This is a genomic window from Streptomyces kronopolitis, assembly GCF_050953795.1.
Lineage (GTDB): Bacteria > Actinomycetota > Actinomycetes > Streptomycetales > Streptomycetaceae > Streptomyces > Streptomyces kronopolitis_A.
Map to the genome: position 1 here is coordinate 2,626,576 of NZ_CP191850.1, position 114,550 is coordinate 2,741,125.

100 protein-coding genes, 3 tRNA genes and 2 pseudogenes (1 of these 105 cut by a window edge) are annotated in these 114,550 nt (G+C 71.8%); 61 read left to right on the forward strand and 44 right to left on the reverse strand.

Features of this window, described 5'->3' with window-relative positions; translation table 11 throughout:
• The 4 genes from ACQP17_RS11460 to ACQP17_RS11475 form a co-directional block, all read left to right on the forward strand.
• On the forward strand, positions 1-234 hold the final stretch of the coding sequence (locus ACQP17_RS11460) for a hypothetical protein (RefSeq protein WP_433856180.1). 390 nt of this gene lie to the left of the window's left edge; 234 of the gene's 624 nt are visible here — the last part of the coding sequence; the start codon falls outside the window, past its left edge; its stop codon occupies positions 232-234.
• 186 nt (positions 235-420) lie between these two features.
• Entirely contained in the window at positions 421-1,452 is a 1,032-nt protein-coding gene (locus ACQP17_RS11465) for a rod shape-determining protein (protein ID WP_433856181.1), read from the forward strand.
• 158 nt (positions 1,453-1,610) lie between these two features.
• Positions 1,611-2,018: a YciI family protein gene (locus ACQP17_RS11470; protein ID WP_249637589.1), complete on the forward strand. Its 408-nt coding sequence runs from the start codon at positions 1,611-1,613 to the stop codon at positions 2,016-2,018.
• Positions 2,019-2,026: 8 nt separating this feature from the next.
• Positions 2,027-3,211: an RNA polymerase sigma factor gene (locus ACQP17_RS11475; RefSeq protein ID WP_433859888.1), complete on the forward strand. Its 1,185-nt coding sequence runs from the start codon at positions 2,027-2,029 to the stop codon at positions 3,209-3,211.
• Between the two features lie 39 nt (positions 3,212-3,250).
• On the opposite strand, the gene ACQP17_RS11480 is transcribed toward ACQP17_RS11475, so the two are convergent.
• The 3 genes from ACQP17_RS11480 to ACQP17_RS11490 form a co-directional block, all read right to left on the reverse strand.
• Positions 3,251-3,847, reverse strand: a complete 597-nt coding sequence (locus ACQP17_RS11480; RefSeq protein ID WP_433856182.1) for a histidine phosphatase family protein — start codon at positions 3,845-3,847, stop codon at positions 3,251-3,253.
• Positions 3,844-4,251: a thioredoxin gene (gene trxA, locus ACQP17_RS11485; RefSeq protein WP_433856183.1), complete on the reverse strand. Its 408-nt coding sequence runs from the start codon at positions 4,249-4,251 to the stop codon at positions 3,844-3,846. The genes ACQP17_RS11480 and trxA overlap by 4 nt, the downstream gene beginning before the upstream one ends.
• A 332-nt stretch (positions 4,252-4,583) precedes the next feature.
• Entirely contained in the window at positions 4,584-4,946 is a 363-nt protein-coding gene (locus ACQP17_RS11490; protein ID WP_433856184.1) for a cupin domain-containing protein, read from the reverse strand.
• 220 nt (positions 4,947-5,166) lie between these two features.
• On the opposite strand from ACQP17_RS11490, the gene ACQP17_RS11495 reads away from it, so the two are divergent.
• The 4 genes from ACQP17_RS11495 (at position 5,167) to ACQP17_RS11510 (ending at position 9,317) form a co-directional block, all read left to right on the forward strand.
• Positions 5,167-6,042: a glycosyltransferase family 2 protein gene (locus ACQP17_RS11495; protein WP_433856185.1), complete on the forward strand. Its 876-nt coding sequence runs from the start codon at positions 5,167-5,169 to the stop codon at positions 6,040-6,042.
• Positions 6,043-6,175: 133 nt separating this feature from the next.
• On the forward strand, positions 6,176-6,712 hold the full coding sequence (locus tag ACQP17_RS11500) for an RICIN domain-containing protein (RefSeq protein WP_433856186.1): 537 nt from the start codon (positions 6,176-6,178) through the stop codon (positions 6,710-6,712).
• A gap of 128 nt (positions 6,713-6,840) precedes the next feature.
• Complete coding sequence (locus tag ACQP17_RS11505; RefSeq protein WP_433856187.1) at positions 6,841-7,821, forward strand: hypothetical protein; 981 nt, start codon at positions 6,841-6,843, stop codon at positions 7,819-7,821.
• A 167-nt stretch (positions 7,822-7,988) separates the two neighbouring features.
• Positions 7,989-9,317: an FG-GAP repeat domain-containing protein gene (locus ACQP17_RS11510; RefSeq protein ID WP_433856188.1), complete on the forward strand. Its 1,329-nt coding sequence runs from the start codon at positions 7,989-7,991 to the stop codon at positions 9,315-9,317.
• Between the two features lie 467 nt (positions 9,318-9,784).
• On the opposite strand, the gene ACQP17_RS11515 is transcribed toward ACQP17_RS11510, so the two are convergent.
• From ACQP17_RS11515 to ACQP17_RS11525, 3 genes are all read right to left on the reverse strand, one after another.
• Positions 9,785-9,858: transfer RNA gene (locus ACQP17_RS11515), tRNA-Ile, on the reverse strand.
• A gap of 179 nt (positions 9,859-10,037) precedes the next feature.
• Positions 10,038-10,110, reverse strand: a tRNA-Asn gene (locus ACQP17_RS11520).
• A 5-nt stretch (positions 10,111-10,115) separates the two neighbouring features.
• Positions 10,116-10,188 (reverse strand) — tRNA-Asn (locus ACQP17_RS11525).
• Positions 10,189-10,409: 221 nt separating this feature from the next.
• Here ACQP17_RS11525 and ACQP17_RS11530 point away from each other — a divergent pair.
• The gene (locus tag ACQP17_RS11530; protein ID WP_364881007.1) at positions 10,410-10,709 is read left to right on the forward strand and encodes a YtxH domain-containing protein; all 300 of its coding nucleotides are present in this window, start codon (positions 10,410-10,412) and stop codon (positions 10,707-10,709) included.
• 102 nt (positions 10,710-10,811) lie between these two features.
• Complete coding sequence (locus ACQP17_RS11535; protein ID WP_433856189.1) at positions 10,812-12,293, forward strand: FGGY family carbohydrate kinase; 1,482 nt, start codon at positions 10,812-10,814, stop codon at positions 12,291-12,293.
• A 34-nt stretch (positions 12,294-12,327) separates the two neighbouring features.
• Here ACQP17_RS11535 and ACQP17_RS11540 read toward each other — a convergent pair whose 3' ends face one another.
• The 8 genes from ACQP17_RS11540 to ACQP17_RS11575 all read right to left on the reverse strand — a co-directional run bounded on the left by ACQP17_RS11540 (position 12,328) and on the right by ACQP17_RS11575 (position 22,199).
• Positions 12,328-13,551, reverse strand: coding sequence for a sigma-70 family RNA polymerase sigma factor (locus ACQP17_RS11540; RefSeq protein WP_433856190.1), 1,224 nt, complete (start codon positions 13,549-13,551; stop codon positions 12,328-12,330).
• A gap of 128 nt (positions 13,552-13,679) precedes the next feature.
• Positions 13,680-15,596, reverse strand: a complete 1,917-nt coding sequence (gene dnaG / locus ACQP17_RS11545) for a DNA primase (protein WP_433856191.1) — start codon at positions 15,594-15,596, stop codon at positions 13,680-13,682.
• 73 nt (positions 15,597-15,669) lie between these two features.
• On the reverse strand, positions 15,670-16,689 hold the full coding sequence (locus ACQP17_RS11550; protein WP_433856192.1) for a threo-3-hydroxy-L-aspartate ammonia-lyase: 1,020 nt from the start codon (positions 16,687-16,689) through the stop codon (positions 15,670-15,672).
• Positions 16,690-16,698: 9 nt separating this feature from the next.
• Entirely contained in the window at positions 16,699-17,985 is a 1,287-nt protein-coding gene (locus tag ACQP17_RS11555; protein ID WP_433856193.1) for an NAD(P)/FAD-dependent oxidoreductase, read from the reverse strand.
• A 251-nt stretch (positions 17,986-18,236) separates the two neighbouring features.
• Positions 18,237-19,550 carry a deoxyguanosinetriphosphate triphosphohydrolase gene (locus tag ACQP17_RS11560; RefSeq protein ID WP_433856194.1) on the reverse strand — a complete coding sequence of 438 codons (1,314 nt, stop codon included), beginning with the start codon at positions 19,548-19,550 and terminating at the stop codon, positions 18,237-18,239.
• Positions 19,547-20,461 (reverse strand): sirohydrochlorin chelatase, encoded by a 915-nt coding sequence (locus ACQP17_RS11565; protein ID WP_433856195.1) that lies wholly within the window; start codon positions 20,459-20,461, stop codon positions 19,547-19,549. The genes ACQP17_RS11560 and ACQP17_RS11565 overlap by 4 nt, the downstream gene beginning before the upstream one ends.
• Before the next feature lie 130 nt (positions 20,462-20,591).
• The gene (locus ACQP17_RS11570; protein ID WP_433856196.1) at positions 20,592-21,605 is read right to left on the reverse strand and encodes an adenosine deaminase; all 1,014 of its coding nucleotides are present in this window, start codon (positions 21,603-21,605) and stop codon (positions 20,592-20,594) included.
• A gap of 99 nt (positions 21,606-21,704) precedes the next feature.
• On the reverse strand, positions 21,705-22,199 hold the full coding sequence (locus tag ACQP17_RS11575) for a gamma-glutamylcyclotransferase family protein (protein WP_433856197.1): 495 nt from the start codon (positions 22,197-22,199) through the stop codon (positions 21,705-21,707).
• A gap of 150 nt (positions 22,200-22,349) precedes the next feature.
• On the opposite strand from ACQP17_RS11575, the gene ACQP17_RS11580 reads away from it, so the two are divergent.
• On the forward strand, positions 22,350-23,051 hold the full coding sequence (locus ACQP17_RS11580; protein ID WP_433856198.1) for a SanA/YdcF family protein: 702 nt from the start codon (positions 22,350-22,352) through the stop codon (positions 23,049-23,051).
• An 86-nt stretch (positions 23,052-23,137) separates the two neighbouring features.
• Here ACQP17_RS11580 and ACQP17_RS11585 read toward each other — a convergent pair whose 3' ends face one another.
• Together ACQP17_RS11585 and cutA are read right to left on the reverse strand one after the other, a co-directional pair.
• Complete coding sequence (locus tag ACQP17_RS11585; protein ID WP_433856199.1) at positions 23,138-24,136, reverse strand: trypsin-like serine peptidase; 999 nt, start codon at positions 24,134-24,136, stop codon at positions 23,138-23,140.
• 1 nt (position 24,137) lies between these two features.
• Positions 24,138-24,503 (reverse strand): divalent-cation tolerance protein CutA, encoded by a 366-nt coding sequence (cutA, locus tag ACQP17_RS11590; protein ID WP_433856200.1) that lies wholly within the window; start codon positions 24,501-24,503, stop codon positions 24,138-24,140.
• Positions 24,504-24,778: 275 nt separating this feature from the next.
• Between cutA and ACQP17_RS11595 the strand changes: the two genes are divergently transcribed.
• On the forward strand, positions 24,779-25,147 hold the full coding sequence (locus ACQP17_RS11595) for a cupin (RefSeq protein WP_433856201.1): 369 nt from the start codon (positions 24,779-24,781) through the stop codon (positions 25,145-25,147).
• A 150-nt stretch (positions 25,148-25,297) separates the two neighbouring features.
• Here ACQP17_RS11595 and ACQP17_RS11600 read toward each other — a convergent pair whose 3' ends face one another.
• A complete protein-coding gene (locus ACQP17_RS11600) occupies positions 25,298-26,086 on the reverse strand; it encodes a sulfite exporter TauE/SafE family protein (protein WP_433856202.1) in 789 nt (262 codons plus the stop codon).
• A gap of 337 nt (positions 26,087-26,423) precedes the next feature.
• Between ACQP17_RS11600 and ACQP17_RS11605 the strand changes: the two genes are divergently transcribed.
• From ACQP17_RS11605 to ACQP17_RS11615, 3 genes are all read left to right on the forward strand, one after another.
• Positions 26,424-27,866, forward strand: coding sequence for an Ig-like domain repeat protein (locus ACQP17_RS11605; protein WP_433856203.1), 1,443 nt, complete (start codon positions 26,424-26,426; stop codon positions 27,864-27,866).
• A 311-nt stretch (positions 27,867-28,177) separates the two neighbouring features.
• Positions 28,178-28,342: a DUF7196 family protein gene (locus tag ACQP17_RS11610; protein ID WP_433856204.1), complete on the forward strand. Its 165-nt coding sequence runs from the start codon at positions 28,178-28,180 to the stop codon at positions 28,340-28,342.
• Between the two features lie 201 nt (positions 28,343-28,543).
• The gene (locus tag ACQP17_RS11615) at positions 28,544-28,831 is read left to right on the forward strand and encodes a hypothetical protein (RefSeq protein WP_433856205.1); all 288 of its coding nucleotides are present in this window, start codon (positions 28,544-28,546) and stop codon (positions 28,829-28,831) included.
• Here ACQP17_RS11615 and ACQP17_RS11620 read toward each other — a convergent pair.
• On the reverse strand, positions 28,795-29,133 hold the full coding sequence (locus ACQP17_RS11620) for a hypothetical protein (protein ID WP_433856206.1): 339 nt from the start codon (positions 29,131-29,133) through the stop codon (positions 28,795-28,797). The two genes, ACQP17_RS11615 and ACQP17_RS11620, sit on opposite strands and share 37 nt — an antisense overlap.
• A 154-nt stretch (positions 29,134-29,287) precedes the next feature.
• On the opposite strand from ACQP17_RS11620, the pseudogene ACQP17_RS11625 reads away from it, so the two are divergent.
• The 3 genes and pseudogenes from ACQP17_RS11625 to ACQP17_RS11635 all read left to right on the forward strand — a co-directional run bounded on the left by ACQP17_RS11625 (position 29,288) and on the right by ACQP17_RS11635 (position 31,342).
• Positions 29,288-30,119, forward strand: a pseudogene (locus ACQP17_RS11625) (helix-turn-helix domain-containing protein).
• Positions 30,116-30,337 carry a DUF397 domain-containing protein gene (locus ACQP17_RS11630; protein ID WP_433856207.1) on the forward strand — a complete coding sequence of 74 codons (222 nt, stop codon included), beginning with the start codon at positions 30,116-30,118 and terminating at the stop codon, positions 30,335-30,337. Before ACQP17_RS11625 ends, ACQP17_RS11630 begins: the two are co-directional and overlap by 4 nt.
• 27 nt (positions 30,338-30,364) lie before the next feature.
• Complete coding sequence (locus ACQP17_RS11635; RefSeq protein ID WP_433856208.1) at positions 30,365-31,342, forward strand: NAD-dependent epimerase/dehydratase family protein; 978 nt, start codon at positions 30,365-30,367, stop codon at positions 31,340-31,342.
• Positions 31,343-31,506: 164 nt separating this feature from the next.
• Here ACQP17_RS11635 and ACQP17_RS11640 read toward each other — a convergent pair whose 3' ends face one another.
• A complete protein-coding gene (locus ACQP17_RS11640; protein ID WP_433856209.1) occupies positions 31,507-34,026 on the reverse strand; it encodes an Ig-like domain repeat protein in 2,520 nt (839 codons plus the stop codon).
• Positions 34,027-34,972: 946 nt separating this feature from the next.
• Here ACQP17_RS11640 and ACQP17_RS11645 point away from each other — a divergent pair.
• The 17 genes from ACQP17_RS11645 to ACQP17_RS11725 all read left to right on the forward strand — a co-directional run bounded on the left by ACQP17_RS11645 (position 34,973) and on the right by ACQP17_RS11725 (position 61,584).
• Positions 34,973-36,640: an NAD-dependent malic enzyme gene (locus ACQP17_RS11645; protein ID WP_433856210.1), complete on the forward strand. Its 1,668-nt coding sequence runs from the start codon at positions 34,973-34,975 to the stop codon at positions 36,638-36,640.
• Positions 36,637-38,094 (forward strand): class II fumarate hydratase, encoded by a 1,458-nt coding sequence (fumC, locus tag ACQP17_RS11650; protein ID WP_433856211.1) that lies wholly within the window; start codon positions 36,637-36,639, stop codon positions 38,092-38,094. The genes ACQP17_RS11645 and fumC overlap by 4 nt, the downstream gene beginning before the upstream one ends.
• A gap of 111 nt (positions 38,095-38,205) precedes the next feature.
• The gene (locus ACQP17_RS11655; protein ID WP_433856212.1) at positions 38,206-40,215 is read left to right on the forward strand and encodes a glycoside hydrolase; all 2,010 of its coding nucleotides are present in this window, start codon (positions 38,206-38,208) and stop codon (positions 40,213-40,215) included.
• A gap of 132 nt (positions 40,216-40,347) precedes the next feature.
• Positions 40,348-43,008 carry a nitrite reductase large subunit NirB gene (gene nirB / locus ACQP17_RS11660; protein WP_433856213.1) on the forward strand — a complete coding sequence of 887 codons (2,661 nt, stop codon included), beginning with the start codon at positions 40,348-40,350 and terminating at the stop codon, positions 43,006-43,008.
• Entirely contained in the window at positions 43,005-43,439 is a 435-nt protein-coding gene (locus ACQP17_RS11665) for a nitrite reductase (NAD(P)H) small subunit (RefSeq protein ID WP_433856214.1), read from the forward strand. The genes nirB and ACQP17_RS11665 overlap by 4 nt, the downstream gene beginning before the upstream one ends.
• 119 nt (positions 43,440-43,558) lie before the next feature.
• A complete protein-coding gene (locus tag ACQP17_RS11670; RefSeq protein ID WP_433856215.1) occupies positions 43,559-44,056 on the forward strand; it encodes an SRPBCC family protein in 498 nt (165 codons plus the stop codon).
• A gap of 125 nt (positions 44,057-44,181) precedes the next feature.
• Entirely contained in the window at positions 44,182-44,487 is a 306-nt protein-coding gene (locus ACQP17_RS11675) for an ArsR/SmtB family transcription factor (protein WP_364885405.1), read from the forward strand.
• A 118-nt stretch (positions 44,488-44,605) separates the two neighbouring features.
• Complete coding sequence (locus ACQP17_RS11680) at positions 44,606-45,550, forward strand: oxidoreductase (RefSeq protein ID WP_433856216.1); 945 nt, start codon at positions 44,606-44,608, stop codon at positions 45,548-45,550.
• A gap of 136 nt (positions 45,551-45,686) precedes the next feature.
• Positions 45,687-46,487 carry a maleylpyruvate isomerase family mycothiol-dependent enzyme gene (locus ACQP17_RS11685; RefSeq protein WP_433856217.1) on the forward strand — a complete coding sequence of 267 codons (801 nt, stop codon included), beginning with the start codon at positions 45,687-45,689 and terminating at the stop codon, positions 46,485-46,487.
• A 283-nt stretch (positions 46,488-46,770) separates the two neighbouring features.
• On the forward strand, positions 46,771-47,265 hold the full coding sequence (locus ACQP17_RS11690; RefSeq protein WP_364885391.1) for a hypothetical protein: 495 nt from the start codon (positions 46,771-46,773) through the stop codon (positions 47,263-47,265).
• A 125-nt stretch (positions 47,266-47,390) separates the two neighbouring features.
• Positions 47,391-54,068 (forward strand): toxin glutamine deamidase domain-containing protein, encoded by a 6,678-nt coding sequence (locus ACQP17_RS11695; RefSeq protein ID WP_433856218.1) that lies wholly within the window; start codon positions 47,391-47,393, stop codon positions 54,066-54,068.
• Positions 54,069-54,162: 94 nt separating this feature from the next.
• Complete coding sequence (locus ACQP17_RS11700; protein WP_433856219.1) at positions 54,163-56,439, forward strand: SUKH-4 family immunity protein; 2,277 nt, start codon at positions 54,163-54,165, stop codon at positions 56,437-56,439.
• 417 nt (positions 56,440-56,856) lie between these two features.
• A complete protein-coding gene (locus ACQP17_RS11705) occupies positions 56,857-57,021 on the forward strand; it encodes a hypothetical protein (protein ID WP_433856220.1) in 165 nt (54 codons plus the stop codon).
• 144 nt (positions 57,022-57,165) lie between these two features.
• Positions 57,166-58,425, forward strand: a complete 1,260-nt coding sequence (locus tag ACQP17_RS11710; RefSeq protein ID WP_433856221.1) for an ABC transporter substrate-binding protein — start codon at positions 57,166-57,168, stop codon at positions 58,423-58,425.
• Complete coding sequence (locus ACQP17_RS11715; protein WP_433856222.1) at positions 58,422-59,432, forward strand: carbohydrate ABC transporter permease; 1,011 nt, start codon at positions 58,422-58,424, stop codon at positions 59,430-59,432. Before ACQP17_RS11710 ends, ACQP17_RS11715 begins: the two co-directional genes overlap by 4 nt.
• A gap of 27 nt (positions 59,433-59,459) precedes the next feature.
• The gene (locus ACQP17_RS11720; RefSeq protein ID WP_433856223.1) at positions 59,460-60,296 is read left to right on the forward strand and encodes a carbohydrate ABC transporter permease; all 837 of its coding nucleotides are present in this window, start codon (positions 59,460-59,462) and stop codon (positions 60,294-60,296) included.
• Positions 60,297-60,633: 337 nt separating this feature from the next.
• Positions 60,634-61,584 (forward strand): TauD/TfdA dioxygenase family protein, encoded by a 951-nt coding sequence (locus tag ACQP17_RS11725; protein ID WP_433856224.1) that lies wholly within the window; start codon positions 60,634-60,636, stop codon positions 61,582-61,584.
• 56 nt (positions 61,585-61,640) lie between these two features.
• Here ACQP17_RS11725 and ACQP17_RS11730 read toward each other — a convergent pair whose 3' ends face one another.
• From ACQP17_RS11730 to dusB, 5 genes are all read right to left on the reverse strand, one after another.
• Positions 61,641-62,486, reverse strand: coding sequence for an ArsR/SmtB family transcription factor (locus ACQP17_RS11730; RefSeq protein ID WP_364883920.1), 846 nt, complete (start codon positions 62,484-62,486; stop codon positions 61,641-61,643).
• A 565-nt stretch (positions 62,487-63,051) separates the two neighbouring features.
• The gene (locus ACQP17_RS11735) at positions 63,052-64,320 is read right to left on the reverse strand and encodes a hypothetical protein (RefSeq protein ID WP_433856225.1); all 1,269 of its coding nucleotides are present in this window, start codon (positions 64,318-64,320) and stop codon (positions 63,052-63,054) included.
• A 415-nt stretch (positions 64,321-64,735) separates the two neighbouring features.
• Entirely contained in the window at positions 64,736-67,516 is a 2,781-nt protein-coding gene (gene ppdK / locus ACQP17_RS11740) for a pyruvate, phosphate dikinase (protein WP_433859889.1), read from the reverse strand.
• A gap of 801 nt (positions 67,517-68,317) precedes the next feature.
• Positions 68,318-68,890 carry a MarR family winged helix-turn-helix transcriptional regulator gene (locus ACQP17_RS11745; RefSeq protein ID WP_433856226.1) on the reverse strand — a complete coding sequence of 191 codons (573 nt, stop codon included), beginning with the start codon at positions 68,888-68,890 and terminating at the stop codon, positions 68,318-68,320.
• A gap of 502 nt (positions 68,891-69,392) precedes the next feature.
• Complete coding sequence (gene dusB / locus ACQP17_RS11750) at positions 69,393-70,520, reverse strand: tRNA dihydrouridine synthase DusB (RefSeq protein WP_433856227.1); 1,128 nt, start codon at positions 70,518-70,520, stop codon at positions 69,393-69,395.
• A 151-nt stretch (positions 70,521-70,671) separates the two neighbouring features.
• Here dusB and ACQP17_RS11755 point away from each other — a divergent pair, with 151 nt between their 5' ends.
• A complete protein-coding gene (locus tag ACQP17_RS11755) occupies positions 70,672-72,174 on the forward strand; it encodes an MFS transporter (RefSeq protein WP_433856228.1) in 1,503 nt (500 codons plus the stop codon).
• Between the two features lie 11 nt (positions 72,175-72,185).
• Here ACQP17_RS11755 and ACQP17_RS11760 read toward each other — a convergent pair whose 3' ends face one another.
• On the reverse strand, positions 72,186-73,088 hold the full coding sequence (locus ACQP17_RS11760) for a helix-turn-helix transcriptional regulator (protein WP_433856229.1): 903 nt from the start codon (positions 73,086-73,088) through the stop codon (positions 72,186-72,188).
• 101 nt (positions 73,089-73,189) lie between these two features.
• Between ACQP17_RS11760 and ACQP17_RS11765 the strand changes: the two genes are divergently transcribed.
• From ACQP17_RS11765 to ACQP17_RS11775, 3 genes are all read left to right on the forward strand, one after another.
• Positions 73,190-74,722 (forward strand): MFS transporter, encoded by a 1,533-nt coding sequence (locus tag ACQP17_RS11765; RefSeq protein WP_433856230.1) that lies wholly within the window; start codon positions 73,190-73,192, stop codon positions 74,720-74,722.
• 155 nt (positions 74,723-74,877) lie between these two features.
• Positions 74,878-75,882 carry an aldo/keto reductase gene (locus ACQP17_RS11770; RefSeq protein WP_433856231.1) on the forward strand — a complete coding sequence of 335 codons (1,005 nt, stop codon included), beginning with the start codon at positions 74,878-74,880 and terminating at the stop codon, positions 75,880-75,882.
• A gap of 227 nt (positions 75,883-76,109) precedes the next feature.
• Complete coding sequence (locus ACQP17_RS11775) at positions 76,110-76,691, forward strand: TetR family transcriptional regulator (protein ID WP_433856232.1); 582 nt, start codon at positions 76,110-76,112, stop codon at positions 76,689-76,691.
• Positions 76,692-77,057: 366 nt separating this feature from the next.
• On the opposite strand, the gene ACQP17_RS11780 is transcribed toward ACQP17_RS11775, so the two are convergent.
• Positions 77,058-78,440, reverse strand: coding sequence for a glycine--tRNA ligase (locus tag ACQP17_RS11780; protein WP_249637464.1), 1,383 nt, complete (start codon positions 78,438-78,440; stop codon positions 77,058-77,060).
• A gap of 211 nt (positions 78,441-78,651) precedes the next feature.
• On the opposite strand from ACQP17_RS11780, the gene ACQP17_RS11785 reads away from it, so the two are divergent.
• The 7 genes from ACQP17_RS11785 (at position 78,652) to ACQP17_RS11815 (ending at position 84,494) form a co-directional block, all read left to right on the forward strand.
• Positions 78,652-79,614, forward strand: a complete 963-nt coding sequence (locus ACQP17_RS11785) for a metal ABC transporter substrate-binding protein (RefSeq protein ID WP_433856233.1) — start codon at positions 78,652-78,654, stop codon at positions 79,612-79,614.
• A gap of 32 nt (positions 79,615-79,646) precedes the next feature.
• On the forward strand, positions 79,647-80,426 hold the full coding sequence (locus tag ACQP17_RS11790) for a metal ABC transporter ATP-binding protein (protein ID WP_433856234.1): 780 nt from the start codon (positions 79,647-79,649) through the stop codon (positions 80,424-80,426).
• Positions 80,426-81,325, forward strand: a complete 900-nt coding sequence (locus ACQP17_RS11795) for a metal ABC transporter permease (RefSeq protein WP_433856235.1) — start codon at positions 80,426-80,428, stop codon at positions 81,323-81,325. Before ACQP17_RS11790 ends, ACQP17_RS11795 begins: the two co-directional genes overlap by 1 nt.
• A 132-nt stretch (positions 81,326-81,457) precedes the next feature.
• Positions 81,458-81,886 (forward strand): Fur family transcriptional regulator, encoded by a 429-nt coding sequence (locus ACQP17_RS11800; RefSeq protein WP_433856236.1) that lies wholly within the window; start codon positions 81,458-81,460, stop codon positions 81,884-81,886.
• Between the two features lie 362 nt (positions 81,887-82,248).
• Entirely contained in the window at positions 82,249-82,605 is a 357-nt protein-coding gene (locus tag ACQP17_RS11805) for a WXG100 family type VII secretion target (RefSeq protein WP_364883885.1), read from the forward strand.
• A gap of 139 nt (positions 82,606-82,744) precedes the next feature.
• Positions 82,745-83,779, forward strand: coding sequence for a hypothetical protein (locus ACQP17_RS11810; protein ID WP_433856237.1), 1,035 nt, complete (start codon positions 82,745-82,747; stop codon positions 83,777-83,779).
• 115 nt (positions 83,780-83,894) lie between these two features.
• Positions 83,895-84,494 (forward strand): hypothetical protein, encoded by a 600-nt coding sequence (locus ACQP17_RS11815; RefSeq protein ID WP_433856238.1) that lies wholly within the window; start codon positions 83,895-83,897, stop codon positions 84,492-84,494.
• Positions 84,495-84,579: 85 nt separating this feature from the next.
• Here the strand turns inward: ACQP17_RS11815 and ACQP17_RS11820 are convergent, their stop codons facing one another.
• From ACQP17_RS11820 to ACQP17_RS11830, 3 genes are all read right to left on the reverse strand, one after another.
• Positions 84,580-85,398, reverse strand: coding sequence for an isoprenyl transferase (locus ACQP17_RS11820; RefSeq protein WP_433856239.1), 819 nt, complete (start codon positions 85,396-85,398; stop codon positions 84,580-84,582).
• A 106-nt stretch (positions 85,399-85,504) separates the two neighbouring features.
• Positions 85,505-86,251, reverse strand: coding sequence for a DNA repair protein RecO (gene recO, locus ACQP17_RS11825; protein ID WP_364992108.1), 747 nt, complete (start codon positions 86,249-86,251; stop codon positions 85,505-85,507).
• A 36-nt stretch (positions 86,252-86,287) separates the two neighbouring features.
• The gene (locus ACQP17_RS11830) at positions 86,288-86,500 is read right to left on the reverse strand and encodes a hypothetical protein (protein WP_189097586.1); all 213 of its coding nucleotides are present in this window, start codon (positions 86,498-86,500) and stop codon (positions 86,288-86,290) included.
• Between the two features lie 119 nt (positions 86,501-86,619).
• Between ACQP17_RS11830 and ACQP17_RS11835 the strand changes: the two genes are divergently transcribed.
• The 8 genes from ACQP17_RS11835 (at position 86,620) to ACQP17_RS11870 (ending at position 93,250) form a co-directional block, all read left to right on the forward strand.
• Entirely contained in the window at positions 86,620-87,453 is an 834-nt protein-coding gene (locus ACQP17_RS11835; protein WP_433856240.1) for a helix-turn-helix domain-containing protein, read from the forward strand.
• Complete coding sequence (locus tag ACQP17_RS11840) at positions 87,435-87,647, forward strand: DUF397 domain-containing protein (protein WP_433856241.1); 213 nt, start codon at positions 87,435-87,437, stop codon at positions 87,645-87,647. Before ACQP17_RS11835 ends, ACQP17_RS11840 begins: the two co-directional genes overlap by 19 nt.
• Positions 87,648-87,883: 236 nt before the next feature.
• Positions 87,884-89,329: an ATP-binding protein gene (locus ACQP17_RS11845; RefSeq protein WP_433856242.1), complete on the forward strand. Its 1,446-nt coding sequence runs from the start codon at positions 87,884-87,886 to the stop codon at positions 89,327-89,329.
• Positions 89,326-89,754, forward strand: coding sequence for a roadblock/LC7 domain-containing protein (locus tag ACQP17_RS11850; RefSeq protein ID WP_189097432.1), 429 nt, complete (start codon positions 89,326-89,328; stop codon positions 89,752-89,754). The genes ACQP17_RS11845 and ACQP17_RS11850 overlap by 4 nt, the downstream gene beginning before the upstream one ends.
• Positions 89,751-90,113: a DUF742 domain-containing protein gene (locus ACQP17_RS11855; RefSeq protein WP_329151420.1), complete on the forward strand. Its 363-nt coding sequence runs from the start codon at positions 89,751-89,753 to the stop codon at positions 90,111-90,113. Before ACQP17_RS11850 ends, ACQP17_RS11855 begins: the two co-directional genes overlap by 4 nt.
• Positions 90,114-90,141: 28 nt before the next feature.
• Positions 90,142-90,720 carry a GTP-binding protein gene (locus ACQP17_RS11860; protein ID WP_364883950.1) on the forward strand — a complete coding sequence of 193 codons (579 nt, stop codon included), beginning with the start codon at positions 90,142-90,144 and terminating at the stop codon, positions 90,718-90,720.
• On the forward strand, positions 90,717-92,099 hold the full coding sequence (locus ACQP17_RS11865; RefSeq protein WP_433856243.1) for a cytochrome P450: 1,383 nt from the start codon (positions 90,717-90,719) through the stop codon (positions 92,097-92,099). The genes ACQP17_RS11860 and ACQP17_RS11865 overlap by 4 nt, the downstream gene beginning before the upstream one ends.
• Positions 92,015-93,250 (forward strand): cytochrome P450 family protein, encoded by a 1,236-nt coding sequence (locus tag ACQP17_RS11870; protein ID WP_433856244.1) that lies wholly within the window; start codon positions 92,015-92,017, stop codon positions 93,248-93,250. The genes ACQP17_RS11865 and ACQP17_RS11870 overlap by 85 nt, the downstream gene beginning before the upstream one ends.
• A gap of 125 nt (positions 93,251-93,375) precedes the next feature.
• Here the strand turns inward: ACQP17_RS11870 and ACQP17_RS11875 are convergent, their stop codons facing one another.
• The 3 genes from ACQP17_RS11875 to leuA form a co-directional block, all read right to left on the reverse strand.
• Positions 93,376-94,083, reverse strand: coding sequence for a TerB family tellurite resistance protein (locus ACQP17_RS11875; protein ID WP_433859890.1), 708 nt, complete (start codon positions 94,081-94,083; stop codon positions 93,376-93,378).
• Between the two features lie 294 nt (positions 94,084-94,377).
• The gene (locus tag ACQP17_RS11880) at positions 94,378-95,421 is read right to left on the reverse strand and encodes an SGNH/GDSL hydrolase family protein (protein WP_433856245.1); all 1,044 of its coding nucleotides are present in this window, start codon (positions 95,419-95,421) and stop codon (positions 94,378-94,380) included.
• A gap of 215 nt (positions 95,422-95,636) precedes the next feature.
• Entirely contained in the window at positions 95,637-97,415 is a 1,779-nt protein-coding gene (gene leuA / locus ACQP17_RS11885) for a 2-isopropylmalate synthase (protein WP_433856246.1), read from the reverse strand.
• Between the two features lie 324 nt (positions 97,416-97,739).
• Here leuA and ACQP17_RS11890 point away from each other — a divergent pair, with 324 nt between their 5' ends.
• From ACQP17_RS11890 to ACQP17_RS11905, 4 genes are all read left to right on the forward strand, one after another.
• Complete coding sequence (locus ACQP17_RS11890) at positions 97,740-98,828, forward strand: M4 family metallopeptidase (protein WP_433856247.1); 1,089 nt, start codon at positions 97,740-97,742, stop codon at positions 98,826-98,828.
• A 117-nt stretch (positions 98,829-98,945) separates the two neighbouring features.
• A complete protein-coding gene (locus ACQP17_RS11895; RefSeq protein ID WP_433856248.1) occupies positions 98,946-99,212 on the forward strand; it encodes a protealysin inhibitor emfourin in 267 nt (88 codons plus the stop codon).
• Between the two features lie 130 nt (positions 99,213-99,342).
• Entirely contained in the window at positions 99,343-100,719 is a 1,377-nt protein-coding gene (locus ACQP17_RS11900) for a GH1 family beta-glucosidase (RefSeq protein WP_433856249.1), read from the forward strand.
• Between the two features lie 209 nt (positions 100,720-100,928).
• The gene (locus ACQP17_RS11905; RefSeq protein WP_433856250.1) at positions 100,929-101,396 is read left to right on the forward strand and encodes a hypothetical protein; all 468 of its coding nucleotides are present in this window, start codon (positions 100,929-100,931) and stop codon (positions 101,394-101,396) included.
• A gap of 105 nt (positions 101,397-101,501) precedes the next feature.
• On the opposite strand, the gene era is transcribed toward ACQP17_RS11905, so the two are convergent.
• The 8 genes and pseudogenes from era to ACQP17_RS11945 form a co-directional block, all read right to left on the reverse strand.
• Positions 101,502-102,449 (reverse strand): GTPase Era, encoded by a 948-nt coding sequence (gene era, locus ACQP17_RS11910; RefSeq protein WP_372509238.1) that lies wholly within the window; start codon positions 102,447-102,449, stop codon positions 101,502-101,504.
• A 106-nt stretch (positions 102,450-102,555) separates the two neighbouring features.
• Positions 102,556-102,933, reverse strand: coding sequence for a cytidine deaminase (locus ACQP17_RS11915; protein ID WP_433856251.1), 378 nt, complete (start codon positions 102,931-102,933; stop codon positions 102,556-102,558).
• The gene (locus ACQP17_RS11920; RefSeq protein ID WP_433856252.1) at positions 102,918-103,100 is read right to left on the reverse strand and encodes a hypothetical protein; all 183 of its coding nucleotides are present in this window, start codon (positions 103,098-103,100) and stop codon (positions 102,918-102,920) included. The genes ACQP17_RS11915 and ACQP17_RS11920 overlap by 16 nt, the downstream gene beginning before the upstream one ends.
• A gap of 26 nt (positions 103,101-103,126) precedes the next feature.
• Positions 103,127-103,339, reverse strand: a pseudogene (locus tag ACQP17_RS11925) (hypothetical protein); the annotation flags it as partial.
• A gap of 269 nt (positions 103,340-103,608) precedes the next feature.
• Entirely contained in the window at positions 103,609-104,952 is a 1,344-nt protein-coding gene (locus ACQP17_RS11930) for a hemolysin family protein (RefSeq protein WP_433856253.1), read from the reverse strand.
• A gap of 11 nt (positions 104,953-104,963) precedes the next feature.
• Positions 104,964-105,461, reverse strand: coding sequence for an rRNA maturation RNase YbeY (gene ybeY / locus ACQP17_RS11935; protein ID WP_249637482.1), 498 nt, complete (start codon positions 105,459-105,461; stop codon positions 104,964-104,966).
• Between the two features lie 96 nt (positions 105,462-105,557).
• Positions 105,558-106,562, reverse strand: coding sequence for a PhoH family protein (locus ACQP17_RS11940; protein ID WP_364883839.1), 1,005 nt, complete (start codon positions 106,560-106,562; stop codon positions 105,558-105,560).
• Between the two features lie 187 nt (positions 106,563-106,749).
• Complete coding sequence (locus ACQP17_RS11945; protein ID WP_433856254.1) at positions 106,750-107,904, reverse strand: carbohydrate kinase family protein; 1,155 nt, start codon at positions 107,902-107,904, stop codon at positions 106,750-106,752.
• A 66-nt stretch (positions 107,905-107,970) separates the two neighbouring features.
• Here ACQP17_RS11945 and ACQP17_RS11950 point away from each other — a divergent pair, with 66 nt between their 5' ends.
• Positions 107,971-109,311 carry a 6-phospho-beta-glucosidase gene (locus tag ACQP17_RS11950; protein WP_433856255.1) on the forward strand — a complete coding sequence of 447 codons (1,341 nt, stop codon included), beginning with the start codon at positions 107,971-107,973 and terminating at the stop codon, positions 109,309-109,311.
• Positions 109,312-109,403: 92 nt separating this feature from the next.
• Entirely contained in the window at positions 109,404-110,108 is a 705-nt protein-coding gene (locus ACQP17_RS11955; protein WP_433856256.1) for a Clp protease N-terminal domain-containing protein, read from the forward strand.
• 79 nt (positions 110,109-110,187) lie between these two features.
• Here ACQP17_RS11955 and ACQP17_RS11960 read toward each other — a convergent pair whose 3' ends face one another.
• Together ACQP17_RS11960 and ACQP17_RS11965 are read right to left on the reverse strand one after the other, a co-directional pair.
• Positions 110,188-110,817, reverse strand: a complete 630-nt coding sequence (locus ACQP17_RS11960) for an MBL fold metallo-hydrolase (RefSeq protein ID WP_433856257.1) — start codon at positions 110,815-110,817, stop codon at positions 110,188-110,190.
• On the reverse strand, positions 110,817-111,902 hold the full coding sequence (locus ACQP17_RS11965; RefSeq protein WP_433856258.1) for an S-(hydroxymethyl)mycothiol dehydrogenase: 1,086 nt from the start codon (positions 111,900-111,902) through the stop codon (positions 110,817-110,819). Before ACQP17_RS11965 ends, ACQP17_RS11960 begins: the two co-directional genes overlap by 1 nt.
• Before the next feature lie 337 nt (positions 111,903-112,239).
• On the opposite strand from ACQP17_RS11965, the gene ACQP17_RS11970 reads away from it, so the two are divergent.
• Positions 112,240-113,055 (forward strand): HAD family acid phosphatase, encoded by an 816-nt coding sequence (locus ACQP17_RS11970; RefSeq protein ID WP_433856259.1) that lies wholly within the window; start codon positions 112,240-112,242, stop codon positions 113,053-113,055.
• A 103-nt stretch (positions 113,056-113,158) separates the two neighbouring features.
• Here ACQP17_RS11970 and ACQP17_RS11975 read toward each other — a convergent pair whose 3' ends face one another.
• Positions 113,159-114,064, reverse strand: coding sequence for a ribonuclease Z (locus ACQP17_RS11975; RefSeq protein WP_433856260.1), 906 nt, complete (start codon positions 114,062-114,064; stop codon positions 113,159-113,161).
• A gap of 10 nt (positions 114,065-114,074) precedes the next feature.
• On the reverse strand, positions 114,075-114,431 hold the full coding sequence (locus tag ACQP17_RS11980) for a histidine triad nucleotide-binding protein (RefSeq protein WP_364883822.1): 357 nt from the start codon (positions 114,429-114,431) through the stop codon (positions 114,075-114,077).
• Between the last annotated feature and the right edge of the window lie 119 nt (positions 114,432-114,550).

Here is a 114,550-nt window from a genome sequence, read left to right on the forward strand (position 1 = left end):
TGGCTGGTCCGCGCGCCCGGCGCCACCGCCCCTGACCTGCACACGACCGCGGATCTGCGGCCCTGGTCCTGCACGGTCGACGAGGTCGCCCGTGCCTTCGCCCCGGCCCGCCCGAGGGAAGGCAGCGCCCCCACCCGCTGGCGCCTGGCCTGTACCGCGCCCGGACCCGACGGCATCCCGCAGGAGATCGTCCCCGAATTCACCTGGGGTCTGTACCAGCGGCTGACCGGCTGAGGGCCCGCCGGAGCCGCGCGCCGCGCCGCCTCACTCCGCTGCCGCAACCGCCCCGTACCCGTCCCCCGAGCGGACCTCCCGACAGGCGGCCGGCCGCGCACGCCCGGAGGATGGCGCACAGCGGCTCCTGGCGAACGGGCCGCCCGCGCGCTCCGCCCACACCGGCCCATCGGGGAGGAATCACCCATGAACATCAGCCTCGCCCAATTGCGCCGCTGCTCGGCCGCCATCGACATCGGCGCCGCCCGGACCAGGGTGTATGTGAAGCACCAGGGGCTGGTCGTGGACGAACCCACCGTGGCGGCGATCAACACCCGCACCGGGGCGCTGCTGGCCGTGGGGGCGCAGGCCGAGGTGATGGACGGCCGCACCCCCGACTACATCCGGGTGGTGCGCCCGGTCTCGAACGGCACCATCGTCGACATCGACATGGCCCAGCGGCTGCTGCGCACCCTCGTCGGCGACAAGCTGCGCAAGACCTGGCGGCGGCGTCCCTCGACGCGGGCCGCGATCTGCCTGCCGCACGGCAGCGAGCCATTGGCGCAGCGGGCCGCCGTGGAGACGCTGACGGGGCTGGGCGCGCGGCGGGTGGAGATGGTCGACACGCTGGTGGCGGCCGCGGTGGGCACGGGGCTGCCGGTGGAGCAGCCCGAGGCCACCATGATCATGGTCTGCGGCGCGGGAACCACGCAGGTCGCGGTGCTCTCCCTCGGTTCGATCGTGGCCGCCGAGACGGTGCCGGTGGGGGGCAACGCCATCGACCACGCGGTCATCCAGCACCTGCGGCTGCACCACGAGCTGATGCTGGCGGGGCAGGCCGTCCGCCCGCTGCAGATGGTCCTCTCCGGGGGCGACGGGCTCACCCCCGGCTCCACCGAGGTGCACGGCCGGGACCTGATCAGCGGCATGGCGCGCTCCGTGCACGTCGACACCGAGCGGGTACGGGACGCCATCACCACCCCGCTGACCACGATCCTCGACGCCATCGGGGCCGTCCTGCGGCGCTGCCCGCCGGACCTGGTGGCCGACCTCGGGGAACGCGGCGTCGTGCTCGCCGGCGGCAGCGCGCTGATCCCCGGTCTGGAGCCGATGATCCACCAGGCCACGACCATGCCGGTGCACACCGCGGACCGCCCCGACATCTGCGCCGTCATGGGCCTGGGAGCCATGATCGAGGGCAAGGTACAGCCCCTCCACCTCGACCCGATGGCCCCCTAGTAGGGGGTGTCTTCACGTCCCGCTCGGGGCGCGGCGGTGGCCCGCCCTCCACACGGCCCGAAAAAGCTTCGGCCCGCGATGTCGAGAACCCGAGTCCGGCTCCGTCCCCGGGGTGAACGCGACCACAATGGGTCGTACCGGCACCGAGGAGAAGCACGATGGCCAAGTACCTGCTGCTCAAGCACTACCGAGGCGCACCGGCCGCGGTCAACGACGTCCCCATGGACCGCTGGACGCCGGAGGAGATCTCGGCGCACGTGCAGTACATGAACGACTTCGCGGCCCGGCTCGAAAAGACCGGCGAGTTCGTCGACGGCCAGGCGCTCGCCCCCGAGGGGTCGTGGGTGCGGTACGACGGCGAGGGACGCCCGCCGGTCACCGACGGTCCCTTCGCGGAGACCAAGGACCTCATCGCCGGCTGGATGGTGATCGACGTCGACACCCACGAGCGCGCCGTCGAACTGGCCGGTGAGCTGTCGGCCGCCCCCGGGGCGGGTGGGAAGCCGATCCACGAGTGGCTCGAGGTGCGCCCGTTCCTGACCGCGCCGCCCACCATCACGGAGTGACCGCACCGATGGACGAGGCCCTGCTCCGGAGCCTCACGCCCGGCGTGCTCGCCGTCCTCGTCCGCCGCGGAGCCGACTTCGCGGCGGCCGAGGACGCCGTGCAGGACGCGCTGGTCGAGGCGGTCCGCGTCTGGCCGACCGGCCCTTCCCCGGGCTCTCCGCCGCGTTCGGGCCCGGGAGAACCCCTACGGGACCCGAAGGGCTGGCTGGTCACCGTGGCCTGGCGCCGGTTCCTCGACCAGGCCCGCTCGGACGGCGCCCGCCGCCGGCGTGAGGAGCTCGTCGACGAGGAGCCGGCGCCCGGACCCGCGTCCGGGGTGGACGACACCCTCCAGCTCTACTTCCTGTGCGCCCACCCGTCGCTGACACCGTCGTCCGCGGTGGCGCTCACGCTGCGCGCCGTCGGCGGGCTGACCACCCGCCAGATCGCCCGGGCCTACCTGGTGCCCGAGGCGACCATGGCGCAGCGCATCAGCCGCGCCAAACGCACCGTGTCCGGCGTCCGGTTCGACCGGCCCGGCGACGTCGCCACCGTGCTGCGCGTCCTCTACCTGGTCTTCAACGAGGGCTACTCCGGCGACGTCGACCTGGCCGCCGAGGCCATCCGGCTCACCCGGCAGCTCGCGGCCGCGGTCGACCACCCCGAGGTGGCGGGGCTGCTCGCCCTCATGCTGCTCCACCACGCGCGGCGCGACAGCCGCACCGCGCCCGACGGCAGCCTCGTACCGCTCGCCGCGCAGGACCGCGGCCGGTGGGACACCCGGTCGATCGCCGAGGGCGTCGCGATCTTGCGGGCGGCCCTCGCCCGGGACCGGCTGGGCGAGTTCCAGGCCCAGGCCGCCGTCGCGGCCCTGCACGCCGACGCGCCCACCGCCGCGGAGACCGACTGGGTGCAGATCGTCGAGTGGTACGACGAGCTGGTGCGCCTGACCGACAACCCGGTCGTCCGGCTCAACCGCGCCGTGGCGGTCGGCGAGGCCGACGGGCCGCGCGCCGGCCTGGCGGCGCTCGCGTCCCTGCACGACTCGCTGCCCCGCCACACGGCGGTGGCGGCCTACCTCCACGAACGTGACGGCGACCCGGTGACGGCCGCACGGCTCTACACCGAGGCCGCCCGCAAGGCCCCCAACCTCGCCGAACGCGACTATCTGACCCGCCAGGCCGCCCGGCTCAACGCCGGGAAGGGCTGCTGAGGGGTCCGAGCGGACCGGCCCCGCAGCGCGTCCCGGCGCTCACAGACTCCGGGCGTTCCAGGCCACCACCGCGGGGCGGTCGTGCTCGGTGCCCAGGACGCATACCGCCCCGGTCTCGAAGGTGAAGAGTCCGCCGGCGGCGGCGGGCAGGCCGAGGCGGCGGGCGGCCAGCACCCGCAGGAAGTGCGCATGCGCCACCAGCGCCACATCGCCCTCGTCCGCCGCGAGCTGTGGCGCGATCCGCGCCAGCACCCGGTCGGCGCGCGCCCCCACCTGCTCGGGCGACTCCCCCGGGTGCGCCTCGGGGCCCTCGGCGACACCGTCGGAGAACAGATACCAGCCGGGCCGGCCGCGGTGGATCTCGGCGGTGGTGACGCCCTCGTAGCCGCCGTAGTCCCATTCCCGCAGGTCGGCGTCGATCTGCGGACGGGCCAGGCCCGCCAGCTCGGCGGTGCGCAGCGCCCGCCGCATCGGGCTGGCGTACACCGGCCCGATCTTCCGGCCCGACAGCAGCGGCCGCAGTGCGCGGGCCTGCTCCTCGCCGTCCACGGTCAGCGGCAGGTCGGTCCAGCTGGTGTGCCGGCCGTCCCTGCTCCACTCGGTCTCGCCGTGCCGGACCAGAAGAAGGTCGCTCACGAGCTCTGCGCCTGCTGGCCCTGTTCGCCCTGCGCCTGCTCGGCCTGCTGGGCATCGCTGACCGACGCCCGGACCTCGTCCATGTCCAGCGCGCGGGCCTGGCCGATGACGTCCTCCAGGGCCTCCGCGGGCAGCGCGCCCGGCTGGGCGAAGACGGCGATGTTCTCCCGGACGATCATCACGGTCGGGATCGACTGGATCTGGAGGGCCTGTGCCAGCTCGGGCTGCGCCTCCGTGTCGACCTTGGCGAAGACGAGGTCCTCGTGCGTCTCCGACGACTTCTCGAACACCGGGCCGAACTGCTTGCACGGCCCGCACCACTCGGCCCAGAAGTCGATCAGGACGAAATCGTTGCCGGAGACGATCTCGTCGAAGTTGTCCTTGGTGAGCTCGATGGTGCTCATGCGTATGTCCCTGCTTCCGGTCTGTCGACGATTGTCAGTCGGTCTCCGGCTGCGGTAACGGGAACAACCCGTGACGTATTCCGCACGCCGGACCGTCCCGCACCCCTGCCCACCGATCACGTTCCTAGACATCCCGATCGACGTGGGGCTCGCCACGCCCACGCGCCGCCCTCTCGCCCGGGCCGACGGCGCCCACGACGCCCCTTCCGCAGCGGCCGGGGCGCATCGGAGCGGGATACGGCGCGGCCGGAGCCCGGCGCCCACCCCCTCGCCACCACGCCCCGGCCACGCATGTCCCCCTTCAGCTCCCACGCCCCACAGGGCGCGGCCGGCTATCCCTTCGCCTTCGCGTACCCGGTCGCCATGGCGCCCGCGAAGTCGTACACGACGACCTGCTCGTCCCCCACCACCCAGGCGTCATGACCGGGCGAGCAGACGAACACGTCGCCGGGGCCCATTTCGGACTCCGCGCCGTCGTTCATCCGGATCCGCATCCGGCCCTGCACCATGAAGCAGTTGTGGTGGATCTCGCAGCTGTCGGTCCCGGCGATCGGGCCCACCGACTCCGACCAGCGCCAACCGGGCTCGAAGGTGGCCACGGCGAAGTCCAGTCCGGTGAGGTGCAGGGCTTCGAGGTGACCCCGGGGAAAGTCGCGCCGTTCATCCGGCTTGTCGATTGTTTTGACTTCCATCATGAGGGCTTCCTCCTGCCACCCCCCTGGTCCTCCGTATCTGCCCCCTGGCCCTTCCATCCGGTCCTTCCATGGTGCGCCGCGACCGCGCGCCCGGCCACCGGTGCGGCCGCCCCGCCGGAGCCGCCCGGCCGGGATGTCGCCGCAGGGGTGCCGTGGCACGCGAGGGCCTCTTCCGGCGGCTAGCATCCCGAGAGGACCGCCAAGAACGGAGCATTCTTCTGTGCGTCATCTGCGCGTAGGCGTCGCCATCTTGACCATGGGGAACCGCCCCGCCGAGCTGCAGGCCCTGCTGGATTCGGTCGCCAAGCAGGACCTTCCGCCGGCGCATGTCGTGGTCATCGGAAACGGCTCGCCGCTCCCCCCGCTGCCGCACGGCGCGCTGGGCGTCGAGCTGACCGACAACCTCGGCGTCTCCGGCGGCCGCAACGTCGCCCTGGACGAGCTGCGCAAGCTCGGGGACCTCGACCTGGTGGTCGACCTGGACGACGACGGCCTGCTGATCAGCAACGACGTCTTCAGCCGGCTGGCCGAACTGCACGCCCGCGAGCCGAGGTTGGGGATCGTGAGCTTCCGCATCGCCGACGAACGGGGCCGCACCCAGCGCCGGCACGTCCCCCGCCTGCGGGTCGGCGACCCGGCGCGCGGGGGACTGGTCACCACCTTCCTCGGCGGCGGGCACTCCCTGTCGGTCCCCATGCTGGACAGAATCGGCGGCTGGCCCGAGGAGTTCTTCTACGCCCACGAGGAAACCGACCTCGCCTGGCGGGCCCTGGACGACGGCTGGGACATCCGCTACGCCCCCGAACTCGTCCTCCAGCACCCCTTCACCTCCCCCACCCGGCACGCCGTCTACCACCGGATGGTCGCCCGCAACCGCGTCTGGCTGGCCAAACGCCACCTCCCCGCGGTCCTGGTCCCCGTCTACCTCGGCGTATGGGCACTCCTGACGGCCGTCCGCAGCCCCTCGGCCGCGGGCCTGCGCGCCTGGGCAGCCGGTTTCGCCGAGGGGGTACGCACCCCCTGCGGACGCCGCCGCCCCCTGCGCTGGTGCACCGTGTGGCGCATGACGAGACGGGGCCGGCCCCCGGTCATCTGACGGCCGACGGGCGGGCTGTCGCGTTCCACGGGGAATGTCCGATTCCCGTATCACGGAGTGGGCGCAGCCTCCGGTCTGATGGCGGCGCATCAGCGGTCGTTCGCTTTCCGCCTCGCGATCAGGGGGACCACCTATGTCCACGCGCCGCTTCCGCAGCGTCGTCCTGTTGTGCGCCTTCATGTGCGTCGGCCTCATGGGTACGGGTGGTGCGGCCGGCGTCGCACAGGCCGCTCCCGCCGGCACGCAGTCGTTGCTGACCGCCCGCTTCAAGAACCTGGGGACGGAGAAGTGCCTGGATGTGCGCGACGAGTCCTACGACGAGGCCGCGGTCGTGCAGCAGTTCAAGTGCAAGGACGGGCAGAACCAGGTCTTCGGCGTCGGCTCGAACGACGTGGGCGGCACGGCCTTCTACACCCGCCGCTCGTACAAGTGCGTCGAACCGCGTGACGGCACGTACGACGGCGCGGGTGTCCAGCAGTGGACCTGCAACAACAGCATGGCGCAGCAGTGGCGCATGGACACCATCCACGACCACGTGGTGATGCTGCGGCACCTGGTGAGCGGCAAGTGCCTGGAGGACCTCGGCCGTCCCGACGGGAACCGGCGTGAGGTGGGGCTCATGCCGTGCACCGGCGCCTCCAGCCAGGCGTGGCGCTACACCTTCGTGTAGAACCGCAGACATGTTGAGCGTTCGTTTACCGTCGCGCGCCACAGTAGGGGTGCGGGGGTACGGCGGGGAATCGGCCGTGTGGGGCGGTCGGTCGCGCCGTATCCCACGACGGAGTGGGGGAACGCAGCATGACCACCGCCGCATTCATCAACAACGCGACCCTGATGTACGCGATCGCCTTCATCGGACACGCGGACCTCAAAGGACAGATCCGCAGCGCCTCGCACCAGGAGCTGCGCGGAGGCAACTACTACAAGGACCTGGCCGAACCGAAGGACTGGACCGGCGCGCTCAGGGGCATCCAGCACCGGACGGACGCCGAACGGCAGGCGGTGAACCTCCTCGCCGACGCGATCTACAGCCACCTGGGCTGCCGGAGCACCGCCCAGTACACCTCGCGCATCGGCGCGGTCCGCAGGGGCACGGTGGTCCTGTACTCCGACATGGGCCCGTGCCACTCCTGCCGGTCGGTGCTCAAGGACTTCCGCCGGGACTTCCCGACCCTGACCCTGGAAGTCCGCTACCGCAACGCGTTGCGCGGCGGCGGCTCGGCGGCTCTGATCCCGGCCGGTGAGGGCCTGTTCGGGATGTACGGCATCGGTGACGCCACGCAGCGCGCGGACGAGCTGTGGGCCAAGGTCCACCCGGGCAGGCCGGTGGCCGCTGCCACCGGGACGTACGACGTCAAGGTCGCCGGTCCGGGCGGCCAGTCGTTCGCCGGCACCGTCAGCGGGATCGACCAGCAGCCCCACACCTCGTATCTGTACCCGGCGCCGAAGGCCGCCGCGGCCCCGCTGGACGAGGTGGCCGCCGTCATGGACGACATCGCACGGGGCATCAGCACCAAGATGACGCCCGGTCAGGTGATGCGGCCGCAGGCGTTCCGGCAGTGGATCGGGAACATCAAGGGCACCGTCCGGCTCGACTGCGAGCGGGGGCCCGCCGAGGACGGCCGGGCGGCGGTGGCCGCGTTCATCGAGGACTTCCCGAAGGTCGACATCAAGGTGGCCTACCCGGGCACCGCCGCACAGACCGACGACTGCGGCTACGCCGACGCCACCGAACAGGACGACGGCACCTGGCTGATGGCATTCCCCGCCGCCCGCTGACCCCGCCCGAAGAGCGACGACGGCCGCGCCCCCACGGACGCGGCCGTCCCTGCCCGCCCCGGCCGGTGGGCCAAGCGCAACAGGGGCCGGGGCCGTCGTGCATCACCCCCGTAACAGAATGATCCACTTCCTTGTGCGGCCCGCGTCCACGCCTGTGAAGTGGGCTGATGCGCTTTCCGACGGCAGGCGGTCCGTTCTTCCGCCACCTGCGCGTGTGGCACGCCGTGGTGGCCTCTCTCGTCGTGGTGGCGGTGGTGGCGTTCCTCGTCCCTCTCCCGTCCGACGACGGCGTGCGCCCGGTACCCGGCAGTCCCTGCCGACCGGTCGATTCCGCTTCTGAGGACCCGCCCGCGACCCCCGACCTCGACGGGGACGGCTTCGTCGATCTGGTGCACGAGATCTCCCGGTCGTTGAAGGTCGACGTGGTCGTCGTGCCCGGCTCCGAGCGCGGTCCGGACCACGACCGCACGACCGTCCTCACCCAGGACGACCTCGGTGTGCCGGACGACATCCAGGTGGGCGACGACCCGTTTCGGCCCACGGTCGCCGACCTGGATGAGGACGGCCACGCCGACCTCGTCGTCAGCAGCGCAGCCCAGATCCTGTGGGGAGGCCCCAAGGGCCCGCGGGCCGACGGGCCGCACGGGCGCGTCCCGCTGCCCGGCAGCGGCTACCACACCGCGCCGATCGCCGGCGACTTCGACGGGGACGGCCACACCGACCTCGCGGTCTTCAAGGACTCGGGCGAGGAGCAGGGCGAACTGGTCCTCCTCCAGGGCCCGTTCAAGCGCTCGGGCGCCCCCACCCGGACCGTGAAGATCCCCAGCCCGGTCCACAAGGGCGCGACACCCGTGCTGGTCGCCGGGGACGCGAACGACGACCGCGCCACCGATCTCGCGCTCTACGACTCCCCGTGGGATCCGCCCCTGCTGTTCACCGGCGGCCTGAGCAAGGAGCCCGAGCGGCTGCCGGAGGGCGAGAACGTCGTCTTCGGCGACTTCGACGGCGACGGTCGGCAGGACGTCGCCGTCGGCCGGAGCTTCGTCGACAGCGACGACGAGAACGACACGCCTGACCGGCGCGGACAGGTCAGCGTCCGCTACGGGAAGGAGCCGGGGAAGTGGGTCACCATGGAAGGCGGCGACTTCAAGGAGGGCTTCGGCAGCAAGCTCGCCGCCGCAGACTTCAACGGCGATGGCTGCGACGACCTGGCCGTCCAGCTCACCAAGAAGAAGGAGACGGGGGACGCACGAATAGAGGTGTTGCGGGGCGGCTCTGCGCACGGGCTCGGGTCGAAGCCCTGGCGCGCCACCAAGCGCTCCGTGCGGGGTGACGACGGCTCCAGCGACGGCGTGCTCTTCGACACCCGCGACTGGGACGGCGACGGCCGCGCAGAACTGGCACTCCTCGGCGGGGACCGATGGTGGATCACCGACGGCACGGACCGCGACGAGGCGTCCTTCCCGCTCACCCCCGGCAAGAACCAAGTTTCTTAGACAGCTGGTTGGTGACCCAGGCCGCAGCCCTGAAGGGGCTCGGCGCACAACGACGACCTGGCCGTGCCGTGCTCATCTCCGATATCGGCCCGTCGGACAACAGCCTCACGTAGGCGTAGGCGTGGGCCGGGAACTTCTCCGCGTCCGGCGCGGGGTACTCGTCCGGGTCAACGAACCCTTTTCTTCTACCCACCCGGGCGACCATTGCCGTCCGTGACCGTTGACCAAGTCGCGGACGCGTTCAGCCGGGTTGAGCTCGTCAAAGTTCGCGCTGCCGGTCCCCCGTACGGGAACCCCCTGCGCGCCACACCACGACGCGGAAACGGTCTCCGGGCTTCGCCTCAGAGGTCTTGAGGGACGCCATAAGGGTGAGCCTGCGGGCCTCGGTGTGGCGACGGCGCGGCGACGGCCTCGCCGGCGCTAGCCTGATGGCGATCTTTCCGCAGGTCACGGCGATTCAGTTGTAGTGGGGCGGGTGGGACTCGAACCCACGGCCGACGGATTATGAGTCCGCTGCTCTAACCGGCTGAGCTACCGCCCCCCACGGCGCGTCGCGCACATTTGTGCGCGCCGTCTGCCGCAGCATAGCCGCTCATACGATCTGCTGCCCGTGAGGGCTGCCGTCCGGCGACCACGCACGTCCAAGAGGACCGCGATCGCCGGGGGTTCGGTTCCATGGCACAAGAAAAAGGACCCCTCGCGGGGTCCTCATTCTCTCTGCTCCCCCGACTGGACTCGAACCAGTAACCCTCCGGTTAACAGCCGAATGCTCTGCCAATTGAGCTACAGGGGACCGAGCTCCCCCGACTGGACTCGAACCAGTAACCTGCCGGTTAACAGCCGGCTGCTCTGCCAATTGAGCTACAGGGGATTGCTCTGTGTGCCTCGAATGCGCCGCTGTCCGGGGGAACCGGACGGCGCGCGCTCGCTGCGACACATACATTAGCGCAAGCAGGGGGGTGCTCCGCCAATCGGTATCTCCGGAGGTCACCTCGGGTGATCTCCGGCCCCGGAGGGTAGGCGCGCGGCACAGCCCGGCACTCCGGTGCGTACCGGCACCGGACGGGACCGACGAGAGGGAAAGGTGGAGCCATGCGCTACCGGCTCACGTTCATCGCGGGTCTGGCCACCGGGTACGTGCTCGGCGCACGAGCCGGCCGGGAACGGTATGAGCAGCTCCGCAAGGCCGCCCAGCGTGTCACCCAGAATCCGGCGGTCCGCAACACCGCCGAGTCTGCGGCGCTGACCGGGCGGGACGCGGCATCGAAGGCCTTCGGGACGGTGTCGGCCAAGGTCGGGGAGCGGATGCCGCAGGCCGTCAGCGACCGGGTCCGCGGGCTGCGCGAGCAGCGCGGCTCCGACCAGGACGACTGGGGCACGAGCAATACCTGAGCCGGCCGGAGGCGGAGCCCGGCCGGGCCGGCCGCGGGCCGTACCCGGCCGGGAAAACCCTGGCTCTTTCCTTATCCGTCACATGCGGCATCATCTAAAGCCATGGGGATAGTCGCCGGATTGGACAGTTCGTCCGAAAGCACACGGATCGTGGTCTGCGATGCGGACACGGGTGCCGTGATCAGGCAGGGCTATGCGCCGCACCCTGTCGAGAAGGGGCCCGAGGTCGATCCGCAGGCGTGGCTGGTTTCCCTGGGCGAGGCGGCCGGCAACGGGCTGCTCGAAGGGGTGCAGGCCATCGGTGTCTCGGCGCAGCCGCACGGCCTGGTGCCGCTGGACGTCGAGGGCAACCTCGTGCGGCCCGCGCTGGTGGGCAACGACAAGCGGGCGCAGAGCGCGGCGGCGGATCTGATCGACTCGCTGGGCGGGCGCAGCGCCTGGGCGCAGGCCGTCGGGGCGGTGCCGCAGGCGACCCATCCGGTGACGAAGATGCGCTGGCTGGCGCGTACGGAGCCGGCGCACGCGGCGCGGATCGCGGAGATCATGCAGCCGCAGGACTGGCTGGCGTGGCAGCTGCTGGGGCGTCCCGCCCGGCGTACCACGGACCGTGGCGGGGCCTCGGCGACCGGGTTCTGGTCGACGGCGACCGCGACCTACCGGCCGGATCTGGTGGAGCTGGCGCTGGGCCATCAGGTGCGGCTGCCGGAGGTGCTGAGCCCGTCGGGGACGGCCGGGTTCACCCCCGAGGGGCTGCTGATCTCGGCCGGTACGGGCGAGACGATGGCGGCGGCCTTCGGGCTGGGCGTCGGGGAGGGCGACGCCGTGGTGTCGCTGGGCGCCTCGGGGTCGGTGTTCGGGATCCATCACGAGGCGCTGGCCGACCCGACGGGGACGATCACCTCCTTCGCGGACGCGACCGGGCGGCATCTACCGGTGGTGCACACCAGCAACGCGGTGCGGGTGCTGCGCGGTGCGGCAGAGCTGCTGGGCACGGACCTGGAAGGGCTGTCCGAGCTGGCGCTGAAGTCGTCGCCGGGCGCGTACGGCATGGTGCTGCTGCCGTATCTGGAGGGTGAACGGACGCCGCATCTGCCGCACACCGCGGGGTCGTTGCACGGCATGCGGCGGGAGAGCATGAAACCGGAGCATCTGGCGCGGGCGGCCGTGGAGGGCATGCTCTGCGGGCTCGCGGACGCGCTGGACGTGCTGCGGGGGCGCGGGGTGACGGTGCGCCGGGTGTTCCTGCTGGGTGCGGCGGCGGATCTGGGTGCGGTGCAGGCGGCGGCCCCGGGGCTGTTCGGGGTGCCGGTGGTGGTGCCGCAGCCGGGTGACTACGCGGCGCTGGGTGCGGCGCGGCAGGCGGCCTGGGCCTGGGGGGTGGCGCACGGCACGCTCGCCCCGGCGCCGGGTGCGGAGGCCGGGCCGGGCGGCGGGGCGCCCTGGATCGATCCTCCGCAGTGGCCGGCCGCGGCGAGCCAGTTCTTCGAGCCGGGTGAGGACCTGCCGGTGGGCCGGGCCGTGCGCCAGCAGTACATGGCGGTGCGGGACGAGGCCTATCCGGGGGCGTTCCAGCGGGAGGCGTGAGGCCGGCGCGGGTGCCGGCCCGTGCGTCGCGGGGTCAGTCCAGGTAGCCGCGGAGCTGGTCGGCGAAGGCGTGGTCGCGGAGTTTGTTCAGCGTCTTGGACTCGATCTGCCGTATGCGTTCGCGGGTGACGCCGAAGATCCGGCCGATCTCCTCCAGGGTGCGGGGGCGTCCGTCGGCGAGGCCGTAGCGGAGCTGGACGACCTTGCGCTCCCGCTCGCCGAGGGTGGACAGGACCGCGTCGAGGTGCTCGCGCAGCAGCAGGAAAGCGGCGGATTCGACGGGTGAGGCGGCATCGCCGTCCTCGATGAGGTCGCCGAGGGCGACGTCCTCCTCCTCGCCGACGGGGGCGTGCAGCGAGACCGGCTCCTGGGCCAGCCGGAGGACCTCGCTGACGCGCTCCCCGGTCAGGTCCAGATGCGCGGCGACCTCCTCGGGGGTGGGCTCGTAGCCGCGTTCCTGGAGCATCCGGCGCTGGACCCGGACGACGCGGTTGATCAGTTCGACGACGTGGACCGGGACGCGGATGGTGCGGGCCTGGTCGGCCAGGGCGCGGGACATCGCCTGGCGGATCCACCAGGTGGCGTACGTGGAGAACTTGTAGCCGCGGGCGTAGTCGAACTTCTCGACGGCGCGGATCAGTCCGAGGTTGCCTTCCTGGACGAGGTCGAGCATGGTCAGCCCGCGGCCGACGTAGCGCTTGGCGACGGAGACCACCAGGCGCAGGTTGGCCTCGATCAGGCGGCGCTTGGCCATCCGGCCCCGGACCACCAGCCGGTCGAGGTCGACGGCGAGCCGGGAGGAGAGGTCGGGGGTGGTGGTGAGCTTCTCCTCGGCGAAGAGGCCGGCCTCGACGCGGCGGGCGAGTTCGACCTCCTCGGCGGCGGTGAGCAGCGGGATCCGGCCGATCTCGCGGAGGTACTGGCGGAAGAGGTCGGAGGAGGGGCTGCCCGCCTCGGTGCGCGGCGCCGGCTCGGGGATGATCTCCTCGACGATCATCTCGGCGGCGGGGGGTTCGGCCTGCTGCGGCACGGTGGGCGGCTGCGCGGCCTGATCCTTGACCGGTTCTTCGGCGGCCTGCGCGTCGGCGAGGGTCTGGCTCTGCACGGGGGCGACCTCCAGGGTGATCGCTGCTGAGGCGGCAGAAAGGTCGGGCACGGTGGCGGCCGGGCCGCCGTCCGTCCCGTACGTCGAGAGCGGTTCCGCGGGGGTTTCGGGTGGGGTGCGTCCGGGCCCGCCGCGCTCCGAGGACTCAGGCACCGCTCCTCAGTGTGGAGTACGACACGCGCCTGCCACGAGGGGCGTGCGAGCACTTTTTGAGTCCGTTCCGTGACCGGACGGCTACGGCGGGGTGTGTGCGGCGGGGTCCGGGGGCCCGGATCCCGGGGCTACAGGGCGGCGGCGCCGCGCTCCCGCAGGGTCTTGCCGTACTGCTGGAGGACCCACAGCTCCTGGAGCATCGCGGCGGAGCCCGCGTGGTCGCCCTGGGCCTCGCAGCGGCGGGCGGCGCCCTCCAGATCGGCGATCCGGGCGTCGACGGCGGCGATGCGGACGGTGGCCAACTGGACGCCGGCGTAGGCCTCGTCGGGGTCCCGGCGGGTCAGCAGGGGTTCGACGGCGAGCTCGGTGACCATGGCGCGGACGGTGTCGTCGGGGGCGGCCTCGCGGACCCGGGGGACGTAGGACTGGTCGGCGGCGCCGGCCGTGGTGCCGCCGGCGTCCTCGATGCACTGGCGGACGACGGCGTAGGGCGGGGCGGTGAACTCGTCGGCTCCGTAGGCGTCGAAGGCCGGGGAGACCAGGTCGGGGCGTTGCAGCGCGAGTTTGAGGAGTTCTCGCTCGACGCGGCGGGCGGGGCTGCGGAGGTTGAGCGCCGGGCCGCGCGGGGCGGCGGGGCGGGCCGGCTCGGCGGGCGCGGCCCGGCCGCGGCGCTGCTGCGGGCGGGCCTGGTCGGGGCCGCCGTCACGGCCGCGTTCGCGGGCCCAGCGGGCGAGCTGGCTGACCCGGCGGACGACGAACTGGGTGTCGAGGATGCCGAGCATGCCGGCGAGCTGGACGGCGGATTCGTGCTGGATGGAGCTGTTCTTGATGCGGGCGACGATGGGGGCGGCCTCGTCGAGGGCGGCGGCGCGGCCGACGGTGGTGTCGAGGTTGTGCCGGGACGCCACATGGCGCAGCGCGAACTCGAAGAGCGGGGTGCGGGACTCGACGAGGTCGGCGACGGCCTGGTCGCCCTTGGCCAGCCGCAGGTCACAGGGGTCCATGCCGCCGGGGGTGATGGCGATGGAGGTCTCGGCGGCGAACTTCTGGTCGTCCTCGAAGGCGCGCAGGGCGGCCTTCTGGCCCGCGGCGTCCCCGTCGAAGGTGAAGACGACCTCGGAGCCGGAGTGGTCCATCAGCAGCCGGCGGAGGATCTTGATGTGGCCCTCGCCGAAGGACGTGCCGCAGGTGGCGATGGCGGTGGTGATGCCGGAGAGATGGCAGGCCATGACGTCGGTGTAGCCCTCGACGACGACCGCGCGGCTGGTCTTGGCGATCTCCTTCTTGGCGAGGTCGATGCCGTAGAGGACATGGGACTTGCGGTAGAGGGGGGTCTCGGGGGTGTTGAGGTACTTGGGGCCGTTGTCGTCCTCGCGGAGCTTGCGGGCGCCGAAGCCGACGACCTCGCCGGCGATGTCGCGGATCGGCCACATCAGGCGGCCGCGGAAGCGGTCGATGGGTCCGCGGCGGCCCTCCTGGGACAGGCCCGAGAGGACCAGCTCCTGGTCGCTGAAGCCGCGGCCGCGCAGGAAGCGGGTGAGGTGGTCCCAGCCGGCCGGGCTGTAGCCGAGGCCGAAGTGCTGGGCGGCGGACTGGTCGAAGCCGCGCTCGGCGAGGAACTTACGGGCGATCTCGGCCTCGGCGCCGTCCAGCTGCTCGGCGTAGAACTGTGCGGCGACCTTGTGGGCCTCGACCAGGCGGGTGCGCTCGCCCTGCTGGCGGCCGGGGGTGTAGCCGCCCTCCTCGTAGCGCAGGGTGATGCCGGCCTGGGAGGCGAGCCGCTCGATGGTCTCGGCGAAGGAGAGGTGGTCGATCTTCATGATGAAGTCGACGGTGTCGCCGCCCTCCTGGCAGCCGAAGCAGTGGTACAGGCCCTTGGCCGGGCTGACGTGGAAGGACGGGGACTTCTCGTCGTGGAAGGGGCACAGGCCCTTGAGGTTGCCGCCGCCGGCGTTGCGGAGCTGGAGGTATTCGGACACGACGGCGTCGATCGGGACCGCGTCCCGTACCGCCTTCACATCGTCATCGTTGATCCTGCCTGCCACGCGTGAATTCTACGGCCGGGGTCGGACACTCCGGGCCGCCCGCCCCCCGCGGCGGCCGCCGGCGGCGTCCGCCTCACCCCATGAGCTCCAGGAACCGCTCCAGACCGATGTTGCCGCCGGAGATGATCACGCCGACGCGGCGCGGCGGGGCGGACCGCCCGGGGGCCTCGACGCGGCCGGCGAGCAGGGCGGCCAGGGCGGTGGCGCCGCTGGGCTCGGTGACGATCTTCAGGCGTTCGAAGGCCAGCTTCATGGCCGCGCGGATCTCGTCGTCGCTGACCAGGACGACCGAGTCGAGCAGCCGCCGGTTGACGGCGAAGGTCAGCTCGCCGGGCCGCTCGACGGCCTGGCCGTCGGCGATGGTGTGCGGGACGGGGATGGTGACGGGGTGGCCGGCGGCCAGTGAGCGCCGGGTGTCGTCGCCGGCCGCCGGCTCCACGCCGATCATGCGGATGCCGGGGGCCAGCGCGGTGGCGGCCAGGGCCGAGCCGGCCATCAGCCCGCCGCCGCCGACCGGCGCGAGCAGCGCGTCCAGCGGGCCGGTCTCCTCGATCAGCTCCAGGGCGGCGGTGCCCTGCCCGGCGATGACGTGCGGATGGTCGTACGGCGGGATCAGGGTCAGGCCGCGTTCCTCGGCGAGCCGGCGGCCCAGGGCGGTGCGGTCGCCCGTGTAGCGGTCGTAGCGGACGATCTCGGCGCCGTAGCCGGCGGTGGCGGCCACCTTCGACGCCGGGGCGTCCTCGGGCATCACGATGACCGCGTGGCTGCCCAGCTCCCGGGCGGCCAGCGCGACGGCCTGGGCGTGGTTGCCGGAGGAGTAGGCGGCGACCCCGCGGGCGAGTTGCTGCGCGGACAGCCGGGACAGGGCGTTGTAGGCGCCGCGGAACTTGAAGGCGCCGACCCGCTGGAAGTTCTCGCACTTGAGGTGGACCTCGGCGCCGGCGAGTGCGTCGAGGGTGCGGGAGCGCAGCACGGGCGTGCGGTGGGCCACGCCCGCCAGCCGCCGGGCGGCGTCCCGGACGTCGTCGAAGGTGACGACGTCCGGGACGCCGGTGCTGCCGGGGCCGGGGGGACCGTCGGGGCTCGCTGTCATGGCCGCACGCTACGGGAGCAGCGCGGTCAGCGGCACGTCCGGATCGGCGAGCGCGCCGGACTCCAACGGTGTACCGGCGCGGATCAGTTGCCCGAGGGTGCCGGCGACGTCCGGGACGTTGACGTTCATCCCGGCGAGCAGCCGCCCGTCGCCGTCGAGCCAGAAGGCGGTGAACTCGCGCCTGGCGACGTCCCCGCGGCAGACGACCTGGGCGTACGAGCCGGGCGGGGCGTGGCCGGTGTACTCCATGGCGACGTCGTACTGGTCGGAGAAGAAGTACGGGACGCGGTCGTGGCGGACGTCCTGGCCGAGCATGGCGCGGGCGGCGGCCGGGCCGCCGTTGAGGGCGTTGGCCCAGTGTTCGACCCGCAGGCGGGTGTCCGCGGGGGTGGTGCCCGAGAGGGTGAGGGGGGCGGCGGCGACGTCGCCGGCGGCGTAGACGTACGGGTCGGAGGTGCGGAGCGAGGAGTCCACCGCGATGCCGCCGCCGCTGGTGCCCGTGCGGTCGACGAGGTCGAGGCCGGCCTGTTCGGCGAGCGCGGTGCGCGGGGCGGCGCCGATCGCGGCGAGCACGTCGTGCGCGGGGTGTTCCTCGCCGTCGTCGGTGCGGACCGCGAGCACCATGCCGTCCTGTCCGACGATCTCGGTCAGCTTGGCGCCGAAGTGGAAGCGGACGCCGTGGGCGCGGTGCAGATCGGTGAACACGCCGCCGAGTTCGGGCCCCAGGACGCCGTGCAGCGGGGTGGGGGCGGCCTCGACGACGGTCACCTCGGCGCCGTAGGAGCGGGCGGCGGCGGCGACCTCCAGGCCGATCCAGCCGGCGCCGGCGATCACCAGATGGCCGTTGTCCCGGCCGAGCGAGGCCAGCACGCCGCGCAGCCGTTCGGCGTGCGCGAGGCGGCGCAGGTGGTGCACGCCGGCCAGGCCGGTGCCGGGGATGTCCAGGCGGCGGGGCTCGGCGCCGGTGGCCAGCAGCAGCCGGTCGTAGACGATCAGGGTGCCGTCGCCGAGGCGGACGGCCTTGGCCTCGGGGTCCAGATGGACGGCGGGCTGGCCCAGGTGGAGTTCGATCTGGGCCCGGGCGTACCAGGCGGGTTCGTGGACGAAGACGCTGTCGCGCTCCTCCTTGCCGAGCAGGTACCCCTTGGAGAGCGGGGGGCGCTCGTACGGGTGGTCGCGCTCGTCACAGATCAGGATCACCCGGCCGGTGAAACCCTCCGAGCGGAGCGTCTCCGCGGCCTTCGCTCCGGCCAGGCCACCCCCGACGATGACGAACGTCTGGTGTGCGTCGACCACTTGCTTCCTCCTCGTTGCGGTGCCGTACGTCCGCGTCCGCGTCCGTGAACGCCCCCGGTGTCCCCCCGATCCCTCTCCCCCGTTGATGTGCTGGGCGCCGCCGGGGTTCCCGTTCGCCGCCGATCGGGGTGTTGCGTGGTGCCGTGGCCCGGTTTCGCTGTGCGCTGTGGTCAAGGTGCCCCGTTCGAGAACGGCCGGGTTCGAGCGTCCCGCACGGAGCGTGAGGGGGGAAGAGGGGCTTTCCCCCAGGGTCACCCCCGGTTCGCCCCTCGGTGACCGGGCGGCCGGGTGAGACGGGCGTGCAGGGAGCGGGCCGAGGTGTCGGTCAGGGCCGCGATCTGGTCGATGACGGCACGCATCCGCGCGGTGTCGTCGGGGGCCGAGTCGAACAGCGAACGGAACTGTGGATCAAGGCCGTCGGGGGCCCGGGCGAGCAGTGCCTCGGCCAGTTCGCCGAGGACGACGCGCTGGTCGGCGCGGAGCACTTCCTGGTCGGGGCGCTGCATGACGTACCGGTCGGCGACGGCTTTCAAAACGGCGCATTCGAGCCGGGTTTCGTCCGGAACCACCAGCTCGGCCCCGTAGCGGGTGAGCCGTCCGCTCCCCCACTGGGCCCGGGTGGCGGTCTCGGCGGCGAGGCAGAAGCGGCCGATCAGCTGGCTGGTGGCGTCCTTGAGGCGGGCCTGGGCGAGCGCGGAGCCGTCGTAGCCGTGCGGCCACCACTCCTGTTCCAGCAGGCGATCCAGCGCGGCGGCCAGCTCCGCGGGGCCGGCGCCGGACGCGTAGCGCTCACCGGCGACGGCGAAGATCTCGGCGCGTTCGGCGTCCGCGAGCAGGAGGTTGGGGTCCAGATGTCCGGCGTGCAGGCCGTCCTCGACGTCGTGCACGGAGTAGGCCACGTCGTCGGACCAGTCCATGACCTGTGCCTCGAAGCTCTGTGCCCCGTCGAGCGCGCCCTGCCGGAACCACGCGAAGACGGGCAGGTCGTCGGCGTAGACCCCGAACTTCGGGGAGGCGGGGTCGCTGGGGTGGGTGCCGCGCGTCCAGGGGTACTTGGTGGCCGCGTCGAGGGCGGCACGGCTGAGGTTCAGCCCGACGCTGACCGCCGTGCCGTCCTCGGCGGGCACGAAGCGTTTGGGCTCCAGGCGCGCCAGCAGCCGCAGTGACTGGGCGTTGCCCTCGAAGCCGCCGCAGGGCGCGGCGACTTCGTTGAGGATCTGCTCGCCGTTGTGGCCGAAGGGCGGGTGGCCGAGGTCGTGCGCCAGACAGGCGGTCTCGACGAGGTCGGGGTCGCAGCCGAGGGCGGCGCCGAGTTCCCGGCCGACCTGGGCGCACTCCAGGGAGTGGGTCAGCCGGGTGCGCGGGCTGGCGTCCCAGGCGTGGGTGTGTCCGCCGGGGGTGACGACCTGGGTCTTGCCGGCCAGCCGGCGCAGCGCGGCGGAGTGCAGGACCCGTGCGCGGTCGCGCTGGAAGGCGGTGCGCCCGGGCCGTTTGTCGGGCTCGGTGACCCAGCGCTCGATGTCGGCCGAGGTGTAGCCGGGGATGGTCGGTCGTGTGCCCGTCATACCGCGACGGTAGCCGCCCCGGTGCTCTCGTCGTCGCATCCGGTGGGTGCGAGCAGCACCTGGTCGTAGCGGTGCAGCACGAGGCGGGCCAGTGCGGGGTGGTCCGCCAGGGGGGCCGCGGCGATGCCGGGGGCGGCCTCGGCGGCGTGCGTGGCGAAGCGGCCGGGGGCGGTGAAGCAGCCGGCCACGGCGACGGGGGCGTGGCCGTTGGCGGTCAGCTCCCGGACCGCGTCGGCGACGGCGGGCAGGGCTCCGGGCGCGGTGCCGGCGGAGGGCGCGGCGTGGGCGGCGGCGGGCCGCACGGGGAGACCGCCGAGCCGGGCCGAGAGCAGCCGGGCGGTGCGCGCGGTGTCGCGGGCGGATCGCGGGGACCGGGAGCCGGCGGCGGCCAGGACCACGGCGGTGCGCGGGCCGGGCTCCGGAGGGAAGCCGGCTTCCAGGAGGCGGCCGTGGAGCGCCTCGGCGAGGAGCGGGTGCGGCCCGAGGGGGGTGGCGATCCGGCCGGTCAGACGGGGTGCGTCCGCCAGCGCGGCGGGCAGGTCGCGGGTGACGTGGTACCCGCGGCCGAAGAGCAGCGGGACGAGGACGGCCTCGCCCCGCAGCTCGGCGAGGGTGTCGGTGAGCAGCGGCCGGTTCAGCTCGATGTGCCCGAGCCGTACGGGCAGTCCGGGGCGCAGGGCGCGGACCCGGGCCAGCAGTGCCCGGACGGCGGGCAGGGCGCGGGGGTCGCGGCTGCCGTGGGCGACCGCGACGAGGGTGGGGACGGGCGGCCGCGAGGGGCGCAGCCCGTGCAGCCGGACCCCGTGGAGCCGCCGGCTGAGCTGCGCGGTGATCTCGGCGGCCAGGTCCCCCGTGCCCAGGGGCGCGGTGGGGGCGGGGCGGGAGGCGGGGTGCGGTATCGGCGCCGTCATGAAGGGAGCGTGGCAGCGGGGCGTTGCGGTCCCGTTTCCCGGCCGCGACGTTCGTGTTCCGTCGGGCTGTCACGGGCGGCTCGGCGGCCGGGGTCCGCGCCCCGGCCGCCGCCCGGGCCCCGCCGACCCGCTACGCCTGGTGCGCGTCCACCTCGCGCAGGTGCCGCGCGCGGGCCGTCTCGTCGAGGAAGGCGGCGCGGAAGGAGTTGCGGGCCAGGGTGCGCAGGGTCTCCTGGTCGAGGCCGAGGGCGTCGCGCACGGCGCGGAAGTTGTCCTCCGCGTAGCCGCCGAAGTAGGACGGGTCGTCGGAGTTGACGGTCACCAGCAGCCCGGCGTCGAGCATCGCGGGCAGCGGGTGGTCGGCGAGGTCGTCGATGACCCGCAGCCGGACGTTGGACAGCGGACAGACGGTCAGCGGCACCTGGTCCGCCACCAGGCGCGCCACCAGCCGCTCGTCCTCCATGCAGCGCACCCCGTGGTCGATCCGGTCCACGCCGAGGACGTCCAGGGCCTCCCACACGTACGCCGGGGGCCCTTCCTCCCCCGCGTGCGCCACGCACTTGAGCCCGGCCTCCCGCGCAAGCGCGAAGACCTCCCGGAACTTCGACGGCGGGTGCCCGACCTCGGCGGAGTCCAGGCCGACGGCGGTGAGGCGGTGCAGGTGCGGGCGGGCCGCCTCGAAGGTCGCCAGGGCCGACTCGGCGCTCTCGTCGCGCAGGAAGCACATGATCAGGCGGGTGCTGATGCCGTAGGCCTCCTCGGCGCCGTCGAGCGCGCGGGCCAGGCCGTCGATGACGGTGCCGATCGCCACGCCGCGGGCGGTGTGCGCCTGCGGGTCGAAGAAGATCTCGGCGTGCCGTACGCCCTGCTCCTTCGCGCGGGCCAGGTAGGCGTGCGCGAGGTCGGCGAAGTCGTCCTCGGTGCGCAGCACGGCCATCAGCGCGTAGTAGAGGTTCAGGAAGGACTGGAGGTCGGCGAAGGAGTAGGCGCGGCGCAGCGCGTCCTCGTCGGCGTAGGGCAGTTCGATGCCGTTGCGCCGGGCGAGCGCGAAGGCGAGTTCGGGCTCCAGGGTGCCCTCGATGTGCAGATGCAGCTCCGCCTTGGGCAGCGGCGCGGGGGCGGGAGCGGACGGGGAGGAAGGCACGCGGGTCACACCTGTTCTGCGGTACGGGAAGAGTCGGGGAACTGCGGGAACTGCGGGAAACCGGACGGGGGGGCCTCCGCCGGGGAGGAGTCGTCCAGGTTAGCCGGGGTGCGGCGGGTGGCCGTGGCGGCGCCCCGGCCCGGGCGGCGTCGGCCGGTGTTCCGCCCGGGTGCCGCCGTGCCACTCGCCGCCGGTGAGCGGGGCGGCGGTGGCGCGCAGCCGGGCGGCGAGCGGGGCGGCGGCGAGGTAGACCCAGGCGCGGACGGTGCGGCCGTCGGCCAGCACCGCGTCGGTGCGCACCCGCTCGTAGAGGTTTCCCGGGGCGCCGGGGACATGTCCCTCCAGCCGGTCCAGCACCGCGCGCACCTCGTCGTACTCGCCGTCGCGCGGCCGGACCAGATCGCCGTGCACCACCGCGTCGGCGGGCCCGGCCGTCGCGTACGGGTATCCGGGGCCGTCGTAGAGCAGCGCGCCGCGGATGTGGGCCGGTTCCTCGGCGGCGGTGCGGCCGCGCAGGGTCCGGGCGTGGTTGGCCTCGCCGGGGCGCAGCGTTCCGTAGACGAAGAACGGCAGCCGCTCGGGCTCGGTGGTCATGGGGCTCTCCTCTCCGGGACGCGGTCTCCCCCGGCCACGATGCCAGGCCGCCGGTGCAACCGGCGACGCGTCCCCCGGCGTCGCAGCCTGCGGGATCACGAACGGGCACGAACACGACGCGGGCGACAACGCGGGACAGGACGGGCGCAGATGCGGGAACCGGAGCCGGCAGGGCGGATACGGCAGGCGGTACGGCGGCTGCGGCCGCCGCGGACCCGGCGGGGCCAACGCCGGGTGTTCCAGGCCGTGGTGGCGCTGACGGTACTGGCGCTGGCGCCGGCGACCTGGATGAACGCGACCGCGGGGCCACGGGTGCGCACGGTGGCGGACGCGCCCGCCGCCCCGGTCGCCCTCGTCTTCGGCGCGGGCCTGTGGAAGGGCGCGCCCTCGCCGTATCTCGCGCACCGGCTGGACGCGGCCGCCGAGCTGTACGAGCGGGGGAAGGTCCGCGCGGTGCTGGTCACCGGCGACAACAGCCGGCGCGGCTACGACGAGCCGGACGCGATGCGCGGCTATCTGCTGCGGCACGGCGTCCCGGCCCGCCGGATCGTCAGCGACTATGCGGGCTTCGACACCTGGGACTCCTGCAGCCGGGCCCGCCGGATCTTCGGTGTGCACCGCGCGGTGCTGGTCAGCCAGGGTTTCCACATCCGGCGGGCGCTGGCGCTGTGCGGCGCGGCCGGGGTCGACTCCTACGGCGTCGCCGTCGCCGCGAAGCACGATGTGACCTGGGCGTACGGCGGTGTCCGGGAGATCTTCGCGGCCGGGAAGGCCTCGGCGGAGGCGCTGTGGCGACCCGACCCGCACTTCCTGGGGCCGCACGAGAAGGGGGTGACGGAGGCGCTGCGGTAGCGCGGCGCCTCCGTCACCCCTGGGCATGCCGGGTGGACCGGGCCGGACCCCGCGAGCCCGGCCGGATCCACCCGACGGCCCCTGGCTCAGCCCTTCGTCGCCCGGGCGTAGAGGCTCAGGATCTTCGTCCCGAAGTACGGGCTGTAGCTGGTCCGGTCGTTGTCCGGGCCCTTGGGGCCGCCGCCGTTGAGCCCGCCGATCAGGCCGATGACCCGGCCGGTGCGGCTGTCCTCGTCGTAGTCGCTCAGCCAGGGACTGCCGGAGGTGCCGCCGTAGAACCCGCCGCAGTTCATGCGCAGTTGGCGGGTGCCGCCCAGCCGGGTGGTGCGGGTGGCGCAGCGCACGGCCCGGTCCTGGGGGTCGTTGCGGACGTTGGGATAGCCGATGACGGTCACGTCGTTGCGGTAACCGGGCGTCGGGGTCAGGACGTTGCCGCCGGTGACGTCCTCGACGCGGCGGCCGTCGTCGTCGGGGGCGACGGTGGCGAAGGCGAAGTCGAGGTCCGCGCCGTCGCCGGTGGTCCCGCGGCCCGGGTAGGCGAAGGTGTCGTCTATCGCCCACACGCCGTAGGGCTGGGTGGTCGCGCCGGAACGATACTGCGGGACGAAAGCGGCGCGGGTGCCCGGATGGCAGTGCCCGGCGGTGAGGATCAGATTGCCGTGCGGGCTGTGCACCACGCTGGCGGTGCAGTGGTGGGCGCGGGCGTCCCCGTCGACGGAGAACAGCACGCCGATGGACGGGATGCCGTCGAAGTGCCGCGCGGTGGCGGCGCGTCGGGAGGCGGCCGGGGCGGACTCGGCGGCCAGGGCGGAGGTACGGGCGTGGGGCCCGGTGGGCGCGGCGGCCGCCATCCGCTCCGCCGTCCAGTAGGCGGCGGCGTCCCGGCTGGTCCAGTTGGCTCCGGTGGCGGGGTGCTTGGCCTCCGGCGCCTGCTGCCGGGTGCCGTCGACGGCGTGTCCGAAGGGCGCGGTGGCCAGACACACCGCGAGGCCGACGGCGGCCGTGGCGCCCCTGCGCCAGCGGCGGTTGCGGCGTCGCTGCTCGGCTCGGGTCATCCGGTGGTTCCCCGTGTGGTCGTGCTGCACGTCAGCTCGTCTCCTTGGTGACCCAGGACAGATACCCGGCGCCACCTCGGGTGACGGGGGTGGCGATGATCTCGGGGGTGTCGTAGTCGTGTGCGTCGAGGAGGTAGGCCTCCAGCGCCTCGTAGCGCGCTGCGGCCGTCTTGAAGAGCACCTGCCACTCCTGGCCGGTCTCGACCGCGTTATCCCAGCGGTACACCGAGGTCACCGGGGCGCCGATCTGTGCGCAGGCGGCGAGCCTGGCCTCGATCGCGCCGCGGGCCAGTCGCCCGGCCTTGGCTTCGCAGTCGATGGTGGTCATGACGGTCAGGAACCGGGCCTGGTGCCCGGTGGGGTCGTCCTCGTCGTTCGGGACAGTCGGGTCGGCCACGTTGCGCATCCTTCGCGGTGGGGGGCGGGACGGTGGGGCCGCATCGGACAAGCACGCCTGTCCGATGGCGCTGGACCGCAATGCATCGTACGGACCGACATGATCATCCCGTAAGTGACTCGGCCCGCCCGGCGCGGGTATGCACCCGGACGCCGCCCCGCACCCGCCGTGGAGGTCCGGCCCGGCGGGCGAACTCCCCGGTTGCGCGGCTTCGTGCACCGGCAACGATGGAAGGGGAGCCCGGCCCGCCGGTCCGCACGCGAAAGGCCCGCATCATGGACGACCTCAGCGCACTCGCCCGTCAGCAGCTCGACGACGCCAGGGCCTCCGCCCACGGGCGCAGCGGCCACCTCTTCCTGCACGACGGCCCGCTGCGGCAGAGCGTGATCGCGCTGATCGCCGGCACCGAACTGGACGAGCACAACGCCCCTCCGGCCGCCAGCCTGCAGGTACTTCACGGGCGGGTCCGGGTGACGGGGTCCGGCGGAGGCCAGGAACTGACGGCCGGCCAGGTCGCCATGACCCCGCGCGAGCGGAACGGCCTGATGGCCCTCGACGACGCGGCGGTGCTGTTCACGGCCGTCACGGAGATTCCGGACGGGGAGCGCCGAAGGCCGACCGTGGGGGCGGCCCGGGCGGCGTAGTGGCCCCGATGCCGGCCTTCCGCCGCCTTCCCGGGCAGGCCCGGGTTCTTAACATTCACACCTTTCTGAATATTATGTAGTTCCGTACGCGTGGAGTGGACCCAATGGCACCCCACACGTACGGAACTCGCACGGCTCGGACGGGGCCGCTCAGCCCGCCAGCCACTGGTCGTAGGCCAGCTTGCACAGCAGCGCGACGACCACGACGACCAGCACCCCCCGGACGAAGCCCGCGCCGCGCTTGAGCGCCATCCGGGCGCCCGCCATGCCGCCGGCGAGGTTGAACAGCGCGAGCAGACCGCCCAGTTGCCACAGCACCGTGCCCTGGATCGCGAACATGGTCAGCGCGCCGATGTTGGTGCAGACGTTGACGACCTTGGCGGTGGCCGAGGCGGTGACCAGGTCCATGTGCAGCAGCGCGGCGAGCGCGAGGATCAGGAACGCGCCGGTCCCGGGCCCGATCAGGCCGTCGTAGAAGCCGATGCCCAGGCCCGCGACGAGGACGGCCGCCAGGAGGCGCCGGGCGGCGACCGGCCCCGCGGGCGCGGGGGCGGTGCCGAAGCCGGGGCGGACGAGGACGAAGACGAGCACCGCCAGCAGCACCCCCATGATCAGCGGCCGCAGCACCGCGCTGTCGATGCCCGCCGCGAAGAACGCCCCGCCCAGCGAACCGGCCATCGCCGCCAGGCCGATCCGCAGCGCCGTGGGCACGTCGATGGTGGTCTTGCGGACATAGGTGACCGCGGCCGCGGAGGTGCCGACGATGGCGGTGGACTTGTTGGTGGCCAGGACGTAGGCGGCGGGCATGTGCGGGAGACCGACCAACAGGGCCGGGAGCAGCAGCAGTCCGCCGCCGCCGACCACGGCATCGATCCAGCCCGCGGCGAGCGCGGCCAGCGCGAGCAGGACCAGGGTGAACAGCGATATGTCAGCGGGCACCAGGTGATCCTAGGGACCGCGGGGCTTCCAGGGGGCGTTCAGGCGTCACACCACCCATGCCCTCCGGCAAGCACTGGCCACGCGCCGATGCAAGCTGCGCCAATCGAGTTAATTCGGAATGCCAACTATGGCGTGGCGTCCCGTCGGCCACTTCAATCGGTGCTACCGACGGTGGGGTGCCCATCCCCTGGCGGGGACCATGAACGGCTACCGCTGTGATGCGGTTTTGCCGTGGCTTTCAGGGCACCCCGGCAGGTGAACATGCTCGGAGAGTCTTCTTTCTCCGGCGTGTATCAGCCCCACCTCCTTCATGGAGCCTTCGAAAGGGGCTGCCATCATGGCACTTGCTCTTGTCCTCAACCCGGCAACAGTCGCAGCTGGCCAGACCTTCACCGCCACAGCCACGTCCACCCCGATCGTGGCTGGCGAAGCGGTCCTCTTCCAGTACGACGCACAGCCCAATCAGACCGTGAATGCCGACGTGAACGGTGTTGCGGTCGCCACCTTCACGGCGACCACGACGGGGCCGGTGGTGGCCACCGGCCCCACGAGCGGAACCGGTGTGGCAACGGTGACCGTCACGGCGGCACAGGGCTGTGTGATCACGGTGACGCCGTCGCCCGCCAACCCGACCGCGGGCCAGCCGGTGACCCTCACCACCCACGTCACCTGCAACGGCGCCGAGGTCGACGGTGCCGTGGTGGCGCTCACCACCCCCAACGGCCCCTTCATCGGCATCACCGCCGGCGGCCTGGGGGCCAGCGTGAACGTCGGCGCGTTGCCCCTCGGGATCAGCCCCATCACGGCCACCGTGGTCGCCTTCACCGGCCTCCCCCCCACCTGCCTCTGCATCGGCAACACCATCACGACGACCGTGACCGTCGGTCCGGCGGCGACCTGCGCGGTCGCGGTGACGTCGGCACCCGCCAACCCGACCGTGGGCCAGTCGGTGACCGTCACCGCCACCGTCACCTGCAACGGGACCCCCGTCCAGGGCGCGCAGGTGCTCTTCAACTCCGGCGCCACCATCCTGGGCACCGGTATGACCAACGCGGCCGGCCAGGCCACCGCGTCCACCACCGCGTTGCCCCTCGGAGCCAACATCGTCACGGCCACCGTGATCGCCGAAGGAACCACCTGCGCCTGCATCAGCGTCGCGGGGACCACGACCGTGACCGTCGGTCCGGTGGCGTCCACCTGCCAGGTCGCGCTGACGTCGACACCCGCCAGCCCGACCGTGGGGCAGCCGGTGACCCTCACCGCCACCGTCACCTGCAACGGCGCCGCCGTCGTGGGCGCTTCCGTCGCCATCACCGGGCCCGGTGGCCTCTCGTTCAGCGGCACCACCAACGCTGCCGGCCAGGCCACGACGACGACCTCCTCACTGCCCGCCGGGGTCAACACCATCACGGCCACGGTGAACGCCGCAGGCGGCACCTGCACCTGCACCAACGTCGTCACCACCACGACCGTGACCGTCGGCGCGGCGCAGACCTTCAAGGCTCAGCCGGCCTGCTACACGCTGAACTTCCCCCCGCTGCCCTGGTCCTTCGCCCACACCACGCTCACCGTGACCGGCGCGACTCCGGGAGCAGTGGTCACCTTCCACTCCGACGGAGCCGGCGGACCCGTCCTGTGCACCGCCGTCGCCGACGCGAACGGCAACGCCAGCTGCCCGGTCAACCTCACCGTCTTCCAGCTGGCCGCCGGCTACACCGCCACCACCCCCGTGCCCGGAGGATTCCTCACCTCCTCCAGCACCCTCTTCCCCTGCATCTGACACCCCACCGGCTCGCGCCCCGCATAGCCGAAAGTCTGCGGTTGCTCACCTGAACCACCGACAACGGCCAGGAACCGACGAGCCACCCGCCAAGAGAGCCGTCCCCCGTAACGCAACTACGGGGGACGGCTCGGGTCACAAGGATAGCCCCGGAGGCACTGAGCCGAGCCGATGCCAAGCGCCCCTGGAGCCCACGAGGAAGCCGGAGCGGACGCCTGCACCCGACCCACGCAGGTCTCTGCGGGCGACCATCACGACGCCGTGTCCGCCCCTCGACCCCCCCACCAAGAGAGCGACAAAAGGAGTACGACATGGGCTGCAATTGCGGCGGAGGCACACAACAGCAACAGACCATCTCTTCGTTCCAGTTGGCCCTCCCCGACGGGACCGTTCGCGTGTACCACACGTGGCAAGAAGCGCACGCCGCTTACCAGCGTGCCGGCGGAGTCGGCACCATCGTCCCCGTGTACCAGTAACCGACTCCCGGCGGCGCGAAAACAGTGCCGCGACCCACGGCACTGACGAACGGCAACTCTGCCGACGCCTCAGGCCCGCGCTCCGGCCGATCGGTCAGCCGGGGCCGCCGTCCCTTCCCGCCCGTTGCCGGGAGAACGGCCGGCCCCGGCCTTCGCTCTGTCAATTCGTCCAGACACCCTCACGGTTAGGGGACGGGCTTCATGACGCTCCCAGAGTTTCTTCTCTCCCTCGGCGCCGTCTGCCGCCTCACCCGATTCCTCACGAAGGACACCCTCGCCGCCGGCTTCCGCATCTGGATCGGCAACCGCTTCGGCGACGACTCCAAGCTCACCTACCTGGTCAGCTGCAGCTGGTGCACGAGCATCTGGGTGGCCGCCGCGATGACCGCCCTCATGCAGTGGGCCGGCGGGAGCCTCGCGCTGCACCTCGTCACCACCGCCCTGTCGCTCTCCTACGTCGCCGGGCTCGCCTCACGCTGGCTCGACTGACCGTCGCCGCCATCGCAGCCGTCGTGGAACAGCAGACGCACCCCCCGACTCTCCGCCACCCGATGCACCTCCGCCAGCGCCTCGGTCAGCTCCACGGTCAACAACTGAAGCTCCCCGGCCGTCCACCCGCGCCCCGCGAGCCCGCACCGCGCCTCGTCGATGAGGTCCACGGCCGCGGCTAGCTGCTCCTCCTCGACGGCATCGGCGACCCGGGACACGTACCCGCTCCCGTCACTCACCAGAAAGCACGGCTTCCCGTCCGCACTCGACCACGGCAGCAGCCGCGCGACAGGTTCGGCCATCTCCTCAACTCCCTACTGATGGACACCGGGTGTAGTCAAATCGTCACTGGAACAACGCAACGGGCAATAGGATCGGGGTGCTTGAGGCAGCGGCACTCAAGCCTGCGACCTGCTGCGCCCCGGGCGCGCGCTCCCATCACAAGAGGTCAAGGCGTTGGACGAGACGACCCCACCCGAGCACTTGAATCCGCTACAGCGCTTCGGCCGCGACGTCAGACAGGTACGCCTGGCCCGCAAGCTCACCCAGAAACACCTGGGCAAGGCCACCGGCTACTCCGAGGGATACGTCAGCAAGGTCGAATCGGGCACGATGCTGCCCCGCCCGAGCGAGAAGTTCGCCAAGGGCTGCGACACCGTCTTCGGCACGGGCGAGCTGTTCACCGACCTGCTCCGCCGGATCGACGAGGGGCGACCACCCGAGCTGGTTCGTCCCGTACCTCAACTTGGAGCGGAAGGCTTCGCGGATACTGGCCTATTCGGCCAGCGTTGTGCTGGGCCTCCTCCAGACAGACGACTATGCGCGAGCCATCTTCCAGGGCTACTTCTCTCGTGGGAACGAGGAAGCAATCGAGGCCAAGGTCGCCGCCCGTCTGCGTCGTCGCGACATCTTCGACCTAGAAGCTCCGCCGTTTCTGTGGACCATCCTCGACGAGGCGTCGTTGCGAACGGTCGTGGGAGGTCCAGAGGTCATGGCAGGGCAGCTTGAGTACCTGCTGACGGCGGCAGCAGCACCGAACGTCAAGCTCCAGGTCATGCCGTTTTCCGCGGGCGCTCCAGCGGGCTCCACCAAGCCGTTCATTCTGCTGCGATTCACGAACTCTCCCACTGTCCTCTACACCGAGACGCGGGTAGGAGGCAGGATGCACGACTCCGCACAAACGGTCGACGCAGCCTTGGACGACTATGATTTGCTCCGGGCGCACGCGTTGTCCCCGGACCGATCAGTCACCCTGATCAAGACTCTGCTGAAGGAGTACCGCGCATGAGAGCCGGCTTGGATCTCGTCGGAGCCGTGTGGGTCAAGTCGTCCTACAGCGACGCCAACGGCGGGGAATGCATCGAGTTCTCCCCCGCCCTCACCGAGATCCACGGCGTCGTTCCCGTCCGCGACTCCAAGAACCCCGACGGACCGGCGCTGGTCTTCCCGGCTAGCGGCTGGGTCTCGTTCGTGTCGGCCGTCAGGGGCGGGGAGTTGACCGTCTGAGGCGACGGGCGGGGTAGCGTCGGTGGGATGCGGATACTCGTTCTCGGCGGTACGTCCTTTGTGGGGCGGGCCATTGTGGAAGAGGCCCTGCGTATGGGGGCCGAGGTCAGCCTGTTCGGGCGGGGCAGGACCGGGGTGGGGTTGTTCCCGGAGTTGGGGCGGCTGATCGGGGACCGGGACACCGGTGACTACACGGCACTGGGCACCGGCAGTTGGGACGCGGTAGTGGACATCAGCGGCTATGTCCCGCGGCACGTCGGGCAGGCGATGGAGGCGCTGGGCGACCGGGTCGGCCGGTATCTGTTCCTCTCCAGTCACGCCGTCTACCGGCGCGAGGGCGTGGGGCCGGACTCCGACGAGGACACCCCGCGCCGCCCGCCCGTCCGCGACACCGAGGAGCTGACCGAGGCCACCTACGGGCCGTGCAAGGTGGCCTGTGAGGACGATGTGCGGGCGCGGTACGGCGCGCGGGCGACGATCGTGCGGGCCGGGAAGGTCGCCGGGCCCCACGATCCCTCGGACATGTTCACGTACTGGGTGCGGCGGGCCGCCCGCGGCGGACGGGTGGCGCTGCCCGCCGATCCGCGGCAGCCGGTGCAGATCGTCGACGCACGGGATCTGGCCCGTCTCGTCGTGCGGCTGCTCGCCGACGACCGGCCGGGGGCCTTCCACGCGGTGGGGCCGGCGGAGCCGGTCACGCTCGGCGGGCTGATCGAGATCTGTGCGCGGGTGGCCGGCAGCCGGATCGACCTCGTACGGGTGCCGGACGACGGGCTGCCGCGGTTCTTTCCGCTGGTGCGCGACGACTGGGCCTCCCAGCAGCGCAGCCCGGCCCGGGCGCGGGCGGCGGGGTTGCCGGCCACGCCGCTGCAAGTCACCGCGGCCGACGTGCTGGCCTGGGACCGGACGCGCGGTGAGTCGCCGCTGACGGTGGGTTTCACCCCCGAGGAGGAGCGGGCGCGGCTGGCGTGTCGGGATGGTTCTCAGACAGTGCCCCTGTGGTGATCACTCACCACAGGGGCACTTCCGCCCTTGCGAATGGAGCCGTCCCCCGTAGTTGCGTTACGGGGGCGGCTCTTCTTGGTGACTCATCGTCTGCCTGCCGATTTCGGCGGTCCAGGTGAGCAACCGCACGCTTGCGACTCAGCGATACGTGAGCGGGTGGAGCGTCAGATGCAGGGGAGCAGGGTGCTGGAGGAGGTGAGGAACCCTCCGGCCACGGAGGTGGTCGCGGTGTAGCCGGAGAGCAGCTGGAAGACACTGAGGGTGGCCGGGCAGCTGGCGTTGCCGTTCGAGTCGGCGACGGCCTGGCACAGTACGGGCCCGCCGGCTCCGTCGGAGTGGAAGGTGACCAATGCTCCAGGGGTCGCGCCGGTCACGGTGAGCGTGGTGTGGGCGAACGACCAGGGCAGCGGGGGGAAGTTCAGCGTGTAGCACGCCGGCTGAGCCTTGAACGTGCCGGTGCCGGAGGGCTGGACGGTGACGGTGATCGGCGTGGACGTGACGTTGGTGCAGGTGCAGGGCGTCCCGGCCGCGGTGACGGTGGCGACGACGGTGTTGGCGCCGGCAGTCGTGAAGCTGACCGGGCTGGTAGCCACCCCCGAGGCGTCGGTGGTGGCGAAGCCGATGACCGTGCCGTTGCTGGTGAAGATCACCGCTGCGTTCGACACCGGTGCCCCATTGCACGTGACTGTGGCGGAGACAGTGGTGGCCTGACCCACGGTCACCGTTCCCGACGGGGGTGTCACGGTGATCAGGCAGCTGGGGGGTGGCTGGACCGTCACGGACGCCGCGCCGTTGGAGGAGGCGAAGCATGCCTGGCCGTTGTAGGTGGCGGTGATGGTTCCCGACTGCAGGGTCGCGGAGGAGAAGCACGCCTGGCCGGACGGACCGACCGCAACGGTCTGATTCAGTCCGCCAGGACCAGTGAACGTCACCGTGCCGCTGGGGACGGCCGCACCGGGCGCGGTGGCGACGACCTGAGCGCACACATTCACCAACTGCCCCTGTGCGGAGGGGTTCGGGCTCGCGGTGACCACGGTGATGGTCGGCGATGCGGTGACGGTCAGTGGTGCAAGTGCGGAGAGTGAGCCCAGGTAGTTGGGATCACCGCTGTAGACCCCTACCACCTGGTGCGTGCCGACCGTGAGAGGGGACGTAAGGGTCGTGGTCGCCTGGCCCGCCGCATTGACGGGTGCTGTCAGGGGCGGGCCGTCACCGCTGACGATGAAGGTCACCGTGCCGGTCGGGACGGGTGTACCGCCGGGCGGAACAGTGACGATCTTGGCCGTCAGCGTGACCGGTTGGCCGCATGCGACCGGGTTCGGGCTCACCGAGACCGTGGTCGACGTCGGTTGCAGTGCATAGGTGTAGTTCAACGGATTGCTCGTGCCGATCGGCGTGGTCACCGTCACCGGCACGGTGCCCGAGCCCGCGGGCGCCGTCACCGTCAACGACGTCCCGCCTGGGCCCACCAGGATGTTCGTGCCGGGAGCTGCGCCGAAGAGCACACTCGTCGCACCGGTCAGATCGGTACCCGTGAGAGTCACAGTGGTGCCTCCGCCGGGTACTCCCTGCGCCGGGCTGATGGACGCCAGGACGGGCGGAGCGAAGACGCTCACGTCGTTCGAGTTGATGTTGGCGATGTAGACGTGGTTGTTGGGGGCCACCCCCACCGCGAAGGGGCCGGCTCCGGTGGGGAGGGTGGCAAGGACGGTGTCGGTGACACTGTCGATCACCGTCACGTCATTGGAGTCGTAGTTGGCCACATAGACACGCCCGTTGGGAGCCACCCCCACCGCGTCCGGAGTGGTGCCTGCGGGCAGCGTGGCCAGCACGACATCAGTGCCACTGTCGATCACCGTCACGTCATTGGAGCCGAAGTTGGCCACATAGACACGCCCGTTGGGAGCCACCCCCACCGCGAGCGGGTTGGTGCCTGCGGGCAGCGTGGCCAGCACGACATCAGTGCCACTGTCGATCACCGTCACGTCATTGGAGCCGAAGTTGGCCACATAGACACGCCCGTTGGGAGCCACCCCCACCCCGTCCGGAGTGGCGCCTGCGGGCAAAGTGGCCAGCACGACATCAGTGCCACTGTCGATCACCGTCACATCGCCCGAGGTCTGGTTGGCGATGTAGACGCGGCCGTTGGGAGCCACACCCACCGCGACGGGGCCAGCCCCCGTGGGAAGGGTGGCAAGGACGGTGTCGGTGACACTGTCGATCACCGTCACGTTGTTCGAGGCGAAGTTGGCCACATAGACACGCCCGTTGGGAGCCACCCCCACCCCGAACGGGAAGTTACCCGCTGGCAGCGTGGCCAGCACGACATCGGTGACACTGTCGATCACCGTCACGTTTTTCGAGAAGAAGTTGGAGACGTACACGCGGCCGTTGGGGGCCACGCCCAGCACCCGCGGGCTGCTGCCGGCAGGAAGGGTGGTCAGTACGGTGTCGGTGGCACTGTCGATCACCGTCACATCGTCCGAGCCGTCGTTGGCGACGTAGACACGCCCGTTGGGAGCCACCCCGACCGCGTTCGGGAAGGTGCCGGCGGGCAGGGTGGTGGTGGCAAGCACAGTTGCAGCGCGTGCCGCGGGCCCGCTGCCTGCCGTCGCGGCTGCGGTGAGCACGGCGTGTGGACGCGACAGGGGGCGGGTCGGTCGGGCAGGGAAGTGCAGGGACATGAAACCTCCTCCGGAGGAGCGAGGCTGTCCTCAAACCCATGCGGGACGCGGAGCACCACGACGCGAAACGCCTCCCACCCGAGATCGAACCACACCGGCGGGATGAGGCGAACAAACAGCGGAGCTGCGCGTCCCTGGATAAGGATGGGCAGCCCGCCAGTGAGACTCAATTCGATATTCACCCCCGTCCATCAATGCGTCAAGAGTACGACGATGATTTTCAGCGGTCCCGCACGTCAAGGCGCGCCATCCACCGAGGCATCCCCTGGAGAATTTCCGGGCCGGATGCGCCTCAACGAACGCCATGGAAGGCGCAGTCAAAAAGCCGGATGGTATGACCTCACATCCAGTGCGCTGCTCCGATCGGGTGGGCTCCCGGGCCGGCCCCTGTCGGATCCGCCGGTCATGATGCCCAATCGAGCTCAGCCGCCTGTCAGCTGGTGGCGACGCCGTCGGACGAACACCGCACTGCGTCGCACATGGGCAACCCTGACAGGCGGCCGCAATCGACCTCCCACGGAACATCCAGAATGCGCACAGAAAGAGGGGTCAGGGAACTTCCGGGAAACAGACCCGGAGCGGATCATGGCAGGAAATCGATCCTGGCGTGTACACCCGCCCATATTTCTCGGCCGGGCGGAACGAGACAGAACGGCATTGGAGAGCGCACGGCCGATGCCGTTGGACATATGCACAAGCGCTATTCCACGACACCCGGAAAAATCTCGGGACGATTTCGTTCACTGAAGGTTCCACAGCTGCCGCAATCCTCCTCAGGGAGTCCTGGGTACTCTCGCCGCCTCGTGTTCTTGCCTGCAGGCTCCCGGCATGCATTCGGCCCTTCGGGATCACCAGCGGGAATCATCCGTTCGGCACGTCAGGCGGGCGGGCCGCAGGCCGCCGGGGCAGGGTGAGGACGGGTCGATCTCACCGAGGAGCTGCCGCCATGTCCCACAGGTATCCGGAGATTCTGCTTGACGCCCTGCACAACCGGGGGACGGCGTTCACCACCTCGGAGCGGGCGGAGCTGGGTCTGACCGGGCGGCTTCCCGACGCGGTCCTCACGCTGGACCAGCAGACGGCACGGGCGTACGCGCAGCTGCGCAATCAGCCGGACGACCTGGCACGGAACGTCTATCTGGAGCAGCTGCACGACCGTAACGAGACCCTCTACTACCGGCTGCTGACCGACCACCTGGCCGAGCTGCTGCCGGTGGTCTACGACCCCACGGTGGGCGAGGCCATCAAGCGCTACAGCCACGAGTACCGGCGGCCGCGCGGGGTGTACCTGTCGATCGACCGGCCGCAGGACCTGCGCCCGGCCCTGGCGGACCTGGGGCTGGGCCCGGACGGCGTGGACATGCTGGTGGTCACCGACGCGGAGGAGATCCTCGGCATCGGCGACTGGGGCGTCAACGGCGTCCAGATCTCGGTGGGCAAGCTCGCGGTCTACACGGCGGCGGCCGGACTGCACCCGGGCCGGTGCATCCCGGTGGTCCTGGACGTGGGGACCGACAACGAGACGCTGCTCAACGACCCCCTCTACCTCGGCGTCCGGCACAGCAGGACCCGCGGCAAGGCCTACGACGATTTCGTCGCCTCCTACCTCGCCACGGCCTCCGAGCTGTTTCCCCGGGCGCTCCTGCACTTCGAGGACTTCGGTCCCGGCAACGCGCGCCGCATCCTGGAGGAGTACAACGGCCGGTACCGGATCTTCAACGACGACCTCCAGGGCACCGGCGCGATCACGCTGGCCGCGGCGATGTCCGCGCTGCGCGTCACCGGGGTCCCGTTCAGGGACCAGCGCGTGATCGTCTTCGGCGCCGGCACGGCGGGCGTGGGCATCGCCGACCAGCTGGTCCAGGCGATGGTCCGGGACGGACTGGCGCAGGACGAGGCGGTCCGCCGGGTGTGGCTGGTGGACAAGCAGGGGCTGCTCACCGACGACATGCGGGACCTGCGCGACTACCAGCGCACCTACGCCCGTCCCGCCGCCGAGGCCCGGCAGTGGCAGGGCAGCGGCGCCGATCTGCTCGCCACCGTGCACCAGGTGCACCCGACCATGCTGGTCGGCACCTCCACGGCGGCGGGGGCCTTCACCCGTGACGTGGTCGCCGCCATGGCCGAGCACGTGGCGCGCCCGATCATCTTCCCGCTGTCCAACCCGACCGAGCGCATCGAGGCGATGCCCGCCGACATCCTGGCCTGGACCCGGGGGAAGGCGCTGACGGCGTCGGGCATCCCCGTCGACCCGGTGGAGCTGGACGGCGTGCGGCACGTCATCGGGCAGGCCAACAACGCCCTGCTCTACCCCGGCCTCGGGCTGGGCATCCTGGTCTCGCGGGCCCGGCGGGTGACGGCCGGGATGCTGCTGGCCGCGTCCGAGGCGGTCGCCGCCCAGGCGGAGGTCGGCACCCCCGGGGCCTCCCTGCTGCCGCCGGTGACGAACCTGCGGGCCTCCTCCGCCACCGTCGCGATCGCCGTCGCCCGGGCCGCCATGGCGGAGGGCGTCGCGGACGCGAGCCCCGAGGATCTCGTCCAGGCCGTGCAGGACGCCATGTGGCAGCCCACCTATCCGCATCTCAACGGCAACGGCCACCGGAGCACCTCATGAGCGGCCGGACCGTCACGGCGCAGGCCCCGGCGGTGCACTACGTACCGATCGGCATCGACGCCGACGGCACCCGTACCGAACACGATTCGCTGGGCGCCGTCCAGGTGCCCGCCGACCGGTACTGGGGAGCGCAGACCCAGCGCTCGCTGATCCACTTCTCGATCGGTGACGACCGGATGCCGAAGGCCGTCTACCACGCCTACGGGCTGGTCAAGAAGGCGGCGGCGGAGGTCAACGGGCGGGCGGGCCGACTGGATCGCTGGCGGGCCGAGTTGATCGCGAAGGTCTCCGACGAGGTGATCAGCGGCGCCCTGGACGCTCACTTCCCGCTCTACGTCTGGCAGACCGGCTCCGGCACGCAGAGCAACATGAACGTCAACGAGGTCATCAGCAACCGGGCCATCCAGCTCCTCGGCGGCACCCTCGGCTCCCGGGAGCCCATCCACCCCAACGACCATGTGAACATGGGGCAGTCGTCCAACGACACCTTCCCCACCGCCATGCACCTGGCGACGGTGGCGGCCCTCACGGACCAGCTGCTGCCGTCCCTGGCGCCGCTGCAACAGGCCCTCGCCGACAAGGCCGCGGCCTGGCACGACGTGGTGAAGATCGGCCGTACCCACCTCCAGGACGCGGTGCCGCTCACCGTCGGGCAGTCGTGGTCGGGCTACGCGGCCCAGCTCTCCGCGGCCCTCGACCGCATCAAGGCCACCCTGCCCGAGCTGTACGGCGTGCCCATCGGCGGCACCGCGGTCGGCACCGGGCTCAACGCGCCCCCCGGATTCGCCGAAGAGGTCACCGACCGGCTGGCCCGCCTCACCGGCCGGCCCTTCGTCCAGGCCCCGAACCGCTTCGCGGCACAGGGCGGGCTGGACGCCATGGTCGCGGCCTCGGCCGGGCTGCGGGCCGCGGCCGTCGCCCTGATGAAGATCGCCAACGATCTGCGGTGGCTCGCCTCCGGCCCCCGGGCGGGGCTCAACGAGCTGCTGCTCCCGGCCAATGAGCCCGGCAGCTCGATCATGCCCGGGAAGATCAACCCCACCCAGTGCGAAGCCATGGTGATGGTCTGCATCCAGATCATCGGCGAGGACACCGCGGTGGCCTTCGCCGGCAGCCAGGGCAACTTCGAACTCAACGCGATGCGCCCGATCATCACCAACAACGTGCTGCACGGCGCGCGCATCCTCGCCGACGCCTGCGAGAAGTTCCGCGTCTACTGCATCGAGGGCGCCGAACTGCACCGCGCGCAGATCGACGAGAACGTCTCCCGCTCGCTGATGCTGGTGACCGCGCTCAGCCCCGAGATCGGCTACGACAAGGCGAGCGAGATCGCCCACCGGGCCGACCGCGAGGGCACCAGCCTGCGCGACGCGGCCCTGGCCACCGGCTATCTCAGCGCTGCCGACTACGACCGGATCGTCAACCCGCGGCGGATGGCGGGGCTTTCCGACTGAGGGCTGAGGGGGCGTCACCGGTGGTGGTGCTCCGGCCGATGCCGCGGGCGGTGGCGCGGGCGGTGGCGCGCTCTTAGAAGTCTCTTAGACCTGACGCATATTCAGTTCCCCATGAAACCCAACCCCCTCCACAAGACCACCGGACGCCGCCGCCGCACGCGGGTGCTCGCCGGCTCCCTCGCGCTGGCCGCGACCACCGTGGGCGTCGTCGGATACGGCATCGCCAGCGCCGGCACCACGGAGGACGGCCGTCTCGCGCTCCCCGTCGACGGCGGCACCGCCTTCGTCGACACCACCTCCCTCGCGGTGACCGCACACACCGGCAGCGGACGGGAGCTGGTGCTGTCCGAGGCGGCCGCGGGCGGGCTCGGCACGCCCGGCCCGGTGACCCGGACGGACAACGGGGCGCGGTGGAGCTACCCCGACAAGGGGCTGCGGGTGACGGCGAGTTCGGAGCGCGGGCGGCTGCGGATCACGCTGACGGCGGACCGTGACGGGTCGGTCGACTGGCCGGTGACCGGCACCGACCGGGCCGCCTCCGCCGTACAACTCCCGCGCGGCGAGGGCCTGGACATCCCGGTGAAGGACGCGTTCTGGAACGCCGGACCCGAGACGGGCGGGCTCGCCGGGAGCAGCGTCGACGTGGGCGAGGGCCTCTCGATGCCGCTGTGGGGCTACTCGCTGGGCGCGGCCGGCGGCAAGGGCGGCAGCGGCGTCAGCTACCTCACCCCCACCGACCTCGGCACCTCCCTGGGCTTCGCCTCCACCGGCGGCCGGCTGCGCACCACGGCCACCCACGCCTTCGACGCGGATGAGGACACCCGCGACTACGAGGTCTCCTTCGCCCTGACCGACGGCAACCCGGTCGCCCCCGCCGCCGACTACCGCTCCTACCTCTCCCAGCACGGTCAACTCGGCAGCCTGCGCCAGAAGATCCGGCAGAACCCGGCCAACGGGAAGCTGCTGGGCGCCTTCCACGCCTATGTGTGGGGCGACGCGCGCAGGGCCGCCGGGGTCGAGAAGCTGAAGAGGCTGGGCGTGGACCGGATGTGGCTCGGCTACGACGCCGACGACAACCCCATGAACGCGCAGTCGGTGCGGGCCGCCAAGGCGGCGGGCTATCTCGTCGGCCCGTACGACACCTTCGCCAACGGCCAGGACCCCCAGAAGGCCGACAGCCCCACGTCCGTCTGGCCGGACCGGGTCTACCCCGACTTCTGCGTCCGCAAGGCCGACGGGACCCCGCAGACCGGCTTCGGCAACCGCGGCTGCTACCTCAGCTCACAGGCCTTCGAGAAGGCCGAGCCGGACAAGCACTACCTCGCCGACCGCACCCGCAAGATGGTCGCCAACGGCGCGGACAGCTACTTCCTCGACGTGGACGCGACGGGCGAGGTGTTCCGCGACCACGGCACGGGCCACGAGATGACCAAGGCCGGCGACCGGAAGAACCGCCTGGCCCGGATGGAGCGGCTCTCCCGGAACCTCGTCCTCGGTTCGGAGAGCGCCCAGGCCTGGTCCAACAAGGTCCTGGCCTACAACCACGGCGCGGCCACCCCGGTCGACGACCGCCTGTGGAAGCTGGAGAAGGACAAGGAGACCTGGGGCGGCTACGCCCCGGCGAACGCCCCGGGTGCCTTCTTCAAGCCGGTGAAGCTGCCCCGCGACATGGCCACCGCCATGTACGACCCCAGGTACCGCGCGCCGCTCTACGAGACCGCGCTGCACGGCTCGCTGGTCAACGCGGAGCGCTGGGAGCTGTCGTACGACAAGCTGCCGGCGCAGAAGACCGACCGGGCGCTGCTGGCGATGCTCTACAACACCCCGCTGAACTACGTCCTCGACGGCCCCGCGCTGGAGAAGAACGGCCCGGAACTCGCCGCGCTGCAGAAGTACTTCTCGCCGCTGCACCGGGCCGCCGGCACCGAGCAGCTGACCTCGTTCCGGTACCTGACCGGCGATCGCCGCGTCCAGCGCACGGTCTTCGGCGACGGCAGGCTGACCGTCACCGCCAACTTCGGCAGCACGGCCCACGACGGCCTGCCGGGCGGTTGTGTGGACGCCGAGCTGGCCGCCGACAAGCAGCCGCGGCGGCTGTGCCCGGCGCAGCCGACCGGCTGACCTGCTGACCGGCCGGGTGCCGCGAAGCGGCGGCCGCCCTCACACGGCGGCCGCCGCGCCACTGAGGGCAGCGTTCCGCCCGGGAAACAGCGCAGATGCGGGCGGGTAACAGCCGCGCCCCAGGCTGAGGGCATGACCTCGATGCCGCCGCCCCCGGATGCCACGCCCGATACCGCGCCCGGCACCACCCCCACCCTCGTCCTCGTCGGCCACGGCATGGTCGGCCAGCGCTTCCTGGAGGAGCTGGCCGACCGTGGCGTCACCGGGCGGGCGCGGGTGGTGGTGCTGTGCGAGGAGCCCCGCCCGGCCTATGACCGCGTCCAGCTGACCTCGTACTTCGCCGGACGCACCCCGGACGACCTGAGCCTGGCCGATCCGGAGTTCCTGGCCCGGCACGGCATCGAGCTGCACCTGGGCGACCCGGCCACCGCCGTCGACCGCGCCACCCGCACGGTCACCGCCCGCTCCGGTCTGACCGTCCGCTACGACACCCTGGTGCTGGCCACCGGCTCGTATCCGTTCGTGCCGCCGGTGCCCGGCAAGGACAGCGCGGGCTGTTTCGTCTACCGCACCCTCGACGACCTGCTGGCCATCGAGCGGTACGCCGCGGGGGCCCGCACCGGTGTGGTGGTCGGCGGGGGGCTGCTGGGGCTGGAGGCGGCCGGCGCGCTGAGGGGGCTCGGGCTGCGCACCCACGTCGTGGAGTTCAGCCCGCGGCTGATGGCGCTCCAGGTCGACGAGGGCGGCGGCCGCGCGCTGCGCCGCACGATCGAGGAGATGGGCCTCGCGGTCCACACCGGCGTCGGCGGCAAGGAGATCGTCGCCGACGCGTCGGGCGCGGTCACCGCCATGGGCCTGTCCGACGGCTCCCGCATCGACACCGACCTGGTCGTCTTCTCGGCCGGGGTGCGCCCCCGCGACCAGCTCGCCAGGGACTGCGGGCTGCCGGTCGGCGAGCGCGGCGGCATCGTCGTCGACGAGTGGTGCCGCACCGCCGACCCGGACGTGTACGCGATCGGCGAGTGCGCGCAGGCCGCCGACGGCCGGGTCTACGGCCTGGTGGCCCCGGGCTACGACATGGCGCGGGTGGCGGCCGGCGCACTCGCCGCCCGGCTCGGTGACGGCACCGGGGGCGGCGACGGCTTCACCGGCGCCGACCTGTCCACCAAGCTCAAGCTGCTCGGCGTGGACGTCGCCTCCTTCGGAGACGCGCACGGCACCGCGGACGGCGCGCTGGACGTGGTCTACGCCGACTCCCGCAGCGGCGTCTACAAGAAGCTGGTGATCGGTCCCGGGGGCGAGCTGCTGGGCGGCGTCCTGGTCGGCGACGCCGAGGCGTACGGCATGCTGCGCCCGCTGACCGGCACCGTACCGCCGCTGCCGCCCGGGCAACTGGTCCTGCCCGCGGGGGTCACGGCCGGGGGCGGCGCCGCGCTCGGCCCCTCCGCGCTGCCCGACGAGGCGGTGCTGTGCAACTGCCACAACGTCACCAAGGGCACCGTCCGGGCCGCGGTCACCGCGCACTCCTGCACCACCCTGCCCGAGGTCAAGACCTGCACCAAGGCCGGTACCGGCTGCGGCAGTTGCGTCAAGGCGCTGACCGCGGTGGTGCACCACGAGCTGGCCGCGTCCGGCGCCACCGTCGACACCGGGCTGTGCGGCTGCTTCCCGCACACCCGCGCCGAGCTGTACGAGATCGTGCGCACCCTGCGGCTGACGACCTTCGCCGAACTGCTGGACTCGCACGGCCGGCCGGCGGCCAGGAGCGGCGACGGCTGCGAGATCTGCAAGCCCACCGTCGGCTCGATCATCGCCTCCCTGGCGCCCAGCGTCGGCGCCGGCGGCTATGTCCTCGACGGGGAGCAGGCCGCCCTCCAGGACACCAACGACCACTTCCTCGCCAACCTCCAGCGCAACGGCTCGTACTCGATCGTGCCGCGGATCCCCGGGGGCGAGATCACCCCGGAGAAGCTGATCGTGATCGGCGAGGTGGCCCGCGACTTCGGCCTCTACACGAAGATCACCGGCGGCCAGCGGATCGACCTGTTCGGCGCCCGCGTCGACCAGCTCCCGCAGGTCTGGGCCCGGTTGGTGGACGCCGGCTTCGAGTCGGGGCACGCCTACGGCAAGGCGCTGCGGACCGTGAAGTCGTGTGTGGGACAGACCTGGTGCCGCTACGGCGTCCAGGACTCGGTCCGGATGGCCATCGATCTGGAGCTGCGCTACCGGGGGCTGCGCTCCCCGCACAAGCTGAAGTCCGCGGTCTCCGGGTGCGCCCGGGAGTGCGCGGAGGCCCGCGGCAAGGACTTCGGCGTGATCGCCACCGCCCAGGGCTGGAACCTCTACGTCGGCGGCAACGGCGGCGCCGACCCGCGCCACGCCGGACTGCTCGCCCAGGACCTCTCGGACGCCGAACTGATCCGGCTGATCGACCGGTTCCTGATGTTCTACATCCGCACCGCGGACCGGCTGGAGCGCACCTCGGCCTGGCTGGAGCGGATCGAGGGCGGCCTCGACCACGTCCGCGAGGTCGTCGTGGAGGACTCCCTGGGCCTGTGCGACGAGCTGGAGTCCCTGATGGCCGCGCATGTCACCCACTACCGCGACGAGTGGGCCGAGACGCTCGCCGATCCCGAACGGCTCGCCCGGTTCGTCTCGTTCGTCAACGCCCCCGAGGTGCCGGACCCGACCGTTCGCTTCACCCCGGAGCGCGACCAGGTCAAGCCCGATCTGGCGCTGCTGGCCGGCCCGACCCTGCCCGTTCGGACCCTGGAAGGGACCTCCGCCCGATGACCACTCTCACCGCCGAGCACGACGCCTCCGCCCCTCTCGCCGCCGACGGGGCGCACTCCCCCGCCGGCGCCGGCCGCACGGCCGCCGGCCCGGTCGAGATCCACTGCCCCACGGGCGGCTGGCTGCCGGTCTGCGGGCCGGGCACCCTCGTCCCCGGGCGCGGTGTCGCCGCCCTGCTGCCGGACGGCGCCCAGGCCGCGCTGTTCCTGGACCGCGGCGGCCGGATCCACGCGATCGGCAACCGCGACCCGTTCACCGGCGCCCAGGTCCTCTCCCGCGGCCTGACCGGCTCGGCCGGCGGCCGCCCGTTCGTGGCATCGCCGCTGCTCAAGCAGCGCTTCGACCTGCTCACCGGGGACTGCCTGGACGATCCGGCGGCGTCGGTGCCGGTGTATCGCGTACGGGTCCGCGGCGGGGCGGCGGAGAGCTGATCCCACCGCCCCGGCCACCCCGCAGTGACGCGCAACCTTTGGGTTGCACTTCCCGTCGCACACGTGCAACCATTGGGTAGCACGTCATCGGGATCAGCATCGCGGCAGGAGGACCTCCCATGAACACCCAGAGCGCCCACGGCGCCGGCGAAGGCGCCGGCGAGGACCGCAACCGCATCGAGCGGGAGATCAGCATCGACGCGCCCGTGGAACGGGTCTGGGCGGTGCTGACCGAGCCCGAGCACGTCGGCTCGTGGTTCGGCCAGGGCGAGCCGACCCCCGTCGACCTGCGGCCCGGCGGCATCATGCACCTCGACCACGGACAGTACGGCCAGTTCCCCACCACGATCGTGACGGTGGACCCGCCACGCTTCTTCGCCTACCGCTGGGCCGGCGCGCACCCGGGCGAGGTGGCGGTCGAGGGCAATTCCACCCTCGTGGAGTTCACCCTGACACCGGAGGGCGACGGCACCCGGCTGCGCGTGGTGGAGACCGGGTTCGAGGAGATCGCCATCCCGGAGGAGCGGCGGCCCACCGCCGGGTACGACAGCCACTCCGAGGGCTGGACCGGCCAGCTGAAGAACGTCAAGCAGTACACGGAGCGGCTCGCGGCATGACGACCGGCGGAGGAACGGAACAGGGCGCCGGCCGGGCCCCCTCCGGGGATGCCGGCCGGGGCTCCGGGACGGCCGGGGGCTCCGGGACCGGCCGGGGCTCCGGGGCGGACGCGGGCGGGGAGGCCGTGGCGGAGGTGCTCTCCGCGCTGGCGGACCCGACCCGCCGCCGGATACTCGACGCCCTCGCCGCGCACGGCGAGGCCACCGCCACCGTCCTGGCGGCCGAACTCCCGGTCAGCCGCCAGGCCGTCGTCAAACACCTGGGGGTGCTGGACCGGGCCGGCCTGGTCACCGGCCACCGGGAGGGCAGGGAGGCGCGCTACCGGGTCATCCCGGAGCGGCTGGGGGTCACCGCCCGGTGGATGGACCGGGTGGCCGCCGCCTGGGACAGCCGGCTGTCGGCGATCAAGCGCCTCGCCGAGGGCGGGTGACCGGGCGGGGCGGTCGGCTGGGCGGGCGGGCCGGGGCGCCCGGTCACTTCCGCCCCTCCAGCCCCAGCTCTCCCGGCCCACGACGTACTCTTGGTGCCCCCTACGGAGGAGTGCAGGCGTGACCCGGTGGAACACCAGCCACATCCCCGACCAGACCGGCCGCTCGGCGGTCGTCACGGGCGCGAACAGCGGCATCGGCTATGTCACCGCACGCGAACTGGCCCGCCACGGCGCCCGTGTGCTGCTGGCCTGCCGCAGCGAGTCGCGGGGCCTCGCCGCGCTGGAGCGGCTGCGGTCCGAGGTCCCCACCGCCGAGGCCGAGTTCCGGCCGCTCGACCTGGCCGACCTGACCTCCGTACGGGACTTCGCCGCCGCCCTCGACGACTTCGACGGCGACCGCCTCGACCTGCTCATCAACAACGCGGGCGTGATGGCACTGCCCCACCGCACCACCGCCGACGGCTTCGAGATGCAGTTCGGCACCAACCACCTGGGGCACTTCGCGCTCACCGGTCTGCTGCTGCCCAAGCTCCTGGCCACGCCCGGCGCCCGGATCGTCACCGTCTCCAGCATGCTGCACCTGCTCGCGGACCTCGACCACGACGACCTCAACAGCGAGCACTCCTACCGCCGCTGGATCGCCTACGCCCGCTCCAAGAGCGCCAATCTGCTCTTCGTCCACGAGCTGTCCCGGCGGCTGGCCGCGGCCGGCTCGCAGGTCGTCGCGGCGGCCGCGCACCCCGGATACGCCGCCACCAATCTCGCGACCGCGGGCGTCCGGATGGAGGGCCGCACCTCCGCCGAGCGGACCGTCGAGCTGGTCAACCGCGCGATCGCCCAGTCCCCGGACGGCGGCGCCCTGGGCACCCTCTGCGCCGCCACCGCCCCGCACATGCGGCCGGACTCCTTCATCGGACCGCGCAGCGGCCTGCGCGGCGCCCCCGCCCAGTCCCTGCGCGCCCCGTGGACCAGGAACCACGCCAACGGCGAGCGCCTGTGGACCGCCTCCGAGCAACTCACCGAGGTGCACTACGACTTCTCGCGTCGGTCCATGACCCTCTGAGCCGGGGCCGCACGGGGCGCCGGGCCCGTAGCCCACGGGCCGCGGGACACCACCACCGGCGGCCGCACGGGGCGACGCCACGGCCGACCGCCCGCGGTGACGCCGGATCGCCTGTGCCGCGCTCTACCGTGACGTCATGAAGTCGACCATGGAGTACGACAGTCACTGCGCCGAGATCGTCACGCAGTCCGGGCTGCTCGCGTCCCACCTCCGGGAGGAGGGCGCCGACCTCACGACGACGGTGCCGTCCTGCCCGGACTGGAACCTCGCCCAACTGTTCCGCCATCTGGGCGAGGCACACCGCTGGGTCGAGGAGATCGTGCGCACCCGGGCGGCCCGGCCCCCGGCCGACACGGCCCTGCGCGACCTGCCCCGCGACACCGCCCGGACCCCGGCCGACGTCGCCGACTGGCTCACCGAAGGCGCGGAACTCCTCGCCGCGCCCCTCCGCGCCACCGACCCGGACACTCCGATCTGGACCCCGCTGTCCTCCGGAGGCCCCCGCTTCTTCGCCCGCCGCATGGCTCACGAGACGGTCATCCACCGCGCCGATGCCGCCCTCACCCTGGGCGCGGACTTCACCGTCGGGCAGCCGGTGGCCCTCGACGCCCTCGACGAGTGGATGGAACTGGGCTCGCTGCCGGAGATGTTCGACTTCCACCCCGACCGGCGCGCGCTCCTCGGCCCCGGCCGCACCCTCCACTTCCACGCCACGGACACCCCGCCGGACGCGGCCGCGGACTGGCTGGTCGACCTCACCGGCGACACCCTCGCCTGGCGCCGTGCCCAGGAGCCGGCCACCGTCTCCGTCCACGGCCCGCTCACCGACCTGCTGCTCCTCCTCTACGGCCGCCGCCCCACCGACAAGGACACCTTCGAGATCACCGGAGACACGGAGCTGCTGGAATTCTGGCTCTCCCGGGTCCTGTTCGGCTGAGCCACTATGGCCGATTCCGCTCGCAAGGAGAGCCACCTCGGCCCGGCCCGTACGGAGCCCGCAGGACGCGTCGCGGCCCGCGTCGAGCCCGACGGCGATATGACCCGACTACCGCGCTTCCTCCCAGGTGGTCGCGGAGTTCAGCGGCGACCGCGCACGCCCGAAAAGCACCTGAATCCGGCGGATTTACCCGTCAAAAGACTCCTGGCAGGGCGCCAGGAAGGCCCGCTAAACTTTGGCTTGAACATCTCGTGAGGCAACCATTACGAACGCGGGGGACGTTGTGGCAGGTGCCGGCGGTTTCCAGACCGACGTGGAGAGCCTCAAGGCCGGGGGGACGGACTTCGACAAGCTGGGCGAGGACTTCTACTCCTCGGTCGCCCGCCTGATGGACGGCCTGCATGCGCTCGGCGCCGGGCCGCCCAGCAACGGTCAGGGCGCGGCGCCGCCGGACAAGTCGTTCGGCCAGCAGTTCGTGAGCGGTCTGACGACGTTCGACAGCAAGGACGGCGCCCCGCCGTGGGGGGATGACGACCTCGGCGAGAAGTTCGGCGTCGTCTACGAGGGTGTGCGTGACGGCATGAACGAGTCGATGGGCCATCTCTCCGCCAAGCTCCAGGAGATCGGCAAGGCGCTGACCACGATGTCCCGGAACCATGCGGAGAACGAGGAGTTCAACGACGCGCTGATGAAGCAGCACGTCGAGAACAAGCAGGCGTGGCAGGACCCGACGGCCGACCCCAACGTCCAGGTCTCCTTCCGGCCCGCCCAGCACTGATCCGCCGGCCGGCCCCGGGCCCGGCCGCCCGCTGACCCGGCCGCCTTCTCGCACCACCCGCACCAGCTGCGCCTGCCGCACGCCCTACCGCACGTTTTTCACGGGGGAGCTCCATCGTGTCTGTCATGCTGCCTGATCCACTTGAGTGGGTCCTGGAGATGCTCGGCTTCAACTGGCCCACCGCCGATGAGGACAAACTCATCGAATGCGCCCAGGTCTGGCGGCAGTTCGCCACGGAGGTCGAGGGACACCAGTCCCGTGGCAACACCTATGCGGGCAACGTCCTCGGGGAGAACTCCGGCGACGCCGTCGAGGCCTTCAGCAAGACCTGGGACAAGTTCGCCGGCGGCTCGGGGTATCTGCACGACGCCCGCGAGGCGGCCGAGGTCCTCGCCTTCACCTTCGAGGCCGCCGCCGCGCTGGTCATCGGCATGAAGGTCGCCGTGATCGCCCAGCTGGCGATCCTGGCCGCCGAGATCATCGCGGCCCAGGCCGCCGCTCCCTTCACCTTCGGCCTGTCCGAAGTCGGGGGTGCGGCCGCCACCCTGGCCACCCGTGAGGTGGTCCGCAAGATTCTCAAGGAAGTCGCCAAGCAGGTCCTTGACGCGATCATGGAGGCCGCCAAGGAGCCGGTGATCTCCGCACTGGAGGCCATGGCCTCCGACCTCATCGCCCAGACCGTCAACCAGAACTTCGGCGCCCAGAACGGCTACAACGTCGGCCGGACCCTCAAGGAGGGCAAGAGCGCCGCCACCGACGCCCTCAAGAACACCGGCGAGTCCCTCGGCGAAAGCCTCCGCGACGGCGCCGGCCACCGCGCCGGCCACCACGCCCGCGGCGGGCTGGACCACGCGGCGGGCCGCGGCGGCGAACACGGCGACGGCGACGGGTCCGAGAGCGCCGAGAGCAGCAGCGGGGGCGGCGAGGATTCCCGGGGGTCGGACGGCGGTTCGGACGGTTCCGGCAGCGGGTCGGACAGCGGCAGCGGGGACGGCGGCAGGTCGGGGTCCGGCAGCGGGTCGGACGGCGGGTCCGGAAGCGGTTCCGGCAGCGGATCGGGTTCCGACGGCGGTTCCGGCAGCAGCACGGACCACGGCTCCGGCGGCAACGGCTCCTCCGCCGACTCCGGCGCCGGCAACGGCGGTCGCGGCGGTTCGGACGGCGGCTCCACCACCCACAGCCCCCGTGCGTCCGACCACACGGGCGCATCCAACGGGCCGGACAACGACGACTCGAGCCACTCCCCGTCCACCTCCGACGCCTCGTCCCCGTCCTCGTCCCCGTCCGACCCCTCGCCCTCGTCGGACACCCGGTCCTCCTCCGACACGTCGTCCACCTCCGACGGGGCCTCCCGCGGTGCGGACCCGGCCCGTGATGTCCCCTCCGCGCAGCCCCTGCCGCCCCCGGACCAGCGCTCCCCCTTCGACGAGGGCTTCCAGAACGACGGCCACCACAGCCCCTACGGGGACTCCCCCGACACCGCCGGCACCCACGACGCGGGGGCCACCCCCGACGCGGGGGCCACCCCCGACGCGGGGGCCACCCCCGACGCGGGGGCCACCCCCGACGCGGGGGCCACCCCCGACGCGGGGGCGGGCCACCACTCGGGGGCGAGCCACGACTCGGGAACCGGCCCCGACGCCGACACTGGCCACCACTCCGGTACCGGCCACGACTCCGGGCCCGCCCCGGACAGTTCCCGCCCGGACCCCGACCAGGTCAGCACCCAGCCGGCCCACGACAACACCCCCGACGCCGCCCGCCCCGACGCGGCGCGGCACGATGCCGACCAGGTCAGCACCCGTCCCACGCCCGACCACACGGCGGACGCCCTACGCCCGGACGCCGACGCGGCCGGCACCCGGCCCACCCCTGACACCACCCCCGACGCGACCCGCCCCGACGCCTCCCACCCGGACTCCGACCCCGTCGGCACGCACCCCGTACGGGACACCACCCCGGACTCCGCCCGCCCGGACCCGGACGGCATCAGCACCCAGCCGGCGCACGACCGCACCCCGGACGGAGCGCGCCCCGCCCCTGCCCCGGACCCGGTCGGCACGCAGCCCGCACCCGACCATGCCGCCCCTGACGGAGCGCGTCCGGACACCCCCGCCTCCCCGTCGCCCTCGCCGACCCCGACGCCCGACCCGGTGGCCGGCAACCCGCCCTCGTACCACGGTGATTCCCCCGACGCGGGCGGCGACGCGAACCACCACGGGGCCGCTGACGGGGACCGTTCCGCCACCGGCGGCGGACGTCCCTCGATGCCGCACGCCGGCCCCGCGCCGCAGGGCGCCCCGGTCCAGCACACCCCGTCGAGCGGCCAGCCCGTCCAGCAGCGGGATCCGGCCCCCGGTGACCCCATGCCCACCGTCGACGACTCCGACGACACCACGGTCACCACTCAGTCCGCCGACACCCTCACCGCTCCCCCGCCCACCCCGCAGACCGCCGACCCCGGTCCCGGCACCCCCTCCGCCCCGCACCCGGCCCAGGCCCACTCCCCCCAGTCCGGCGGCCCAATGCCGGGCGCGATCCCGGCCCAAGGCGGCCCCGCTCCCACCGCGCCGCCCCGGGGCGGCACCTCGTCCCAGGGCAACCCGGCCCCGCGCGCCAACCGCCGCCCGGACGGCTCCCAGGCCGTCCACGACGCCACCGACCGGCCCCGGCCCGAGCGCCCCGCCTACAACCCGCGCCTGGACGGGCCCCGTCGGGAAGAAACGTCCCGGCCCTACAACCCACGCCTCGACGGCCCCCGCCGGGACACCCCCACCACGCCTCCCGGCAGCAACCGCCGCCCCGACGGCTCCCAGATCGTCCAGGACCACACCCAGCACCCCACCCCCGACGGCCCACCGCACAATCCCCGCCTCGACGGCCCCGCCCCTCACAACAACCACCCCGAGGGCAACCGGCCGGTCGACGCCCGCCCCGGCGACAACCGGCCCGACGGCACCCGCCCCGAGGGGACACGTCCGGACGGCACCCACCCCGACGGCACTCGTCCCGACGCATCGGGACCGGCCGCCGACGCCTCCCGTCCGCGCGACAACCACGACAACACCGACGCCCCCACCACCGACCGGGCCTCGGCGCCGCACCAGGACGCACCGCCGCCCCCGGCCGACCCTGGGCACCAGCAGCACCCCCCACAGCAGCCGCCCCACCAGCAGCCCCCCAACCAGCAGCCCCAGCACCCCAACTACCAGCAGCAGCCGTACGCACCCCAGCCGACTCCGCAGAATCCATACGCGCAGCAGCCTCCCCAGAACCCGTACACGCAGCCGCCTCAGCAGCAGCCCCAGACGCCGTACACACAGCCACAGCAGGCACCACAGCAACCCCATCAGCAGCAGCCACCCCAGCAAGCCCCACAGCAGCCGTACGCGCAGCAGCCGCATGCCCAGCAGCCGGTGCAGCAGCAACACCCGCAGCCCCAGCACCCGCAGCAAGCGCAACAGCACGCTCAGCAGCAGCCCCCGCATCAACAGGCGCCGCATCAGCAGTCCCCGCATCAGCAGGCTCCGGCCCCCCAGCCGCACGTCCCGCAACAGCAGTCCAACGGCATCCCCACCGACGCGCCGCACTCCCTCGGACGGATCCGCCACGAACTCCAGGGCGGCCCCCAGGGTCTGCTCCCGGCGCGCGCCATCGACCAGCAACTACTGGCCGACGCCGTGCCACGCCATCCGGACGGCACCCCGGTCCGGCACCCGGACCCCTTCCAGCCCTGGGCCCAGCTCCAGAACGACGGCGGGCTCGTCATCCCCGGCCGCTCCAACAACTGCGTCGACTGCAGCCGTTCCTTCCTGGAGACCTGGTTCGGCAATCCGCAGGTGTCCGCCCCGCGCACCTGGGACACCAACCCCGACGGCAGCCTCGACCGCCGTACGGGCGAGCGCAGCGGAATCCAGAACATCAACCGCTGGGCCAACACGCCCTTGCGTCACTCCGGGAACACCGCCGACGGCTACGCCCGCGTCGCTCAGGACCTCCACAACGCCGGCCCCGGCTCCGGCGCCATCATCGTCGTGGCCTGGCAGGACGGCTCGTCCCACGCCTTCAACGCCGTCAATCACGGCGGCAAGGTGGTCTGGGTCGACGCACAGTCCGGCCAGGTCAGCGCCCAGCCCCTGCACACCCAGGGCGTAGGGGTCTGGCACCTCACCCTCGACGCCAACCGCCAGCCCTACGACCCCACCGCCCAGCCCCAGCACCACCCGCAGAACCCGCAACAGCCGCACCACCAGCAGACGCAGCACGCCCAGCAGCAGCACCAGCAGCCGAACCCCTACCACCAGCAACAGCAACCGAACCCGTACGCCCAGCACCCCCCGCAGCAGCCCTCGCCCTACCAGCAGCACCCGCAGCAGTTCCAGCAGCCGCAGCAGTACGCCCCACAGCAGCCCCACCAGCAGCAGAACCCATACGCCCAACAGCAGGCACAGCAGCCCGGGCCCTACCAGCAGCCTCACCAGCAGCAGCCGGGCCCCAACCAGCAGCCGAACCCGTACGCCCAGCAGCCGCACCAGCAGCAGCCCGGGCCGTATCAGCAACCGCATCAGCAGCAGCCAGGCCCGTACTCCCCACAACCCCACCCGCAGCAGCCCCAGCACCACAACCCGTACCAGCAGCAGGCGCCGCACCACCCGCAGCAGAACCCCCAGCACCCGCCGCACCCTGCGGGAGCCCCCGACAGCACGACCGACGGTCCACCGTCGTCACCCGGCGCCCACCCCACCGACAACGCCCCACACCCGGAGCACGCAGAGCACCCGGATCACTCCGAGCAGTCGGATCGCGCAAGGAACTCGGAGCACGCCGAGCCCGCCGACCCCAACGACCACTCCGACCACTCCGACCACTCTGATCACTCCGACCCCGCGCACCCGCATGACCCCCGGCCCGCCGCCGAGACCCGTAACCGCGAGCGCCCAGGCGGCCTGGACGGGCCGACCGACGAGCACCAGCAGCACGTCGAGGACTCCATCCCCCGGGACGAGACCGGTGCCCCGCAGCGTCACCCCGACCCCGCCGACGGCAACTGGCTCGCCTCCCTCAACGACCCCGGCCCCGACGCCCCGGGCCGCAACAACAACTGCGTCGACTCCGCGCTGGCCGCCGCCGACACCTACTCCGGCAACCCCACCGCCGCCGCCCACCGCACCCCCGACCACAACCCCGACGGCACCCCCTCCGACCGCGGCGAGACCAACGGCCGCGACCGCATCGAGAACACCCTCGGCGGCCGCTTCCACGACTACGGCAACGGCAACGACGCCTTCCACCGCCTGGAAAACGACCTCCACCACTCCGGCCACGGCTCCCAGGCCGTCATCATCACCCAGGACTCCCACGGCCGCGCCCACGCCTGGAACGCCGTCAACCACCACGGCAAGATCACCTACGTCGACGCCCAAACCGGACAGCACAGCGACAAGCCCCTCCACAACGGCGACCACGGCGTCCACGCCATCCCCCTCGCCCCCGACCGACGCCCCGTCCCCGGCAGTGGGTCCCCGGCGCATCCCGACGCGGCGGGCACGCGTCGGCCGGCCGCCGAACCCGCCGGAAAGCACAAGGCGGACAGCGCCGCCGACAAGGACATCGAGCAGGAAAAGCCCGCCTCCAAGAAGCGCAAAGCCCGGCCCGCGAAGGACACCCGCGAGGCACTGCAACACCCTCTCGACTCCGCTGAGGCGGAGGGCACTCCTGGTTACGGGCACGAGCAGGGTCCCGGACACACCGCGATGGGCATGCTCGGCGACGAGGCGCAGCAGCGCCTGCGCACGACACATGTCGTACAGCAGGTGAACTGGGACACGGTGCTGGGCAATCTGGACGCCTGGGCGGAGCCCGATGCCGCCTCGGGCACGTCCCCCCTGAACCAGGTCTTCTCCCATATCCGTGCGCAGGGCCGGATCAGCGAGGCCGACCTCGGAAATCTGCTCGGCGATTCGTACCGCGATCTGCCGCGGCACGAAAAGCTCGCGACCGTTTCGTGCCTGGCCCGGCTGAGCTACGACTACCACGCTCAGCACACCCGGATCGACGGCCATGACATCAATCCCGAGGGTCTCCAGCACCACCGGGATCACAAGCCGGCCGAAGGAAAGCTGAACGACGCCCGGGGGCGGGCGATCGAATACGTGGCGCAGCAGAACGTGCCGCAGCCCGACGACATGACGAACGAGGAAGCCAGGAAGTACCGGCGCGATCTGAAGGCGGAGCGGGACCGCATTCAGGCCGCGTTGCACGCCAAAATGGGTGATCTCGCCGTCCTGCCGGACTTCTCGGGACGGAATTACGCGGTATTCGAGGTCACGGAAACCGACGGCGCCGGTACTGCCCAGGATGTGCACTTCATCGTCGGATCTTCCGTTCCGGCGGGCGGCGGTGTGCCGAACCCGGACCACTCGGAGCCCGCCGCGGGCGAGGGGCTGCGCGCACTCGATCCGCAGAAGTTCCAGCGGACCGCGATGTTCACCGAATACGAGCCGTGCGGCAACGCCGGCGATCTCGGCGGCGCGGCCTGTGCGCACTACATCAGTGAGAATCTGGACCGCGCACCGGGCACACCGCGCGTTCCGCACGGCGAAATGAAGAAACAGGGAACGCTGACCACCCCCCAGCACAAGAACCCGATGGAAGTCTCCTACGCCACGAATTACCGCTACGGGAAGTTCGCCCAGGGCGAGACCACCAAGGACGCCCAGGAGGAGGTCAAGCAGCGGTGGAAGGACGATATGGATCGCGTACGGGGTGAGTTGCTGAACGTCTGGCTCAAGGTGCACGCCTAGCACCCGCGTAGTAGCGTGCCGCCCGCAAGTCCCACCCCAGCGCCGCGCCACCCCTCTATCCCTCGTGTGACTGTGGCTGAACGGAGTCAATGTCGTGTCCCGCGGAACCGTCGTCACCCGGCTGACAGAGTGGCTCCAGGAGTCGGGGCAGGACCACCTCACGCTCGCCGTGACCGGGCCCGTCGGCGCGGGAAAGACTTCCGTGGTGGGGCAGGCGGAAGAGGCCTGCCGGGATTCGGGCGACGACATGTCGACCTCCGTCGACTGCCGTGGTCTCACCGCCGATGACGTGGCCACGCGGCTGATCGGCGCCTGGGGAGGCGACGAACGCTTCCGCCGTACCCGAAAGGCCCCGCTGGCCGAGGCATTCGCGCACCGGACCCACGGCAAGGAAAGGGCGGTCGTCCTCTTCTCCAATGTCCAGTGGGCGGGCGGGACGGCCACCTCGACGGAACCCGGGCGGGTACTCACCCACGTCATCGTCCCCCTCCTGCGTGCGGCGGCATGCCCCGTCGCCGTGCTCTTGGAGGCCGATCAGGAACAAGAGCGCGTACCCGTGGCGTCGACCCTGGACGCGGAATTGCTGCCGGCTGCGGACACGCCGCCCGATTCCGAAGCCGCCGCCTCCGGACCCTCACCAGCCGAATTCCTGCCGCAATTCCCGCAGTTGCGCGCACTCGCCGCCGCTGAAGTCCGCGACATTCCGCTGCGGGCCGCGGCCGTCCTGTGCACCGCGCTCGATCTGCCCGCCGCCACACCCGCGGAACTGCTCACCACGGCGCACGCGCTGCCACAGATCCTGACCATCCGGACCGACGGGGCGGACGGCGAATGCATCGCCTTCCGCACCGACGGGATACGACACCTCCTGCGCGCCCAACTGCCGCTCAGCCGGGCGGAACACGAGCGCCTCACCGAGGCCCTGCTCGACCAACTGCCCGGAGATGCGGACGCACCCCCTTCCGGAAATGCGCCGGACCCGGTGGCCGCCTACACCTTCCGCACCCTCCCCCTCCATGCCGCGGCCGCCGGGAAATTGGCCACGCTGGCACAGGACCCGCGCTTTCTCGCACATGTCGACCGGACCGCCCTGCTGACCGGCCTCGCCCTGACCTATCCGGCCGGAATCCCGGCGGGAATTCCCGCGTCCGACGTCCATTACCTGGAGGCGGCCGGCGTCGAGCCGAGCACCCATGAGGAATGGCTCTCCTGGCTCCACTGGGCCTCGCTCAACCGCGGCGCCACCGATATCGCCGCGGAGCTGGCGCGCGCGGCCGCACTGCCGTGGCACACCCTCTGGTCACGGTGGCGTCCGTACGGACTCTTCGGCCCCTCGCCGCGGCACGACGACGCGGCGGCGGAGGAACTCGTCCTGGGCCTCGCCGACGGCGCCGCCGTAGTGGCGAGCCAGCAGGAGATCGACGAGGACGACCTCGACGACGAGGTGGATCCGGACGCCGACTGGTACGCCGTCGAGCGGGTGTGGACCCTCGATGACGGGGCACCCCTGGGTGACGCCGTCCAGGTGCAGTTGTCGTACGGCGAGGACGACGAGCCCGACCAGGCGGACGGCCGGGCCTTCGAGCCGGTCGCCGAACCGGAGGAGGCGGAGGGGGTGCCCTCCCCGAGGACGCCGTCCGCCAGCACCTGCCTGGCCAAGGCGGCCGACGGCGTCCAGGTCCACGGCGGTTCCGGCGGCCTCTACGCCCTCCGCGTCCTTGACCCCACCCGCGTGACCGCGAAACCTTCCTGGCGGTCCCGGCCGCTGCTCGCCCCCCACAACACCGCCGCGGTGTGGGAGCTGCCCGAGGCCGCCCGCGCGGAGGGTGCGGCGGCGCGCGCCTGGTACGAGGACGTGTTCGGTCCGGGCACCTGCCCGACCGTGCCCCCCGACGCCCTGCCGGACGGGCTCGTGCACCCGGCCACGGTCCGCTTCCTGACCGAGGTCGGCGTACCGGACCTCGACGCCGACTTCCGCCACCTCTCCTTCACCCGGCCGCACGCCCTGCCGGACGCCCTGCCGGACACCGCCGGACCGTCCGCCCTGCCGTCCGGCGCCGGCCCCTTCTTCCGCATGGGCCACTGGGTCAGGGGCGAGCTGCTGCTGGACGGCGCCTCGGGCCGGCTGTACGTCACCGAGGTCGGTGACGGCGATGCCGACCACCTCGTGAGCGGCGGCCTGCGGCAGGCCTGCACGCTGCTGGCGCTCGCGGTGCAGTGCCGCGAGAGCGCCTTCACGATCCGCGCGGAGGAACTGGACGCCCGCCGCAGCCTCACCGCCTGGGCCCAGGCCATCGACCCGGTGGCCGCCTCCCATCCGCACTGGACGGCCATCCTCTCGGGCCACTGGGACGACCCGGACGCGGTGTAGCGGCGTCCATGCCGTGCCGGGGACTCCCCTCGGCACGGCATGAGCCGTGTGCGAACGCCGCTTGCCGGAGGGCGAGTTGATCGTGCCCGTGTTGCCGATGCCATGCCCTTCGTTCACACCGTAGTCATCGCGCCGCAGTACCCCGTCGGAGCGGTGGGAGTTCATCCGGCCGCGGAAGCAGCTACTGTCATCGGGGGGATACTTTCTTGCAGGTCGTGAGACGTGCGAACGCCGTTCGGCGCCTTTCGCATCTCGTCGCGGTAGCTGCCAAGTGCTCCGCGTCGCAGCCGGCTTCGTCGCCGCGGTGTCCGACGGCCGTCCCACGCCGGGCTGCCGCCGGGAACGACCGGGGCGCGCGGCACCGGAGACGACTCCCCCCACCACCCTGCCCCGTGCAGCCATGAAACCGGAGATCCCATGAATCCGCCCCTGCCCCGCCCGGCCAAGCCTGACTACACGTCGGTGTTCAAGGAACCCGCGTACCCGGGCGGCGAGCCGTACAAGAGGCCCGAATACGACGACGAGGAGGCAGTCGGCGGCGTGCCGGGCCGGCCCGGTTCCGAGGTGACCGACGAGCGGTAGCGCGCGGGACGCCCCCGGGTGGCCGTGCGCGGCCGGATTCGTCGGGATGCCCTGCGCGTTGCCCGGCCGTGCGGCAGAGTGGACGGTCGCACCGTCGGTGATCGGTGATCACCGCGAGGTTACGACCGCAGGGGGCGACGTGCCATGACGGAGATCGACAGACGGCGACTGCTGGCGGCCGGCGGTGGCGTCGCCCTGGCCGCGGCGGTGACGGCGGCCTGCGGGTCCCACACCGGTCGTGGCGGCGGCGGTTCGGGCCCGGCGATCAGCCAGTGGTACCACCAGTACGGGGAGCCCGGCACCCAGCAGGCCGTGAAGCGCTACGCCGCCGCCTACCGGCAGGCCGAGGTGCGGGTGCAGTGGCGGCCGGGCGACTACGACCGGCAGACCGCGGCCGCGCTGCTCACCAGCTCGGGGCCGGATGTCTTCGAGGTCAACGGGCCGCTGCTGGACCAGATCCGGGGCGGCCAGGTGGTCGATCTGACCGCCGAGGTCGAGCCGGTGAAGGACGACTTCCACCAGGCCGCGCTCGCCCCGAAGATCTGGCGGGACAAGGTCTGGGGCATCCCGCAGACCGTCGACATGCAGCTGCTCTACTACCGCAAGAGCCTGCTGAAGGAGGCCGGGGTCCGGCCGCCGCAGACGCTCGACGAGCTGGTGGACGGCGCGAGGAAGCTCAGCGGCAAGAAGACCAAGGGCCTGTTCCTGGGCAACGACGGCGGGGTCGGGGTGCTCAGCGGGACGCCGCTGTCCGCCGCGGGACTGAGTCTGATCGGTGCGGACGGCAAGGCCGGGTTCGACGATCCGGCGGCGGCCCGGGTACTGGGCAAGATCCGGCAGCTGTACGCGGACAAGTCGCTGCTGCTGGGTGCGCCCACGGACTGGTCCGACCCGGCGGCGTTCGTGCAGGGGCTGACCGCGATGCAGTGGTCCGGGCTGTGGGCACTGCCGCAGATCAAGAAGGCGCTGGGCGACGACTTCGGGGTGCTGCCGTTCCCGAAGGACGGGAGCGGAGGGAAACCGTCCGTTCCGGTGGGCGCCTACGCCTCCGCGGTGAGCGCGCGCAGCAGGCAGATCAAGGAGGCCAAGGCCTTCGCCACCTGGCTGTGGGTGGACCGCACCGACTTCCAGCGGGACTTCGCGCTGTCGTACGGCTTCCACATCCCGGCCCGGATCTCACTGGCGAAGAAGGCCGCGCAGCTGCGGGAGGGACCGGCGGCGGACGCGGTGCGGTTCGCCACCGATCACGGCACCGCCGAACCCCTGTTGTGGACGACGGCGGACCGCACGGCCTACCAGGACGCGCTGAGCCGGATCATCAAGGGCGGCGCGCACCCCGAGAGCGAGCTGAAGAGCGTGGTGCGCACGGTCAACGACGAGGCGAAGCGGGTCGGGAAGAAGTGAGCGGGGGGACCGAAGGGGTGGCGGCGGCGGTCGTCGCCCCGCAGCGCCCCGCGGCCGCCGCGCCCCCGGCCGACCCGCGCCCCACGTTCACCGCCCGGCTGCTCGGCCCCCAGCGGCGGAACCTGTGGTTCTGGGTGTTCGTCGGGCCGTTCGTCCTCGGGCTGGGGCTGTTCACCTATGTGCCGCTGGTGTGGAGCGTCTACCTCAGCTTCTTCGACGCGCACAACACGGTCAGTCCGTCCGGAGCGGACTTCGTCGGGCTCGGCAACTACACCGCGATGCTGCAGGACGAGGCCTTTCTCGGCAGCCTGGGCACCTTCGCGCTGTTCACGGCGTTCATCGTGCCCGCCACGTACGCGCTCTCGCTGGCGCTGGCGCTGATGGTGGGCCGGCTGCGCCTCGCCCAGGCCTTCTTCCGGTCGGTGTTCTTCCTGCCGACGGCCTGCTCGTATGTCGTCGCGGCGGTCATCTGGAAGCTGTCGATCTTCAACGGGGTGCGGTTCGGGCTGGCCAACACCGTCCTCGGATGGTTCGGCGCGGACCAGACCGCCTGGCTGTCGACCACCGATCCGCCCTGGTACTGGCTGGTGATCGTGACCGTACGGCTCTGGCTGCAGGCGGGGTTCTACATGATCCTGTTTCTGGCCGGGCTCCAGCGGATCCCCCCGCAGTTGTACGAGGCGGCGGCGGTGGACGGGGCGCGCCCCGGCTGGCAGACCTTCCGCCACATCACCTTCCCGCAGCTGCGCGCCACCTCCGTGGCGGTGGTCCTGCTGCTGGTGATCAACGCGTTCCAGGCGTTCGACGAGTTCTACAACCTGCTGAGCGATGCGCGCGGCTACCCGCCCTATGCCCGGCCGCCCCTGGTCTATCTGTATTACACGGCGCTCGGCCGGGATCAGAACCTCGGGCTGGGCAGTGCGGGCGCGGTGATCCTGGCCCTGCTCATCGCGGTGGCGACGGTGGTGCAGGCCCGCTGGTTCGGCCTCGGCCGCAAGGAGGAGTGAGGACCGTGGAGCACTCGTGGAGCACCCATGCATGACGCGCTGACCAGGGCCGGGCGCGCGCTGCGGCTCGTCGTTCTGATCGTCCTCGCGCTGCTGTTCCTGATCCCCTTCTACCTCCTGGTGCGCAACGGCCTGGCCACCGAGCAGGACATCACGGCGCCCGACTGGACCTTCCTTCCGCACACCCTGCACTGGTCGAACCTGACCGAGGTCTTCCGCGATCCGAACCTCCCGCTGGGGCGGGCGCTGCTCAATTCCACGCTGATCGCGGTGTCGACGACCGTCGGCACGGTAGTGCCGGCCTCGCTCGCGGGCTACGGACTGGCCCGCATCCCCTACCGGCACGCCAACGCCGTCTTCTACGCGATCCTGGGGACGCTGATGGTCCCGGCGGCCGTGACGTTCGTGCCGAGCTTTGTGCTGGTGTCGACGCTGGGCTGGCTCTCCACGCTGCGCGGGCTGGTGATCCCGACCCTGTTCAGCGCCTTCGCCTGCTTCATCTTCCGGCAGTTCTTCCTCGGCTTCCCCAAGGAGCTGGAGGACGCGGCACGGGTCGACGGGCTCGGCTACTGGCGGACGTACTGGCGGATCGTGGTGCCCAACGCCCGGCCGGTGTTCGCCGCCGTCGGCACCCTCGTCTTCATCGGCGCCTGGAACGCCTTCCTGTGGCCGCTGGTGATCGGGCAGGACCAGGAGTCCTGGACGGTGCAGGTCGCGCTGTCCACGTTCACCACCGCGCAGAACCTCAATCTGCATGAGCTGTTCGTGGCCGCCGCGGTCTCCATCGCCCCGCTGGTGGTGGTGTTCCTGCTGCTCCAGCGGTACATCGTCGCGGGGGTGGAGCGCAGCGGGATCGACGACTGAGGGCTCGGCGGCCGGCGTATGAGGTACGGTGCGTGGCATGAGCACACAGTCGGAGGTCCGTGGGGTGGAGACGCGTTCGCGCGTGCCCCGCGGCGAGTGTGCGCCCCGCGGTATGAGCTTTCTGCGCCGCCGCGGCCGGGTGGGTTCTCCCCCGGCCAGTTGTCTCCCCACGGCCTGACCGGCTGACGGCCGGCCGCCCGCGCGACGGACGGCACCCCCGGCCCGGCGCCCGGACGACCGGCGTCCGGCCCACCGCCCGCCGCCCCACGGCCGCTTCCCCGCCCTCGTGGCGCCTCCCCCACCCCTCGCACCTCCCCTTCGCCTCCTGGAGGATCCGTTGACGACCACACCCCCGACGACGACCACCCCCCAGCCGCCCGCCCTGCGCCCCCACCGCATCCCCGCCGACGGCCTGTACGAAGGGCGGCGCATCCTGCGTCGTACGCCTGACGGCTGGACGGAGCAGCCGTACGAACGGTTCGAGGTCATACCGCAGGCAGCCACCATCGGGGCCGAAATCCGTGGACTGGACCTGTCGCGGCCGCTGTCCGGCGCGCTGCGCGCGGAGCTGAAGCGGGCGCTGCTGGAGTGGAAGGTGCTGTTCTTCCGCGCGCAGCATCTGACCTCCGGGGAGCAGCGTGAATTCGCACGAAATTGGGGGCGGTTGGAGAGCAATCCGTTGCTGGCGCGGGGCGATTCGAAGGATGTCGTACGGTTCGACAAGTCGGCCGGCGGCGCCCCGACGTTCGAGAACGTATGGCACACGGACGTCACGTTCCGAGAACGTCCGGCCATGGGTGCGGTGTTGCAGCTGCGCGAGGTCCCGCCCGCGGGCGGCGACACGCTCTGGGCCGATATGGCGGCGGCATACGACAATTTGCCTGGGCAAATCAGGGACCGCATCGAGGGCGCACGGGCGGTGCACGACTATCTCCCGGGCTTCGCACGCTTCTGCTCGGCGGCCCAACTGGCACCATTTCAGGCCGAGTTCCCACCGGTGGAGCACCCGGTGGTGCGCCGGCACCCGGAGACGGGGCGGCGGATGCTGTTCGTCAACGCGTCCTTCACCACCCGGATCACCGGCCTCGACGAGGCGGCGAGCGACCGGCTGTTGCGGCTGCTGTTCCAGCAGGCACAGGTGCCGGAGTTCCAGGTGCGGTGGCGCTGGCAGGCCGGCGACATCGCGTTCTGGGACAACCGCGCCACCCAGCACTATGCCGTGAACGACTACGGGACGCACCGCCGGGTCGCCGAACGCGTCGCCATCGCGGGTGACCGCCCCCGCTGAGCGGTCCCGGCGCGCCCGCCGCACACCGCCCTCACGTCACGGCTGCCCGATCCGCCTCACCGCAACCGCTCGTACGCCGCCTCCTCCACCGAGCGCGCGCCGCGCAACAGGGCCGCGCCCAGGGGGGTGAGGGTGTGCAGTACGGCGTTGCCCTGCCGCAGGGTGAGCAGCAGACCGGCGTCGCGCAGCACCGTCGCGTGCTGACTCGCGGAGGCCAGTGAGACATCGGCGCGGCGGGCGAGTTCGCTGGTGGTGCAGCCGACACCGATCCGCTGGAGGATCGCGGAGCGGGTCTGGCCGACCAGCCGTCCCAGGGAGCGCTCGGGCGGCACCTGCGGGGTCAACCGCGCCGCCGGGTGCTCCACGGGGTAGACCAGGACCGGCGTGAGGTCCGGGTTGTGGAAGGTGACGGGGGTGCGCCGGCAGAAGTACGACGGCAGCAGCAACAACCCCCGGCCGCCCAGATGGAGATCGCGGTCGACCGGGTAGTCGCACTCCAGGACGGGCGAGCGCCAGCGCATCATCGGCGGCAGCGAGGCGAGCAGCCGGTCCGCGCCGCCGTCGAGCAGCGCCCGGCCGCGGGTGGCCCGGTCGGCCTCTATTCGGCCCTGGACGCGCGGCCAGTACGGGGCGACGGCCGCCTCGTAATAGCGCTGGAGGAGCCCGGCGAGCCGCCCCAGGACACGGGTGTCGCCCTCCGCCAACTCCCGTATCCACGAGGGGAACGGGCGGGACGCGGCGGCGAGCCGGGCGAGTTCCTCGTGCAGCCGGACGGCCGGGGTCTCGCGGAGCGCGGCGAGCGCGTCGGTCATGCCGAGCAGGCCTTCGGCGGGCGTCAGGAAATCCGGGAAATAGCCGCGCGTGGGCACCAGGGGCGCCAGCAGACGCGCTTCGCCATTCAACCTTCCCCGTGTTTCCGATCGCCATTTGCCGAACGCCGAATCGTCCCGTCTGTCACGCAGCCGGTGAAAGCTTAAGACGGTCTCCCACAGCGCGTCCGGGCGTGCCGCAATGCGCACACGGGCCAGATCGAGTCCACTGAAATGGACGCGTAACACCGAACCCCCACCTCTGGTTTCCTCAGTCAGCCCCCGGCACGCCTGAGTATGCACGCCAACACGCGCGGTTACCATGCCCTTTTGGCCAGACTTGAAAGTACTCGCGCCACCAGGCGGCCGGCGGGAATGCTTGTACTCAATTCGACGGCGGCGCGGACGGACCGGATTGCTCGATCCCGTGGGGGGTGATGAGCAAGGAACCGGCCGCTCGCCAGCCCCGTTGAAGGCCGCACCCCGCGCCGACCGGGGTGACGGCAGCTCCCGAGGGGGGAGTCCGGAGAAAGGCGAGGGCGGCACCTCCGCACAGGTGCCGCCCTCGTTCGGATGTCCCGCGGGACCACCGCACCGACGTGCCCGACGTGTCATGGGCCGTACGGCAGGCGCTCCCGCAACGCGGAGCCCGTTCCGCTCAGTTGGCGCTCCCGGCCCCGCGGTGACGACGCACGCCGACGACCGCCCCGGCGCCGAGGAGCGCGGCCGCGCCACCCGCGAGTCCGAGCTGCGGCACGGCGGCCGGGGTGCCGGTCGCGGCGAGGCTGCCGCCGGTCGCGGGGGCCGACGCCGCCTCGGCGTGGGCGTTCTGCGGCCCGGCCGCCGCCGGCTTCGACGCCGGACGGTCCCGGTCCGCGGCCTTGCCGGGCTTCGCGTCACCGACCGTGCCGGGCTTGCTGCCGGCCGGCAGCACCGCGAAGTCGTAGCGCTTCATGGGGCCGAGGAGGCACGGGTGGTACGCGTCGGAGGCGTCGCCCGCGAAGAGCGCGAGGGCCTTGGTGGCCGGGGTCTTCGCCCCGAGGGTCATCCGCAGCTTCACGTCGGTGTGGGCGCCGGGCTTCATGGCCGTGACGGAGGCGATGTGGGAACCGTCGGTCGCCAGGGTCTGCCAGCCGGAGCCGTCGGACCACTGCACCTTGAGGAAGTGCTGCTCCTGGTTCTTGGCGAGCAGGCGGAAGAGGACGAGCGGGTCCACGTCCAGCGTGCGGTCGGTGGCGTTGGCCACCGTGAAGGAGAAGTCAGCCGTGGTGCCGGCGACCACCTTCGACGGCAGGTGGTTCGCGAGGACGGTCAGGCCCGGCACGCGGACACACTCGGCGGCGGCGGCCAGCGCCTTGTCCGCGGCCTCCTTGGCGGTCCGGGCGTCGGCCGCGGCCTTCTGGACCGTGCCCCACTCGCGGAGGGCCGCGACCCGGGCATCGTCCAGCGCGTCCTGGGCCACCGTGCGCGCGCGGTCCGCGTGGGCCTTGGCGTCGGCGGCGTGCGTGGCCTCGGCCCGGGCCGCCTCGAGCGTCTCCTGGGCCTTGGCCTTCCCGGCCTCATCCGTGGCCGCGTCCAGGGCGTTCTGGGCGTCCTCGACGGCCTGGTCGGCCGCCGTCTTGGCGGCGTCGGCGGCCTTGACCGCCTTGTCCGCGGCGAGCACGGCCGCCTTGAGCGGGTGACTGTCCCGGTCCAGGGCGTCCATCGTGGCGTCGACCTTGGCGCGCCCGGCCTTCTCGGCGGCGGCCGCGTCCTGGTACGCCTTCTCCGCGTCGGCGGCGGCCTTCTTCAGTTCGGCGAAGGTCGGCTGCTGCCGGGTGTCCGCCGGGGCCTTCGGGGCGGCGAAGGCGGAGCCCGCGGAGAGCAGGACGGCCGGTGCGGTCACGGCGGCGACGGCGGCGGTCGCGAGGGTACGGCGAAGGTTCACTGGGGCCTTTCCCGAGGGAAGAGAAGAGAGTCCGCCGCACGGGCATCGCTCATGCGTGCGGAGGCATGTGATCTTATGACCGACATACGGCCCCACAGCAACGGAAAATGCGCCGGGCGCGGACGGCCCGCTCCGCACTTCCGACGGGCAAACCGGGGCAATGCCGAGCAGTTGCCCGCGGGCCCGCAGGTTTTTCTGTGATCTAGCCGACGGGGGAACCTGGCTCCCCTACAACTCCCCCACGCCGCTCCGGCGTTGCCCGCGCACCGCCGAGGGCGGCACCTCCGCACAGGTGCCGCCCTCTTTCGGTGCCGGAGCCGACAGCCGGGCGGCTGAGGGTTGGGTGCCTGGCGGCGGCTCCGGTGGATGGTGCGGTCACCGCGGGCGCGCGCGGCGCCCACGGTGACCGGTCGGGTCAGCGGCTGTCGCTGCCCTTCGATTCGGCGGCCGCGCGGCCCGCCTCCAGCCGTGCGACCGGGATGCGGAACGGCGAGCAGGAGACGTAGTCCAGCCCGGCCTCGTGGAAGAAGTGCACCGACTCCGGGTCACCGCCGTGCTCACCGCAGACACCGAGCTTGAGGTCCGGGCGGGTGGCCCGGCCGGCCGCGACGGCGTTGCGGACCAGGGAGCCCACGCCGTCCTTGTCGATGGTCTCGAACGGGCTGACGCCGAAGATGCCCTTCTCCAGGTAGGCGGTGAAGAAGCTGGCCTCGACGTCGTCGCGGCTGAAGCCCCAGACCGTCTGCGTCAGGTCGTTGGTGCCGAAGGAGAAGAAGTCGGCCGACTCGGCGATCTGTCCGGCCGTGAGGGCGGCGCGGGGCAGCTCGATCATCGTGCCGAGGGTGAGCTTGAGGCTGACGCCGTGGGCCTTCTCGACCTCGGCGATGACCCCTTCGGCCTCCTCGCGGACGATCTCCAGCTCCTGGACGGTGCCGACCAGCGGAATCATGATCTCCGCACGCGGGTCGCCCTTGGCGTTCTTGCGCTCGGCGGCCGCCTCCGCGATGGCACGCACCTGCATCGCGAACAGACCGGGGATGACCAGGCCCAGGCGCACTCCGCGCAGACCCAGCATCGGGTTCTGCTCGTGCAGCTTGTGCACGGCCTGCAGCAGCCGCAGATCGTTCTCGTTGGCGTCCTTGCGGGCCTCGGCGAGCGCGACCCGGACCGACAGCTCGGTGATGTCGGGCAGGAACTCGTGCAGCGGCGGGTCCAGCAGCCGGACCGTCACCGGCAGCCCGTCCATCGACTCGAACAACTCGATGAAGTCGGCCTTCTGGAGCGGCAGCAGCTGGCTGAGCGCGGACTCCCGGTCGGTCTCGGTGTCGGCCAGGATGAGGCGCTCGACCATCTCGCGGCGCTCACCGAGGAACATGTGCTCGGTGCGGCACAGGCCGATGCCCTGGGCGCCGAAGCGGCGGGCACGGGCAGCGTCCTCGGCGTTGTCGGCGTTGGCCCGCACGCGCAGCCGGCGCACCCGGTCCGCGTACGCCATGATCCGGTGGACGGCCTTGACCAGCTCGTCGGCGTCGTCGGCGCCGGCGTGCATCCGGCCCTCGAAGTACTCCACGACCGGGGACGGCACGACCGGCACCTGGCCGGCGTAGACCTTGCCGCTGGAGCCGTCGATGGAGACGACGTCGCCCTCCTCGATGACGGTCCCGTCCGGGGTCGTCATCCTGCGGGACTTGGTGTCGACCTCCAGCTCCTCGGCGCCGCAGACACAGGTCTTGCCCATGCCGCGGGCGACGACGGCGGCGTGTGAGGTCTTGCCGCCGCGGGAGGTGAGGATGCCCTCGGCGGCGATCATGCCGTTGAGGTCGTCGGGGTTGGTCTCCCGGCGGATCAGGATGACCTTCTCGCCGGAGCGCGACCACTTGACGGCGGTGTACGAGTCGAAGACGGCCTTGCCGACGGCCGCGCCCGGGGAGGCGGCGATCCCGCGCCCGATCATCTCGGACTTGGCGCCCAGGTCGAAGCGGGGGAACATCAGCTGCGCCAGCTGCGCGCCGTTGACCCGCTGGAGGGCCTCGGCCTCGTCGATCAGGCCCTGGTCGACGAGCTGGGTGGCGATCCGGAAGGCGGCACCGGCGGTGCGCTTGCCGACCCGGGTCTGCAGCATCCACAGCTTGCCGCGCTCGATGGTGAACTCGATGTCGCACAGGTCCTTGTAGTGCGTTTCGAGCGTCTCCATGATCTGCATCAGCTCGTCGTACGACGCCTTGTCGATGTTCTCCAGGTCGGCGAGCGGCACGGTGTTGCGGATACCGGCGACGACGTCCTCACCCTGCGCGTTCTGCAGGTAGTCGCCGTAGACGCCCTGCTGGCCGCTGGCGGGGTCGCGGGTGAAGGCGACACCGGTGCCGGAGTCCGGGCCGAGGTTGCCGAAGACCATGGAGCAGACGTTGACGGCCGTACCGAGGTCGCCGGGGATGCGCTCCTGGCGGCGGTAGAGCTTGGCGCGGTCGGTGTTCCACGAGTCGAAGACCGCGCGCACCGCGAGGTCCATCTGCTCGCGGGGCTCCTGCGGGAACTCCCGGCCGGTCTCCTTGGAGACGATGTCCTTGAAGTGCGCGACCAGGTTCTTGAGGTCGGCGGCGTCGAGGTCGATGTCGACGCGGACGCCCTTGGCCTGCTTGGCCTCCTCCAGCGCCTCCTCGAAGAGCTCGCCGTCGACGCCCAGCACGGTCTTGCCGAACATCTGGATGAGGCGGCGGTAGGAGTCCCACGCGAAGCGCTCGTCACCGGCCTGCGCGGCGAGGCCGGACACCGAGTCGTCGGAGAGGCCGATGTTGAGGACGGTGTCCATCATGCCGGGCATGGAGAACTTCGCCCCGGAACGCACCGAAACCAGCAGCGGGTCGTCGGCCTGGCCGAGCTTCTTGCCCATCTTCTGCTCAAGGGCGTCGAGGTGCGTGGAGACCTCGGCACGCAGTGCCGCCGGCTCGCTGCCGCTGTCGAGGTAGACCTTGCAGGCTTCGGTGGTGATGATGAAGCCGGGCGGGACGGGAAGTCCCAGGTTGGTCATCTCGGCAAGGTTCGCCCCCTTGCCGCCCAAGAGGTCCTTGAGGTCCTTGTTGCCCTCGGTGAAGTCGTACACGAACTTCGCGGAAGAAGGCTGGGTTACGTGGGGATCTTGTGTTTCCGGCACGGCACTGACTCCTCGCCGACGGGCTGCCCTGACGGCGAGGAACATACCCAGATCGAAGGCGTATGGGTACGTCCACTTGGTCGACATACCCGTGTAACCAGTCGTCCGCCACCAGATCGAAAGTGATCATGCGTTTGGCCCACACTTCATTACCCGAATGCATCACTCCGGTGCGTAGTGAAATTTCGAAAGTGTGCTACTCAAAGCAACGATTGCGTTCACCACTCGAACGGATCAAGCGTGGCACCCGGTGCCACCATTGGAGAGATGGAACCCCGCGCGCATCGCTCATCTGAGCGCACCTCCTATCAGGGGTGGCGAGAATCACGCGCTCATGTGTGACCAGGTTCCATCATTTGGACCCCTTCGCGGGCTGCGCGATCGAGGAACGCGCCCACCGGTGCGCGGGCCCGCGCGCACACGGCGGCCGGGTCCGCCCGCGCGACGGCCACCAGTTGGTCCGGATCTGCCCCGCTCTCGACCTCCCTCTCCGTCCTGTCCCTGTCGCACCGGCCGACGGGCACCTCCGGGGTCAGCTCCGAGGGTCGGGCCGGAGGGAACCGGACACCCCGGGAACGGGCGAAGCTGACGAGGCGGCGTGCCGGCTCCCGGGCGCCCGGCGGCAGCGGCCGGTGGCCACCCGGCCTCGTGCGCCGAGCGAGCAACGCGGACTCCGCCTCGCCCGGGCGTTCCGCGCCCCGGTGACTACGGGGCACCCGGTGCCAGGATCAGGCCATAGTCCCGGCCGCCGGAACGCCGCCCCGACGCCCGGGTTCGTATACGGCTCGGCCGGCGCCGCGCTCCGGGTTCCCGCCCATGGGCCCGTCCCGTCCCGCAGGGAGCGCGCTACTTCTTGGCGCGCCGGCCGCTGCGCCGCGGCCGCGGCTGTGCGCCGTCCAGCAGTTCCAGCCGCCGCTCCGCACCGCGGGTCTCTACCTGCACCACGACCCGGCGCAGCAGATCCGCCAGGTCCAGGGCCTCGTCGTCGCTCAACGCCTCGGTGACGAAGACCTCTTCGGCGTTGAACTCCGGGAGGATCCGGGCCATCAGCCGCTCCCCCTCGGGGGTGGGCGCGAGCAGCGCGAGCCGTCCGTCGGCCGGGTGGGGCCTGCGCTCCAGCAGACCGCGGCTCTGCAGGGTGCGGGCCACACCGGTGAGCGTGCCCTTGGAGATGCCCGCCTCCTCCGCCACCCGGCGGGTCTCCCGCTCGCCGCCGGCCCAGACCACCCACAGCACGACGAAGGCGGTCCAGGTCAGCTCGGCGTCGCGCAGCACGGAGTTCTCGAAGTGCTGGCGTACGGCGGCCGCGGCGCGGTAGAGGTTCGCCACCGCGGCCATCTGTTCATGACGGAGGGGAAGGTCCGCGATCTTGGTCCGGACCGCCTGCTCGGTGTCCGCGACGGAACGGTGCCCGCTCACCACAGCGTCTCCTCGGTGTCGTTCGCGATCCGCACGCCGCCGTGCCGGCGCACCGGCTGCGGTCGTGGGTCGTCCGGGCCGTCGCACGGGTTCCCGTACGGAGCCAAACGGTAGCGCGGTTCCCCCTGCCGGTCCGGGTACCGGCCGCGGACATGCCCCGAATGGCCCTGCCTGCACGCCCAGTTGGGGGGAGGGAGGGGTGGGAGAGGCCGATGGGTCGTACGGTGCCGGCCCCCGTGCCGGCACCGGACGACGCCCGGCCCGCGGTCCGGGCACATCCCGGCCCGCCGCTTTCACACCGCCGTCGGACTGCGGCCTCACGTCGCGTGAGGGTCAAGCCGGGCGGCCGGTGCGACACGGCAATGGTGCGGCACGGCGGGAGCCTGCCGCCTCGGCACCGAGGAGGAGAAGCGGGCGCCGCCCTCCCTCATTCGGGGGAGGACGGCGGGGGCGGGTGGGCCCGACTCGCCCCGACCCAGGGCGAGTCGGGCGGCCGGCCGGGTCAGCCGCCCGAGGTGTCCAGCTCGGCGTCCGCGTCCACGCCCGCGCAGTCGTACGGGTCGTCCAGCCAGCCGTCGGGCAGGACGACGCGGTTGCGGCCCGAGGTACGGCCCCGCGGGCCGTCGGCGCCCAGCGGCCACGGCTGGTCGAGGTCCAGCTCCGACAGCAGCGCGTCCAGCTCGTCGAGGGAGGAGGTCACCGCGAGGCTGCGGCGCATCTCGGAGCCGATCGAGAAGCCCTTGGTGTACCAGGCGACGTGCTTGCGGAAGTCGATCACGCCGCGGGCCTCGTCACCGATCCACTCACCGAGCAGCGTGGCGTGCCGCAGCATCACCGCCGCGACCTCCTTGAGGGTCGGCTGCGCGTAGGTGCCGGTCCCCTCGAAGGCCGCCACCAGATCGCCGAACAGCCAGGGCCGCCCCAGGCAGCCGCGGCCCACGACCACGCCGTCGCAGCCGGTCTCGCGCATCATCCGCTGCGCGTCGTCGGCCGACCAGATGTCGCCGTTGCCGAGCACCGGGATCTCGGGGACGTGCTCCTTGAGGCGTGCGATGGCGTCCCAGTCGGCGGTGCCGCCGTAGTGCTGGGAGGCCGTGCGGCCGTGCAGGGCGACCGCCGTGATGCCCTCCTCGACCGCGATCCGTCCCGCGTCGAGGTAGGTGAGGTGATCGTCGTCGATGCCCTTGCGCATCTTGATCGTCACCGGCAGCGGCCCCGCGTTGGCCACCGCCTCGCGCAGGATCGAGCGCAGCAGGTTCCGCTTGTACGGGAGCGCCGAGCCGCCGCCCTTGCGGGTCACCTTCGGGACCGGGCAGCCGAAGTTCAGGTCGATGTGGTCGGCGAGGTCCTCTTCCGCGATCATGCGGGCGGCCTTGCCGACGGTGTCGGGGTCGACGCCGTACAGCTGGATCGAGCGCGGCCGCTCCGTCTCGTCGAAGTGGATCAGCTGCATGGTCTTCTCGTTGCGCTCGACCAGCGCCCGCGTCGTGATCATCTCGCTGACGAACAGGCCCTTGCCGCCGCTGAACTCCCGGCACAGCGTCCGGAACGGGGCATTGGTGATCCCGGCCATGGGCGCGAGGACCACGGGCGGCTGCACCGCGTGCGGACCGATCTGCAGGAGAGTCATGGCGGCGATACCTTCGGCTTTCTTCGGCTTCCGTTGGCGGGGCGGTCGGGCAGCGGCCCCCCGGGGGCGGCCGCTGCGACCTCCCATTGTCCCGCACCGCGCGAGTGGCCCCGCCGGCACCGGCCGGCACCGATCGTTGTAGCGTTCAAGAATGTCTGAGCTCGGGCGTCGACGGCGTCTTCTGGTGCTGGCGATCTGCTGTATGAGCCTGCTGATCGTCAGCCTCGACAACACCATTCTGAACGTCGCCCTGCCGTCGATCCAGCACGAGCTGCACGCCTCGGTCTCCGGTATGCAGTGGACGATCGACGCCTACACCCTGGTCCTGGCGTCGCTGCTGATGCTGGCCGGCTCCACGGCCGACCGGCTGGGCCGGCGCCGGGTCTTCCTGATCGGGCTGGTCGTCTTCGCGGTCGGCTCGCTGCTGTGCAGTCTGGCGCCCGGGCTGGGGTGGCTGGTGGTCTTCCGGATGGTGCAGGCGGTCGGCGGCTCGATGCTCAACCCCGTCGCGATGTCGATCATCACCAACACCTTCACCGAGCCCCGGGAGCGGGCCCGTGCCATCGGGGTGTGGGGCGGGGTCGTCGGCATCAGCATGGCGGCCGGGCCGGTGGTCGGCGGGCTGCTGGTGCAGAGCGTCGGCTGGCGCTCGATCTTCTGGATCAACGTCCCGATCGGCGCGCTCGCGGTCTTCCTGACCCTGCGCTACGTCCCCGAGTCGCGCGCCCCCAGGCCCCGCCGGGTCGATCCGGTCGGCCAGCTGTTGGTGATCACGCTGCTCGGCTCGCTGACGTACGCGATCATCGAGGCCCCGAACGCCGGCTGGACCTCCCCGCAGATCCTGGTGTTCGTGGTGGCCGCGCTGGGGTCCCTGGCCGGTCTGCTCATCTACGAACGGCGCCGCGAGGAACCCCTCATCGATCTGCGGTTCTTCCACAGCGCGCCGTTCAGCGGGGCCACGGTCGTGGCGGTCTGCGCCTTCGCCGCGCTCGCCGGCTTCCTGTTCATCAACACGCTGTATCTGCAGAACATCCGCGGGCTGTCCGCCCTGGACGCCGGGCTCTACATGCTCCCCATGGCCGGGATGACGCTGATCTTCGCGCCGGTGTCGGGACGGCTGGTGGGCAGCCGCGGGCCACGGCCGCCGCTGCTGGTCGCCGGCGCGGCCATGGCCGCCAGCGGGGTGCTCTTCGCGGCCTTCGGCGCCCAGTCGGCCAACCCGCTGCTGTTCACCGGCTATGTCCTGTTCGGCATCGGGTTCGGCCTGGTCAACGCGCCGATCACCAACACCGCGGTGTCCGGTATGCCACGCGCCCAGGCCGGGGTGGCCGCCGCCGTGGCCTCCACCAGCCGGCAGGTCGGGCAGTCCCTGGGCGTGGCGGTGATCGGCGCCGTACTGGCCGGCGGGGCCCATGCCACCGCCGATACGGACGCCTTCCTGGCGGCCGCCCGCCCGGCCTGGTGGATCATCGCGGGCTGCGGCGCGGCCGTCCTGCTGCTGGGCGCGCTGACGACGGGCCGGTGGGCGCGGGAGACGGCCCGCCGTACGGCCGCGCTGACGACGGGCCGGTGGGCGCGGGAGACGGCCCGCCGTACGGCCGCGCTGTTCGACGACGGGCCCCGGGGGCAGGGCACGGCGGACGCCCGCGCGTAGGTGTTCTCTCCTCACCCGGCGGCGAGCGCCGTCAGCTCCGCCAGCTTCTCCAGGCGCTTGCGGGAGGTCTCGTCGACGGGGGTGTAGGACAGCAGCTTGGGACCGGGGTTGGGCCCCGTCCACAGGCTCGTGCCGGACAGTTCGAGCACGCCCACCCAGGGGTGCCGGAAGACCTTGACCGACCCCATGGGGCGGATGACCTCGTGCCGCGCCCAGATCTCCCGGAACTCCGACGACGCCTCCGTCAGCCGCGCCAGCAGCGCCTTCCACGCCGGCTCCGCGACGTGCTCGGCCATCGACGCCCGGAACTTGGCGGCCATCAGCCGCATCGTGGCGTCCAGATCGACCACGCGCGCCCGCCACTCGGGGTGGGTGAACGCCAGCCACATGCAGTTGCGGTCCTCCTCGGGCAGCGTGTCGAGGTCGCACATCAGGCGGCTGTACGTGCGGTTGTGGGCGAGGATGTCGTACCGGCCGTTCTGGACGACCGCGGGGAACGGGTCGAGCTGGTGCAGGACCTGCCGCAGTGCGGGCGGCACGCTCGTGCACTCGCTGCCGGGCATCGGGTCCACCGCCCCGGCCAGCGCGAACAGATGGCTGCGCTCGGCGCGGTCGAGCAGCAGCGCGCGGGCCACCGCGTCCAGGACCTGCGGCGACACATGGATGTCCCGGGCCTGTTCCAACCACGTGTACCAGGTGACCCCCACGGCGCCCAGCTGCGCGACCTCTTCGCGGCGCAGACCGGGGGTGCGGCGGCGGGCGCCCCGGGGCAGCCCGACCTGTTCGGGGGTGATCCGCTCCCGACGGCTGCGCAGAAAGGCCGCCAGCTCGGCCCGGCGGGCGGCGTGGTCCCGCGGGGCGGTCCCGTCACCGGCACTTGTGGCAGGCTGCGTCGCGGTCACATCCAGGGTCATGGCTCCAGCCTGCCGCATGCCCGAGCCGGTTGCCAGGTAGAGCTGGTACCAGGATAAAGACACTCTGGTACCCGGCTGGGCGGTCGGCGATCGTCGAGTCCGTGAGCACTACGCCAGCACAGACGACCACCACGAGGGCCCCGGCCGACCCCGGCGCCCCCACCGCGGCCCCCGCCACCCCCCAGGCCGCCCCGCCCCCGTCCGGAACCGCCCCGGCGACGCCCGCGCCCGGCCCGCGGCAGCACCTCACCCAGCCCCTGCTGACCCCGCTCGGCCTGCTGACCGTGCTGCTGGGCGCGGCGCTCCCGCTGATCGACTTCTTCATCGTCAATGTCGCCCTGCCGACCATCGACGCCGATCTGCGGGCCGGCCCGGCGATGCTGGAAATGGTGGTGGCCGGCTACGGCGTCGCCTACGCCATGCTGCTGGTCCTCGGCGGCCGGCTCGGCGACATGGTCGGCCGCCGCCGGCTTTTCCTGTGGGGGCTGGCCGCCTTCGGCGTGACCTCGCTGGCCTGCGGCCTCGCTCCGGACGCCTGGACGCTGGTGGCCGCCCGGATCGCCCAGGGCGCCGCGTCCGCGCTGCTGCTGCCGCAGGTCCTGGCCACCATCCAGGCGACGACCACCGGCAAGCGGCGGGCCCGGGCCCTCAGCCTGTACGGCGGCACGGCGGGCGTCTCCAGCGCCGTCGGGCAGGTGCTCGGCGGGCTGCTGGTCTCCGTGGACCTGGCCGGGACCGGCTGGCGCGCGGTGTTCCTGGTGAACGTCCCGATCGCTGCCGCGGCCTGGCTGCTGGCCGCCCGTACGGTGCCCGAGACCCGCTCCCCGCACCCGACCCGGGTGGACGTCCCCGGCACCGCGCTGCTCGCCGCCACGCTGATCACGCTGCTGTTGCCGCTGACCGAGGGCCGGGCGGCCGGCTGGCCGCTGTGGTCCTGGATCCTGCTGGCCGTCTTCCCCGTCGCCGCCACCGCGTTCGTCCTCGTCGAGCGCCGGGCCGAGCGCGCGGGCCGGATGCCGCTGGTTCCGCCGTCGCTGCTGCGCATACCGTCCGTGAACAGCGGCCTGACCATGATCGTCCCGTTCACGCTGGGATTCGGCGGCTTCATGTTCGTCATCGCCGTGGCGCTCCAGAACGGTCTGCACTACGGGCCGTTCACGGCCGGGCTGTCCCTGGCGCCGCTGTGCCTCACCTTCTTCCTCGCCTCGCTGGCCGGTCCGCGGCTGGTGCTGCGGTTCGGGCGCCGGGTGGTGCTCGCCGGCTCGCTGATCCAGGGCGCCGGACTGCTCCTCCTGGCACTGACCGTCTACGGGGGCTGGCCGGGGGTCTCGGTGGCCGCGCTCGCGCCGAGCATGGCGGTCCTGGGCTTCGGACAGGGCATGGTGCTGCCGGTCCTGCTGCGCATCGTGCTGAGCGAACTCCCGGCGGCTCAGGCGGGCGTGGGCGGCGGGGTCATGGTCACGACCCAGCAGTCCGGGATGGCCCTGGGCGTGGCCACCCTCGGCACGCTCTTCCTGTCGCTGCTGCCGTCCGTCGGCATCCGCGACGCGCTGCTCGCCGCCCTGCTGACCCAGCTGGCGATCGTCGCGGGCACCACGTTGCTGGCCCTGCGGCTGCCCCGCACGGTGCACTGACCTGCGCCGGAGCGCGCAGAGGAAGGACGCGAGAGAGCCCGACTCACACATGACGACTGACAGATATTGAAATCTGTCAGCCGTCATGTCATGGTGAGTACGCGGCCGCACGGCAGCGCGGCCGCCCGCCCCTCCCCTCTCTTCAGGAGCACGCAGTGCAGACCCGCACCCTGGGCACCACCGGCCCACAGACCTCCGCCCTCGGCCTCGGCTGCATGGGCATGTCCGCCCTCTACGGCGACAGCGACCGCGCCGAGTCCCTCGCCACCGTCCATGCCGCCCTCGAAGCGGGCGTCACCCTGCTCGACACCGGCGACTTCTACGGCATGGGCCACAACGAACTGCTGATCAACGAGGCGCTGCGCACCGCCCCCGCCGCGGCCCGCGAACGGGCGCTGCTCAGCGTCAAGTTCGGCGCCCTGCGCACCGTCGAAGGCGCCTTCAGCGGCTACGACGGCCGACCGCAGGCGGTGAAGAACTTCGCCGCCTACTCCCTCCAGCGCCTCGGGGCCGACCACATCGACATCTACCGGATCGCCCGGATCGATCCGGACGTCCCCGTCGAGGAGACCGTCGGCGCCATCGCCGAGCTGGTCGAGGCCGGGCACGTCCGGCACATCGGTCTGTCCGAGGTCGGCGCCCGGACCCTGCGGCGGGCCGCCGCCGTCGCCCCGATCTCCGACCTCCAGATCGAGTACTCCCTCGTCTCCCGCGGCATCGAGGAGTCGATCCTGCCCACCGCCCGCGAACTGGGCATCGGCATCACCGCCTACGGCGTCCTGTCCCGCGGCTTGATCAGCGGCCACTTCAGCCGCGGGCGCACGCTCGCCCCGAACGACTTCCGCGGCCGGAGTCCGCGCTTCCAGGGCGACAACCTCGACCGCAATCTCGACCTGGTGGACGCCCTGCGCAAGATCGCCGAGCAGAAGGGCGTCTCGGTCGCCCAGATCGCCATCGCCTGGGTGCTCTCCCGCGGCGAGGACGTCGTCCCGCTGGTCGGCGCGCGCCGCCCCGACCGCCTGACCGAGGCCCTCGGATCGTTGGACGTGGTCCTGGACGCCGGGGATCTGGCCGCGATCGAGCGCGCGGTCCCGGCCGGCGCCGCCGCCGGTGAGCGCTACCCCGCCGACCAGATGGCGCACCTGGACAGCGAGCACTGACCGGGCACCGGCCGTGACCACCGGAGCGGGTACGGCGCACGGCCAGGTACCGTCCGTAGGTACCCGGCGCACGGATCCGGTGGACGGACGCCCCGGCTGCCGCCACCCTCACCCGGTACGGCATCCGCGCGGGATCCGCACGGCACCCGCCGTGTGCCACCCCGCCGAGTGCCTCCCGGAACTGGTCGCCCGGCCCCGCCCCGCCTCCCGAAAGGCCGACCCGCCCCATGCCGCCCGAAACGCTGACCCCCGAGCGCATCCTCGAAGCCACCGAGGAGGTGCTGCGCCGATACGGCCCGGCCAAGGCCACGGTCGTGGATGTGGCGCGCGCCCTGGGTGTCAGTCACGGCAGCGTCTACCGCCACTTCCGCACGAAGGCGGCGCTGCGGGAGGCCGTCACGGCGCGCTGGCTGGACCGCACGAGCCGAGTGTTGTCGGTCATCGTCACCGAAGAGGGCCCGGCTCCGGAGCGGCTGGACCGCTGGCTGACCGCCCTGTTCGAAGCCAAGCGGCACAAGGCCGGCGACGATCCCGAACTCTTCGCCACCTACATGACGTTGATCGGCGAGAGCGGTGGCGTGGTCGACCGTCATGTCACGGATCTGGAGGGCCAGCTCACCACCCTCATCGAAGCCGGCGTCAGCCAGGGCGCGTTCCACACCCCGTCGCCGGCCACCACCGCCCGGGCTGTCTTCGACGCCACCGCCCGCTTCCACGACCCCTGTTACGCCGCCGAGTGGTCCCGCCCCGGCATCGCCCACGACTTCGACGCCGTCCGCGACCTGGTCCTGCGGGGCCTGCGCAGCTGACGGACGGGGCGCGGAACACCGAACCCGGCCCGGTCCGCGCATCGGCCGGTCCACCCACCGGCCCGACCGCGCGCCGACCCGACAGCGCTGGCCCGACCCGCGCACCGTCCGGGCCGCCACACCGGGCCCGGCCACCGTCACGCACCCCACCCGGCCGCAGCCCGGACGCCGAGGCCCGGACGCCGACCTGCGGCCCTCGCCCCTCGCCCCCCAGAACCCCAACCCCCGGCCCAACGCCCCCCGGCCCCCGGCCCCCGGCCCCCCGCACACGCAAAAGCGCCGGCCGGGCCCGGAAGTTCCGAGCCCGGCCGGCGCCCGAGAGCACCGGGGGCGGCGGCCGGAGACCCGGCGCCGCCCCGCGAGCGACTAGCAGCCGAGCAGCCGCGCGCCCAGGTAGGCCTGGATCTGGTCCAGGCTGACGCGCTCCTGCTTCATGGTGTCGCGCTCACGCACGGTCACCGCGTTGTCGTCGAGGGTGTCGAAGTCGACCGTCACGCAGAACGGGGTGCCGATCTCGTCCTGGCGGCGGTAGCGGCGGCCGATCGCGCCCGCGTCGTCGAACTCGATGTTCCAGTTCTTGCGCAGGTCCGCCGCGAGGCCCTTGGCCTTCGGCGACAGCTGCGGGTTGCGGGACAGCGGCAGCACCGCGACCTTGACCGGCGCCAGGCGCGGGTCGAGGCGCATGACGGTGCGCTTCTCCATCTTGCCCTTGGCGTTGGGCGCCTCGTCCTCGATGTACGCGTCGAGCATGAAGGCGAGCATCGCGCGGTTCACACCGGCGGCCGGCTCGATGACGTACGGAGTCCAGCGCTCGCCGGCCTCCTGGTCGAAGTACGAGAGGTCCTGGCCGGAGGCCTTGGCGTGCGCCGACAGGTCGTAGTCGGTGCGGTTGGCCACGCCCTCCAGCTCGGAGAACTCGGTGCCGCCGAAGTTGAAGCGGTACTCGATGTCAGCGGTGCGCTTGGAGTAGTGCGAGAGCTTCTCGGCCGGGTGGTCGTACCAGCGGATGTTCTCCTCGCGGATGCCGAGGTCGCGGTACCAGTTCCACCGCTCGGCCATCCAGTACTCCTGCCACTTCTCGTCCTCGCCCGGCTTGACGAAGAACTCCATCTCCATCTGCTCGAACTCGCGGGTGCGGAAGATGAAGTTGCCGGGCGTGATCTCGTTGCGGAAGGACTTGCCCATCTGCGCGATGCCGAACGGCGGCTTCTTGCGGGAAGTCTGCTGCACCTGGGCGAAGTTGGTGAAGATGCCCTGGGCGGTCTCGGGGCGCAGGTACGCGACCGAGGCGGTGTCCTGGGACGGGCCGAGGTGGGTGGAGAGCAGGCCGGAGAACTGCTTGGGCTCGGTGAAGCCGCCCTTGTTGCCGCAGTGCGGGCAGTTGACGTCGGCCAGGCCGTTCTCGGGGAGCCTGCCGTGCTTGGCCTCGTACGCCTCCTCCAGGTGGTCCGCGCGGAAGCGCTTGTGGCAGGAGGTGCACTCGGTCAGCGGGTCGGTGAAGGTGGCGACGTGGCCGGACGCCTGCCAGACCTCGGGGGCCAGGATCACCGACGAGTCGAGACCGACGACGTCTTCGCGGGAGGTGACCATGGCGCGCCACCACTGACGCTTGATGTTCTCCTTGAGCTCGACGCCCAGCGGACCGTAATCCCAGGCAGCCCGGGAGCCGCCGTAGATCTCACTGCAGGGGTATACGAAGCCACGGCGCTTGCTCAGGCTGACGATGGTATCGATCTTGTCGGCGGCCACGGTGCTCTCTTCATTACGACGACGAACGATGAATGGGCGGTGCCCTGTCGTCTCACTGAGGGGGTGGTGGTCGGGAGACGGCTGGGCGAATAGTTCAGGGTACCGGCGGCCGTACCCCCTGGATCAAATCGGTTCCGGCCCACTGTCGCCCCGCTCACACCGCCCCGACTGTTGTTGACAATCGTTTCCACTTTTGTTGAAAATGAGTGTCATGAACATACGCCGTCACATATCCACCGCGACTCTCGCCGGGGTCTCGGTGATCGGCCTGCTGACCCTCTCCGCCTGCTCCCCCGCGAGCGGCGCGCACACCGAGGACGGCAGGCTGCGCGTGACCGCGTCCTTCTATCCCATGGAGTTCCTCGCCCAGCAGATCGGCGGGAAGCACGTCGAGGTGACCGACCTCACCAAGCCCGGCGTCGAGCCGCACGACCTGGAGCTCACGCCGAAGCAGACCGCCCAGCTCGGTGAGTCCGGCGCGATCGTCTACCTCAAGGGCCTGCAGCCCGCCGTGGACGACGCCGTCGCCCAGTCCGGCGTCAAGCACGTCGCCGACGCCGCCTCCTTCACCCCGCTGGAGAAGCACGGCACCGAGGTCGACGGCCACCACCACACCACCGGCGACAACCACTCGCACTCCGAGGCCGAGGGCGGCGCCGACCCGCACATCTGGCTCGACCCCGTGAAGTACGCCGAGGTCGCCAAGGGCGTCAACAAGACCCTCGCCCAGGCCGACCCGGCCCACAAGGCCGACTTCCAGAAGAACACCGACACTCTGGTGAAGAAGCTGGACGGCCTGGACAAGGATTTCCGGGACGGGCTGAAGAACCGTTCCTCGGACACCTTCCTGACCACCCACGCGGCCTTCGGCTACCTCGCCGAGCGCTACGGCCTGACCGAGGAGGCCATCAGCGGCCTCGACCCGGAGTCCGAGCCCAGCGCCCACCGCATCAGGGACCTGCACACCCTCGCCACCCGGCACCACGTCTCCACCGTCTTCTTCGAGACGATCGCCAACCCGGCCACCGCCAAGGCCCTGGCCGGCGATCTCCACCTGAAGACCGATGTCCTCGACCCGCTCGAGGGGATCACCGGCAAGAGCCGCGGCAAGGACTACTTCGGTGTGCAGCGCGCCAACCTCGCCGCGCTCCAGAAGGCGCTCGGCAGCAAGTGACGCACACCGCACCGCACGCGACGGAGGTCACCATGAACGATCCGCTCCCCGAGCCGGTCATCGACCTGCGCGATGCCACCGCCTCCCTGGGCGCCCGGCCCGTCCTGCGCGGCATCGATCTCACCGTCCGTACGGGCGAGGTCGTCGCGCTGCTCGGCGCCAACGGCTCCGGCAAGTCGACCGCCGTCCGGTCCGTGATCGGCCAGGTCCCGCTGACCGGCGGCGAGCTGGCCCTCTTCGGCACCCCGTTCCGGCGGTTCCGGGACTGGGCCCGGATCGGCTACGTCCCGCAGCGCACCACCGCCGCCGGCGGGGTGCCCGCCACCGTCCGCGAGGTCGTCACGGCCGGCCGGCTGGCCCGTACGAAGCTGGGCATCCTGCGCAAGGCCGACCGGGCCGCGGTGCACCACGCCCTGGAGCTGGTGGGCATGGCCGACCGCGCCAAGGACTCCGTCAACGCGCTCTCCGGCGGCCAGCACCAGCGGGTGCTGATCGCCCGCGCGCTGGCCGGCGCACCGGAACTGCTGATCATGGACGAGCCGATGGCCGGCGTCGACCTGGCCAGCCAGGAGGTGCTCGCCGCCGCCCTGCGCGAGCAGGTCGCCCGCGGCAGCACGGTCCTGCTGGTGCTCCACGAGCTGGGCCCGCTGGAGCCGCTGATCGACCGCGCGGTGGTGCTGCGCGACGGCTGCGTGGTCCACGACGGCCCGCCGCCCGAGGCCGTGGGCCAGCACGCCCTGCCCGGCCATGACCATGTCCACCCGCACGCCGACGCGGCCGCGGAACCGATCCGGACGGGGCTGCTGACCTGATGGAAATCCTCGACTACGCCTTCATGCAGCGGGCATTGATCGCCGCCCTGATCGTCGGCGTCACCGCCCCCGCCATCGGCATCTACCTCGTCCAGCGGCGCCAGGCCCTGATGGGCGACGGCATCGGCCATGTCGCGCTCACCGGCGTCGGCCTCGGCTTCCTGCTCAACACCAGCCCGGTGTGGGTCGCCACCGCCGTCGCCGTCGCCGGCTCCGTCGTCATGGAGCTGATCCGCTGGTACGGCAAGACCCGCGGCGATCTCGCGCTGGCCATGCTGTTCTACGGCGGCATGGCGGGCGGCGTGATGCTGATGAACCTCTCCGACGCGGGCTCCAACGCCAACCTCGGCACCTATCTCTTCGGCTCGATCACCACCGTCTCCCCGCAGGACATGACGACGATCTACGTGCTGGCCGCCCTGGTGCTGGCGATCACGATCGGGCTGCGCCGCCAGCTGTTCGCCGTCTGCCAGGACGAGGAATTCGCCCGGGTCACCGGTCTGCCGGTGCGACTGCTCAACCTGCTGGTCGCGGTCACCGCCGCGGTCACCGTCACCGTCGCCATGCGGGTCGTCGGGTTGCTGCTGGTCAGCGCCCTGATGGTGATCCCGGTCGCGGCCGCCCAGCAGATCAGCCGCAGCTTCGCGGTCACCTTCGCCACGGCCGTCGCCATCGGTGTGGCGGTCACGGTGACGGGTACCACCACCTCGTACTACGTCGACGTGCCGTCCGGCGCGACGATCGTGCTGTTCGCCATCGGACTGTTCGTGATCTTCACCGCGCTCGCCGCGCCGCTCGCGAAAAAGCGCGCAAGGGCTGCCGCCGAGGGCTCCCGCGGGTGCACCCTGGAGGTACCCGGCAGCCGCGGCGCCACGGACGATGTGAGCGTGGCCGGATGAGGCAGGGCAGCAAGGCGTCGGCGGGCGCAGACAGATGTACGTGTAAGCGCTCCCCCAGGGGGCCGGTCATCACCTGGCACAATGGCAGGACGCACGTACAGGGGGAAGTCCTGACGTCCTAGGGAGGCAACGGTGGCGACGAGCGCGGGATCTCCGGTACGCGGCCGGTCGACGCGGCAGCGGACCGCGGTGTCGGCCGCACTCGACGAGGTCGACGAGTTCCGCAGTGCACAGGAGCTGCACGACATGCTCAAGCACCGGGGCGACTCGGTGGGGCTGACCACCGTCTACCGCACGCTCCAGTCGCTCGCCGACGCCGGCGAGGTCGACGTGCTGCGCACCAGTGACGGCGAGTCGGTCTACCGCCGGTGCAGCACCGACGATCACCACCACCATCTGGTGTGCCGGAACTGCGGCAAGGCCGTCGAGGTCGAGGGCCCCGCGGTGGAGAAGTGGGCGGACCAGATCGCCGCGGAGCACGGCTTCCGCGATGTCGCGCACACCATCGAGATCTTCGGGACCTGCGGGGAGTGCGCGGCGGGATCCGGCGACGAGCAGTAGCCAGGTACCCGCACAGAGCCAGGGGCCGTCCCTGGAGCCGATGACCAGCTGATCGGGCCGCTTCCGCGAGGAGGCGGCCCTTTTGGCGTCCCCCGGCACGGAGCGGGTCGTGGAGCCCGCCGTCTCCCGGTCACGCAACCCGGTCGGTCCGGTTCCGCGACCTGTCCGGCAGCCCGCTGACACCACCCCGTACACACCTTCTGACCTGGACCGCAGCCCGGCCGCATGCGGACCCCCCGCCCCTCCGCCCCGGATTCCGTTTCCCCTCTTCGCCCCGACTCGGGAAATCTGTCAGGTACACGCTGATGCTACCCTTGACGGGCCATCAGCGCGGATTGACGCGCACACCACGGGGGGTAGAAATGGGCGTTCTCGGCGAGCTCTGGGACGACGGCACGAAGCTGGTCGGCGATGTGGTCGAGGTCGGCAAGGACGTCTTGATGGCGCCGGCCGAAATCGCGCACTGGGCGCTGACCCAGATGTTCGGCGGCGGTGAGGCGGATCTGCAGAAGATCTCGGCCGAGCTGAAGAAGCTGAGCAAGGAGCTGGACGGCCTGACCAAGGAGATCAACTCCACCCTCGGCAAGCTCTCCTGGCACGGCCCGGCCTCCGACGCCTTCGTCACCGTCGCGCACGGCCGCGTCAAGGAGATGAACCAGATCTCCGACGATCTGGGCACCCTGGGCGACTCGGTCGACCGGCTCTCCAAGGTCTACTGACAGACCCTCCTCCTCTCTTCGGGCCCGGCCTCTCCGGAGCCCGCATCCACCCAACCGGCACACCCGGCGCACCCGTCACACCCGGGTCGGGCCTGCCGGATTCTTCGCGGTTCACCATCACCTCACGGGGGTTGTTCGGATGGCAGGCGACACATTCGGTGTCGAGACGGCGGAGCTCGCCAGGATCGAGAAGGACTGGCGCTCGGTCAGCCGGCGCATGGCGGAGCTCAACGAGCAGTTGGGCCAGATCAAGGAGACGCTGATCACCGCGGCCTCCATCGACCTCGCCGCGGCACCGCTGGCGTCACTTCCCGGCTTCGGCATCGCCTATCAGGTGCTCGCGGACGTGAAGGAGATCGCGGAGGTCAGCAAGCGCCTGGAGGAGAGCAAGAAGAAGCTGCTCGGGGAGCTGGCCGGGGACGCCGAGAAGATCAAGAAGGTCAAGGCCGAGTACGAGGCCAACGAGAAGAAGATCGAAGACGCGCTGAAGAAGATCCACCACGGCAAGCGGCACGACTCCCCCGCCCCGCCCGGCCACACCGGCGGCGGAGGCGGCGGCGGTACCGGCGGAGGCGGCGGTAACGGCGGAGGCGGCACCGGCGGTGGCGGCGGCAGCACCGGCGCCGGCGGCCCGGCGCCCGCCCAGGGCCACGGCGACGGCAAGTGGGACACCAAGGGCGACTGGGACGCCTGGTCGCCGGGCAAGCACCACACCACGACGGGCGCGGGCGTCGAGACCGCCCCCGACACCTCCGGACTGCCCGGTGAGCGCAAGGACATCATCGACCGCGCCCTGGAGCGGGTGAACCACCACATCGGCTACAGCCAGTCGGCGACCACCAACGGCTACCGCGACGACTGCTCGGGCTTCGTCTCCGCCGCCTGGGGACTGGAGGCGCCGGGCCTGAACACCTACGGCCTGATGGGCAACAACACCGCCCACGAGATCACCAAGGACGATCTCCAGCCGGGCGACGCCCTGATCGCCGGCGACCACACCGTCCTGTTCGGCGGCTGGGCCGACAAGGAGCACACCCAGTACATCGCCCTGGAGGACAACGGCTCCCAGGGCACCGTCTCCCACGTCATCCCCTACCCGTACTACTCGGGCGACGCCGCGCACGAGAAGTCGATCGGCCAGCCGTACGTCCCCTACCGCCGCAACGGCCTCTGACCGCGGGGCGCCCCGCCGTACGGCAGCCGGCCGTACGACATCCGGCCGTACGGCCGCCGGCCCGCGCCACCCCGCCCCGCACGGCCTCCGTCCGCACCAGAGAGAGAACGCCTGCATGTTCACCCGCCGTCTGCTCACCGCGGCCGTCCTTGCCGCGTCGCTGGCCACGCTCACGTCCTGCAAGGGCGAGGACACCACCGCCGCCCCGGACGCGCACGCGTCCGCCGCCTCGTCACCGGCGTCCACCCCGACCGACGCACCCGGCGACGCGCGGACCGACGCACCGACCGGTGCCCCGTCCGCCTCGGCCTCCGCGTCCGGGCAGAAGGACCTGCCGATCGACCCGGAGCCGTCGTCCGACTGCACCGCGCCCAAGGTGGCCGCGGGCCACCGGATGGTGCGGGTCACCCGCGCACCGGCCGGCGGCGTACTGGCCGTCAAGCAGGCCCAGTTCGCCTGCGACCCCAACGGCGGCGGCTTCGCGGGTACGGGCAAGGCCGGCCGGTACCGTCTGGCCCCGGGCGCCACGGCGGAGCTGACCACGAGCGCGACCGGTCACCGCGCGGTGTCGCTCGCCGCGCTCGGCGGGCACCTCACCGCCTGCCTGCGGCACGACCAGGTCGAGGCGCCCCTCGCCTGCTCGGGAGACATCTACGAACTCGCCCTGAACGGCTCCGGCGCCGTCTCGCACCTCCGCGAGATCTGGCACTCCTGACGGGTCCGGGTAGGGCAAAGGGGGCGGTGCGGCGTTCGCTCGAACGCCGCACCGCCCCCTTTCCCATGGCCCGTTCGCGCCGGACCTACGTCGCGGACTCGCCCTCCGCCACCGGCGCCGCCCCGAACCGGCGGTCCCGCTGCGCGTACTCCAGGCATGCCTGCCACAGGTTCCGCCGGTCGAAATCCGGCCACAGGATGTCCTGGAAGACCATCTCGGCGTAAGCGCTCTGCCAGATCAGGTAGTTCGAGGTCCGCTGCTCGCCCGACGGTCGCACGAAGAGGTCCACGTCCGGCATGTCCGGGTAGTACATGTACTTCGCGACGGTCTTCTCGTTGACCTTCGACGGGTCCAGCTTTCCGGCCCGCACATCCGCCGCGATGGCCGCCGCCGCATCCGCGATCTCCGCCCGCCCGCCGTAATTCACGCAGAAATACAGCGTCATGGCGTCATTGTCCTTGGTCTGCTCCTGGGCGACCTGGAGCTCCTGCACCACGGACTTCCACAGCTTCGGCATCCGCCCGACCCAGCGGATGCGAATACCCAGCGCGTCCATCTCGTCACGGCGCCGGCGGATCACATCGCGGTTGAAGTTCATCAGGAACTTCACCTCGTCGGGCGACCGCTTCCAGTTCTCCGTCGAGAAGGCGTACAGCGAAAGGTTCTTCACGCCCATTTCGATGCAGCCCTTGAGGACGTCCATGACGACGCCCTCGCCGACCTTGTGGCCCTCGGTGCGCGGCAGCCCGCGCTCCTTGGCCCAGCGGCCGTTGCCGTCCATGACGACCGCCACGTGGTTCGGGACGAGCTCGCCGGGGATCTTCGGCGGCCGCGCACCGGAAGGGTGCAGCTCGGGCGTCACGTACTCACGTCGATTACGGCCCAGAATCCCGCGTCGTGCCATGCGGCCCACGTCTCCTATGTGTCTTGTGCGGTCGAGCTGTCTTGAGGTTCGGGGTTGTCTAGAGGGTCGGGACTGTCTTGAGGGTCGGGGGGTGTGTCGCTGTGCGTTATTTCTCTACGTACCGGAGGGAACGCAGACCCCGCTCCAGATGCCAGTGCAAATACGCCGTGACCAGTCCGCTGCCCTCCCGGGCATGGCGGGCCTCGCAGGCGTCCGCGGTCTCCCAGTCGCCGGTCAGCAGCGCGCTCAGGAGCCCAATGGCCTCAGAGGAGGGTACGACGCTCCCCGCCACCCGGCAGTCGCCGCAGGTCACACCGCCCGACGCAACCGAGAAGAACCGGTTCGGACCGGGCATTCCGCACCGTGCGCACCGGTCGAAACTCGGCGCATAACCATTCACCGCGAGCGAGCGCAGCAGGAAGGCATCCAGGACGAGATGCGGCTCGTGCTCACCATTGGCCAGCGTCCGCAGCCCGCCGACCAGCAGCAGATACTGCTGCACGGCGGGCTCGCCCTCGTGGTCGGTGAACCGCTCGGCGGTCTCCAGCATCGCGGTGCCGGCCGTGTAGCGGCCGTAGTCGGTGACGATGCCGCCGCCGTACGCCGCGATCGTCTCGCTCTGTGTGCACAGCGGCAGCCCGCGCCCGATCAGCTCGCTGCCGCGCGCGTAAAACTGCACGTCGACGTGCGAAAACGGCTCCAGCCGCGCCCCGAACTTCGACTTCGTCCGCCGCACCCCCCGGGCCACGGCACGGACCCGTCCGTGACCTCGGGTGAGCAGCGTGATGATCCGGTCCGCCTCACCCAGCTTCTGGGTGCGCAGCACGATGCCGTCGTCGCGGAACAGACTCATGGCGCCATTCTCGCGCATCGGCGGCGCCGGACGTTCTCAGCCCCGATCACCCCGGGAGGGCTCGGCCAGCGCGGCGGTGAGCTTCCGCGCCACGTCCATCGAGCATCGCCCCAGCTCGACGAGGGGCGGAATGTACCGGTGGGCGATCGACACGGGGTCGGGACGCAGCGACGGCAGCACCACCCCGGCGCGGGCCAGCGCCTCCCGCAGCTCCGTCGTCACGTCTTCCACTTCCTTGAACTGCTGCATGAGCATCCGCACTTTCCGTGAGGGGATTTCACTGTTCGCATTCAGAGAGTGACGCTACGGAACTAGCCTGGGCAAGGGGGCCGCCGCTGCAACGGCCGCGCAGAGAGAGGACATACGTCATGGCCAACGCTTCACGCCAAGCCGCCTGGGAGTTCTGGGGCACGGAGCTCAAGCGCCGACGGGAGGACGCGGGCTTAACCCAGGAGGGGCTGGGGGGCATGGTCTTCGTGTCCGGCGGCTACATCGGCCAGTTCGAGCAGGCGATCCGCAAGCCGCAGCTGGACGTGGCGATCCGGATCGACGCCGTCCTGCAAACCGATGGTTTTTTCGAGCGGACCTGGCGAAAGCTGATCGATGATCAGCGGTACGCCGATTACTTCGCGGCAGCGGCGGAGCTGGAGCGGCTGGCGACGAGGATCTGCGACTGTGAGCCGATGATCGTGCCCGGACTGCTTCAGACGGCGACGTACTCAAAGGCACTCATGCTCGCGGGCAACCCATACGCCCCGGACGAATACGTCGCGGAGAAGGTTCGTGCGCGCCTGGAACGGGCCATTATCCTCAAAGACGGTGCACGTCCCAGGTACTGGGCGGTACTGCACGAGGCCGTCCTGCGGGTCGCTGTAGGCGGCCCGGCCATCATGGCCGAGCAGTTGGAGCACATCACTCGGCTCGCGCGTGACCGGAAGATCCTGGTGCAAGTACTCCCATTCGCGGCGGGGGCCTACCCGCTCATGGGAAAAATGCTGACGCTCATGGAGTTCGACGACGCCCCGCCAACCGTCTATACAGAAGGCGTGTATTCGGGGAATCTGCTGGACAATCCGGCCGTAGTGAAGCGCGTACAGGAGGGTTACGATCTGCTCAGGGCCGCCGCGCTGTCGCCGGAGGCGTCCCGGGCCCTGATCGAGTCGGCGGCGGAGGACTACAGACGATGCGCGAGTACGACCTGAGCGCCGCCTGCTGGCGTAAGAGCAGCTACAGCGACCAGAACGGCGGCAGCTGCCTCGAAGTCTCCGACGCCCACCCCTGCGTCGTCCCCGTCCGCGACAGCAAGTCCCCCCACGGCCCCGCCCTGGTCTTCCCGGCCGACGGCTGGACCGCCTTCGTCGACGCGGTCAAAGACAGGCATTTCACGGCCGCCTGACCGGCTTTCACGAGGCATCCACACGAGTGACACAAAGGCCCCGCCATCCCACTGGATGACGGGGCCACATCACGTTATGGTCCGGGTCATCATGGGCGGAAGGCGACCTTCCGTGCTTCTCAGTCCCCCGCGGGAAGGGCCCCTCACGGCACGTCAACTCCCCGGTAGCATCCCGTGATGATCGGCAACACGACGCCGTGCAGCCGACCCCGTCAGTACCCCAATTGAGGATCTCGATGACATCCATACCGGAGGCGCTGTTGTGGTGCCTCAGCGCAGGTACGGCCGCCGCCGTGGTCCTGGCGGCGCTCTCGATCCGGGCGCGCGGACAGCGCGCGGGCCTGAGATCGCGCCTCTCCGCCGCTGAGGAACAGAACAGCGCCACGCTCCACAGCAACACGGAGCTGTCGGCACGGCTGCGTGCCACCGAGGCCGAGATCCGGCACCTGGCCGAAACCCGGCTCCCCGACCTGACGCTGGCGCTCGCGCACCCGCACGTGCCGATTCCCGGCCTGATGGACGCCCGGTTCGCCGGGACGGACGCCGACCGGGCGCTCGGCGCCGTACTGGAACAGGTCGGCGACGCCATCACCAAGGAGCGGGCGCGGGTCGACGCCGCGGCCCAGTCGACGCTGCGCGGGGCGACCACCACCATCCAGGCGCTGCTCTACCAGCTCCAGACGGCGCTGCAGGAGATGCAGCACCGCTACGACGACCCGAACATCGCCCAGGACCTGCTGAACGCCGACTTCCTCAACGAGCAGGCGCTGCGGCGCGTGCAGGCCACCGGCGTCGTCTGCGGCGCCTGGCCGGGGCTGACCCGCGAGGACTCCTACCTCGCCGAACTGGTCGTCGGCGCCACCTCCCGGCTGCGCGGCTACGACCGCGTGCAGGTCAGCAACCAGCTGCGCGACCCGGTCGCCGTCGTCGCGCGGGCCGTCGAGCCGGTCGCGATCGTCGTCACCGAGCTGCTGGCGAACGCGCTGCACCACTCGCATCGTGAACTTCCGGTCACCATCACCCTTCAGCAGGGCAACCGCGGTGCGTCGGTGATCGTCGACGACTACGGCGTCGGCATGCACGACGACGAGATCAAGGCCGCGATGGAGCTGCTGGCGGGCGACGACGACCTGCTGCTGACCCAGCTGGGCGACCCGCCGCGGTCCGGCTTCGCCGCCGCCGGCCAGCTGGTGCGCCAGTACGGGTTCGGTGTGCATGTCGAGCCGTCGCCGTACGGCGGCGTGCGCGCCGTCGTGTACATCCCGGGTGACCCCCTCCTCACCGTCCTCGACGAGAGCACCCAGCCCATGTCCGTGATGGCTCCGCTGCCGCACCGTTCGGGAGTGCCGGACCGGTCCACGTCCGTCCTGCCGACCGGCACCGCCACGCCCGCCGCGCCCGCCCCTGCCGCGCCGGCGGCTCCGGCTCCGCAGCCGGGCGACCGGTTCGAGGCCGCGCCGCCCGTGCAGACGGAGGGCGAACTCCCGCGCCGGCGCCGCCGCCGGCCCGTGTCCGAAAGCCCCGCCGGCGAGGAGAGCGCCGAGCGCACCGCCCCGCTTCCCCCGCGCTCCCCGGAGGAGACCGGGTCCCGCTGGGCCGCACTCCAGCGCGGCACCGAATCCGGCCGGGCAGCCGTCCAGTCAGAACCCCCTCGCAGTCCCGAAGGGAACCCCCAGTCATGAACAGCCCCACCCGCCGCCGTGTCGCCGAGGACAAGTCCTGGGTGCTCACGCCCCTCCTGGAGTTGCCGCATGTTATCCACGCCGCCGTCATCTCCGGCGACGGCTTCATCGAAGGCTCCTCTCCCGGGTTGAAGCGGGACTCCGCCGAGGGTGTCGCCGCGATGATGTCCGCGCTGCAGGGCGCGGGACGTGCCGTCACCGCGGCCTTCGCCGAGAAGGACGACACCCGGCTGCGGCAGACCGTCATCGAGTCCGACGAAGGCTTCGTCTTCGCGATCCCGGCCGGCGAGAACACCTGCCTGGCCGTCTTCGCCGGTCCGGAGGTGAACATGGGAGTCGTCGCCCACCACATGCAGATCCAGGTCACGACGCTGGGCAACAAGGTCATGAACAGCCCGGCCCGGGACCTCGGTAACCCGGCATGACGCCGCGCCAGAGCAGCGGCAGGCGCCTCGTACCGGCCTATCTGGCGACCGGCGGACGCGCCCGGCCGAGCCGCAACACCCTGGACCGGCTCACCCTGCTGCACGGCGTGGGCATGCCGATCACCAGTGAGGTACGCCCGGAGGAGCACCGCATCCTGGAGCTGCTGCAGCCCGGGGCGCTGTCTCTGGCGGAGGTCGCCGCCCACCTTCACCTCCCCGTGAGCGTGGTGAAGGTGCTGGTGGCCGATCTCGTCGACGCCGGGCGGCTGCACGCCCGGCCCCCCATTCCCGAAGCCGAGCAATTCGACCGACAGATCCTGGAGAGGGTTCTCGATGGACTCCGCTCTCTCAAGTGCTAGCGCCGAAACCGGCGCGGGCACCGGCAACATGTACCTCTCCGGCGAGCACCAGACCCTGGTCAAACTGCTGATCGCGGGACCGTTCGGGGTCGGCAAGACCACGCTCATCCGGGCGTTGTCCGAAACCCCGCCGCTGCACACCGAGGAGGTCATGACCCAGACCGGCGCGGGGGTCGACAGCCTCGCCGGCGTCCGGGAGAAGACCACCACCACCGTCGCCATCGACTTCGGCCGGCTGACGCTGCCCGGGGACCTGGTGCTGTACCTGTTCGGCACCCCCGGGCAGAAACGTTTCCGTCCTCTGTGGCAGGACATCGCCCGCGGCGCGCTGGGCGCCCTGGTCCTCGCGGACACCCGCCGGCTGGCGGACTCCTTCGAGGTGATGGACATCGTCGAGGAGGCCGGGCTGCGCTACGCGGTCGCGGTCAACACCTTCCCCGACGCGCCCCAGTACAGCGCCGAGAAGCTCCGCGAGGCCCTCGACCTGCACCCCGAGACACCGCTGGTGATGTGCGACGCCCGCGACCGGGAGCAGTCCGTCGACGCGCTCATCGCGCTCGTCGGGCACGTCCTGGCCCACACCCCCGAGGAGAACCCGAACCCGTGACTTCCCCGCACCGGCCGGGAGCCGCACCGCCACCGGGCTGCCCGGCGCACGCCGCCCCTCCGCAGCAGTACGCGCCGGCGCAGCCCGACGCCCAGACGCCGGTGAAGCTCTACGGTCCGGACTTCGCCGCCGACCCGCACCGCATCTACGCCCACCTGCGGCAGTACGGCGCGCTGGCACCGGTCGAGATCGCGCCGGAGGTGACCGCGATGCTGGTCACCGACTACCGGGCGGCGCTCGATCTGCTGCACGACGACGCCACCTGGTCCAAGGACTCCCGGGAGTGGATGACGACCGTCCCGCCGGACTCCCCCGTCATGCCGATGCTGATGTGGCGGCCCAACATCTTCTACGCCGACGGGCCGGCGCACGTGCGCTACCGGGACGTCGTCGTCGACAGCTTCAAGCTCGTCGAGCCGCACGAGCTGCGGGCCCGGGTCCAGCACGCCGCGGACTCCCTGATCCAGCGGTTCGGGGCGCACGGCGAGGTCGATCTGATCGCCGACTACGCGCGGCTGATCCCGCTCCTGATGTTCAACAACCTCTTCGGGCTGCCGGATTCGTACAGCGACCGGCTGATCTCGGCCATCGGCGGCATGCTGGACGGCAACTCCCCCGAGGAGGCCGCCGCCGCCAACGAGGCGTACACCAGCTACATCATGGAGCTGGTGGGCGCGAAGAAGGCCCGGCGCGGACCGGACCTGACCTCCTGGTTCATGGACCACCCCCAGGCCCTGAACGACGAGGAACTGATCCACAACATCATCCTCACGATGGGCGCGGGCAACGAGCCGCTCGCCAACCTCATCGGCAACGCGCTGGCGCGGATGCTCTCCGACGACCGCTACTACCACACCCTGTCCGGCGGCGCGCTCACCGCGCACGACGCGATCAACGAGGTGCTGTGGAACGACCCGCCGCTGACCAACTACTCCGCCCACTACCCGGTCCGTGACGTGTTCTTCCACGGCACGTGGGTGCGCAAGGGGCAGCTGGTGATGGTGTCGTACGCGGCCGCCAACAGCCAGTTCGACACCACCGGGCGGACCGGTCCCGGCTCCGGGGGCGGCTCGCACCTGTCCTGGGCGGCCGGTCCGCACGCCTGTCCCGTGAAGCGGCACGCCCTGCTGATCGCCACCACGGCGATCGAGCGGCTGACCGCCTGGCTCTCCGACATCGAACTCGCCGTGGCCCCGTCCACACTGCAGTGGCGCAACGGCGCGTTCCACCGGGCCCTGGTGGCGCTGCCGGCCCGCTTCACCCCCATCACCCCCGACCAGGCAGGAGCAACGCCGTGGCACAACAGGGACAGCGGCCCTACGTCATCGACCCGGTCGGAAGCGACATCCACGGAGAGGCAGCCCGCCTCCGCGCGCTAGGCCCGGTGGCCCGCACCGAACTGCCCGGCGGCATCCAGGCGTGGACGGTCACCGGCCACACGCTGCTCAAACAGCTGCTGACCGACGACCGGGTCTCCAAGAACCCCCGGGACCACTGGCCGGAATGGCAGCGCGAGGAGGTCCGCAACAGCTGGCTGCAGTCGTGGATCGGCGTCACCAACATGTTCACCGCGTACGGCGCGGACCACCGGCGGTTGCGCAAGCTGATCGCCCCGGCGTTCACCGCCCGCCGTACCGAGGCCATCCTCCCGCGGGTGGAGGCCATCACGCAGGCCTTACTGGCCGATCTCGCCGCCCACCCGGCCGGCGAACCGCTGGACCTGCGGGCGCGCTTCAACCACCCGCTGCCCATGCAGGTCATCTGCGAGCTGTTCGGCTTCCCGGAAGGGGCGGCACGCGCCGAACTCGCGCGCCTGGTCGAGGCCATCATGGACACCACGGCCACCCCGGAGCAGGCCGGCGCCACCGCCGCGGCGGTCTACGCGCTGCTCGGTGAACTGGTCGCGGCCAAGCGGGAGAACCCGGCCGACGACCTGACCAGCCTGCTGGTCTCCGCCCGGGACGACGAGGGCCAGGGCATGACCGAGCGGGAACTGCTCGACACCCTGCTGCTGGTCATCGGCGCCGGTCACGAGACCACCGTCGACCTGCTGGGCAATGCCGTCCACGCGCTGCTCGCCCACCCCGAGCAGCTCGCGCTGGTGCTGTCGGGTCAGGTCTCCTGGAAGGACGTCATCGAGGAGACCCTGCGCTGGGCGCCCAGCATCGCCAGCCTGCCGCTGCGGTTCGCCGTCGAGGACATCGACATCCCGGACGGTCCCACCATCCGCAAGGGCGAGGCGATCCTCCCGGGGTACGCCGCGGCCGGCCGCGATCCCGCCTTCCACGGGGAGACGGCCGCCGAGTTCGACATCCGGCGCACCGACCCCGAGCACCTCGCCTTCGGCCACGGTGTCCACCACTGTCTGGGCGCTCCGCTGGCCCGGATGGAGGCCCGGATCGCCCTGCCGGCCCTCTTCGCCCGCTTCCCGGACATGCACCTGGCCGTACCGGCCGAGGAGTTGGCGGCGACGGGCGGATTCATCTCGGGCGGCCTGCGCGGTCTGCCGGTACGGCTGACCAAGGACTGAGCCGCCCGGTCCACACCGGCGGCGCGCCCACCGGGTGCCTGACGCGCGACCCCGTCATCCGCTTCCGGGTGGCGGGGTCGTCGTGGTGCACCGGCCAACGGCCGCCGGGCCGCCGCCGGATGGGCTCAGGAGGGCGTGCGGGCCGCCGCCAGCAGGCGGTGGGTGTCGGCGGGGCGGAGCATCAGCGCGCTGCCGACCGTGCTGAGCACCTCGCGCTCGGCGGGCGTGTAGGCGCCGTCGGCCAGTGCGATCCGGGCGCCCTGGAGGAGCAGCGCCTCACGGCCCGCCGGGGCGAGGTGCGGGGCCAGCGGCTCCAGCGACTCATGGAGCTCTATGGCCAGCGCGGTGCCGCACGGGTCCATGCCCTGGTGGGTGCAGTGGCCGGCGGCCGCCGCCTCGTAACTGCCGGTCACCCGGCCGGTGTCGGCGGCGAGCGCGGCGAGCAGGGTCAGCAGCTGGTCCTCGGAGCAGTCCGCGAAGCCGGCCGCGCGGACCGTGGCGACGGCGGTGTCGCGGACCGCGCGCGACGAGGTGCCGCCCGCGGCCAGCAGCGCCAGGGTGAGGGTGTGGACGGCGTCCCTGAGCATCGCGGAGAAGCGGACCGTGGTGGGGTGGTCGAGGGCGTCCGGGCCGAAGTGGCCGCGGCAGGCGGAGCACTCCAGGACGGGTCCGGCGGCGCCGCGGGAGAGCAGCGGGACGCCGAGGACGGTGAGGCGGCGGCGGCCGGTCCGGCGGAGGTAGTTGCGGTCCCCGCCGCAGTCCGGACAGAAGAACTCGCCGTCGGCGACGGTACGCCAGGACGTGCGCACGCCCATCACACACATCTTGTGCATCACGTCTGCCCTCCGTAACTCTCCCGTGGCCCTCCGGGCACGGGAGGTGACCCCATCGCCCTGCCGCCACATTGGACGTGATGTTAGCCACATGTGTGATGTGGCGTCAGCACCTCGTATCGGACAACTGGCCGGTTGCCGAAGGCGGACGACGGGCCCCGCCCCTCGCGGAGGGGGCGGGACGGGGCCCGTCGGCGCCCTGTGGGGGCCCGTCCGCCGCCCGTCGGCCGAGGTCGGCGGGCGTGCGGGGTCAGCGGCGGTCCGGCGGCATCAGCCTTGCGGGGCCGTCAACCGTCAGAAGCGTGTACTCCTGGCGTGATGCAGGACCTTGGCCACTTCCCGGGCCTGGTTGTCCAGTCCGCGGGCGTTGGGGTGGACCAGGGTGCAGGCCTCGCCGGTGCCGGGGATGTCGTTGCACAGCTCCGTCGGCGGGTCGGTCTGGTCGCCGTCACCGGTGAGGTTGTCCCGGATGCCGTACATCCACTTCGCCTCCCCGCTCTGGCAGACCCCGTGGCCCACGCTCGGCCCGTAGGTGTCGACATAGGCCGCGTTCTGGTGGCCGGCGTGCCGGTGCAGCAGGTCGTTCAGGCGCTTCTCCAGTCCGTCCAGCCAGGGCATGTCGCCCTTCTTGATGCTGCCGAGCTGGTTCCAGTGCAGGAAGGTGCAGCCGGAGTTGTCGGGGACGATGGCGGGGTAGCCGACGACGGCGACCCTGGCGTGCGGCGCGGCGGCGTGGATCGCCGTCATCATGCGGCCGAAGTCGGCGTCCAGCCGCGCGAAGCTGTCCGCCAGCCAGTCCGCCCCGGCCCCGCTCCCGGTGTAGTGGTCGGTGCAGGGCTTGGACTTCAGGGGCTGGGTGAGGCCGAGTTCGATGCACTTGCCCAGGATGGCGCCGAAGCCGAGGGAGTTGCCGCCGATGCCGACGCTGACGAAGTCGGTGTCCGGGGACAGCGCCTCCAGCTGCGCGGGCAGTTCGGGCCAGCCGCCCTCCGGCGGGACGGTCGGCGGGCCGAGGATCTTGTCGGACGGCTGGGGTTCCAGGATCCCGTCGACGACTTCGGCCGCTCCGCACGTCACGTCCCTGAGCCGGTAGCCGAACCGCTCCGCCACCTGGTGGGGGTAGTTGCGGTACGAGCGGCCACAGCCGTCGCTCTCGTCCCAGGGGCGGACGAACACGCCGGCGCTGTAGGAGTCGCCGAGCGCGACATACTCCGGGCGGTCGGCCGCCGCGGCCCGTGCTCCGGTCGTTGCCGGGGTGAGGGCCGATGCCACGACGGCGAGTGCGGCGGCACCCGCCAGCGCCAGCCGGGAGAGTGCGGGCATGCGAAATCTGGTCATCTGCACGTCCTTGGTGTGCGCGCCGCGGCCTGTCCGACCGGCGCTCATCACCAAAAGTACCAACTCAATTACTCAGAGTTACATTTGTGGATTTCAAACCCCACCTTCAGGTGGCCGTGCCGCACAACGGCGCACCCCCGCACTCCGGTGGGAGCTACGGGGGCGCGAGGCTCAACTCGGTGATCGTGTCGCCGAGTTGGGGCCGTTGCTGCAGGTCAGCGCGAGGCGCGGTTGACCGCCGAGGCGACCGCCTTGATCGAGGCGCGGACGATGTTGGCGTCGATACCGACGCCCCACAGCACCTTGTCGCCGATCGCGCACTCGACATACGCGGCGGCCTGGGCGCCGGCGCCCTCACTCATCGTGTGCTCGACGTAGTCCAGCACCCGCACGTCGGTGTCGATCGCGGCCAGCGAGTCGATGAACGCGGCCAGCGGGCCGTTGCCGCTACCCGTCAGCACGGTGTCCGCGCCGTTGACGACCGCCTCGACGGTCAGCGCGTCGGTGCCGTCGCTCGTGGACGAGGTCTGGGCGGAGCGCAGCGCGATGCGGCCCCAGGGGTTGTCCGGCGTGGGCAGGTACTCGTCCTGGAACGCGGACCAGATCGCGGCGGGCGTGACCTCACCGCCCTCGGTGTCGGTCTTCTCCTGGATGATCCGGGAGAACTCGATCTGCATCCGGCGCGGCAGGTCCAGCTTGTGGTCGTTCTTCAGGACGTAGGCGATACCGCCCTTGCCGGACTGCGAGTTGACGCGGATGACGGCCTCGTAGGAGCGGCCGACGTCCTTGGGGTCGATGGGCAGGTAGGGCACCGCCCACTCGATGTCGTCCACGGTCTTGCCGACTGCGGTGGCCGCGGCCTCCATGGCGTCGAAGCCCTTCTTGATGGCGTCCTGGTGGGAGCCGGAGAAGGAGGTGTAGACCAGATCGCCCGCGTAGGGGTGGCGCGGGTGGATCTCCATCTGGTTGCAGTACTCGCTGGTGCGACGGATCTCGTCGATCTGCGAGAAGTCGATCTGCGGGTCGACGCCCTGGGAGAACAGGTTCATTCCCAGCGTCACCAGGTCGACGTTGCCGGTGCGCTCGCCCTGACCGAACAGGCAGCCCTCGATACGGTCCGCGCCCGCCATGATCGCCAGCTCCGCGGCGGCGACGGCGGTGCCCCGGTCGTTGTGCGGGTGGACCGACAGGCATACGTGCTCACGCCGGGACAGGTGGCGCGACATCCACTCGAAGCGGTCGGCGTGCGTGGACGGCGTCGACCGCTCCACGGTGGCGGGCAGGTTCAGGATGATCTCGCGGCCCTCTTCGGGCTGCCAGACGTCGCAGACCGCCTCACAGACCTCCAGCGCGAAGTCCAGCTCGGTGTCGGTGAAGATCTCCGGGCTGTACTGGTAGCCGAAGATCGTCTCGTCGCCCAGGATCTTGTCGGCGTACTCCATGACCAGCCGGGTGCCGTCCACCGCGATCTGCTTGACCTGCTCCTTCGAACCGCGGAAGACGACCCGGCGGAAGGTGGGCGCGGTGGCGTTGTACAGGTGCACCGTGGCGCGGTGGGCGCCGCGCAGCGACTCGACGGTGCGCTCGATCAGCTCCTCGCGGGCCTGCGTCAGGACGGAGATCGTCACGTCCTCGGGGATCGCGCCCTCTTCGATGATGGAGCGGACGAAGGCGAAGTCGGTCTCGCCGGAGGACGGGAAGCCGACCTCGATCTCCTTGTAGCCCATGCGCACCAGCAGATCGAACATCTCGCGCTTGCGGGCCGGCGACATCGGGTCGATCAGCGCCTGGTTGCCGTCGCGCAGATCGGTCGACAGCCAGCGGGGCGCGGTGGTGATGCGGTTGTCCGGCCAGGTGCGGTCCGGGATGTCGACCGCTTCGTAGCCGCCGTACTTGTGGACCGGCATACCGGAGGGCCGCTGCAGCTGCGTCGCGTTCGTCACCGGGGTGCGGCGGCCGACGGCATGGTCTGCGGGGCTCGACGGATTCGACATGGTGCGTGGGGCTCCTCGTATTCCGCTGGTGTCCCCCTGCTCCTCAGGAGCCAGGAGGGGGCCGACGGGGCGAAAGATCGCAACACCGAACTCCGCGGGGAGGGGGTCGGCCTACGACTACAGGCCCTCGCCGCGGCAGCTAAGGAGAAGCAGCCCGAAACGCATGATGCACAGCACCCTAGCCGAGGTACGCCCTGTGTGGCGGTGGTGTATCAGTATGCGGGACGGGGCGGGCCAGATGGCTTAAATGCGACTAACCACACTTTTCCGGGAATTTCAGCCGCAGGCAGTGACAGCCGGATTACAGAGTGCCACCGTTTGCGTATGGACCTCAATGACGCGACGCCAGAACCGGCCGGCAGCGGCACTCCCGTCTTCTGCACGATCATCCCGCCGCACATCCTCGACAATCTGGCACAGTCCGACGACCCGGAGCGGCACGAGCCCGCCCGCCGCACCCTGGAGCACGACCACGCACGGCGCACCGAGCGCCGCGCGATCGCCGCCCGCGGCGGCCTCACCCCCGGCGAGCCCGACGCCGCCGCCGACAAGCCCAAGCGCACCATCTACGACGCCCGCCACCAGGAGACCCTGCCCGGCCACAAGGTGCACGCCGAGACGGACGGCCCCTCCAAGGACGCCTCCGTCAACCGCGCGCACGCCGGTCTCGGCGCCACCTTCGAGCTCTACCTCAAGGTCTACGGCCGCAAGTCCATCGACGGCGCCGGCCTGCCGCTCAACGCCACGGTCCACTACGGCCAGAAGTACGACAACGCCTTCTGGGACGGCGAGCGGATGGTGTTCGGCGACGGCGACAACGACCTGTTCAAGGACTTCACCATCCCCGTCGACGTCATCGGCCACGAGCTGACCCACGGCGTCACGCAGTACACCGCCAACCTCGACTACGAGGGCCAGTCCGGCGCGCTCAACGAGTCCGTCTCCGACGTCTTCGGCGTGCTGATCAAGCAGTACGCGCTGGGTCAGACCGCCGACCAGGCCGACTGGCTGATCGGCGCCGAGCTGCTCGGCCCGAACGTCACCGGCACGGCCCTGCGCTCGATGAAGGCCCCCGGTACCGCGTACGACGACGACGTCCTCGGCAAGGACCCGCAGCCCGCCGCGATGAAGGGCTATGTCCGCACCGCCGACGACAACGGCGGGGTGCACATCAACTCCGGCATCCCCAACCACGCCTTCTACCTGGCCGCCACCGCCCTCGGCGGCAAGGCCTGGGAGCGCGCCGGCCAGGTCTGGTACGACGTCCTGACCGGCGGCAAGCTCGCCAAGAACGCGCAGTTCTCCGACTTCGCCGCCCTCACCGTCAAGGCCGCACAGGCCCGCTTCGGGGCCGGCGCCGAACACGACGCCATGGTCAAGGCCTGGAGCCAGGTCGGCGTCACCCCCAAGTAGCACGGCGCGGGAACGAGGTCCGCGGGGCGGGGCGCTCGGCAGAGCCGCCCCGCCCCGCGCACGCATACCGTGCCCCCGCGGGGTACAAGTCCGTCGAAGACCTCAAAGGAGCCCGTTATGCGCATCCACGTCCATCGCACCGGCGGATTCAGCGGCGTCGACCGCCGCGCCGAGATCGACACCTCGGACCGCGACGACGCCGACGACCTGCGGTCCCTGGCCGACAAGGCCGTCGCCACCGCCCGCTCCGAACCTCCCACCGGGGTCCCGGACGGCTTCAGCTACCGGATCACCGTCGACGGCCGCACGGTCTACTGCGCCGATCCCCGGCTGACCGACGAACAGCGCACGCTGATCAGCAAGGTCCTGAAGGAAGGCTCGTAGGCCCCCGGCGGCCGCAGCCCGCCGGGGCGGAGCGGTCGCGGACCGCGCAGGGAGCCCGGTGGCACTCCCTCAACTCACCTTCGGTACCGCCCCCTTGACACCGTTACCAGCGGTTACCAGGATCCCGGTCATGACGACGGTGCCGGCTCCTTCCCCCTCCCTGCCCCGCTTCCCCCGTGACTTCGTGTGGGGGGTGTCGACATCCGCCGCGCAGATCGAGGGGGCGGTGGCGGAGGACGGGCGGGGAAAGTCCGCGTGGGACGCGTTCGCGGCGGAGCCCGGGCGGATCAAGGACGGGTCCGATCCGCGGGTGGCCACCGATCACTACCACCGCTACCGCGAGGACGTGGCACTGCTGCGGGGGCTCGGGGTCGGCGCGTACCGGTTCTCCGTGGCGTGGCCCCGGGTGATGCCGGACGGGAGCGGGGCCGTCAACACGGCGGGGCTGGACTTCTACGACCGGCTGGTGGACGAGCTGCTGGCGGCGGGGATCGCGCCCGTGCCGACGCTGTTCCACTGGGACACCCCGCAGGCACTGGAGGAGGCCGGCGGCTGGCTCATACGGGAGACGGCCGAGCGCTTCGCGGCGTACGCCGAGGTGGTGGCGGGGCGGCTCGGGGACCGGGTGACGCGCTGGATCACCCTCAACGAGCCGGCCGAAGTGACGCTGCTGGGCTACGGGTTGGGCCAGCACGCACCGGGCCGGCAGCTGCTGTTCGAGGCGCTGCCGGCGGCGCACCACCAGCTGCTGGGACACGGGCTGGCGGTCCAGGCGCTGCGGGCCCGGGGGGCGGGGAACATCGGGATCGCCCATTCGCACGGGCCGACCTGGCCGGCGAGTGCGGCGGAGGCCGACACCGCGGCCGCCGACCTCTACGACCTGCTGCTCAACCGGCTGTTCGCGGAGCCGGTGCTGCTCGGGAGGTATCCGGACGAGGAACTGGCCGGGCTGCTGCCGGGCCCGGTCGCCGAGGATCTGCGGATCATCTCGGAGCCGCTGGACTGGTACGGGATCAACTACTACCAGCCGACGCTGGTCGGGGCCCCGGCGGCGGAGGGGTCCGGGCCGGCCGCCTTCGGCGGGATCCTACTGCCGCCCGAGCTGCCCTTCGCCCCCCGAGAGATCGAGGGGTATCCGCGGACCGACTTCGGGTGGCCGGTGGTCCCGGAGGCGCTGACCGAGCTGCTGGTGTCGTTCCGGGAGCGGTACGGGGACCGGCTGCCGCCCGTCGTGATCACCGAGAACGGGTGCGCGTACGAGGGGACCGGCGACGCCGAGCGGATCACGTTCCTGGACGGGCATCTGCGCGCGCTGCACGCGGCCATGGAGGCCGGGGTGGAGGTCCACGGGTACTTCGTCTGGTCACTGCTGGACAACTTCGAGTGGGCGGAGGGCTATGCCCGGCGGTTCGGGCTGGTGCATGTGGACTACGCGACCCTGGAGCGGACGCCGAAGGCCTCGTACCGCTGGCTGCGGGACGCCCTGCGGGAGCAGGCCCGGGGGTGAACACGCCGGCGTGCGGTCGGTGGCGGCGGGATCTTTTCCCCGATCCGGGCGGACAACCGGCAAGGGAAGCAGTCGAGTTGAGCTGTGGGGCCGGGACGCTCAGTATGCGTTAAGTACGCCCTCATAGCTCTTAAATGTCCCTATATTTCACTTTCCTTGTGGTTGCCGCCGAGGACCCTCGGCGGCGCAATCGGCAAGGGAGAACTGACATGTACTGGAAGCACCTGGTCACCGGCGCGGCGATAGCGGCCATCAGCACGCTCGGCGTGGGATCCGCGCAGGCCGCCAGCGGCCCGCCGGCGAAGGCGGGCGGGGTCGCCACGGGCAAGACCAGCGGCACGACGGTCACGCCGACCACGACCGGCAGCACGCACACCACGACCGGCCGTACGGACACGACGGCCAAGACCGGCACCACGACGAAGAACACCGAGGCCGGGACCACGGTCAAGAACACCAAGGCCGGCACGACGACCAAGAGCACCAAGGCCGGCGCGACGCACACCGCCACGAAGGCGGGCACCACCGTCAAGGTCGGCACCGGCACGAAGGTGGGCAAGACCACGAAGGCGGCCACCACCGCCGAGGTCGGCACGACCACCAAGGCGGACGCCACCGCTACCTCGGCCACGCCCCAGCGGGCCGCCACGAAGGCGCCTACGCACCCGGCGGGCTAGCCCGGCCGTTCCCCTTCCGCACGGTTCGCCGGATGTCCGGTGGGCCGTGCGGCGGGCTTTTCGGGCCGGCGGACAGCGTTCGGCGCGCGCCGGAGCCCGAGCGGCTCAGAAACCCAGCTTGCGCAGCTGCTTGGGGTCGCGCTGCCAGTCCTTGGCCACCTTGACGTGCAGATCGAGGAAGACCGGCGTGCCCAGCAGCGCCTCGATGTGCTTGCGGGACTTGGTGCCGACCTCCTTCAGGCGCTTGCCCTTGGGGCCGATGATGATCCCCTTCTGGCTGGGGCGCTCGATGTAGACGTTGGCGTGGATGTCCAGGAGCGGCTTGTCGGCGGGGCGGTCCTCGCGCGGCAGCATCTCCTCCACGACGACGGCGATGGAGTGCGGCAGCTCGTCGCGCACGCCCTCCAGCGCGGCCTCGCGGATCAGCTCGGCGACCATGACCTGCTCGGGCTCGTCGGTGAGGTCGCCCTCGGGGTAGAGCGGCGGGCTCTCGGGGAGCATCGGGACGAGCAGGTCCGCGAGGAGCGACACCTGGGTGTCGCCCACGGCGGAGACCGGGATGATCTCGGCCCACTCGATGCCCAGCTCGGTGCCGAGCTGGTCGATGGCGATCAGCTGGGCGGCCAGCGCCTTGGAGTCGACCAGGTCGGTCTTGGTGACGATGGCGACCTTGGGGGTCTTCTTGATGCCGGCCAGCTCGGCGGCGATGTAGCGGTCACCGGGGCCGATCTTCTGGTCGGCGGGCAGGCAGAAGCCGATCACGTCGACCTCGGACCAGGTGGTGCGGACCACGTCGTTCAGCCGCTCACCGAGCAGGGTGCGCGGCTTGTGCAGCCCCGGGGTGTCGACGAGGACCAGCTGGGCCTCGGGACGGTGCACGATGCCGCGCACGGTGTGCCGGGTGGTCTGCGGGCGGTTGGAGGTGATGGCCACCTTCGTGCCGACGAGAGCGTTCGTCAGGGTGGACTTGCCCGCGTTGGGGCGACCGACGAAGCAGGCGAAGCCCGCGCGGTGCGCGGCGGAGGACTCTGTACGAACGCTCATGGCGCCCATTCTCCCCGATCCCGGGCTCGGCTCCGACCACCCGGCCCCGGGCACCCGGCGGGGCGGCCCTCCGTGCCGGCGGGCCGCCCGCCGCGGTCGCCGCCGCCCGGGCGGCTCAGGCCTGCGGCTCGCCCGCCGGGACGGTGCCGCGCAGGGTGCCGTCGGGGCCGGCGACCAGGACGGGCGTCGCGGGGCCGCCGAGGTCGCGTACGGCCGCGCGGTCCGCGTCGGCGGCGTGCTCGGCGTCGGTGACCACGGCCGCGGCCTCCAGCGACGTGGCGCCGCTGGCGACGGCCATGGCGACGGCCGTCTGCAGCGCACTGAGCCGGAGCGAGTCCAGGGCGACGGTGCCGGCGACGTAGGTGCGGCCGGTCTCGTCGCGGACGGCCGCGCCCTCGGGCACGCCGTTGCGGGCCCGCGCCGAGCGCGCGAGCGTGATGATCTTGCGGTCTTCGGGGTCCAGGGCTGCGGCATCGCTCATACCGGCGAGCATATGCGGGACGGCGGACAGCGGGCGGCGCGGGCCCTTGCCTCCCCCGGCGCCGCGGGGCGGACCGGGATCCGCAGCAGGGCGGTCTCGAAGAGCAGGGCGCCGACGAGCGGATGCGCCAGCTCCTTGTGCAGCGTGCCACCGTCCCGGACGCGTCGGCGCGCGCCCACGGCTCGGTGAACTCCGCACAGGCCGCGGAGACCTCCCGGACGACCGCCTCAAAGCCCTCGTCGCCCGGGCGGACCGCACACGCGACACGGAACTGGGCCACGAACAGGGGGCGTTGACCTCCCAGCCGGTCGCGGTGGTCGCGCTGCTGGTCGCCGCCGGTCCGCGGACGGCACGTGCGCCCCGGCGCGGCTGACGGAAAGGGTGGTTGCCCCGGTCCCCCGTGGCCGGGGCAACCCACTTGGCAAGATTTCTCTTACGCAATACCCAAGGCGGCACGTTCCGCAGCCGCATAAAGATCCTTCCACGGCGCAGCACACGGAATCCAGCGTCCGGGGACATGGCTTGCAGAACATCTGCGGTGCACTGGAGATAAGGAACCGGCGGCGATCGGGCGGCGGGAATCGTCTCCCCCGCCGAACGGGGAAGTCGCCGGAGCAAAAGCCATCAGCGGGAAAGCCGTTACGGGAAATGCACCGCCGGGAAAGCGGCAGTGCGTTCCCCGTCCGCTCAGCCGGCGGTCCGGCCGCCCGTCCACGACTCCGGGGAGGCGCTCGCCCCCTCCGGCCGCACCGGCTCGCACAGCACCGTGATGATCTTGTTGCGGCGTCCGGAGGGCGCCTCGGCGGTCAGCCGGAGCGCCTTGAGGCCGGGGTCGGAGGCGTCGTCGGAGAGGTCGACCTCGACGGTGGCACCCGCGATCGGGACCCGGCCCAGGAGCTTGGCGAGCAGTCCGCCGACCGTCTCCACGTCCTCGTCGTCCAGTTCGGCGAGGCCGTACAGCTCGCCGAGGTCGCCGATGTCCAGCCGGGAGGTGACGCGGTAGCGGCCGTCGCCGAGGTCCTCGACGGGCGGCAGCTCACGGTCGTATTCATCGGTGATCTCGCCGACGATCTCCTCCAGAATGTCCTCGATGGTGACGATGCCGGCCGTGCCGCCGTATTCGTCGATGACCACCGCGACGTGATTGCGGTCCTGCTGCATTTCGCGCAGCAGATCACCGGCGTTCTTCGTGTCGGGGACGAATACGGCGGGGCGCATGGCCGTGGACACCAGCTCGTTCTCTGCGTCGCGGCTGATGTGGACCTTGCGGGCGAGGTCCTTGAGGTAGACGACGCCGACGATGTCGTCCTCGTTCTCGCCGGTCACCGGGATCCGGGAGAAGCCGGAGCGCAGGGCGAGGGTCAGCGCCTGACGGATGGTCTTGAAGCGCTCGACGGCGATCAGATCCGTCCGGGGCACCATCACCTCCCGCACGAGGGTGTCGCCGAGCTGGAAGACCGAGTGCACCATCCGGCGCTCCTCGTCCTCGATCAGCGACTCCTTCTCGGCGAGGTCGACCAGCGAGCGCAGCTCGGCCTCGGAGGCGAACGGGCCCTTGCGGAAGCCCTTGCCGGGGGTGAGGGCGTTGCCGAGGAGGATCAGCAGCTGCGGGATCGGGCCCATGACGCGGGCCAGCGGCAGCAGGACGTACGCGGCGGCGGTCGCGGTGTTCAGGGGGTGCTGGCGGCCGATGGTCCGCGGGGAGACCCCGACGGCGACGTAGGAGACCAGCACCATCACGCCCATGGCGACGGCCAGCGCCTGCCAGGTCTCCTCGAAGGAGCGCAGGCAGGCGTAGGTGACCAGCACACCCGCGGCCATCTCGCAGCCGACGCGCACCAGCAGCGCGACATTGAGGTAGCGGGTGGGGTCGGCGGCGACGGCGGCGAGCTTCGCGCTGCCCCGGCGCCCGGAGCGGACGGCCTCCTCGGCGCGGAAGCTGGTCGTACGGGCCAGGCCGGCCTCCGCGCAGGCGGCGAGCCAGGCGATCACGACGAGCAGGACCGCGACCGCGATCAGCTGGGTGGTCATCGGGTGTCCCGTCAGGTCACGGTGGGGGCCGGCGAGGGGCCGGTCAGGCCCTGCTCGGCGCGCCAGCCGTCGATGATCGCCGCCTGGAGGCCGAACATCTCGGCCTTCTCGTCCGGCTCCTCGTGATCGTAGCCGAGGAGGTGGAGCACGCCGTGGACGGTGAGCAGCTGGAGCTCCTCGTCCATGCTGTGCCCCGTGGGGGCCTCCTCGCCCTGCTTCTTGGCGACCTCCGGGCACAGCACGATGTCACCGAGGAGTCCCTGCGGGGGCTCCTCGTCGTCCTTGGCCGGCGGACGCAGCTCGTCCATCGGGAAGGACATCACATCGGTGGGTCCGGGGAGGTCCATCCACTGGAGGTGGAGCTGCTCCATGGCCTCGGCGTCCACGACGATGACGGACAGCTCGGAGAGCGGGTGGATGCGCATCCTGGCGACGGCGAAGCGGGCGACGTCCAGGATGGCCTGCTCGTCGATGTCCGTGCCGGACTCGTTGTTGACGTCGATGGACATGAGGGTGGTGCTTCTCGCTTCTCGGTGCGTGCCCGGTGGTGGGTCGGTGGTGCGTCGGTGGGGCGCGGCGCCGGCCGGGGTCACCGGCCGGCGGGCTCACTGGCCGTTGCGGCTGTCGTACTTCTCGTAGGCGTCGACGATACGGCCGACCAGCTTGTGCCGGACCACGTCCTTACTGGTGAGCAGGGAGAAGTGCACATCGTCGACGCCGTCCAGGATCTCCCGGACCTGGCGCAGACCGCTCTTCGTGCCGCCCGGGAGGTCGACCTGGGTGACATCGCCGGTGATGACGATCTTCGATTCGAAGCCGAGGCGGGTGAGGAACATCTTCATCTGCTCGGGGTTCGTGTTCTGCGCCTCGTCGAGGATGATGAACGCGTCGTTGAGCGTCCTGCCGCGCATGTACGCCAGCGGGGCGACCTCGATCGTGCCCGCGGCCATCAGGCGCGGGATGGAGTCGGGGTCGAGCATGTCGTGCAGCGCGTCGTAGAGCGGGCGCAGATACGGGTCGATCTTCTCGTAGAGGGTGCCCGGCAGGAAGCCGAGCCGCTCGCCGGCCTCGACCGCGGGGCGGGTCAGGATGATCCGGTTGACCTGCTTGGCCTGCAGCGCCTGCACGGCCTTGGCCATGGCCAGGTAGGTCTTGCCGGTGCCGGCCGGGCCGATGCCGAAGACGACGGTGTGCGTGTCGATGGCGTCGACATAGCGCTTCTGGTTCAGGGTCTTGGGGCGGATCGTGCGGCCCCGGTTGGAGAGGATGTTCTGGGTGAGCACCTCGGCGGGTGTCTCGCTGTCGGCGCCCTCACCGTCCTCGGCCGCACGCAGCATGGCGATGGAGCGCTCCACCGCGTCCTCCGTCATGGGCTGGCCGGTGCGGAGCACCAGCATCATCTCGTCGAAGAGGCGCTGGACGAGAGCGACCTCCCGGGCGTCACCGACCGCGCTGACCTCGTTGCCCCGGACGTGGATGTCGGTCGCCGGGAAGGCTTCTTCGATCACGCGCAGAAGGGAGTCTCCGGAGCCCAGGACCGTGACCATGGGGTGCTTGGCCGGGACGGTGAACTGGGCGCGCGCCTGCGGTTGTGTGGGTGTTTGAGTCATAAGGCGGCCCGGTGGCCTGCTCAACCCCCATCCTTTGCTCGTAAGAGGTGCCTGCCGGCACCGGCTCCTTGGGATACAAGAGTACGACGGGGCACCGACAGCCCCGAGGGCTTTTCCCGCCGGACGGAGCAGCGGGGCCCGCCGCGAGGCGGCGCCGGGAGCGCCCGGGGCCCGTCCCGGCGGCGGCTCAGGCCGGGCGGCGGAAGCCCAGCGTCGGCAGCGCGCGGGCCAGCGGGGCCGGCCGGTAGGCCGCGGGCAGCACCTCGTCCAGGAAGCCGTACTGGCGGCACAGCGCACCCGGTGTGCCCGCCGCGTCCGTCCCGTACCCCCGCACCTGCTGCCACCAGGCGGCGATCTCGGCCCAGCCCGGCGCGGACAGCGAGCCGCCGAATTCCTGCACGGACAGCGCGGCGCTCAGCCCCGCGAAGGCGAGCCGGTCGGTGAGCGGCCAGTCGGCGAGCGTACCGGTGACGAAGCCGGCGACGAAGACGTCCCCGGCGCCGGTCGTATCCAGCGCCTCCACGTCGATGGCGGGGACCTCGGCGCTCTCGCCGCTGCGCCCGTCCACCGCGTAGGCGCCCTCCGCGCCCAGGGTGACCACCGCGAGCGGGACCAGGTCGGCGAGCTTGCGGGCGGCGGCGCGCGGGCAGTCCGTGCGGGTGTAGCGCATCGCCTCCTCGGCGTTGGGCAGGAACGCCTCGCAGTGTTCGAGGTCGGCGAGGTCGGCGGGGTCCCAGCGGCCGCTGTCGTCCCAGCCCACGTCGGCGAAGATGCGGCTGCCGCGGCCCGCGGCGCAGCCCAGCCAGCCCTCCCGGCGGCCCGGCACCAGCGAGGCGACGCAGGCCCGGGTCGGCGGCGGGCAGCCCGGGGCGTGCTTGCCGTCGAAGGCGAAGTCGGGCGGCGGCGCCTCGTGGCCGTGCGAGACCATCGTGCGCTCGCCCTCGTACGCCATGGAGACGGTCACCGGGGAGTGCCAGCCGGGGACCGTGCGGGACAGCGCCAGGTCGATCCCTTCGCCCTGTTCGAGCGCCTCCCAGCAGTATTCGCCGTAGTGGTCGTCGCCGAAGGCGGCGGCGAGTGAGGTGCGCAGGCCGAGCCGGGCCAGCGCGGTGGCCATGTTGGCGACGCCCCCGGGGCTGGAGCCCATGCCGCGTGCCCAGGACTCGGTACCGCGGACGGGGGCGGAATCCAGACCGGTGAAGATGATGTCCAGGAAGACCGTGCCGGTGAGGTAGACATCGGTGTGCGGATCGCCGTCGGCGCGCACACCGGCCAGCGGATCGAGGCTCGGTGGCACCGCGGCCGGGCCCGCGGTCGGAAGGTCATCGCGTCGGCTGCTCACCGTGCTCTCCCCTCTCGTTTCTGCACGTGCCGCCAGTGTGCCTGATGCTGCGGTACGTTCCGCCCCATGAGGCTGACGATTCTCGGCGGGGGCGGCTTCCGGGTGCCGCTGGTCTACCGCGCCCTGCTGGACGACCCGGCACCCGCCGTCTCCGAGGTGGTGCTGCACGACACCGACCCGCACCGGGTGGCGGTGATCGCCCAGGTGCTGGCACGGCTGGCGCAGGGGCATCCGGCGCCCGTTCCCGTCCGGGTCGCGGAGAGTCTGGACGAGGCGCTGGCCGGCGCCGCCTTCGTCTTCTCGGCGATCCGGGTGGGCGGTACGGCGGGGCGGATCCGGGACGAGCGGATCCCGCTGTCCGAGGGGGTGCTCGGCCAGGAGACGGTGGGCGCGGGCGGTGTCCTCTACGGGCTGCGGACGGTCCCGGTGGCGCTGCACATCGCGGAGCGGGTCGCGGCGCTCGCCCCGGGGGCGTGGGTCATCAACTTCACCAACCCCGCGGGCACGGTCACCGAGGCGATGTCGCAGGTGCTGGGCGACCGGGTCATCGGGATCTGCGATTCGCCGATCGGGCTGGTGCGCCGGGCGGCGCGGGCGGCGGGGACGGACCCGGCGGCCCTCGCGGATCCGGCCCGGGCCGGCTACGACTACGTGGGCCTCAACCACCTCGGCTGGCTGCGGTCGTTGACGCTGGACGGCGCCGAGCTGCTGCCGGGGCTGCTGGCCGACGACGCCGCGCTGGGGTCCTTCGAGGAGGGCCGGCTGTTCGGCGGGGAGTGGCTGCGGACCCTGGGCGCCCTGCCCAACGAGTACCTGCACTACTACTACTTCCGCCGCGAGACCCTCGACTCCGTACGGGACACCCGGGAGACCCGCGGCGAGTTCCTCGACCAGCAGCAGGGCGGCTTCTTCACGCGGGCCGCGGCGGCCGACGGCCCCGACGGGGCCTACCGGCTGTGGGAGCGGACCCGGCTGGAGCGCGAGGAGACGTACATGGCGCACAGCCGGGAGGCCTCCGGCGGCTGGCAGCGCGACAGCCACGACCTGGAGGGCGGCGGCTACGACCGGGTGGCGCTGGCGCTGATGCACGCCCTCCTCGGCGACAGCGGCACCCGGCTGATCCTCAACGTCCGCAACGGGACGACGGTGCCGCAGCTGGCGCCGGACGCGATCGTGGAGACGGTGTGCGAGGTGAGCGCGAAGGGCGCGCGGCCCCTGCCCACCGCGCCGCTGCGCGAGGACCAACTGGGGCTGATGCTCCAGCTCAAGGCGGTGGAACGGGCGACCGTGGAGGCGGCCACCTTCAAGGACCGCGGCGCCGCGCTGCGGGCGCTGGCACTGCACCCGCTGGTCGACTCCCCCGCGGTGGCCGCCCGCATCCTGGAACGGGCGGCCGGGGAGGGGTGACGGGGGCGGGACCAGGCGTCGGAGAGGGAGCACGGAAAAGGGATCGTCAATTACGGGTTGACGCCACTCGATCGTCAACTTAATCTTGACGCATGAGCCCACTCGACATCAGCCTCGCCGACCTGATCGCCCGGCTCGACGAGGATCTCCCCGGCGCCGGCGATCTGGCCCGGATCAGTGAGGCGCGGCTGCGCGCCCAGACCCTGTCCGACCTCGGTGACCAGCTCATCGACCACTACGTCAGCAAGGCCAAGAAGAGCGGCGCCTCGTGGACCGAGATCGGCGACGCCATCGGGGTCTCCAAGCAGGCCGCCCAGCAACGCCACGCACCCGGCCCCTTCGAGCGCTACACCCACCTGAACCGGCACAGCATCGTGCTGGCGCAGGAGGCCGCCCGCACGCACAAGCACGACTTCATCGGCACCGAACACCTGCTGCTCGGCCTGCTCGGCGAAGCGCACGGCCTGGCATACCAGGTACTGCTCGCGAAGACCGCGTCGGAGCAGCGCATCCGCGACGCGATCGAGGATGCGCTGCCGCCGGCCGGGGAGAAGGCCCTGCGGGGCCACATCGCCTTCCGGCCGGAGAGCAAGGAGGCCATCGAGCAGGCACGCCGCGCGTCGGACGACCTCGGCCACGACTGGGTCGGCACCGAACACACCCTGCTGGGCCTGCTCCGCACCGAGGAGAGCCCGGCCGCGCGGATCCTGCGCGGCCTCGGCTTCACCCCGGACGAACTGCGCGAGACGATCAGGACCGAGACGGCCCAGCGGCACGCCGCGGGCGACGAGCGATAACCGTCGCCCGTCACCGCGCAGGACCGGTCCCGCGCGGTGAGGGACGGCCGCGCACGACGGCCCGCGCCGAAACCGCCGGTCAGTGCCCCCGCTTGAGCCACTCCTCCAGGTGCGGGGCCTCGTCCCCGATCGTGGTCGGGTCGCCGTGCCCGGTGCGGACCTGCGTGTGCGCGGGCAGGGTCAGCAGCCGGTCGCGGATCGAGGCGACGATGGTCGGGAAGTCGGAGAAGGACCGGCCGGTGGCGCCGGGGCCGCCATGGAAGAGGGTGTCTCCGGTGAAGACGGTGCCCAGCTCGGGGGCGTGGAGGCAGACCGCGCCGGGCGCGTGCCCCGGGGTGTGCAGCACGGTCAGGTCCGTCCCGGCGATGGTCAGCACCTGGCCGTCCGCCAGCTCCGCGTCCGGTGCGGTGTCCGGGTGGGTCATCTTCCACAACGGCAGATCGGCGGGGTGCAGATGGATCCGCGCGCCCGTGCGGGAGGCCAGGGCCGGGGCGGCGTCGATGTGGTCGTTGTGCCCGTGGGTGCAGATGATCGCGCGCAGCGTCCGGCCGCCGAGGGCTTCGAGGATGGCGTCGGCGTCGTGGGCGGCGTCGATGACGATCGCCTCGTCGTCGTCGCCGACGATCCAGACGTTGTTGTCGACGTCCCAGGTGCCGCCGTCGAGCGAGAAGGTTCCGGAGGTGACCAGGTGGTCGATGCGGGCCGCCATCAGAGCGCCACCACCGAACGCAGGACGTCGCCCGCCTGCATCCGCGCGAAGGCCTGCTCCACGTCCTCGATGCCGATGGTCTCGCTGACGAAGGCGCCGAGGTCGATGCGGCCCTGCTGGTGGAGGTCGATCAGCATCGGGAAGTCCCGGGAGGGCAGACAGTCGCCGTACCAGGAGGACTTGAGGGCGCCGCCGCGGCCGAAGACGTCCAGCAGCGGGAGCTCCAGGGTCATGTCCGGGGTGGGGACGCCGACCAGGACGACGGTTCCGGCCAGGTCGCGGGCGTAGAAGGCCTGCCGGTAGGTCTCGGGGCGGCCCACCGCGTCGATGACGACGTCCGCGCCGAAGCCGCCGGTCAGCCCGCGGACCGCCTCGACCGGGTCGTCGGTGCGGGAGTTGACCGTGTGGGTGGCGCCCATGGAGCGCGCGGTCTCCAGCTTGCGGTCGTCGATGTCCACCGCGATGATCCGGGCGGCCCCGGCCAGCCGCGCGCCCACCACGGCCGCGTCGCCGACGCCGCCGCAGCCGATGACCGCGACCGAGTCGCCGCGCCCGACGTTGCCGGTGTTGATCGCCGCGCCGATGCCCGCCATCACCCCGCAGCCCAGCAGCCCCGCCACGGCGGGCGAGGCCCCGGGGTCGACCTTGGTGCACTGTCCGGCGGCGACCAGGGTCTTGTCGGCGAAGGCGCCGATGCCCAGCGCCGGGCTCAGCTCCGTGCCGTCCTTGAGGGTCATCTTCTGGCGGGCGTTGTGGGTGTCGAAGCAGTACTGGGGGCGGCCGCGCTTGCAGGCCCGGCACTGGCCGCACACCGCACGCCAGTTGAGGACGACGAAATCTCCGGGCGCCACGTCGGTGACCCCGTCGCCGACCGACTCCACCACGCCGGACGCCTCGTGCCCGAGCAGGAACGGGAAGTCGTCGTTGATGCCGCCCTGCTTGTAGTGCAGATCGGTGTGGCACACCCCGCACGCCTGGATCTTCACCACGGCCTCGCCGGGGCCCGGGTCCGGGACCAGGATCGTCTCCAGCCGGACCGGTTCGTTCTTCCCCGGCGCGATCACGCCGCGCACTTCCTGTGCCATCGGGACAGCCCCTTTCAAAGATCACGTACGGGACCACTGTGGCGCACCGCCACCGATCCGTGCCTCACCGTACGCGCGGCGGGCCCGCGCGCACAGGACCTCGGCCGGGTCCGTGATCAGCCCGCCGGCCGGGCCCTTCACCGGCGGCGCCACCGCCTCCGCACGCCCGGTCGCGCGCCCGCCGCCCCCCGGGGGTGCCCCACGGCCGTCAACTCCCGTTGTACGCCCAGCCTTTACCAACCGTTGAATCTTCGCGCGTAGATACCGATGTGAGGCTCTGTTAGACCTACTGGAGCCGACCCATGGGTCCGCTCATGACAATTCTGAGGAGCCGCGCATGCCCCGCCCCACCCGTTTCCGCACCGCCCTGACCCGCAGGGCCCGCCTCGGTGCCGCGACGGTCGCCGCCCTGGTCACCGGCACCGCCGCGTTCGGCATCGGCCAGGCCTCCGCCGAACACTCCGTGCCGCGCACCGACAAGGAGATCCCCAACCTCACGCAGGTGCAGGACAAGATCAAGGCGTACTACGGCGACACGGTGACGGCGGACGGACAGCACTACGCCTCCCCGCGCAGCAACTACGCACGGCAGGTCCACGGCATCGAGGCCAAGGCCCGCGCCTACCTCACCAAGGCCCTCGACCGCCACGGGCGCACCGGCGGCAGGGCGAAGCCGGCCATCGTGCTCGACATCGACGACACGACCCTGCTCACCTACAACTACGAGCTGCAGGTCGGCTTCCACTTCACCCCGGAAAGCCAGGACACGTACCTGCAGAGCACCGACATGGACCCGGTCTTCGGGATGAACCGGCTGGTCAACTGGGCGCACGACAAGGGCGCCGAGGTCTTCTTCCTCACCGGCCGCAAGGAGGCGCAGCGCGACTGGAGCGTGCGCAACCTGAAGAACGTCGGCTACGGGGAGACGCTGGATCGCCGGCACGTGTACCTGAAGGACACCGAGCACCCGCCGGCCTACCTGCCGTGCGGCGCCACCTGCACCACCGTCGAGTACAAGTCGGGCACCCGCAAGCACATCGAGTCCCTCGGCTACCACATCGTGGCCAACTTCGGTGACCAGTACAGCGATCTGAACGGCGGCGCCGCGGAGCGCACCTTCAAGCTGCCGAACCCGATGTACTTCCTGCCGTGACGAGGACTCCGGCCCGCGCCCGGGCGGGGCGGGCCGGAGCGACGTGCGGTACGGCGGCCCGCGCCGTGCGCGGGCCGCCGTACCGCCTAGGCGTCCCGCGTGGTCAGCGCCGCTTGGGCAGCGGTACCCGCAAGAGGTCCTGGGCGATGGTCAGTTCGCCGGTGAAGCCCGCCGCCCGGGCCTGCCGTTCGAACTCCGAGGGGTCGGAGTAGCGCTGCGAGAAGTGCGTCAGCACCAGATGCCGCACCCCGGCCCGCACGGCCACCCCCGCGGCCTGCCCGGCGGTCAGATGGCCGTGCTCCACGGCCAGCTCGGTGTCCTCGTCGAGGAACGTCGACTCGATGACCAGCATGTCGACGCCCTCGGCGAGCACATGGACGCCCTCGCACAGCCGGGTGTCCATGACGAAGGCGAACCGCTGGCCGCGCCGCCGCTCGCTCACCTCGTCGAGGGTGACGCCGTTCAGCTCGCCGCGCCGCAGCAGCAGCCCGACGTCCGGCCCGCCGATCCCGTGGGCCGCCAGCCGCTCCGGCAGCATCCGGCGGGCGTCCGGCTCCACGAGGCGGTAGCCGTAGGACTCGACCGGATGCGAGAGGCGGTGCGCCTGAAGGGCGTAGGACGGCGTGCGGTCCAGCTCGCCGTCGGCGCTCACCGGCCGCTGCTCCAGGCGTACCGTCTCCCGGTAGGCGGTGGCGTACCGCAGCCGGTCGAAGAACCGCTCCCCGCTGGCCGGGTAGTGGGCGGTGACCGGATGCGGCACCCGGTCGAGGTTGATCCGCTGGATCACCCCGGCCAGGCCCAGCGAGTGGTCACCGTGGAAGTGCGTGATGCAGATCCGGTTCAGGTCGTGGGCGGCGACCCCGGCGCGCAGCATCTGCCGCTGGGTTCCCTCTCCGGGGTCGAAGAGCAGCCCCTGACCGTCCCACCGCAGCAGATAGCCGTTGTGGTTGCGGTGCCGGGTGGGGACCTGGCTGGCGGTCCCCAGGACGACCAGTTCGCGTACGGACAAGTCGGCCCCGTCAGACCAGACGCTGGAGGTCGCGGCCGCCCAGCAGATGCGCGTGGGCGTGGAAGACGGTCTGGCCGGCGCCGGGGCCGGTGTTGAACACGATGCGGTAGCCGGTCTCGTCGACCTTCTCCGCGGCGGCCACCAGACCCGCCTGGTGCAGCACGTCGCCGGCGACGGCCGGTTCCGCTGCGGCCAGTTCCAGGGCGTTCGCGTAGTGCACCTTGGGGATCACCAGGATGTGCGTCGGGGCCTGGGGGTTGATGTCGCGGAACGCGACGGTGGTCTCGGTCTCCCGGACGATGGTCGCCGGCACCTCCCCCGCCACGATCTTGCAGAACAGGCAATCGGCCTGCGGTTCTCCCGCCACCGGTGACTCCTCCCAGCTCGTCCCCGCGCGCACGGTGCGTACGGGCCTCGGATGCTACCGGGCGGCGTCCACGGGGCGCGGCAAGGGCCGGGGCGGAGACGGGCGGGGTGGTCCGCGCA

Excerpts from the sequence above, each read along its gene's own strand:
- ACQP17_RS11465 (WP_433856181.1), top strand. The coding sequence starts at position 421 with ATGAACATCAGCCTCGCCCAATTGCGCCGCTGCTCGGCCGCCATCGAC.
- ACQP17_RS11470 (WP_249637589.1), top strand. The coding sequence starts at position 1,611 with ATGGCCAAGTACCTGCTGCTCAAGCACTACCGAGGCGCACCGGCCGCG.
- ACQP17_RS11475 (WP_433859888.1), top strand. The coding sequence starts at position 2,027 with ATGGACGAGGCCCTGCTCCGGAGCCTCACGCCCGGCGTGCTCGCCGTC.
- trxA (WP_433856183.1), bottom strand. The coding sequence starts at position 4,251 with ATGAGCACCATCGAGCTCACCAAGGACAACTTCGACGAGATCGTCTCC.
- ACQP17_RS11490 (WP_433856184.1), bottom strand. The coding sequence starts at position 4,946 with ATGATGGAAGTCAAAACAATCGACAAGCCGGATGAACGGCGCGACTTT.
- ACQP17_RS11500 (WP_433856186.1), top strand. The coding sequence starts at position 6,176 with ATGTCCACGCGCCGCTTCCGCAGCGTCGTCCTGTTGTGCGCCTTCATG.
- ACQP17_RS11505 (WP_433856187.1), top strand. The coding sequence starts at position 6,841 with ATGACCACCGCCGCATTCATCAACAACGCGACCCTGATGTACGCGATC.
- ACQP17_RS11510 (WP_433856188.1), top strand. The coding sequence starts at position 7,989 with ATGCGCTTTCCGACGGCAGGCGGTCCGTTCTTCCGCCACCTGCGCGTG.
- ACQP17_RS11530 (WP_364881007.1), top strand. The coding sequence starts at position 10,410 with ATGCGCTACCGGCTCACGTTCATCGCGGGTCTGGCCACCGGGTACGTG.
- ACQP17_RS11535 (WP_433856189.1), top strand. The coding sequence starts at position 10,812 with ATGGGGATAGTCGCCGGATTGGACAGTTCGTCCGAAAGCACACGGATC.
- ACQP17_RS11550 (WP_433856192.1), bottom strand. The coding sequence starts at position 16,689 with ATGACAGCGAGCCCCGACGGTCCCCCCGGCCCCGGCAGCACCGGCGTC.
- ACQP17_RS11560 (WP_433856194.1), bottom strand. The coding sequence starts at position 19,550 with ATGACGGGCACACGACCGACCATCCCCGGCTACACCTCGGCCGACATC.
- ACQP17_RS11565 (WP_433856195.1), bottom strand. The coding sequence starts at position 20,461 with ATGACGGCGCCGATACCGCACCCCGCCTCCCGCCCCGCCCCCACCGCG.
- ACQP17_RS11575 (WP_433856197.1), bottom strand. The coding sequence starts at position 22,199 with ATGACCACCGAGCCCGAGCGGCTGCCGTTCTTCGTCTACGGAACGCTG.
- ACQP17_RS11580 (WP_433856198.1), top strand. The coding sequence starts at position 22,350 with ATGCGGGAACCGGAGCCGGCAGGGCGGATACGGCAGGCGGTACGGCGG.
- ACQP17_RS11595 (WP_433856201.1), top strand. The coding sequence starts at position 24,779 with ATGGACGACCTCAGCGCACTCGCCCGTCAGCAGCTCGACGACGCCAGG.
- ACQP17_RS11605 (WP_433856203.1), top strand. The coding sequence starts at position 26,424 with ATGGCACTTGCTCTTGTCCTCAACCCGGCAACAGTCGCAGCTGGCCAG.
- ACQP17_RS11610 (WP_433856204.1), top strand. The coding sequence starts at position 28,178 with ATGGGCTGCAATTGCGGCGGAGGCACACAACAGCAACAGACCATCTCT.
- ACQP17_RS11615 (WP_433856205.1), top strand. The coding sequence starts at position 28,544 with ATGACGCTCCCAGAGTTTCTTCTCTCCCTCGGCGCCGTCTGCCGCCTC.
- ACQP17_RS11620 (WP_433856206.1), bottom strand. The coding sequence starts at position 29,133 with ATGGCCGAACCTGTCGCGCGGCTGCTGCCGTGGTCGAGTGCGGACGGG.
- ACQP17_RS11630 (WP_433856207.1), top strand. The coding sequence starts at position 30,116 with ATGAGAGCCGGCTTGGATCTCGTCGGAGCCGTGTGGGTCAAGTCGTCC.
- ACQP17_RS11635 (WP_433856208.1), top strand. The coding sequence starts at position 30,365 with ATGCGGATACTCGTTCTCGGCGGTACGTCCTTTGTGGGGCGGGCCATT.
- ACQP17_RS11640 (WP_433856209.1), bottom strand. The coding sequence starts at position 34,026 with ATGTCCCTGCACTTCCCTGCCCGACCGACCCGCCCCCTGTCGCGTCCA.
- ACQP17_RS11645 (WP_433856210.1), top strand. The coding sequence starts at position 34,973 with ATGTCCCACAGGTATCCGGAGATTCTGCTTGACGCCCTGCACAACCGG.
- fumC (WP_433856211.1), top strand. The coding sequence starts at position 36,637 with ATGAGCGGCCGGACCGTCACGGCGCAGGCCCCGGCGGTGCACTACGTA.
- ACQP17_RS11655 (WP_433856212.1), top strand. The coding sequence starts at position 38,206 with ATGAAACCCAACCCCCTCCACAAGACCACCGGACGCCGCCGCCGCACG.
- nirB (WP_433856213.1), top strand. The coding sequence starts at position 40,348 with ATGACCTCGATGCCGCCGCCCCCGGATGCCACGCCCGATACCGCGCCC.
- ACQP17_RS11665 (WP_433856214.1), top strand. The coding sequence starts at position 43,005 with ATGACCACTCTCACCGCCGAGCACGACGCCTCCGCCCCTCTCGCCGCC.
- ACQP17_RS11670 (WP_433856215.1), top strand. The coding sequence starts at position 43,559 with ATGAACACCCAGAGCGCCCACGGCGCCGGCGAAGGCGCCGGCGAGGAC.
- ACQP17_RS11685 (WP_433856217.1), top strand. The coding sequence starts at position 45,687 with ATGAAGTCGACCATGGAGTACGACAGTCACTGCGCCGAGATCGTCACG.
- ACQP17_RS11695 (WP_433856218.1), top strand. The coding sequence starts at position 47,391 with ATGCTGCCTGATCCACTTGAGTGGGTCCTGGAGATGCTCGGCTTCAAC.
- ACQP17_RS11705 (WP_433856220.1), top strand. The coding sequence starts at position 56,857 with ATGAATCCGCCCCTGCCCCGCCCGGCCAAGCCTGACTACACGTCGGTG.
- ACQP17_RS11710 (WP_433856221.1), top strand. The coding sequence starts at position 57,166 with ATGACGGAGATCGACAGACGGCGACTGCTGGCGGCCGGCGGTGGCGTC.
- ACQP17_RS11720 (WP_433856223.1), top strand. The coding sequence starts at position 59,460 with ATGCATGACGCGCTGACCAGGGCCGGGCGCGCGCTGCGGCTCGTCGTT.
- ppdK (WP_433859889.1), bottom strand. The coding sequence starts at position 67,516 with ATGTTCCTCGCCGTCAGGGCAGCCCGTCGGCGAGGAGTCAGTGCCGTG.
- dusB (WP_433856227.1), bottom strand. The coding sequence starts at position 70,520 with ATGACTCTCCTGCAGATCGGTCCGCACGCGGTGCAGCCGCCCGTGGTC.
- ACQP17_RS11755 (WP_433856228.1), top strand. The coding sequence starts at position 70,672 with ATGTCTGAGCTCGGGCGTCGACGGCGTCTTCTGGTGCTGGCGATCTGC.
- ACQP17_RS11760 (WP_433856229.1), bottom strand. The coding sequence starts at position 73,088 with ATGACCCTGGATGTGACCGCGACGCAGCCTGCCACAAGTGCCGGTGAC.
- ACQP17_RS11775 (WP_433856232.1), top strand. The coding sequence starts at position 76,110 with ATGCCGCCCGAAACGCTGACCCCCGAGCGCATCCTCGAAGCCACCGAG.
- ACQP17_RS11785 (WP_433856233.1), top strand. The coding sequence starts at position 78,652 with ATGAACATACGCCGTCACATATCCACCGCGACTCTCGCCGGGGTCTCG.
- ACQP17_RS11790 (WP_433856234.1), top strand. The coding sequence starts at position 79,647 with ATGAACGATCCGCTCCCCGAGCCGGTCATCGACCTGCGCGATGCCACC.
- ACQP17_RS11795 (WP_433856235.1), top strand. The coding sequence starts at position 80,426 with ATGGAAATCCTCGACTACGCCTTCATGCAGCGGGCATTGATCGCCGCC.
- ACQP17_RS11805 (WP_364883885.1), top strand. The coding sequence starts at position 82,249 with ATGGGCGTTCTCGGCGAGCTCTGGGACGACGGCACGAAGCTGGTCGGC.
- ACQP17_RS11810 (WP_433856237.1), top strand. The coding sequence starts at position 82,745 with ATGGCAGGCGACACATTCGGTGTCGAGACGGCGGAGCTCGCCAGGATC.
- ACQP17_RS11815 (WP_433856238.1), top strand. The coding sequence starts at position 83,895 with ATGTTCACCCGCCGTCTGCTCACCGCGGCCGTCCTTGCCGCGTCGCTG.
- ACQP17_RS11820 (WP_433856239.1), bottom strand. The coding sequence starts at position 85,398 with ATGGCACGACGCGGGATTCTGGGCCGTAATCGACGTGAGTACGTGACG.
- recO (WP_364992108.1), bottom strand. The coding sequence starts at position 86,251 with ATGAGTCTGTTCCGCGACGACGGCATCGTGCTGCGCACCCAGAAGCTG.
- ACQP17_RS11830 (WP_189097586.1), bottom strand. The coding sequence starts at position 86,500 with ATGCAGCAGTTCAAGGAAGTGGAAGACGTGACGACGGAGCTGCGGGAG.
- ACQP17_RS11835 (WP_433856240.1), top strand. The coding sequence starts at position 86,620 with ATGGCCAACGCTTCACGCCAAGCCGCCTGGGAGTTCTGGGGCACGGAG.
- ACQP17_RS11840 (WP_433856241.1), top strand. The coding sequence starts at position 87,435 with ATGCGCGAGTACGACCTGAGCGCCGCCTGCTGGCGTAAGAGCAGCTAC.
- ACQP17_RS11845 (WP_433856242.1), top strand. The coding sequence starts at position 87,884 with ATGACATCCATACCGGAGGCGCTGTTGTGGTGCCTCAGCGCAGGTACG.
- ACQP17_RS11850 (WP_189097432.1), top strand. The coding sequence starts at position 89,326 with ATGAACAGCCCCACCCGCCGCCGTGTCGCCGAGGACAAGTCCTGGGTG.
- ACQP17_RS11855 (WP_329151420.1), top strand. The coding sequence starts at position 89,751 with ATGACGCCGCGCCAGAGCAGCGGCAGGCGCCTCGTACCGGCCTATCTG.
- ACQP17_RS11860 (WP_364883950.1), top strand. The coding sequence starts at position 90,142 with ATGTACCTCTCCGGCGAGCACCAGACCCTGGTCAAACTGCTGATCGCG.
- ACQP17_RS11875 (WP_433859890.1), bottom strand. The coding sequence starts at position 94,083 with ATGCACAAGATGTGTGTGATGGGCGTGCGCACGTCCTGGCGTACCGTC.
- ACQP17_RS11880 (WP_433856245.1), bottom strand. The coding sequence starts at position 95,421 with ATGACCAGATTTCGCATGCCCGCACTCTCCCGGCTGGCGCTGGCGGGT.
- leuA (WP_433856246.1), bottom strand. The coding sequence starts at position 97,415 with ATGTCGAATCCGTCGAGCCCCGCAGACCATGCCGTCGGCCGCCGCACC.
- ACQP17_RS11890 (WP_433856247.1), top strand. The coding sequence starts at position 97,740 with ATGGACCTCAATGACGCGACGCCAGAACCGGCCGGCAGCGGCACTCCC.
- ACQP17_RS11895 (WP_433856248.1), top strand. The coding sequence starts at position 98,946 with ATGCGCATCCACGTCCATCGCACCGGCGGATTCAGCGGCGTCGACCGC.
- ACQP17_RS11900 (WP_433856249.1), top strand. The coding sequence starts at position 99,343 with ATGACGACGGTGCCGGCTCCTTCCCCCTCCCTGCCCCGCTTCCCCCGT.
- ACQP17_RS11905 (WP_433856250.1), top strand. The coding sequence starts at position 100,929 with ATGTACTGGAAGCACCTGGTCACCGGCGCGGCGATAGCGGCCATCAGC.
- era (WP_372509238.1), bottom strand. The coding sequence starts at position 102,449 with ATGGGCGCCATGAGCGTTCGTACAGAGTCCTCCGCCGCGCACCGCGCG.
- ACQP17_RS11915 (WP_433856251.1), bottom strand. The coding sequence starts at position 102,933 with ATGCTCGCCGGTATGAGCGATGCCGCAGCCCTGGACCCCGAAGACCGC.
- ACQP17_RS11930 (WP_433856253.1), bottom strand. The coding sequence starts at position 104,952 with ATGACCACCCAGCTGATCGCGGTCGCGGTCCTGCTCGTCGTGATCGCC.
- ybeY (WP_249637482.1), bottom strand. The coding sequence starts at position 105,461 with ATGTCCATCGACGTCAACAACGAGTCCGGCACGGACATCGACGAGCAG.
- ACQP17_RS11940 (WP_364883839.1), bottom strand. The coding sequence starts at position 106,562 with ATGACTCAAACACCCACACAACCGCAGGCGCGCGCCCAGTTCACCGTC.
- ACQP17_RS11950 (WP_433856255.1), top strand. The coding sequence starts at position 107,971 with ATGAGGCTGACGATTCTCGGCGGGGGCGGCTTCCGGGTGCCGCTGGTC.
- ACQP17_RS11955 (WP_433856256.1), top strand. The coding sequence starts at position 109,404 with ATGAGCCCACTCGACATCAGCCTCGCCGACCTGATCGCCCGGCTCGAC.
- ACQP17_RS11960 (WP_433856257.1), bottom strand. The coding sequence starts at position 110,817 with ATGGCGGCCCGCATCGACCACCTGGTCACCTCCGGAACCTTCTCGCTC.
- ACQP17_RS11965 (WP_433856258.1), bottom strand. The coding sequence starts at position 111,902 with ATGGCACAGGAAGTGCGCGGCGTGATCGCGCCGGGGAAGAACGAACCG.
- ACQP17_RS11970 (WP_433856259.1), top strand. The coding sequence starts at position 112,240 with ATGCCCCGCCCCACCCGTTTCCGCACCGCCCTGACCCGCAGGGCCCGC.